The 115343-nt window shown below is 55.5% G+C and carries 106 protein-coding genes and 5 tRNA genes (2 of these 111 cut by a window edge); 62 read left to right on the top strand and 49 right to left on the bottom strand.

Features of this window, described 5'->3' with window-relative positions; all coding sequences use genetic code 11:
• Nucleotides 1–420, bottom strand: partial view of a PTS cellobiose/arbutin/salicin transporter subunit IIBC gene (gene ascF / locus C0560_RS16245; protein WP_248859067.1) — the start only. Its footprint begins 1032 nt before the window's first position; the window shows 420 of its 1452 coding nt (coding positions 1–420); the start codon lies at nt 418–420; the stop codon falls past the left edge of the window.
• Nucleotides 421–635: 215 nt separating this feature from the next.
• Here ascF and C0560_RS16240 point away from each other — a divergent pair, with 215 nt between their 5' ends.
• The 4 genes from C0560_RS16240 to C0560_RS16225 all read left to right on the top strand — a co-directional run bounded on the left by C0560_RS16240 (nt 636) and on the right by C0560_RS16225 (nt 5591).
• Nucleotides 636–1649 (top strand): LacI family DNA-binding transcriptional regulator, encoded by a 1014-nt coding sequence (locus tag C0560_RS16240; RefSeq protein WP_123428716.1) that lies wholly within the window; start codon nt 636–638, stop codon nt 1647–1649.
• A gap of 131 nt (nt 1650–1780) precedes the next feature.
• Complete coding sequence (gene hydN / locus C0560_RS16235; protein ID WP_107704236.1) at nt 1781–2326, top strand: electron transport protein HydN; 546 nt, start codon at nt 1781–1783, stop codon at nt 2324–2326.
• A gap of 6 nt (nt 2327–2332) precedes the next feature.
• A complete protein-coding gene (hypF, locus tag C0560_RS16230; protein WP_248859066.1) occupies nt 2333–4555 on the top strand; it encodes a carbamoyltransferase HypF in 2223 nt (740 codons plus the stop codon).
• Nucleotide 4556: 1 nt separating this feature from the next.
• Nucleotides 4557–5591 (top strand): HoxN/HupN/NixA family nickel/cobalt transporter, encoded by a 1035-nt coding sequence (locus C0560_RS16225; protein ID WP_248859065.1) that lies wholly within the window; start codon nt 4557–4559, stop codon nt 5589–5591.
• A 289-nt stretch (nt 5592–5880) separates the two neighbouring features.
• Here the strand turns inward: C0560_RS16225 and norW are convergent, their stop codons facing one another.
• Both norW and norV read right to left on the bottom strand, forming a co-directional pair.
• Entirely contained in the window at nt 5881–7014 is a 1134-nt protein-coding gene (norW, locus tag C0560_RS16220; RefSeq protein ID WP_248859064.1) for an NADH:flavorubredoxin reductase NorW, read from the bottom strand.
• Nucleotides 7011–8459, bottom strand: coding sequence for an anaerobic nitric oxide reductase flavorubredoxin (norV, locus tag C0560_RS16215; RefSeq protein ID WP_248859063.1), 1449 nt, complete (start codon nt 8457–8459; stop codon nt 7011–7013). The genes norW and norV overlap by 4 nt, the downstream gene beginning before the upstream one ends.
• Before the next feature lie 186 nt (nt 8460–8645).
• On the opposite strand from norV, the gene norR reads away from it, so the two are divergent.
• Nucleotides 8646–10160, top strand: a complete 1515-nt coding sequence (norR, locus tag C0560_RS16210) for a nitric oxide reductase transcriptional regulator NorR (RefSeq protein WP_248859061.1) — start codon at nt 8646–8648, stop codon at nt 10158–10160.
• On the opposite strand, the gene gutQ is transcribed toward norR, so the two are convergent.
• The 7 genes from gutQ to srlA all read right to left on the bottom strand — a co-directional run bounded on the left by gutQ (nt 10157) and on the right by srlA (nt 15061).
• Complete coding sequence (gene gutQ / locus C0560_RS16205; protein ID WP_107702960.1) at nt 10157–11122, bottom strand: arabinose-5-phosphate isomerase GutQ; 966 nt, start codon at nt 11120–11122, stop codon at nt 10157–10159. The genes norR and gutQ overlap by 4 nt on opposite strands.
• Nucleotides 11115–11888: a DNA-binding transcriptional repressor gene (locus C0560_RS16200; RefSeq protein WP_100779170.1), complete on the bottom strand. Its 774-nt coding sequence runs from the start codon at nt 11886–11888 to the stop codon at nt 11115–11117. Before C0560_RS16200 ends, gutQ begins: the two co-directional genes overlap by 8 nt.
• A gap of 63 nt (nt 11889–11951) precedes the next feature.
• Nucleotides 11952–12311 (bottom strand): transcriptional regulator GutM, encoded by a 360-nt coding sequence (gutM, locus tag C0560_RS16195; RefSeq protein ID WP_248859059.1) that lies wholly within the window; start codon nt 12309–12311, stop codon nt 11952–11954.
• A 60-nt stretch (nt 12312–12371) separates the two neighbouring features.
• Nucleotides 12372–13151 (bottom strand): sorbitol-6-phosphate dehydrogenase, encoded by a 780-nt coding sequence (srlD, locus tag C0560_RS16190; protein WP_100779172.1) that lies wholly within the window; start codon nt 13149–13151, stop codon nt 12372–12374.
• Nucleotides 13152–13166: 15 nt separating this feature from the next.
• Nucleotides 13167–13529, bottom strand: a complete 363-nt coding sequence (srlB, locus tag C0560_RS16185; RefSeq protein ID WP_102105420.1) for a PTS glucitol/sorbitol transporter subunit IIA — start codon at nt 13527–13529, stop codon at nt 13167–13169.
• A gap of 12 nt (nt 13530–13541) precedes the next feature.
• Nucleotides 13542–14501, bottom strand: a complete 960-nt coding sequence (locus tag C0560_RS16180; protein ID WP_248859058.1) for a PTS glucitol/sorbitol transporter subunit IIB — start codon at nt 14499–14501, stop codon at nt 13542–13544.
• A complete protein-coding gene (gene srlA, locus C0560_RS16175; protein WP_248859057.1) occupies nt 14498–15061 on the bottom strand; it encodes a PTS glucitol/sorbitol transporter subunit IIC in 564 nt (187 codons plus the stop codon). Before srlA ends, C0560_RS16180 begins: the two co-directional genes overlap by 4 nt.
• 274 nt (nt 15062–15335) lie before the next feature.
• Here srlA and mltB point away from each other — a divergent pair, with 274 nt between their 5' ends.
• From mltB to C0560_RS16080, 19 genes are all read left to right on the top strand, one after another.
• Nucleotides 15336–16436 (top strand): lytic murein transglycosylase B, encoded by a 1101-nt coding sequence (gene mltB, locus C0560_RS16170; RefSeq protein ID WP_181826754.1) that lies wholly within the window; start codon nt 15336–15338, stop codon nt 16434–16436.
• A 295-nt stretch (nt 16437–16731) separates the two neighbouring features.
• Nucleotides 16732–17385, top strand: coding sequence for a metal ABC transporter ATP-binding protein (locus C0560_RS16165; protein WP_102105419.1), 654 nt, complete (start codon nt 16732–16734; stop codon nt 17383–17385).
• The gene (locus C0560_RS16160) at nt 17382–18230 is read left to right on the top strand and encodes a metal ABC transporter permease (RefSeq protein WP_123428733.1); all 849 of its coding nucleotides are present in this window, start codon (nt 17382–17384) and stop codon (nt 18228–18230) included. Before C0560_RS16165 ends, C0560_RS16160 begins: the two co-directional genes overlap by 4 nt.
• Nucleotides 18231–18244: 14 nt before the next feature.
• Nucleotides 18245–19123 (top strand): metal ABC transporter substrate-binding protein, encoded by an 879-nt coding sequence (locus C0560_RS16155; protein ID WP_231275172.1) that lies wholly within the window; start codon nt 18245–18247, stop codon nt 19121–19123.
• 132 nt (nt 19124–19255) lie between these two features.
• Entirely contained in the window at nt 19256–19753 is a 498-nt protein-coding gene (gene pncC, locus C0560_RS16150) for a nicotinamide-nucleotide amidase (RefSeq protein ID WP_100780829.1), read from the top strand.
• 83 nt (nt 19754–19836) lie between these two features.
• A complete protein-coding gene (recA, locus tag C0560_RS16145; RefSeq protein WP_100779179.1) occupies nt 19837–20895 on the top strand; it encodes a recombinase RecA in 1059 nt (352 codons plus the stop codon).
• Nucleotides 20896–20962: 67 nt separating this feature from the next.
• Nucleotides 20963–21463: a recombination regulator RecX gene (gene recX, locus C0560_RS16140; protein ID WP_129035028.1), complete on the top strand. Its 501-nt coding sequence runs from the start codon at nt 20963–20965 to the stop codon at nt 21461–21463.
• Between the two features lie 131 nt (nt 21464–21594).
• Nucleotides 21595–24222 (top strand): alanine--tRNA ligase, encoded by a 2628-nt coding sequence (gene alaS / locus C0560_RS16135; protein WP_181826751.1) that lies wholly within the window; start codon nt 21595–21597, stop codon nt 24220–24222.
• Nucleotides 24223–24463: 241 nt separating this feature from the next.
• Nucleotides 24464–24649: a carbon storage regulator CsrA gene (gene csrA, locus C0560_RS16130; protein ID WP_000906486.1), complete on the top strand. Its 186-nt coding sequence runs from the start codon at nt 24464–24466 to the stop codon at nt 24647–24649.
• 342 nt (nt 24650–24991) lie between these two features.
• A tRNA-Ser gene (locus C0560_RS16125) sits at nt 24992–25084 on the top strand.
• Between the two features lie 4 nt (nt 25085–25088).
• Nucleotides 25089–25165: transfer RNA gene (locus C0560_RS16120), tRNA-Arg, on the top strand.
• 64 nt (nt 25166–25229) lie between these two features.
• Nucleotides 25230–25306: transfer RNA gene (locus C0560_RS16115), tRNA-Arg, on the top strand.
• 65 nt (nt 25307–25371) lie between these two features.
• A tRNA-Arg gene (locus tag C0560_RS16110) sits at nt 25372–25448 on the top strand.
• Nucleotides 25449–25610: 162 nt separating this feature from the next.
• Nucleotides 25611–25687, top strand: a tRNA-Arg gene (locus C0560_RS16105).
• Nucleotides 25688–25945: 258 nt separating this feature from the next.
• Nucleotides 25946–26512 carry a fructose-1-phosphate/6-phosphogluconate phosphatase gene (yqaB, locus tag C0560_RS16100; protein ID WP_142503613.1) on the top strand — a complete coding sequence of 189 codons (567 nt, stop codon included), beginning with the start codon at nt 25946–25948 and terminating at the stop codon, nt 26510–26512.
• The gene (locus C0560_RS16095; RefSeq protein ID WP_095283032.1) at nt 26509–26937 is read left to right on the top strand and encodes a YqaA family protein; all 429 of its coding nucleotides are present in this window, start codon (nt 26509–26511) and stop codon (nt 26935–26937) included. The genes yqaB and C0560_RS16095 overlap by 4 nt, the downstream gene beginning before the upstream one ends.
• 85 nt (nt 26938–27022) lie before the next feature.
• Complete coding sequence (gene gshA, locus C0560_RS16090; protein ID WP_123428891.1) at nt 27023–28567, top strand: glutamate--cysteine ligase; 1545 nt, start codon at nt 27023–27025, stop codon at nt 28565–28567.
• Nucleotides 28568–28719: 152 nt separating this feature from the next.
• Nucleotides 28720–29235 (top strand): S-ribosylhomocysteine lyase, encoded by a 516-nt coding sequence (gene luxS / locus C0560_RS16085; protein WP_100779183.1) that lies wholly within the window; start codon nt 28720–28722, stop codon nt 29233–29235.
• Between the two features lie 100 nt (nt 29236–29335).
• Entirely contained in the window at nt 29336–30100 is a 765-nt protein-coding gene (locus C0560_RS16080) for a helix-turn-helix domain-containing protein (protein WP_248859056.1), read from the top strand.
• Here C0560_RS16080 and leuA read toward each other — a convergent pair.
• From leuA to C0560_RS16015, 13 genes are all read right to left on the bottom strand, one after another.
• Nucleotides 30097–31746: a 2-isopropylmalate synthase gene (gene leuA / locus C0560_RS16075; protein WP_248859055.1), complete on the bottom strand. Its 1650-nt coding sequence runs from the start codon at nt 31744–31746 to the stop codon at nt 30097–30099. The genes C0560_RS16080 and leuA overlap by 4 nt on opposite strands.
• A 111-nt stretch (nt 31747–31857) precedes the next feature.
• The gene (gene emrB / locus C0560_RS16070; protein WP_100779186.1) at nt 31858–33396 is read right to left on the bottom strand and encodes a multidrug efflux MFS transporter permease subunit EmrB; all 1539 of its coding nucleotides are present in this window, start codon (nt 33394–33396) and stop codon (nt 31858–31860) included.
• 16 nt (nt 33397–33412) lie between these two features.
• On the bottom strand, nt 33413–34588 hold the full coding sequence (gene emrA / locus C0560_RS16065; protein WP_248859054.1) for a multidrug efflux MFS transporter periplasmic adaptor subunit EmrA: 1176 nt from the start codon (nt 34586–34588) through the stop codon (nt 33413–33415).
• A 128-nt stretch (nt 34589–34716) separates the two neighbouring features.
• Complete coding sequence (mprA, locus tag C0560_RS16060) at nt 34717–35247, bottom strand: transcriptional repressor MprA (RefSeq protein WP_100779188.1); 531 nt, start codon at nt 35245–35247, stop codon at nt 34717–34719.
• Between the two features lie 381 nt (nt 35248–35628).
• The gene (locus C0560_RS16055) at nt 35629–36813 is read right to left on the bottom strand and encodes an MFS transporter (RefSeq protein WP_100779189.1); all 1185 of its coding nucleotides are present in this window, start codon (nt 36811–36813) and stop codon (nt 35629–35631) included.
• 172 nt (nt 36814–36985) lie between these two features.
• Nucleotides 36986–37981: a glycine betaine/L-proline ABC transporter substrate-binding protein ProX gene (proX, locus tag C0560_RS16050; protein WP_100779190.1), complete on the bottom strand. Its 996-nt coding sequence runs from the start codon at nt 37979–37981 to the stop codon at nt 36986–36988.
• Nucleotides 37982–37990: 9 nt separating this feature from the next.
• Complete coding sequence (proW, locus tag C0560_RS16045; protein ID WP_100779191.1) at nt 37991–39058, bottom strand: glycine betaine/L-proline ABC transporter permease ProW; 1068 nt, start codon at nt 39056–39058, stop codon at nt 37991–37993.
• A complete protein-coding gene (gene proV / locus C0560_RS16040; protein ID WP_123428749.1) occupies nt 39051–40253 on the bottom strand; it encodes a glycine betaine/L-proline ABC transporter ATP-binding protein ProV in 1203 nt (400 codons plus the stop codon). Before proV ends, proW begins: the two co-directional genes overlap by 8 nt.
• A gap of 389 nt (nt 40254–40642) precedes the next feature.
• Entirely contained in the window at nt 40643–41602 is a 960-nt protein-coding gene (gene nrdF / locus C0560_RS16035; protein ID WP_248859053.1) for a class 1b ribonucleoside-diphosphate reductase subunit beta, read from the bottom strand.
• 9 nt (nt 41603–41611) lie between these two features.
• Nucleotides 41612–43756, bottom strand: coding sequence for a class 1b ribonucleoside-diphosphate reductase subunit alpha (gene nrdE, locus C0560_RS16030; RefSeq protein ID WP_248859052.1), 2145 nt, complete (start codon nt 43754–43756; stop codon nt 41612–41614).
• On the bottom strand, nt 43729–44139 hold the full coding sequence (gene nrdI, locus C0560_RS16025; protein ID WP_100779195.1) for a class Ib ribonucleoside-diphosphate reductase assembly flavoprotein NrdI: 411 nt from the start codon (nt 44137–44139) through the stop codon (nt 43729–43731). The genes nrdE and nrdI overlap by 28 nt, the downstream gene beginning before the upstream one ends.
• Nucleotides 44136–44375: a glutaredoxin-like protein NrdH gene (nrdH, locus tag C0560_RS16020; protein WP_100779196.1), complete on the bottom strand. Its 240-nt coding sequence runs from the start codon at nt 44373–44375 to the stop codon at nt 44136–44138. The genes nrdI and nrdH overlap by 4 nt, the downstream gene beginning before the upstream one ends.
• A gap of 261 nt (nt 44376–44636) precedes the next feature.
• The gene (locus tag C0560_RS16015; RefSeq protein WP_100779197.1) at nt 44637–44963 is read right to left on the bottom strand and encodes a DUF883 domain-containing protein; all 327 of its coding nucleotides are present in this window, start codon (nt 44961–44963) and stop codon (nt 44637–44639) included.
• Between the two features lie 160 nt (nt 44964–45123).
• On the opposite strand from C0560_RS16015, the gene C0560_RS16010 reads away from it, so the two are divergent.
• Nucleotides 45124–45468, top strand: a complete 345-nt coding sequence (locus C0560_RS16010) for a DUF2002 family protein (protein ID WP_100779198.1) — start codon at nt 45124–45126, stop codon at nt 45466–45468.
• A gap of 32 nt (nt 45469–45500) precedes the next feature.
• On the opposite strand, the gene alaE is transcribed toward C0560_RS16010, so the two are convergent.
• Nucleotides 45501–45950 (bottom strand): L-alanine exporter AlaE, encoded by a 450-nt coding sequence (gene alaE, locus C0560_RS16005; RefSeq protein ID WP_102105408.1) that lies wholly within the window; start codon nt 45948–45950, stop codon nt 45501–45503.
• A 645-nt stretch (nt 45951–46595) separates the two neighbouring features.
• Between alaE and stpA the strand changes: the two genes are divergently transcribed.
• The gene (stpA, locus tag C0560_RS16000; protein ID WP_100779200.1) at nt 46596–47000 is read left to right on the top strand and encodes a DNA-binding protein StpA; all 405 of its coding nucleotides are present in this window, start codon (nt 46596–46598) and stop codon (nt 46998–47000) included.
• A 40-nt stretch (nt 47001–47040) separates the two neighbouring features.
• Here stpA and C0560_RS15995 read toward each other — a convergent pair whose 3' ends face one another.
• The gene (locus tag C0560_RS15995) at nt 47041–47220 is read right to left on the bottom strand and encodes a hypothetical protein (RefSeq protein WP_100779201.1); all 180 of its coding nucleotides are present in this window, start codon (nt 47218–47220) and stop codon (nt 47041–47043) included.
• Nucleotides 47221–47440: 220 nt separating this feature from the next.
• Here C0560_RS15995 and C0560_RS15990 point away from each other — a divergent pair, with 220 nt between their 5' ends.
• A complete protein-coding gene (locus C0560_RS15990; RefSeq protein WP_100779202.1) occupies nt 47441–47599 on the top strand; it encodes a YqaE/Pmp3 family membrane protein in 159 nt (52 codons plus the stop codon).
• A 9-nt stretch (nt 47600–47608) separates the two neighbouring features.
• On the opposite strand, the gene C0560_RS15985 is transcribed toward C0560_RS15990, so the two are convergent.
• Complete coding sequence (locus C0560_RS15985) at nt 47609–48538, bottom strand: LysR substrate-binding domain-containing protein (protein ID WP_100779203.1); 930 nt, start codon at nt 48536–48538, stop codon at nt 47609–47611.
• A gap of 65 nt (nt 48539–48603) precedes the next feature.
• Nucleotides 48604–48798, bottom strand: coding sequence for a hypothetical protein (locus C0560_RS15980; protein ID WP_248859050.1), 195 nt, complete (start codon nt 48796–48798; stop codon nt 48604–48606).
• Between the two features lie 105 nt (nt 48799–48903).
• Here C0560_RS15980 and C0560_RS15975 point away from each other — a divergent pair, with 105 nt between their 5' ends.
• From C0560_RS15975 to C0560_RS15945, 7 genes are all read left to right on the top strand, one after another.
• Nucleotides 48904–49509, top strand: a complete 606-nt coding sequence (locus C0560_RS15975) for an ankyrin repeat domain-containing protein (protein WP_100779204.1) — start codon at nt 48904–48906, stop codon at nt 49507–49509.
• Nucleotides 49510–49617: 108 nt separating this feature from the next.
• A complete protein-coding gene (fdrA, locus tag C0560_RS15970) occupies nt 49618–51159 on the top strand; it encodes an acyl-CoA synthetase FdrA (RefSeq protein ID WP_248859048.1) in 1542 nt (513 codons plus the stop codon).
• Nucleotides 51159–52574 (top strand): DUF1116 domain-containing protein, encoded by a 1416-nt coding sequence (locus C0560_RS15965; RefSeq protein WP_371923354.1) that lies wholly within the window; start codon nt 51159–51161, stop codon nt 52572–52574. The genes fdrA and C0560_RS15965 overlap by 1 nt, the downstream gene beginning before the upstream one ends.
• 11 nt (nt 52575–52585) lie before the next feature.
• Nucleotides 52586–54130, top strand: coding sequence for a xanthine permease (locus C0560_RS15960; protein ID WP_248859047.1), 1545 nt, complete (start codon nt 52586–52588; stop codon nt 54128–54130).
• Nucleotides 54131–54215: 85 nt separating this feature from the next.
• Nucleotides 54216–55166, top strand: coding sequence for a carbamate kinase family protein (locus tag C0560_RS15955; protein WP_248859046.1), 951 nt, complete (start codon nt 54216–54218; stop codon nt 55164–55166).
• 23 nt (nt 55167–55189) lie between these two features.
• On the top strand, nt 55190–56569 hold the full coding sequence (locus C0560_RS15950) for an amidohydrolase family protein (RefSeq protein WP_248859045.1): 1380 nt from the start codon (nt 55190–55192) through the stop codon (nt 56567–56569).
• A gap of 92 nt (nt 56570–56661) precedes the next feature.
• Nucleotides 56662–57396 (top strand): bifunctional 2-polyprenyl-6-hydroxyphenol methylase/3-demethylubiquinol 3-O-methyltransferase UbiG, encoded by a 735-nt coding sequence (locus C0560_RS15945; protein WP_248859044.1) that lies wholly within the window; start codon nt 56662–56664, stop codon nt 57394–57396.
• Here C0560_RS15945 and C0560_RS15940 read toward each other — a convergent pair.
• Nucleotides 57390–58007, bottom strand: a complete 618-nt coding sequence (locus C0560_RS15940) for a short chain dehydrogenase (protein WP_123428767.1) — start codon at nt 58005–58007, stop codon at nt 57390–57392. The two genes, C0560_RS15945 and C0560_RS15940, sit on opposite strands and share 7 nt — an antisense overlap.
• An 83-nt stretch (nt 58008–58090) precedes the next feature.
• Here C0560_RS15940 and C0560_RS15935 point away from each other — a divergent pair, with 83 nt between their 5' ends.
• On the top strand, nt 58091–58990 hold the full coding sequence (locus tag C0560_RS15935; protein WP_100779212.1) for a LysR family transcriptional regulator: 900 nt from the start codon (nt 58091–58093) through the stop codon (nt 58988–58990).
• Nucleotides 58991–59007: 17 nt separating this feature from the next.
• Here C0560_RS15935 and C0560_RS15930 read toward each other — a convergent pair whose 3' ends face one another.
• From C0560_RS15930 to C0560_RS15910, 5 genes are all read right to left on the bottom strand, one after another.
• Nucleotides 59008–59568 (bottom strand): Ail/Lom family outer membrane beta-barrel protein, encoded by a 561-nt coding sequence (locus C0560_RS15930; RefSeq protein WP_107702982.1) that lies wholly within the window; start codon nt 59566–59568, stop codon nt 59008–59010.
• Between the two features lie 233 nt (nt 59569–59801).
• Nucleotides 59802–60164 (bottom strand): hypothetical protein, encoded by a 363-nt coding sequence (locus tag C0560_RS15925; RefSeq protein WP_102105397.1) that lies wholly within the window; start codon nt 60162–60164, stop codon nt 59802–59804.
• Nucleotides 60165–60174: 10 nt separating this feature from the next.
• Nucleotides 60175–68199, bottom strand: a complete 8025-nt coding sequence (locus C0560_RS15920) for a hemagglutinin repeat-containing protein (RefSeq protein ID WP_248859042.1) — start codon at nt 68197–68199, stop codon at nt 60175–60177.
• Complete coding sequence (locus C0560_RS15915; RefSeq protein ID WP_100779216.1) at nt 68192–68740, bottom strand: toxin-activating lysine-acyltransferase; 549 nt, start codon at nt 68738–68740, stop codon at nt 68192–68194. The genes C0560_RS15920 and C0560_RS15915 overlap by 8 nt, the downstream gene beginning before the upstream one ends.
• Nucleotides 68740–70419 carry a ShlB/FhaC/HecB family hemolysin secretion/activation protein gene (locus C0560_RS15910; RefSeq protein ID WP_248859041.1) on the bottom strand — a complete coding sequence of 560 codons (1680 nt, stop codon included), beginning with the start codon at nt 70417–70419 and terminating at the stop codon, nt 68740–68742. The genes C0560_RS15915 and C0560_RS15910 overlap by 1 nt, the downstream gene beginning before the upstream one ends.
• A 420-nt stretch (nt 70420–70839) precedes the next feature.
• Between C0560_RS15910 and C0560_RS15905 the strand changes: the two genes are divergently transcribed.
• From C0560_RS15905 to C0560_RS15890, 4 genes are all read left to right on the top strand, one after another.
• Complete coding sequence (locus C0560_RS15905; protein WP_248859039.1) at nt 70840–71352, top strand: hypothetical protein; 513 nt, start codon at nt 70840–70842, stop codon at nt 71350–71352.
• Nucleotides 71353–71361: 9 nt separating this feature from the next.
• Nucleotides 71362–71811 (top strand): DUF421 domain-containing protein, encoded by a 450-nt coding sequence (locus tag C0560_RS15900; RefSeq protein WP_102105394.1) that lies wholly within the window; start codon nt 71362–71364, stop codon nt 71809–71811.
• Nucleotides 71812–71911: 100 nt separating this feature from the next.
• Complete coding sequence (locus tag C0560_RS15895) at nt 71912–73093, top strand: PLP-dependent aminotransferase family protein (protein WP_248859037.1); 1182 nt, start codon at nt 71912–71914, stop codon at nt 73091–73093.
• A gap of 78 nt (nt 73094–73171) precedes the next feature.
• The gene (locus tag C0560_RS15890; RefSeq protein ID WP_181826735.1) at nt 73172–73690 is read left to right on the top strand and encodes a DUF6622 family protein; all 519 of its coding nucleotides are present in this window, start codon (nt 73172–73174) and stop codon (nt 73688–73690) included.
• Here the strand turns inward: C0560_RS15890 and C0560_RS15885 are convergent, their stop codons facing one another.
• Complete coding sequence (locus C0560_RS15885) at nt 73691–74110, bottom strand: nuclear transport factor 2 family protein (RefSeq protein WP_248859035.1); 420 nt, start codon at nt 74108–74110, stop codon at nt 73691–73693.
• 98 nt (nt 74111–74208) lie between these two features.
• Here C0560_RS15885 and C0560_RS15880 point away from each other — a divergent pair, with 98 nt between their 5' ends.
• A complete protein-coding gene (locus tag C0560_RS15880) occupies nt 74209–74937 on the top strand; it encodes a helix-turn-helix domain-containing protein (RefSeq protein ID WP_248859033.1) in 729 nt (242 codons plus the stop codon).
• Here the strand turns inward: C0560_RS15880 and nudI are convergent.
• From nudI to C0560_RS15845, 7 genes are all read right to left on the bottom strand, one after another.
• Nucleotides 74915–75340 carry a nucleoside triphosphatase NudI gene (nudI, locus tag C0560_RS15875; RefSeq protein WP_248859031.1) on the bottom strand — a complete coding sequence of 142 codons (426 nt, stop codon included), beginning with the start codon at nt 75338–75340 and terminating at the stop codon, nt 74915–74917. The genes C0560_RS15880 and nudI overlap by 23 nt on opposite strands.
• A 44-nt stretch (nt 75341–75384) precedes the next feature.
• Nucleotides 75385–75732 carry a HigA family addiction module antitoxin gene (locus tag C0560_RS15870; protein WP_248859029.1) on the bottom strand — a complete coding sequence of 116 codons (348 nt, stop codon included), beginning with the start codon at nt 75730–75732 and terminating at the stop codon, nt 75385–75387.
• A gap of 14 nt (nt 75733–75746) precedes the next feature.
• The gene (locus C0560_RS15865; protein WP_231275152.1) at nt 75747–76055 is read right to left on the bottom strand and encodes a type II toxin-antitoxin system RelE/ParE family toxin; all 309 of its coding nucleotides are present in this window, start codon (nt 76053–76055) and stop codon (nt 75747–75749) included.
• Nucleotides 76056–76401: 346 nt separating this feature from the next.
• Entirely contained in the window at nt 76402–77571 is a 1170-nt protein-coding gene (locus C0560_RS15860; protein ID WP_100780833.1) for an HlyD family efflux transporter periplasmic adaptor subunit, read from the bottom strand.
• Nucleotides 77572–77581: 10 nt separating this feature from the next.
• On the bottom strand, nt 77582–79768 hold the full coding sequence (locus tag C0560_RS15855) for a type I secretion system permease/ATPase (protein ID WP_248859028.1): 2187 nt from the start codon (nt 79766–79768) through the stop codon (nt 77582–77584).
• The gene (locus C0560_RS15850) at nt 79765–81168 is read right to left on the bottom strand and encodes a TolC family outer membrane protein (RefSeq protein WP_100779226.1); all 1404 of its coding nucleotides are present in this window, start codon (nt 81166–81168) and stop codon (nt 79765–79767) included. The genes C0560_RS15855 and C0560_RS15850 overlap by 4 nt, the downstream gene beginning before the upstream one ends.
• A 77-nt stretch (nt 81169–81245) precedes the next feature.
• Nucleotides 81246–92432 (bottom strand): BapA/Bap/LapF family large adhesin, encoded by an 11187-nt coding sequence (locus C0560_RS15845; RefSeq protein WP_248859027.1) that lies wholly within the window; start codon nt 92430–92432, stop codon nt 81246–81248.
• 35 nt (nt 92433–92467) lie between these two features.
• On the opposite strand from C0560_RS15845, the gene C0560_RS15840 reads away from it, so the two are divergent.
• The 4 genes from C0560_RS15840 to C0560_RS15825 all read left to right on the top strand — a co-directional run bounded on the left by C0560_RS15840 (nt 92468) and on the right by C0560_RS15825 (nt 95067).
• Nucleotides 92468–92665 (top strand): hypothetical protein, encoded by a 198-nt coding sequence (locus tag C0560_RS15840; protein ID WP_100779228.1) that lies wholly within the window; start codon nt 92468–92470, stop codon nt 92663–92665.
• 543 nt (nt 92666–93208) lie between these two features.
• Nucleotides 93209–93754, top strand: coding sequence for a tetratricopeptide repeat protein (locus C0560_RS15835; protein ID WP_102105388.1), 546 nt, complete (start codon nt 93209–93211; stop codon nt 93752–93754).
• A gap of 60 nt (nt 93755–93814) precedes the next feature.
• Nucleotides 93815–94291: a sigma-70 family RNA polymerase sigma factor gene (locus C0560_RS15830; protein ID WP_231276845.1), complete on the top strand. Its 477-nt coding sequence runs from the start codon at nt 93815–93817 to the stop codon at nt 94289–94291.
• Nucleotides 94288–95067, top strand: a complete 780-nt coding sequence (locus C0560_RS15825) for an anti-sigma factor (protein WP_248859026.1) — start codon at nt 94288–94290, stop codon at nt 95065–95067. Before C0560_RS15830 ends, C0560_RS15825 begins: the two co-directional genes overlap by 4 nt.
• Here C0560_RS15825 and C0560_RS15820 read toward each other — a convergent pair.
• Nucleotides 95062–95616: a YceI family protein gene (locus tag C0560_RS15820; RefSeq protein ID WP_123428795.1), complete on the bottom strand. Its 555-nt coding sequence runs from the start codon at nt 95614–95616 to the stop codon at nt 95062–95064. The two genes, C0560_RS15825 and C0560_RS15820, sit on opposite strands and share 6 nt — an antisense overlap.
• Before the next feature lie 112 nt (nt 95617–95728).
• The gene (locus tag C0560_RS15815; RefSeq protein WP_102105384.1) at nt 95729–96085 is read right to left on the bottom strand and encodes a hypothetical protein; all 357 of its coding nucleotides are present in this window, start codon (nt 96083–96085) and stop codon (nt 95729–95731) included.
• Between the two features lie 825 nt (nt 96086–96910).
• Here C0560_RS15815 and C0560_RS15810 point away from each other — a divergent pair.
• Nucleotides 96911–97846 carry a LysR family transcriptional regulator gene (locus tag C0560_RS15810; protein ID WP_123428797.1) on the top strand — a complete coding sequence of 312 codons (936 nt, stop codon included), beginning with the start codon at nt 96911–96913 and terminating at the stop codon, nt 97844–97846.
• A gap of 87 nt (nt 97847–97933) precedes the next feature.
• Here C0560_RS15810 and C0560_RS15805 read toward each other — a convergent pair whose 3' ends face one another.
• Entirely contained in the window at nt 97934–98464 is a 531-nt protein-coding gene (locus tag C0560_RS15805) for a fimbrial protein (protein ID WP_142503616.1), read from the bottom strand.
• Between the two features lie 442 nt (nt 98465–98906).
• Here C0560_RS15805 and C0560_RS15800 point away from each other — a divergent pair, with 442 nt between their 5' ends.
• The 7 genes from C0560_RS15800 to C0560_RS15770 are packed head-to-tail and all read left to right on the top strand — an operon-like array spanning nt 98907 to nt 105834.
• Nucleotides 98907–99434 carry a fimbrial protein gene (locus C0560_RS15800; RefSeq protein ID WP_142503617.1) on the top strand — a complete coding sequence of 176 codons (528 nt, stop codon included), beginning with the start codon at nt 98907–98909 and terminating at the stop codon, nt 99432–99434.
• Nucleotides 99435–99484: 50 nt separating this feature from the next.
• Nucleotides 99485–100183, top strand: a complete 699-nt coding sequence (locus C0560_RS15795; RefSeq protein WP_248859025.1) for a molecular chaperone — start codon at nt 99485–99487, stop codon at nt 100181–100183.
• A 39-nt stretch (nt 100184–100222) separates the two neighbouring features.
• A complete protein-coding gene (locus tag C0560_RS15790) occupies nt 100223–102904 on the top strand; it encodes a fimbria/pilus outer membrane usher protein (protein WP_123428802.1) in 2682 nt (893 codons plus the stop codon).
• Nucleotides 102905–102940: 36 nt separating this feature from the next.
• Complete coding sequence (locus C0560_RS15785) at nt 102941–103480, top strand: fimbrial protein (RefSeq protein WP_123428804.1); 540 nt, start codon at nt 102941–102943, stop codon at nt 103478–103480.
• 25 nt (nt 103481–103505) lie between these two features.
• A complete protein-coding gene (locus C0560_RS15780; RefSeq protein ID WP_123428806.1) occupies nt 103506–104018 on the top strand; it encodes a fimbrial protein in 513 nt (170 codons plus the stop codon).
• A 50-nt stretch (nt 104019–104068) separates the two neighbouring features.
• Complete coding sequence (locus tag C0560_RS15775) at nt 104069–104743, top strand: molecular chaperone (protein ID WP_184957384.1); 675 nt, start codon at nt 104069–104071, stop codon at nt 104741–104743.
• 29 nt (nt 104744–104772) lie between these two features.
• A complete protein-coding gene (locus C0560_RS15770; protein ID WP_248859024.1) occupies nt 104773–105834 on the top strand; it encodes a fimbrial protein in 1062 nt (353 codons plus the stop codon).
• A 353-nt stretch (nt 105835–106187) separates the two neighbouring features.
• Here C0560_RS15770 and C0560_RS15765 read toward each other — a convergent pair whose 3' ends face one another.
• The gene (locus tag C0560_RS15765; RefSeq protein WP_123428812.1) at nt 106188–107219 is read right to left on the bottom strand and encodes a methionine synthase; all 1032 of its coding nucleotides are present in this window, start codon (nt 107217–107219) and stop codon (nt 106188–106190) included.
• 30 nt (nt 107220–107249) lie between these two features.
• Nucleotides 107250–108233 (bottom strand): DUF1852 domain-containing protein, encoded by a 984-nt coding sequence (locus C0560_RS15760; protein ID WP_248859023.1) that lies wholly within the window; start codon nt 108231–108233, stop codon nt 107250–107252.
• A 242-nt stretch (nt 108234–108475) separates the two neighbouring features.
• Here C0560_RS15760 and C0560_RS15755 point away from each other — a divergent pair, with 242 nt between their 5' ends.
• From C0560_RS15755 to C0560_RS15745, 3 genes are read left to right on the top strand one after another with little or no spacing between them, the layout of a single operon-like run.
• Nucleotides 108476–108811, top strand: a complete 336-nt coding sequence (locus tag C0560_RS15755) for an antibiotic biosynthesis monooxygenase (RefSeq protein ID WP_248859022.1) — start codon at nt 108476–108478, stop codon at nt 108809–108811.
• Nucleotides 108804–109196 (top strand): amino acid-binding protein, encoded by a 393-nt coding sequence (locus C0560_RS15750; protein WP_248859021.1) that lies wholly within the window; start codon nt 108804–108806, stop codon nt 109194–109196. The genes C0560_RS15755 and C0560_RS15750 overlap by 8 nt, the downstream gene beginning before the upstream one ends.
• Nucleotides 109193–109903: a helix-turn-helix transcriptional regulator gene (locus C0560_RS15745; RefSeq protein WP_248859019.1), complete on the top strand. Its 711-nt coding sequence runs from the start codon at nt 109193–109195 to the stop codon at nt 109901–109903. Before C0560_RS15750 ends, C0560_RS15745 begins: the two co-directional genes overlap by 4 nt.
• Before the next feature lie 497 nt (nt 109904–110400).
• Here the strand turns inward: C0560_RS15745 and C0560_RS15740 are convergent, their stop codons facing one another.
• The 3 genes from C0560_RS15740 to C0560_RS15730 all read right to left on the bottom strand — a co-directional run bounded on the left by C0560_RS15740 (nt 110401) and on the right by C0560_RS15730 (nt 113071).
• Nucleotides 110401–111195 (bottom strand): hypothetical protein, encoded by a 795-nt coding sequence (locus tag C0560_RS15740; protein WP_248859017.1) that lies wholly within the window; start codon nt 111193–111195, stop codon nt 110401–110403.
• 228 nt (nt 111196–111423) lie between these two features.
• Nucleotides 111424–112437, bottom strand: a complete 1014-nt coding sequence (locus C0560_RS15735) for a site-specific integrase (protein WP_248859015.1) — start codon at nt 112435–112437, stop codon at nt 111424–111426.
• 1 nt (nt 112438) lies between these two features.
• Nucleotides 112439–113071, bottom strand: a complete 633-nt coding sequence (locus C0560_RS15730) for a phage repressor protein CI (RefSeq protein ID WP_248859013.1) — start codon at nt 113069–113071, stop codon at nt 112439–112441.
• Between the two features lie 119 nt (nt 113072–113190).
• On the opposite strand from C0560_RS15730, the gene C0560_RS15725 reads away from it, so the two are divergent.
• The 7 genes from C0560_RS15725 to C0560_RS15695 form a co-directional block, all read left to right on the top strand.
• Nucleotides 113191–113433 carry a Rha family transcriptional regulator gene (locus tag C0560_RS15725; protein ID WP_133461120.1) on the top strand — a complete coding sequence of 81 codons (243 nt, stop codon included), beginning with the start codon at nt 113191–113193 and terminating at the stop codon, nt 113431–113433.
• A 32-nt stretch (nt 113434–113465) separates the two neighbouring features.
• Nucleotides 113466–113975 (top strand): phage regulatory CII family protein, encoded by a 510-nt coding sequence (locus C0560_RS15720; RefSeq protein ID WP_248859011.1) that lies wholly within the window; start codon nt 113466–113468, stop codon nt 113973–113975.
• A gap of 7 nt (nt 113976–113982) precedes the next feature.
• Nucleotides 113983–114183: a phage filamentation protein Fil family protein gene (locus C0560_RS15715; RefSeq protein WP_219346842.1), complete on the top strand. Its 201-nt coding sequence runs from the start codon at nt 113983–113985 to the stop codon at nt 114181–114183.
• Entirely contained in the window at nt 114147–114488 is a 342-nt protein-coding gene (locus C0560_RS15710) for a DUF5347 domain-containing protein (protein ID WP_248859010.1), read from the top strand. Before C0560_RS15715 ends, C0560_RS15710 begins: the two co-directional genes overlap by 37 nt.
• 67 nt (nt 114489–114555) lie before the next feature.
• A complete protein-coding gene (locus tag C0560_RS15705) occupies nt 114556–114792 on the top strand; it encodes a DUF2732 family protein (protein WP_248062701.1) in 237 nt (78 codons plus the stop codon).
• On the top strand, nt 114792–115019 hold the full coding sequence (locus C0560_RS15700) for a TraR/DksA family transcriptional regulator (RefSeq protein WP_174343700.1): 228 nt from the start codon (nt 114792–114794) through the stop codon (nt 115017–115019). The genes C0560_RS15705 and C0560_RS15700 overlap by 1 nt, the downstream gene beginning before the upstream one ends.
• Before the next feature lie 19 nt (nt 115020–115038).
• Nucleotides 115039–115343, top strand: the beginning of a protein-coding gene (locus tag C0560_RS15695; RefSeq protein ID WP_248859009.1) for a replication endonuclease. The gene runs 2080 nt beyond the window's last position; the window shows 305 of its 2385 coding nt (coding positions 1–305); the start codon lies at nt 115039–115041; its stop codon lies off the right edge, out of view.

The following is a 115343-nucleotide window of genomic DNA, read 5'->3' as shown; positions in this document are numbered from 1 at the left end:
CAGCGCGCCGGTCATCTCCAGGATCATCGCCAGCAGTTTCACCATCGAGCCGCCGATGATCGCCGGGATCAGCGGGGACATGGTGCCGATCAGCGCGTCGAGCACGCCAGCGCCGATGCGGCGAAGCGTCAGTTTTTGCGGGCCTTGCGGCTCGGCAGGGCGCATCCCGGCAGGCAGCAGGTTCACCACCTCGCGGTAGGCCTGAGATACGGTGTTGCCGATGATCACCTGACACTGGTTATCGTTGCGCACCACGCCGAGCACGCCGGAGAGGCTTTTGAGCGTGGCGCTGTCGATGGCGCTTTCGTCCTGAAACACAAAGCGCAGGCGCGTCATACAGTGGGTGACGGCGACGATGTTATCTTTCCCGCCGAGCGCGCTGACAATGTCTTTCGCCAGCGCGGCATAATTTTTGGCCATCGGAAGTGATCCTGTTGTAGTTGTGAGAACATGTAGGAAACCGGTTCCACAAAATCATGATGAGTTTCTTCGTATGAAACAAGATGGTTATCTATGCATTTTTTACATTCGTGATAACGATCACTTTGAGTGTTTAAAAGCGTGAGATTCGCGCTGCGACAATTTTCGTGCAGTGCAGTACACTTCGGCGCATCAGGTTTAAAGGGAATAATCAGATGACCACGATGCTTGAAGTGGCGAAGCGGGCAGGGGTGTCGAAAGCAACGGTTTCTCGGGTGCTTTCGGGCAATGGCTACGTGAGCCAGGAGACAAAAGACCGGGTTTTTCAGGCGATTGAAGAGAGCGGTTACCGCCCCAATCTGCTGGCGCGAAACCTGGCGACCAAACGCACCCAAACCCTGGGGCTGGTAGTGACGAACACCCTTTACCACGGCGTGTATTTCAGCGAGCTGCTGTTCCACGCGGCACGCATGACGGAAGAAAAAGGGCGTCAGCTGATCCTCGCAGACGGTAAGCACAGCGCCGATGAAGAGCGCGAGGCGATCCAGTATCTGCTCGATATGCGCTGCGACGCGATCATCATCTATCCGCGCTTTTTAAGCGTCGATGAGATGGATGAGATCATCGAAAAACAGGAGCAGCCGATCATGGTGTTAAACCGTCGTCTGCGTAAAAACAGCAGCCAGTGCGTCTGGTCAGATCATAAAGCCTCCTGCCAGGATGCGGTCTCGCAGCTGATTGAAATGGGCCATCGGGATATCGCGTTTATCACTGGCTCGCTCGACTCTCCCACCGGTATCGAACGTCTTTCTGGGTACAGAGCGGCGCTGGCGCAGCATCATATCCCGCTGCGCGACGAATTGCTGGTGGAGGGGAAATGGACTCCGGAAAGTGGGGCGGCGGGAGTGACCACACTGCTGGCGCGCAAAGCGCAATTCACCGCGCTGGTCGCCAGCAATGACGATATGGCGATTGGTGCGCTGAAGCAACTTCACGACAGCGGGATCGCCACGCCGGGCGAAGTGTCGGTGGTGGGATTTGATGATGTCGCGATCGCGCCCTACATCGTGCCGTCGCTCTCCAGCGTGCGCATTCCGGTGACGGAGATGATCAAAGAGACCATCAGCCGCCTGATTTTTATGCTCGATGGCGGCGAGTTCAGCTATCAGCAAGCCTTCCCCGGTGAGCTGATCCTGCGCGATTCCGTCATCGCCAACGTTCGCGTCTGACGTCGACAGGTGTCATCGTCATTCGTGTCGATGACACCGAGGGGCACTGATTAAATTCAGTGAAATCAGTTAATTAAGATGTGGCACGTTTTATGTATGTTTCGCCGCATAACTTAATGCTGGAGAAGCAGATGAACCGTTTTATTATGGCCGATGCCAGTAAATGTATTGGCTGTCGCACCTGTGAGGTGGCGTGTGTTGTGTCCCATCAGGCGGAGCAGGATTGCGCCTCCCTGACCCCAGAATCTTTCCTGCCACGTATTCATGTCATTAAGGGCGTGAATATCTCAACGGCGGCCATCTGCCGCCAGTGTGAAGACGCCCCCTGCGCCAATGTCTGCCCTAACGGTGCCATTAGCCGCGAAAACGGCTTTGTGCAGGTGATGCAGCAGCGTTGCATCGGCTGTAAAACCTGCGTGGTGGCCTGTCCGTATGGTGCGATGGAAGTGGTTGTGCGCCCGGTGGTACGAAACAGCGGCGCGGGGCTGAGTGTGCGTGCCGACAAAGCCGAGGCGAACAAATGCGACCTGTGCAACCATCGCGAAAGCGGCCCGGCGTGCATTGAAGCCTGCCCGACCCACGCTCTGGTCTGCGTCGATCGTAACAAGCTTGAACAGATGAGTGCCGAGAAGCGCCGTCGCGCGGCGTTTGATACATCGTCATCAATGCTGTTTTAAGCCGCGATGAGCTGTAACGGCGCGCAGCTGCGGGTGCGCGGAAAAGTGCAGGGGGTGGGTTTCCGCCCCTTTGTCTGGCAGCTGGCGAATCAGCTTGGCCTTCGCGGTGACGTTTGTAACGACGGCGAAGGCGTGCTGGTGCGTCTGGCTGATGATCCGACGGCGTTTCAGACATGTTTGTTAGCGCAGTGCCCGCCGCTGGCGCGCATTGATACCATTGAAACTCAGCCGTTCAGCTGGCCGAAAATGCCGACGGAATTCACCATCCGCCACAGCGCGGGCGGGGCGATGGCGACGCAAATCGTACCGGACGCGGCGACCTGCCCGGCCTGCCTGGCCGAGATGCGCGATCCGCGCGAGCGCCGTTACCGCTATCCGTTTATCAACTGCACCCACTGCGGCCCGCGTTTCACCATTATTCGCGCCATGCCTTATGACCGGCCAGACACGGCGATGGCCGCTTTCCCGCTCTGCGCCCCGTGTGAGAGCGAATACCGTAATCCGGCGGATCGGCGCTTTCACGCCCAGCCGGTGGCATGCCCGGACTGTGGGCCGCAGCTGGAATGGCGTGCAGAGGGCGTCCATCTGACACGAGATGCCGCGTTATCCGCAGCCGTTGAGATGCTGAAAAACGGTGGGATCGTGGCAATCAAAGGGCTGGGCGGTTTTCATCTGGCTTGCGACGCGCAAAACCCGCAGGCGGTGGCGCGGCTGCGCGAGCGAAAACGTCGTCCGACCAAACCATTAGCGGTGATGCTGCCCTGTATTGACGAGTTGCCTGCGCCCCTTCGGGAGCGTCTGCAATCGCCCGCCGCACCCATCGTGTTGACCGCAAAGCGCCTGCTACCGGAACTGCCGCAGAACATTGCGCCGGGCCTGGATTGCATCGGCGTGATGCTGGCCTCCAGCCCGCTGCAACATCTGCTGATGGACGACTGCGCGCGCCCGCTGGTGATGACTTCCGGGAATCTCAGCGGTAAACCCCCCGCGCTGAGCAATGATCAGGCGCTGGATGACCTGCGCGATATCGCCGACGGTTTTCTGCTGCATAACCGCGACATTCTGCAACGCATGGATGATTCGGTCCTGGACGAGCAGGGCGCAATGCTTCGCCGCGCGCGGGGTTATGTGCCTGACGCCATTCCGCTGCCTGAAGGATTTAAGGATATCCCGCCAATGCTGTGCCTCGGCGCGGAGATGAAAAATACCTTCTGCCTGGTGCGCGGCGGGCAGGCGGTTATCAGCCAGCATTTTGGCGATCTGAGTGACGACGGCGTGGAGCATCAGTGGCGTGGCGCGCTGGCGGTCATTCAACAAATGTATGATTTCCACCCGAAACTTGTGGTGTACGATGCCCATCCGGGCTACCGCTCTGCCCGGTGGGCCGAAGCGCTGGCGCTGCCGAAACAGACGGTGCTCCACCACCACGCCCATGCGGCGGCGTGTATGGCGGAAAATGGCTGGCCGCTGAACGCAGGCGATGTGATTGCGCTGACGCTCGATGGCATCGGGATGGGCGAAAACGGCGCGCTGTGGGGCGGCGAGTGCCTGCGGGTGAACTATCTGGCGTGCGAGCACCTCGGTGGACTGCCCGCCGTGGCGCTGCCCGGCGGCGATCTGGCAGCGGTCGAACCGTGGCGGAACTTGCTTGCACAGGGGCTGGCGTTTATTCCTGACTGGCAAAAGCGGGCGGAAATGCGCGCCGTTCTGGCGCACAACTGGACACTGCTGGCGACGGCGGTGGGGCGGGGAATCAACGCGCCGCTGGCCACATCCTGTGGGCGACTGTTTGACGCCGTGGCCTGTGCGCTGGATATCGTGTCCGACAGGCAGCATTACGAAGGCGAAGCGGCCTGTCAGCTTGAAGCACTGGCCGCGACCTGTTCAGGTGTGCAGCATCCGGTCACGCTGGATGTGGGAGATCTGTCCACCTTCTGGCAGCAGTGGCTCGACTGGCAGGCGGCGCCCGCCGAACGGGCGTGGGCATTCCATGACGCGCTGGCGAAAGGGCTGGCGGCACTGATGGCTCATCACGCCCGACGTCTGGCGATATCGACGCTCTGCTTCAGCGGCGGCGTGCTGCACAATCGGCTGCTGCGGGCGCGCCTGCAGTTTTATCTTTCTGAATTCACGCTTCTGTTCCCTGAAAAATTGCCTGCAGGCGACGGGGCGATTTCATTCGGACAGGCGGTCGTCGCTGCCGCCCGCACCCTTTCTCACAGGAACTGACATGCAACGACGGATTCGCAACGAACCGCTTCTGATGATCCTGCTGGCCGCGAATAGTCTGGCCTGGGGCTGGGCCTGGCACACGTTTAGCGGCAGTACCACGCTGATGGCGGCCAGCCTGCTGGCGTGGTGCTACGGCCTGCGGCATGCGGTCGATGCGGATCATATCGCCGCGATCGATACGGTCACCCGCAAGCTGATGCAGCAGGGCAAACGCCCGTCTGGCGTGGGGGCGTGGTTTTCGCTGGGCCATTCGACCATTGTGGTGCTGGCCTCCGTCGCTATTGCTGCCACGGCGACGGCGTTTCAAAAGAACATGGCGTGGTTTCATGAGACCGGTAGTCTCATTGGCACCGCCGTTTCCGCGACCTTTTTACTGGCGATGGCGCTGATCAACACGGTGATTTTGCTCGGCGTCTGGCGCAGCTTTCAGGCGCTGAAGAAAGGTCATACGACGAGCAGCGAGGGGGACGCGCCGCTGTCGGGCGGGATCATGAGCTGGCTGTTTGGCGCCACGTTCCGTCTGGTGAGCAAAAGCTGGCAGATGTACCTGGTCGGTTTTCTGTTTGGCCTGGGATTTGATACCGCCACTGAAATTGGTGTGCTGGGCATTTCTGCCGCCAGCGCCTCGAACGGAATGTCGGTGTGGTCGATCATGATTTTCCCGGCGCTGTTTGCCAGCGGTATGGCGTTAGTGGATACGCTGGATAATTTATTGATGATCGGTGCGTACGGCTGGGCATTCAATAAACCGCAGCGCAAACTTTATTACAATATGACCATTACCGGCACGTCGGTTGTCGTCGCGCTCTTTATTGGCGGGCTGGAAGCGCTTGGGCTAATAAAAGATAAATTTGAATTAAGTGGGGGCGTCTGGAACCTGGTGGGGAGTGTTAATAATAATCTCGGTAACGCCGGTTTTATTGTTATTGGTTTGTTTATTGTCTGTTGGTGTCTGTCAATGCTGAACTACCGCTGGCGCGGCTATGACGCGCTGGGGGGCTCTGACGGTTTCGAGCATTATTTAAAAAAATAATCTAAGCAAAAATTGCTTTTTCATCTCTGTTTAAATTAAATTACGCCTGATGATTTATTTATCAATAATAAAATAATTATATATCTCAGGGTGAATGGATATTTATCGCAAATATATCCATCTGCTCGGATTTATATATTCATATAAATAATGAAATAGGGATTGATGGCGATGATTTATCTATTATGTATTTACCTTGTGAATAGAATGCGCAAAAAAAAGCCCCGGGACATCGGGGCTGCGGATAATAAAATCCTAAGGTTAAGTCAGCGTGGCAGAGGTTTGCGGGTTAAACGGGTAACGACTTCAGCAGGGAGAAAGCCTCCTTCATCCGATCTTCGCTGACCACAAAGGCACGCAGTTCACCGTCGCCATCAACGCCTTTTGCGACCATTCCCTGTGGCTCAATAGCCATGTGCCAGTGTAAATCCTGTCGCTGCGTTTCGCCCGCGAGGTGCAGCGGCAGTTCAGGTGTTTTGACCTTCACCATCATCGCCGGCAGTTTGAGTGGCGTGTTATTCCCCAGCAGGTTTTTTGCCAGATACATTGCGCTGATCTGAATCGGCTGCAGGAACGGCAGGACCTGGCCGTTGATTTCCGCACAGTCACCCAGGGCGAAAATATCGGGCTGGCTGGTTTGCAAATAGCTGTCCACCTTCACTCCGCGCCCCGTTTCTGCCCCGGCGTGCTGGGCCAGTGCCGTTTCCGGACGCAGGCCCGTCGCGGCGATCACGGCATCGACCTCAACGCTGCGCTTACGATCGAGAGTCGCGCGAATGCCGCTGTCGGTTGTCGTCAGGCTCTGGAGCTGAGAATTCAGCAGCAGATGGACGCCCATCTCCGTCAGACGATGCTGTAAGCGACTGCTCACTTCCGCTGGCATCAGCGCAGACAGAATGCTCGCTGCGTGATCGACCAGAGTGACGGCTTTCCCGGCGCGGCAAAAATCCATCGCCAGTTCGGTGCCAATCAGACCGCCACCGACAATCATCACCCGCTTTGCGTCACGAAGCCGGGTTTCACAGGCGCGGTACTCCTGCTGACTGTTAAGGGTCAGCATCAGCTCGCGTCCCTCAACGGGCGGTACAAAGGCGGATGCCCCCGTCGCCAGAACCAGTTTGTCGTAGTGCCACTGATAATCTTTGCCCTTCACCACATGGGCGCTGGCGTCGATCTCCATGACCCAGGTATGCGGAAACAGTCGCAAATTAAACTGTTCGGCGAACTCCCCCGCCGTCTGGCGGGTGAGGTCGTCGGCACGCTGATGCTGGCTGATAACATGGCTCAAATCGGGTTTGTTGTACTCGTCCATGCTGTCGGCGGCGATAAGTGTCAGCGGCACGTTCGCATCCTGTTTGCGTATATTTTTCACCAGCTGCCGGGCGGCAAAGCCCGAGCCAATGATGACAATGCCGTGATTCATTTTGCCTCCGTCGCCAGTTCGTCGAACACGTCTTTCCCGAGGGAACATTCCGGGCACAGGAAGTTATCGGGCACCTCGCGCCACGGGGTGCCTGGAGCGACATCCTGCAAAGGTTCGCCGAGGGCAGGATCGTAAATCCACTGGCAGACGCTGCACTGCATGCTCGGGCCAAGATCGGCGGCTTGTGCGGCGGCACAGGCGCAGGCTTCTTGTTGCTCTGGGGCTTTCGCTGTTGCTTCCGGCAGTGGAGCGAGCGCCCACTGACGTGCGATATCGCGGCCATGCTGGCGGCAGACTTCAAGTGCGTCGATGTCCGGGCGCCATTTGGCTTTCAGGCTCATCGACATTTCAAAACCGGCATCCTGCAGACGCGTGGAGAGACGATCTACCGCACCGCCGCTCCAGCCGTGGGAGCCAAACGCGCTGGCGCGTTTGTTACGAAAACGCAGACCGGTCATCTCTTCAACCAGACCGGCGATTTTCGGCATCATCACGTTATTCATGGTGGAGGTACCGACCAGCACGCCCTTGGAGCGGAAGACGTTGGTCAGGATTTCGTTTTTATCGCTGCGCGCCACGTTGAAGATTTTCACCGCCACGTTCGGGTCGACTTCGTTAATGCCCTGGGCAATGGCGTCCGCCATCATGCGGGTGTTGTTGGACATGGTGTCGTAGAACAGCGTGATGCGATCTTCCTGATAATCCGCCGCCCATTTCAGATACAGCTCCACGATTTGGGTTGGATTTTCGCGCCAGACCACGCCGTGCGAGGTGGCAATCATATCGACCGGCAGATTGAAGCCGAGGATTTCGGTGATTTTTGGCGTTACCAGACGGCTGAACGGCGTCAGGATGTTGGCGTAGTAGCGCTGGCACTGTTCGAACAGCTCAGTCTGATCCACTTCGTCGTTAAACAGACGTTCATCACAGTAGTGCTGACCAAAGGCGTCATTGCTGAACAGCACCGCATCGCCGGTCATGTAGGTCATCATGCTGTCGGGCCAGTGTAGCATCGGGGTTTCGACGAAAATCAGCTGTTTGCCGTTGCCGATATCCAGCGAGTCACCGGTTTTCACCGTATGAAAATTCCATTCAGGGTGGTGATGGTGGCCGTTAATGGAGTCGATGGCGTTGGTGGTGCAGTAGATTGGCGTGTTGGGAATATAAGACATCAGCTCGGTCAGGGCGCCCGCGTGGTCTTCTTCCGCATGGTTAATAATAATGTAATCGATGTCAGCCAGATCGATTTCGCTGCGCAGGTTCTGCACGAACTCGCGGCTGAATTTATGATCAACGGTATCGATCAGGACGTTTTTGCCTTCGCGGATGAGATAGCTGTTATAGCTGCTGCCGCGCAGGGTTTTGTATTCGGTGCCGTGAAAATCGCGCACTTCCCAGTCACGTTGACCCACCCAATGAATATTATTTTTAACCAGAATAGACATAGCAACCTCAATAAATACAGTGTGTTTCGATAAGTTGATGTGCATATATCAAGTTGCGTGCCAGTTTTTAAACTTATTGATATTTATTGGTTTTTAAAAATATTACTCGCAAGGGGTAGTCAGAATGACTATCTGTTTTATGGTCAATATGACAGTATGCATTGTCAAAATGACAGCGAGGCGCCAATGAGCTTTTCCGTAGATGTGCTGGCGAAAATCGCCATTGAATTACAGACCGGTATCGGCCATCAGGATCGTTTCCAGCGGTTAATTTCAACCCTGCGTCATGTGCTGGAGTGCGATGCTTCGGCGCTGCTGCGCTACGAAGGGCGACAGTTTATTCCGCTGGCGATCGACGGGCTGGCGCAGGACGTGCTGGGGCGGCGCTTCACCCTGGAGGGCCATCCGCGTCTGGAGACCATCGCCCGCGCGGGTGACGTGGTGCGTTTCCCGGCGGACAGCGATCTGCCCGATCCCTACGACGGCCTGATTCCCGGCCAGGAGAGCCTGAAGGTCCACGCCTGTATCGGTTTGCCGCTGTTTGCCGGGCAGAATCTGATTGGCGCGCTGACCCTCGATGGCCTGCAGCCGGATCAGTTCGATACCTTCAGCGACGAAGAGCTGCGGCTGATTGCCGCGCTGGCCGCCGGGGCGCTTAATAACGCGCTGCTGATTGAGCAACTGGAGAGCCAGAACATATTGCCGGGCAGTCCGGCGGTGTTTGAGCAGGTCGCGCACACGGAAATGATTGGCCTGTCGCCGGGTATGGCGCAGTTGAAAAAAGAGATCGAGATTGTCGCGGCGTCGGATCTGAACGTCTTAATCAGCGGGGAGACCGGCACCGGGAAAGAGCTGGTGGCGAAGGCGATCCACGAAGGCTCGTCGCGCGCGGTTAATCCGCTGGTGTATCTGAACTGCGCCGCGCTGCCGGAAAGCGTGGCGGAGAGCGAGCTGTTCGGCCATGTGAAAGGGGCGTTTACCGGGGCCATCAGCAACCGCAGCGGTAAGTTTGAAATGGCCGACAACGGCACGCTGTTTCTCGATGAAATTGGTGAGCTGTCGCTGGCGTTGCAGGCCAAACTGCTGCGCGTGTTGCAGTACGGCGATATTCAGCGCGTGGGTGACGACCGCAGCCTGCGGGTGGATGTGCGCGTGCTGGCGGCGACCAACCGCGATCTGCGCGAAGAGGTGCTGGCGGGCAATTTCCGCGCCGATCTGTTCCATCGCTTAAGCGTGTTCCCGCTCTCCGTGCCGCCGCTGCGCGAGCGTGGCGAGGATGTGGTTCTGCTGGCGGGCTATTTCTGTGAGCAGTGCCGGTTGAAAATGGGGCTGTCGCGCGTGGTGTTAAGCCCCGGTGCGCGCAGGCATCTGCTGAATTATGGCTGGCCGGGCAATGTGCGCGAGCTGGAGCATGCGATCCATCGCGCGGTGGTGCTGGCGCGCGCGACGCGCATCGGCGATGAGGTGGTGATCCACGCGGCGCATTTTGCGTTGCACGACGAGGCTGTGCCTGTCTCGCAGCCGGACGTGCCAGCGATGAGCAATGCCAACCTGCGTGAGGCCACGGAAGCGTTTCAACGTCAGATGATTACCCGCGCGCTGGAGCAGAATAACCGTAGCTGGGCGGCCTGCGCGCGGGCGTTAGAGACGGACGTCGCCAACCTGCATCGGCTGGCGAAACGTCTTGGGCTGAAGGGTTAGATAATCCCGGCCTGATAGAAGTCCTGCAGGTTGATGGCGCCGCACAGTTTGCCGCTGTCATCGACCACCGGGGCGGCGGTGATTTTGCGCTTCATCAGCACTTCTTTGGCTTCGATAGCGCGGCTTTCGGCGTTGAGCGTCAGGCCGCCGGTGGTCATAGCATCGCTGACGACCGCTTCCAGCTTGCCGCCGCCCACCAGCCAGCGACGCAGGTCGCCGTCGGTAAAGACCCCTTTGACCAGCCCGTTGTCATCACACACGGCAACCAGCCCCAGCCCGGTGCGGCTCAGTTCGAGCATTGCGTCCATCACGCTGGTGGTGAGTTTAACCTGCGGGATGGCGTCGTCCGTACGCATCAGATGATGCACTTTGTTCAGCAAACGTGCGCCCAGCGCGCCGGCCGGATGTGAGCGGGCAAAATCTTCTTCGTTAAAACCGCGCGCCTGCATGACTGCCATCGCCAGCGCATCGCCCATCATCAGGGTGTTGACGGTGCTGGACGTTGGCGCGAGATGCATCGGGCAGGCCTCGCGTTCCACGGAGATATCCAGCGTGGCTTTGGCGGCCAGCGCCAGCGGCGAGCGCGATTTCCCGGTCATTGCCAGCAGGGCGACCGATTTTTCCTGAAGACGCGGAATGATCAGATCCAGCTCTTTCGCTGAGCCGGAGTAGGAGATAAACAGCATCACGTCACGGCTTTCAATCATCCCCAGATCGCCATGCAGCGCTTCGGCGGGATGAACAAAAAAAGCGGGCGTGCCGGTGCTGGCGAGGGTGGCGGCTATTTTCTTCCCGATATGACCGGATTTCCCGATGCCCGCGACAATCACTTTGCCTTCGCAGTGGATGATGGTATTGGCCGCGCGCACAAAATCGTCGCCCAGCCTTTCCGGCAGGCGGCTGGCTTCCTGAAGCTCCAGCATTAACGTCTGACGGCCTGTGTTTAGCAGAAAATCACTCATTTCTCTCTCCGGTTACGATCACGTCGATTCCTTTCTCTTCCAGCGCTTTTTTGAACACCGGGTCGATGCCTGCGTCGGTAATCAGCGTATCGACGCTTTCAAGGCTACAGACAATATTGGGACTTTTGCGGCCAAACTTGGATGAGTCCGCCATCAGGATCACTTCCCGTGCGGCGTTGCACATGGCCTTGCTGACGCTGAACACCTCGTTGAAGGTGGTCACACCCGCGTTCAGATCAATACCGTCCGTGCCCATAAAGAGTTTATCAAAGCTGAAATGGTCGAAGGCGTTCTCCGCCAGCTGGCCGTGAAAAGACGCCGATTTTTTACGGAAGGTGCCGCCGGGCATCAGGATGGTCTGCTCGCTGTCAAACTCGGACAGGGCATTGACGATGTGCAGGCTGTTGGTCATCACCGTGATGTTATTAAAGCGGCTGAGCATCGGGATCATCTGCAGGACAGTGCTGCCCGCATCGAGAATGATAGAGTCGCCGTCGTGAATAAACTGGACGGCGGCTTCGGCAATCAGCGCTTTCTGGTGAGTGTTGATCAGGGTTTTATGGTCAATCGGCGGATCGGCTTCGTCTTTGTTGAGTACTACTCCGCCATAGGTTCGAATGACTGCGCCAGAGTTTTCGAGCAATACCAGGTCCTTGCGTATTGTCGTGCCGGTGGTGTCAAAGTAGTGGGCCAAATCCTCTACCGAGCATTTTCCCTGCTTTTGCAGATGCTCCAGAATGGCCGCCTGCCGCTGACGTGGTTTCATAGGCGCTTCGTTCCTTACGTTGCGAAATGATAATTTCGCAAGCCTATAGCTTTCAAAACGAAATTATCCATGTTTCAGATTAAGCGCTAATGATAGTGCATTCTGACAGAGTGAATCATGGGGAAAGATCACATCAGGCTGTAATTCCTGCAATGAAATGCCGTTGATTGCCTGGATTTTCGTCGGTCGGGCGAATACGGTCATCCCGCGCATGATCAGTGAGTCGCAGACGGTGTTGTCTTCGTCCAGCGCAATCGCCACCACCACGCGGGGTTTAAAGCGTCCGCCTGAGCGCCCAACGCCCACGCGGCCTTTCTGACACAGGGCATCGAACGCCCGGTTAAACTGGTGAATTTGCCAGCCGCCAAACGCCATCTGGCAGATCCAGGCGATGGCGGCGACGGTGATGAGTGCGGTAACCATTTTAGCTCCTTTGGTATTCCCTCTCCCTTTTGAGGGGAGAGGGGGCGCTAGCCTGTTTAATCAGAACATCACCTGCCCGCCGGTGACGTTAATTGACTGCCCGGTGCAATAAGAGGCTTTCGGGCTGGCATAAAACAGCAGCATATTTAATACGTCCTGATAGTCGCAGCCGCGCTTCAAAGGCACTTTATCGATGTAATACTGCTCCACCTCATCAGCGTTAATGCCAAGCTTGGTAGCGTATTGCGGCAGCAGAGACTGGAACATTGGCGATTTCAGCAGGTTACCAAGCATCAGTGAATGCACGGTAATCCCGTATTCGGCCAGATCCAGCGCCAGAGACTGGGTCAGCCCGACGCCGCCAAATTTCGCCGCGCTGTAGCCGGAGTTATGCTTGCTGCCCACTTTGCCGGATTTTGAGTTGATCTGAATGATGCGCCCCTGAATGCCGTCGCGGATCATCAGGCGGGAAAATTCGCGTGCGCAGAGGAAATAGCCTACCAGGTTCACCTGCAGTGAACGGTCAAAATCCCCCAGCGCGAAGTCGCTGATGAAAGCCGCTTTCGCTATTCCCGCGCTGTAAACCAGCAGGTCGGCGCGGCCAAAAATCTCGTCCACGCCCTGGGCGAGCGCCATCACGCTCTGCTCGCTGGTGGCATCGGCACCAAAACCATATGCCATCCCTTCACCAAACTCAGTGTTAATGGTGTCCGCCACGCGGGCGGCTTTTTCACTCTGAATGTCCACAACCGCCACGCGGTACCCTTCTGCAGCAAGCCCACGGCAGAGGAACTCGCCTAAGGTTTGGCCCCCACCAATGACAACGGCAACCTGACTCATGTGATTCTCCTTAAATTACGCAACAAATTTTAATGTGCAGCCGGTGGTAACAGCCTGCGGAACCGGACCATCCACGTGAACCGTGCCGGGGTATTCCGCCTGCGGCTGGCCGTCGAAACGCAACGTGATGTGCCCCAGCTCGCGCAGGTTTTGTTCAGCTACGTCGCCGACGGCGGTGACTGCATAGCGCGCGTCACCCAGCTCCAGCTGGCTGCCGACCTTCAGCTCGCCGTGTAGCTCGCCGTGGCAGTGGATAAAGCAAAACTCTTCGATATCCGCAGGCGCCCCTTCGCGGAAGGTAATCAGCATCTGGTCGCTCAACGCATCGGCTGCGCTCTGGCCGATGCGGGTAATGGTGGTTTGGTAAATCACGGTCATCGCAGGAACCTCTTATTGATAAATAAAGCCGGAGACAAACCAGGCAATCAGCACCGTCGGAGCGCCCGTCAGGAAACGGCTGACCAGCACGGACGGCACGCCCACGCGGACGGTGTCCTGACGCGCTTCCGCAAGGGACAGCCCAACGGGAATGAAGTCGCACGCCGCCTGGGCGTTAATCGCAAACAGAGCCGGAAGGGCAAGGTGTGGAGGGATATTGCCCAACCCAATTTGCACGCCGATCAGCACGCCGATAACCTGTGCAATCACCGCACCCGGCCCGAGGAACGGCGACAGGAGCGGGAAGGAGCAGATCAGCGCCAGCGTCACCAGCCCAAGCGGGTGGCTGGCGAGCGGGGCGAGGCCGTGGGCAATCCAGTCGCCCAGACCGGACGCCATGATGATGCCAATAAGCGCCGAAACGAACGCCATAAACGGCAGAATGGTTTTCAGAACGGTGTCGATGGTGTCGCGCCCTGACTGGAACAGCACCGCGACGGCCGACCCCATTCCCATACCCACTTTCGCCAGCAGGCCGTCGCTCTGCTCGGTGATTTTTTTACTGGTGTCGTAATCCCGCGGCGCGGCTTTTGGCTGAGCAGGGGAGCCATCAACCAGGCGAATGTTTTCTTCTCTGACGCCGGACACGTAAATATCTTCGAGGATGTACTGCGCCAGCGGGCCTGACTTACCGGTTGCGTGAATATTCACTGTCGGAATACGGCGCTTCGGATAGATGCCGCAGCGCAACGTGCCGCCGCAGTCGATCACCGCTACTCCAATTTCCGCTTCAGGCGGCTCGCCCTCTTTGAAGCCATCGACCGCTTCCCAGCCGGTTAGGTCGTGCAGCTTGTCGACAATTGCCGGACGCGTGCCTGCGGTGATGTAGACGATTTTCTTGCCTGCAACGGTGTCGAACTCCAGTGGGCCGCCCCAGCCGCCTTCACCTTTTTCAATACGAATACGGCTCATGCTGTGGCTCCTGAAAGATGGACTTTTTGTTCAAGCTGGATGCCCATTTTTTTCTCAAAAATGGCGGTGGTGAGATCCGTCACCCATCCACGGAAGAAGTTGGTGACCAGGCCAACCAGCAGATAGCTCACCGCCAGCGGGCCGAGCGGCAGGCCAAGTGTGGTCAGGCCGCTGGCAATGCCGAGGTAAACAAACAGTTCGCCGGGGTTGATGTGTGGGAACAGGCCGTTCATGGAGTGGCAGCTATAGGATGCGGCGGCGTAATAACTCGGCTTGTACTTTTCTGGCATAAAGCGGCCGAGGCTTAAGGTCATCGGGTTGCAGAAAACAAAGGTTCCGATGAAGGGCAGAACAAGGTAGCGGGACAGCGGGTTTCCGGCGCAGCGCTGAGCGAAGCGTTCGATACGCTGCTGGCCGATAAAGTTAATCAACGCATTCATGATCACTAAGAGGCTTATCAGCAGGGGCAGGATGCCGGTCACCATACCGGTGAACACCTCTCCGCCTTTCTGAAACAGCCCGATAAACCACTCTGCGCTGTGGGTGATGGTTTCTATCATTCTTCTCTCCTGTGGGGCTTTTTTGTTTTTGTCTGACTGCGGCTAATAATAATCACTTTGAAAGGTTTTAAAGTGTTAATTAGATCTCACAATGAAAGAAAAATGGATTATTTTGAAAGTTAATTGATGGAGAGAGGACTTTTTGGATGAAAAAAGCACCAATTTGCGTGGGGGAGCGTAAAGATTTTGCGGGGGAGGTGGGTACCGCTTCCTTGAGGCATTGCGGATGCTTTACCATACTTGCCACTTATCGAATTCGTTAAATGGATGTCTCATGGTCAAGCGTCGTTACGCAGCGCTCTTACCCGCGCTGATTATGCTTGCTGCCTGTAGCAGTAAGCCGAAAACAGAGGAAGTTCAACAGACGGCGGGCGCCCCATCGGGTGGTTTTCTCCTTGAGCCGCAGCACAACATGATGCAGATGGGCGGGGATTTCGCCAACAACGCGGCCGCCGAACAGTTCATCGATAAAATGGTGAACAAACATGGTTTCAATAAACAGCAACTCCACGAGATCTTGTCTCAGGCGAAGCGTCTGGATTATGTGCTGCGTCTGATGGACCGCCAGGCACCGACGGCGCAAGTGCCGACCGGGCCAAACGGCGCGTGGCTGCGCTATCGCAAACAGTTTATTACCCCGGATAACGTGCAAAACGGCGTGGCGTTCTGGAATCAATACGAAGATGCGCTGACGCGCGCGTGGCAGGTGTACGGCGTGCCGCCGGAAATTATCGTCGGTATTATCGGCGTGGAAACCCGCTGGGGCCGCGTGATGGGCAAAACCCGTATTCTCGATGCGCTGGCGACGCTCTCCTTCAACTATCCACGTCGTGCGGAATACTTCCAGTCTGAACTGGAAACTTTCCTGCTTATGGCGCGTGACGAGCAGGACGATCCGCTCGATCTGAAAGGTTCCTTTGCGGGGGCGATGGGCTACGGCCAGTTTATGCCGTCCTCCTATAAAGAGTACGCCGTCGACTTTAACGGCGACGGGCATATCAACCTGTGGGATCCGGTGGATGCCATTGGCAGCGTGGCGAACTACTTCAAAGCGCACGGCTGGGTGAAGGGCGATCCGGTGGCGGTGCAGGCGAACGGCCAGGCGCCTGGGCTTGAGAATGGTTTCAAAACGAAATACAGCGTGTCGCAGCTGGCAGCGGCGGGTTTAACGCCGATGCAGCCGTTGGGTGATCATCAGACGGCCAGCCTGCTGCGTCTGGATATCGGCACTGGCTACCAATATTGGTACGGTTTGCCGAACTTCTACACCATCACCCGCTACAACCACAGCACGCACTACGCGATGGCGGTGTGGCAGCTGGGTCAGGCGGTTTCCCTGGCGCGCGTACCGGCGGCATCACCGTTTAGTCAGTAATCTTGCGTTTTGCCGGGTGACAATTACGTCTTACCCGGCCCGCACCCTCCACGAGTATTGCCCGGTAAGCGAATCGTCACCGGGCAACACTCGCTTTCGACAGAAACATTTCGCCACACTCCCACTCTTTTATTCGCGTTTACATCTGCATCGCATTTTATTATTGTTATGTTATAACATTTAATGGTGGTGCAACGATGTCTCTCTTCTCTCTTTCTGCGCTCAATCGCCTGTTACTCGCGGTGATTCTGATTGCGCTGATTGGCCTGGTAGTGCGCTGGGCGGTGGTTCTCCCATGATTGAACTGCAAAATCTGGTGGCAGGGTATGACCGCCAGCCCGTCACGCAAACGCTGAATGGCGTGATCGAACGCGGCAGTATGACGGCGATTGTCGGCGCGAATGGCTGCGGCAAATCGACACTCCTCAAAACCCTGGCGGGATTTATTCCGCCGGTTAGTGGGGGATTTCGCTGGCGCGAGAAACGCCCGACGATCGGCTGGCTGGCGCAGCGTCATATGCTGGAGGCGCAGTTCCCCCTGACGGTTCAGGACGTAGTGAGTATGGGCTGCTGGCCGCAGATTTCGCTGCTGGCGGCTTTTCGACGCGAAACCCGTCTGAAAATCGCCCATGCCCTGGAGCGCGTCGGCCTGCAGGATCTTGCAGCCGCCACCATCGACGAGCTATCGGGAGGCCAGTTTCAGCGCATGTTGTTCGCCAGAGTGCTGGTGCAGCAGGCACCGCTGGTGATGCTGGATGAGCCGTTCACGGGGGTCGATGAAGCCACCTGTAATGTGCTGATGGAATTGATGCTGGAGATGTATCTGAGCGGGCAAACGGTGCTGGCGGTGCTGCATGACAGCGAGCGTGTATCGCGCCATTTCCCGCAGACATTGCGGCTGGATACGGCGATACCCCACTGGGGCGCGGAGCGGGTGAGAGTCGCATGATCTGGCATATTTTCTTCCAGCCGTTTATCGAATACGGCTTTATGCGCCGCGCACTGGTGGTGTGCCTGGCGTTGTCCGTCAGCACCACAATGCTCGGTGTTTTTCTATTGCTGCGGCGTATGAGTCTGATGGGCGATGCGCTGTCGCACGCCATTTTACCGGGCGTGGCGGTGGGGTATCTGGTCAGTGGAATGTCTCTGCTGGCGATGAGTATCGGCGGGTTTATCGCCGGGATCGTCGTGGCACTGGTGGCAGGTTTAGTCAGCCGACGCACGCCCCTGAAAGAGGATGCCAGTTTCGCCGGGCTGTACCTGGGCTCGCTGGCGCTGGGTGTGACCCTGGTTTCGCTGCGCGGTTCGAATGTCGATCTGTTGCATCTGCTTTTTGGCTCGATTCTGGCGGTGGATAACAGCGCGGCCCTGTTTGTCGCCGGTGTCTGCGCCCTGACCTTAATGCTGCTGGCCCTGTTTTACCGCGGGCTGGTGACCGAGGCGTTTGACACCGCGTGGCTGCAGGCCAACAAACGCTGGCTGCCCGCGCTACTGCACGGTTTATTCCTGGCGCTGCTGGTGCTGAATCTGGTCGCCGGATTCCAGGTCCTCGGCACGCTGATGGCGGTAGGGCTGATGATGCTGCCTGCTGTTGCCGCTCGCTGCTGGATGCGCACGTTACCGGGGCTTCTGCTGATGGCAGGCGTCAGCGGCGTGTTCTGCGCCTGGCTCGGATTGAGCCTGTCGTGGGCGGTGAGTCTGCCCGCCGGGCCTTCCATTGTGCTGACGGCCAGCGGCTGGTTCTTTATTTCGGTTTTATGTGGCTCGCGCAGCAGGCTGCGTGCGCATTTTTAACGCAAGGGGAAATGATGAAGAAGACAGGGGTAATGATGGCGCTTGCGCTGGGGCTGTTGTCGCAAGGCGCGCTGGCAAAAACGCTGAACGTGGTAACCAGTTTTTCTATTTTGGGTGACATCACGCAAGAAGTGGGCGGCGACCATGTAAAAGTGACGACGCTGGTGGGGCCAGACGGCGATCCGCACACCTTCGAGCCGTCGCCAAAAGACAGCGCGGCGCTCAGCAAAGCGGACGTGGTGGTTGTGAATGGGCTTGGGCTGGAAGGGTGGCTGGATCGCCTGGTTAAAGCGTCAGGTTTTAAAGGCACGCTGGTCGTGGCATCAAAAGGGGTGAAAACCCATACGCTGGAAGAGGACGGCAAAACCGTGACCGATCCGCATGCCTGGAATAGCGCTGCGAATGGCGCGCTGTATGCACAAAATATTCTGGCAGGGCTGGTCAGTGCCGATCCGGATGAGAAATCGGCGCTGGAGGCCACGGGCAAACCCTATATTACGCAGCTGACACAGCTCGACGGATGGGCGAAATCGCGCTTCAGCCAGATCCCGCAGGAGAAGCGCAAAGTCCTCACCAGCCATGACGCCTTCGGCTATTTCAGCCGCGCCTACGGCGTGACATTTATGGCCCCGCAAGGCCTTTCCTCTGAGAGCGAGGCCAGCGCCGCGCAGGTGGCGGAGATCATCAACCAGATTAAAGCCGATGGCGTCAAAACCTGGTTTATGGAGAACCAGCTCGATCCGCGTCTGGTGAAGCAGATTGCCAGCGCGACGGGCGCGCAGCCGGGTGGAGAGCTTTATCCTGAAGCGCTTTCCGCCAAAGGTGGCGTGGCGGATACTTACGTGAATGCGTTTCGCCACAACGTCAATACCCTCGCCGACAGCATGAAATAATCAGCCTTTCCACGCCGATGCGACCGCATCGGCTTTTTTCTGAAGCCTCCTCGTAAAACCGGAACCTCATCCCCATATCCCATGAGAAAGTGCTATCTTGTGCTGCATGTTTTTCAGGAGCCTAAAGCGATGATGACTGACCATGAATTGATGCAGCTGAGCGAAGTTGTGGGCCTGGCGTTGAAGCAGCGCGGCGCGACGCTGACGACGGCTGAATCCTGCACCGGCGGCTGGGTGGCAAAAGTGATTACGGATATTGCGGGAAGCTCCGCCTGGTTCGAACGCAGTTTTGTGACCTACAGTAACGAAGCCAAAGCGCAGATGATTGGCGTGCGCGAATCGACGCTGGAACAGCATGGCGCTGTCAGCGAACCGGTGGTGGTGGAAATGGCGATTGGTGCGCTCAAAGCGGCGCGTGCGGACTACGCGATCGCCATCAGCGGTATTGCCGGGCCGGACGGTGGCAGTGATGTCAAACCTGTGGGCACCGTCTGGTTTGGTTTTGCCACTTCCCAGGGGCAGGGCCTTACCTTCCGCGAATGCTTCAGCGGTGACCGTGAAAGCGTGCGCCGACAGGCGACGGAATATGCGTTAAAAATGCTCTGGCAACAATTTCTACAAAACACTTGATACTGTATGACCATACAGTATAATTGCACCAACAGAACAGAATTCACTATCCGGCGCACATCCCCGGCATGACAGGAGTAATAATGGCTATCGACGAAAACAAACAGAAAGCGTTGGCGGCAGCACTCGGCCAGATTGAAAAACAATTTGGTAAAGGCTCCATCATGCGCCTGGGTGAAGACCGTTCCATGGACGTGGAAACCATCTCCACCGGTTCGCTTTCTCTGGATATCGCACTGGGTGCGGGCGGCCTGCCAATGGGCCGTATCGTAGAAATCTACGGGCCGGAATCTTCAGGTAAAACGACCCTGACGCTGCAGGTCATTGCAGCCGCACAGCGCGAAGGTAAAACCTGTGCGTTCATCGACGCCGAACACGCGCTGGACCCAGTCTATGCACGTAAACTGGGCGTTGATATCGACAACCTGCTCTGCTCTCAGCCAGATACGGGTGAGCAGGCACTGGAAATCTGTGACGCCCTGGCGCGTTCAGGTGCTGTAGATGTACTGGTCGTCGACTCCGTTGCCGCGCTGACACCAAAAGCGGAAATCGAAGGCGAAATCGGTGACTCTCACATGGGCCTCGCGGCACGTATGATGAGCCAGGCGATGCGTAAACTGGCTGGTAACCTGAAGCAATCCAATACGCTTCTGATTTTCATCAACCAGATCCGTATGAAGATTGGCGTCATGTTCGGTAACCCGGAAACCACTACCGGTGGTAACGCGCTGAAGTTCTACGCCTCTGTCCGTCTGGATATCCGCCGTATCGGTGCGGTGAAAGAGGGCGATAACGTCGTTGGTAGCGAAACCCGCGTGAAGGTCGTGAAGAACAAAATCGCTGCGCCGTTCAAGCAGGCTGAGTTCCAGATCCTCTACGGCGAAGGCATTAACTTCTTCGGCGAGCTGGTGGATCTGGGCGTGAAAGAGAAGCTGATTGAAAAAGCGGGCGCCTGGTACAGCTACAACGGCGACAAAATTGGTCAGGGCAAAGCAAACGCAATCTCCTGGCTGAAAGAAAACCCGGCGGCAGCGAAAGAAATTGAGAAGAAAGTGCGCGAACTGCTTCTCAACAACCAGGACTCTAAGCCTGACTTCGTTGTCGATAGCGCTGATGCTGAAGAAACCAAAGAAGATTTCTAATCTCTTCGTCTAAAAACAAGGGCTGCGATTGCGGCCCTTTTTGCATTTATAAAACAGCGGGTTTGTTATGAGTGAAAACACCTCGCGCCGCCCTGCCTACGCCCGTTTACTGGATAGAGCTGTACGCATTCTTGCCGTACGCGATCACAGCGAGCAAGAGCTGCGCCGTAAACTCTCCGCGCCCGTGATGGGAAAAAACGGCCCGGAAGCAATCGACGCTACGGCAGAAGATTATGATCGCGTCATTGCCTGGTGCTACGAGTACCGTTATCTCGATGACAGTCGTTTTGTGACGCGCTTTATCGCCAGCCGGAGCCGCAAGGGCTATGGCCCGGCAAGGATCCGTCAGGAGCTAAACCAAAAAGGTATCGCGCGTGCGGCCATCGATGAGGCCATGCGTGAGTGCGACATTGACTGGTGTGAGCTGGCCCGCGAGCAGGCGATTCGTAAATACGGTGAACCCCTGCCGCGTGAATTTTCAGAAAAAGTTAAAATCCAGCGATTTTTGTTGTACCGCGGCTTCCTGATGGAAGATATTCAGGATATATGGCGTAATTTTGCCGATTGAGCGCATGCGGGATTTTACTTCCCTTGCAAGAAAACTTATCTTATTCCCACTTTTTCCAGTAGTCAGTCCGTCCAGGCATCAACAGAGACAGGCTGGCTGCGACATTTCGTTAGCTTGATTTCAGGATAATTATGAGCAAGAGCACCGCTGAGATCCGTCAGGCGTTTCTCGACTTTTTCCATAGTAAGGGACACCAGGTTGTTGCCAGCAGCTCCCTGGTACCGAACAATGACCCGACTCTTCTGTTTACCAACGCCGGGATGAACCAGTTCAAGGATGTTTTCCTTGGTCTCGACAAGCGTAATTATTCCCGCGCCACAACGTCACAGCGTTGCGTGCGTGCGGGCGGTAAACACAACGATCTGGAAAACGTCGGTTACACCGCACGTCACCATACTTTCTTCGAGATGCTGGGTAACTTCAGCTTCGGCGACTACTTTAAACATGACGCCATTCAATACGCGTGGGAACTGCTGACCGGTGAAAACTGGTTCAACCTGCCGAAAGAGCGTCTGTGGGTGACCGTTTACGAAACCGATGATGAAGCTTACGAAATCTGGGAAAAAGAAGTCGGTATCCCGCGTGAGCGCATTATTCGCATCGGCGATAACAAGGGCGCGCCATACGCGTCTGACAACTTCTGGCAGATGGGTGACACCGGTCCATGCGGTCCTTGCACCGAGATCTTCTACGATCACGGCGACCACATCTGGGGCGGACCTCCGGGCACCGCAGAAGAAGACGGCGATCGCTACATTGAGATCTGGAATATCGTCTTCATGCAGTTCAACCGTCAGGTTGACGGCACCATGGAGCCACTGCCGAAGCCATCCGTAGATACCGGTATGGGTCTGGAGCGTATCGCCGCGGTGCTGCAGCACGTGAACTCCAACTACGACATCGATCTGTTCAGCACCCTGATTAAATCCGTGGCTGAAGTGACCGGTGCGACCGATCTGAGCAACAAATCTCTGCGCGTCATTGCAGACCACATTCGTTCCTGTGCCTTCCTGATTGCTGACGGCGTTATCCCGTCGAATGAAAACCGTGGCTACGTGCTGCGTCGTATCATTCGTCGTGCGATCCGTCACGGCAATATGCTGGGCGCGAAGGACACCTTCTTCTATAAACTGGTGGGGCCACTGATTGGCGTCATGGGTGCAGCGGGCGACGAACTTAAACGCCAGCAGGCGCAGGTTGAGCAGGTGCTGAAAACCGAAGAAGAGCAGTTTGCGCGCACCCTTGAGCGCGGTCTGGCGCTGCTGGACGAAGAACTCTCTAAACTGTCCGGCGATACGCTGGATGGTGACACCGCATTCCGTCTGTACGACACCTACGGCTTCCCGGTCGATTTGACTGCTGACGTCTGCCGTGAGCGCAATATTAAAGTCGACGAAGCGGGCTTTGAGGCCGCAATGGAAGAGCAGCGCCGCCGTGCGCGTGAATCCAGCGGTTTCGGCGCAGACTACAACGCGATGATTCGCGTCGATAGCGCTTCTGAATTCCAGGGTTACGACCATCTGGAACTGACCGGTAAAGTGACCGCACTGTTTGTTGACGGCAAAGCCGTGGACAGCATCAGCGCAGGCCAGGATGCGGTTGTCGTTCTGGATAAAACGCCGTTCTACGCGGAATCTGGCGGCCAGGTGGGCGATAAAGGTGAGCTAAAAGGTAGCGATTTTGCCTTCACCGTCACTGACACCCAGAAATACGGCCAGGCAATTGGTCACGTCGGCAAACTGGCTTCAGGTTCCCTGAAAGTCGGCGCAGGCGTGAAAGCCGAAGTGGATGAAGCTCGCCGCGCGCGCATTCGTCTGAACCACTCTGCAACGCACCTGATGCATGCCGCTTTGCGCGATGTGCTGGGTACGCACGTTGCTCAGAAAGGTTCTCTGGTGAACGACAAAGTGCTGCGCTTTGACTTCTCGCATTTCGAAGCGATGAAACCGTCTGAAATTCGCGCGGTGGAAGATATGGTCAACGCCCAGATTCGTCGTAACCTGCCAATCGAGACCCACATCATGGATCTCGAAGCAGCGAAAGCGAAAGGGGCGATGGCGCTGTTCGGCGAGAAATACGACGAGCGCGTTCGCGTCCTGAGCATGGGGGATTTCTCCACCGAACTGTGCGGCGGTACTCACGCCTCACGTACGGGTGATATCGGCCTGTTCCGTATCCTCTCTGAATCAGGCACTGCCGCTGGCGTACGTCGTATCGAAGCCGTGACCGGTGAAGGCGCGATCGCCAGCCTGCACGCTGAAAGCGACCAGCTCCACGACATTGCTCAGCTGCTTAAAGGCGACAGCCACAATCTGGGTGAGAAAGTACGTAGCGCGCTGGAACGTACTCGTCAGCTGGAAAAAGAGCTGCAGCAGCTGAAAGAGCAGGCTGCGGTGCAGGAGAGCGCAAATCTCTCCAGCAAAGCGGTTGAAATTAAAGGTGTTAAACTGCTAGTCAGCGAACTGGCAGGCGTTGAACCTAAGATGCTTCGTACCATGGTTGATGATCTCAAGAACCAGCTCGGTTCAACGGTTATCGTTCTGGCGACAGCGGCTGAAGGTAAGGTTTCTCTGATTGCGGGCGTCTCTAAGGATGTGACTGACCGCGTGAAAGCAGGGGAACTGATTGGTATGGTCGCTCAGCAAGTGGGTGGCAAAGGTGGTGGTCGTCCCGACATGGCACAAGCCGGTGGTACGGACGTGGCAGCACTTCCAGCAGCATTGGCCAGCGTTGAAAGCTGGGTAAGCGCTAAACTGTAATAATTACAAAGCGTAAAAAGACGCCATAACTTCACCATTATGGCGTTTTTATCACTACGCTATCGCTAACGATAAAGTCAGGTTGAGTTTGTGTATATCGGCTAAACTTACGTTTAACAGAATGTGATGCCGTGACTGCTTACACATTACGTGTTTGTCATCGCTTACTTTTTGGCGTTATATGATGGATAATGCCGGGATACAAGAGACCCGACTCTTTTAATCTTTCAAGGAGCAAAGAATGCTGATTCTGACTCGTCGAGTTGGTGAGACCCTCATGATTGGGGATGAGGTCACCGTGACAGTTTTAGGGGTGAAGGGTAACCAGGTACGTATTGGTGTGAACGCCCCTAAAGAAGTCTCTGTCCATCGTGAAGAGATCTACCAGCGTATCCAGGCTGAAAAATCCCAGCAGTCCAGTTACTGATATTATCGCGTCTCGCCGCCCGGCGAGACGCAACGCTCTCGATATTCTTCCTGCATAAAGTTACCGTTCGATTTCATTCCTTCCATTTTTTGTCTCTCTCAAACCCTTATCTCGCTCAAAGACCGCAATTTTGCCCGAGGATTTCTGTGCTGATGTCAGCAAAATCCGTTTATAAAACACCCTCTTTGCGGCTTTTACATGCGAATTGAGTGTGATTTGTGCAAACGATAAAAGCTTGTGGAAAATTGTTTGACTTATAAGTCCCAGAAAGTAATATATGCGCCACGCAGCGACGAGAAGCTCTTAACGAGTTACTCGAAGCACTCGAAAGAGGCGTTGTGTGGTGAGGTGGCCGAGAGGCTGAAGGCGCTCCCCTGCTAAGGGAGTATGCGGTCAAAAGCTGCATCCGGGGTTCGAATCCCCGCCTCACCGCCATTTTGCATCCGTAGCTCAGCTGGATAGAGTACTCGGCTACGAACCGAGCGGTCGGAGGTTCGAATCCTCCCGGATGCACCATCATTTTCAGTGTTGCGGCTTGTTGAGTGACATTGAATCAGCAGTAAAAGCAGTACCCCCTGATGCATCCGTAGCTCAGCTGGATAGAGTACTCGGCTACGAACCGAGCGGTCGGAGGTTCGAATCCTCCCGGATGCACCATCTATTACTTCATATTGCTTTAGAAGTGATATGACGTATCAAACAGTAAAATAGTAAATCCCGATGCATCCGTAGCTCAGCTGGATAGAGTACTCGGCTACGAACCGAGCGGTCGGAGGTTCGAATCCTCCCGGATGCACCATATTCTCCGAGATAACAGCCACACTGTTGTTTCAAGGTCTGCGAGATGCTCGCGAGTACCAGGGAGGATAACGTTGCTTTAGCAACGGCCCATCGGGTGAGGCGCAGCCGAGTAATCCTCCCGGATGCACCATTTACTATGTCATTAGCAGTACCCCCAGATGCATCCGTAGCTCAGCTGGATAGAGTACTCGGCTACGAACCGAGCGGTCGGAGGTTCGAATCCTCCCGGATGCACCATATTCTCCGAGATAGCAGCCACGCTGTTGTTTCAAGGTCTGCGAGATGCTCGCGAGTACCAGGGAGGATAACGTTGCTTTAGCAACGGCCCGTCGGGTGAGGCGCAGCCGAGTAATCCTCCCGGATGCACCATTTCTCCTCAGTATCTCCACCACAGTTCAATTACTCACCATCCCCTTTGTATTACAACCAGAATCAGCGACAAAAATCCTCGTTTACGATAAAGTAATGTCTTGTTAATCGTTTGGCGAGAGCACGATGTACGCACAGTATGACGGTCTGATCTTCGACATGGATGGCACCATCCTGGATACCGAACCCACACACCGTAAAGCCTGGAATGACGTTCTGGGTCGTTATGGCATGACGTTCGACTTACAGGCGATGGTTGCGCTGAATGGCTCACCCACCTGGCGAATCGCTCAGGCCGTGATTGAGCTTAACCACGCCGATCTCGACCCCCATCTGCTGGCCCGTGAAAAAACCGATGCCGTCAAAGCCATGCTTTTAGACACCGTTCGTCCGCTTCCGCTGATTGACGTTGTCAAAGAGTGGCACGGTCGTCGTCCGATGTCCGTTGGCACGGGAAGTGAAAGTGCTGTTGCGGAAGCGCTACTCAATCATCTGGGCTTGCGTCACTATTTCTCTGCGGTTGTCGCCGCCGATCATGTTCAAAACCACAAACCCGCTCCGGACACCTTTCTGCTTTGCGCAGAACTGATGGGCGTTCCGGCGTATAAGTGCGTGGTGTTTGAGGATGCAGACTTTGGCATTCAGGCCGCGCGTGACGCCGGAATGGACGCTGTGGATGTTCGCCTGCTGTGAGTGACCTGCTGTCACTCGCCTCTTTATTTGCCAGCAGTTTTTTAAGTGCCACACTCTTACCGGGTAATTCGGAAGTTGTGCTGGTCGCGATGCTGTTATCTGGTGTGAGTCAGCCCTGGCTGTTGGTAGTAATAGCAACAATGGGTAATAGCCTTGGAGGGCTGACTAACGTTATTCTTGGGCGTTTCTTTCCGCTGCGTAAAACATCACGCTGGCAGGAAAAGGCAGCAGGCTGGCTTAAACGCTATGGTGCTGCCACGCTTTTACTAAGCTGGATGCCTGTTATAGGCGATTTACTGTGTCTGCTGGCGGGATGGATGCGCATCTCCTGGGGACCAGTGCTCTTTTTTTTATGCCTTGGCAAGGCGTTGCGCTATGTCCTCGTGGCACTGGCAACCCTGCAGGGCATGACGTGGTGGCACTAATTGGTGGAATGAAAAAGCGACCTTCAATCGTCAACCATTACAATTTATGCTGGATAACTCTTATTTTGACAGGCGGGAGGTCAATTTGATCCCGGACGTATCACAGGCGCTGGCCTGGCTGGAAAAACACCCTCAGGCCCTGAAGGGGATTCAGCGTGGGCTTGAGCGCGAAACACTGCGCGTGAATGAAGATGGCAGTCTGGCAACAACCGGCCATCCGAAAGAGCTAGGCTCTGCGCTGACACATAAATGGATCACCACCGACTTCGCCGAAGCGCTGCTTGAGTTCATTACGCCCGTCGATGGCGACATTGACCACATGCTGACTCTGATGCGTGACGTTCACCGCTTTACCGCCCGTCAATTGGGCGATGAGCGCATGTGGCCGCTGAGCATGCCGTGTTATATCGAGCAGGGGCAGGATATTGAGCTGGCGCAATACGGCACCTCGAACATTGGCCGTCTGAAAACGCTCTATCGCGAAGGCCTCAAAAACCGCTACGGCGCGTTAATGCAGACCATCTCCGGCGTGCATTACAACTTCTCGCTGCCGATGGCGTTCTGGCAGGCGAAGTGCGGCGAAACGGATAAAGAGGCGATCTCGGCGGGGTATTTCCGTCTGATCCGCAACTACTACCGCTTTGGCTGGGTGATTCCGTACCTGTTCGGTGCCTCACCGGCGATTTGCTCCTCGTTCCTGCAGGGCAAACCGACCACACTGCCGTTTGAGAAGACCGATTGCGGCATGTATTACCTGCCGTACGCCACCTCTCTGCGCCTGAGTGACCTTGGTTATACCAATAAGTCGCAAAGCAATCTCGGAATTACGTTTAACGAATTGCACGAATATGTGGCAGGCTTGAAGCGAGCGATCAAAACACCGTCGGAAGAGTACGAGAAAATCGGCCTTGAGAAAGACGGTAAGCGCCTGCAGATCAACAGCAACGTGCTGCAGATTGAAAACGAGCTGTACGCACCGATCCGCCCGAAACGCGTTACGCGTAGCGGCGAAGCGCCGTCAGATGCGCTGGAGCGCGGCGGCATTGAGTACATTGAAGTGCGCTCGCTGGACATCAACCCGTTCTCGCCAATTGGCGTCGACGAGCAGCAGGTGCGTTTCCTGGATCTGTTTATGGTCTGGTGTGTCCTGGCGGATGCGCCAGAGATGAGTTCTGATGAACTGCTCTGTACGCGCACCAACTGGAATCGCGTGATTCTGGAAGGGCGCAAGCCTGGCCTGACGCTGGGTATCGGCTGTGAAACGGCGCAGTTCCCACTGGCGAAAGTCGGCAAAGATCTGTTCCGCGATCTCAAACGTGTGGCGCAGACGATGGACAGCGTTTACGGCGGCGAGGAGTATCAAAAGGTGTGCGATCAGCTGGTCGAATCGTTTGATAACCCGGAACTGACGTTCTCAGCGCGCATTCTGCGTTCTATGATTGATCAAGGTATCGGTGGAACCGGCCGTTCGCTTGCCGCACAGTATCGCGACATGCTGCAGCAGGAGCCGCTGGAAGTTTTAAGCGAAGAGGATTTCGTGGCGGAGCGTGAGGCATCGGTGATGCGTCAGCGTGAAATCGAAGCTGCGGATACGGAGTCGTTTGAAGAGTTTCTGGCGAAGAACGCCTGACAGAAAAGAAAAAGGCCACATCGCTGTGGCCAAAATATACATCTCTGAAATCAGGGATGATGATAACAAATGCGCGTCTTTCATATACTCAGACGCGCAGTGGAAGAAAGAGTTCATTTTATTTTAAAAATAATCACTATCGGAGGTGACGTATGCCGTTATTAGATAGCTTCACTGTCGACCATACCCGTATGGAAGCACCTGCAGTACGTGTTGCGAAAACCATGCATACCCCGCACGGCGACACAATCACCGTATTCGACCTGCGTTTCTGCGTGCCGAACAAAGAAGTGATGCCAGAAAAAGGCATTCACACTCTGGAGCACCTGTTCGCCGGTTTCATGCGCGATCACCTGAACGGCAACGGCGTGGAAATCATCGACATCTCTCCAATGGGCTGTCGTACCGGTTTCTACATGAGCCTGATTGGCCAGCCAGATGAAACGCGCGTGGCAGATGCCTGGAAAGCGGCGATGGCCGACGTGCTGAAAGTGAAAGAGCAGAACCAGATCCCTGAGCTGAACATCTACCAGTGCGGCACTTATCAGATGCACTCTCTGGAAGAAGCGCAGGAAATCGCGCGTCACATCATCGATCGTGACGTTCGCGTGAACAGCAATGAAGAGCTGGCGCTGCCGAAAGAAACCCTGCAGGAACTGCACATCTAGCATGATGCCCGCAGATGCCCGGTGGCGCTGCGTCTACCGGGCCTACCGAAATATCGACAGGTAGGCCGGATACGGCGCAGCCGCCATCCGGCAAAACCCTATGACGACAACCTCAACCTTCTCCTTTACCCATCGCCCGTTGGTTCCTTTCGCCCATGACTATCAGCACGGCGACAGCGAGCCGTGGCATCAGCACGACTGTGCCCAGCTGTTGCACAGCCTGAGTGGGGTAGTGCGGGTCGATACCAAGGCAGGCTGCTGGGTGGTCCCCCCGGGGCGTGGCGTCTGGCTGCCCGCCGGAACACAGCACGCCATCCGTATCACCGGCAAGGTGGCGGCACGCACGCTATTTATCGATCCCCTGGCCCGCGCCGATCTCCCCGCCTCGTGCCAGATCGTACAGATCTCCCCGTTGCTGCGCGAACTGATCGTCAGCGCATTCGATCTGCCTGAATCGTATTCTCCCGGCAGCCGAGACGAGCGCGTTTATGAGCTGATCCTCGATGAAATCCGCCTGATGCCGGTGCTGCCATTCTGTTTGCCTGAACCGGAGACGGACGCGCTGCGCCAGCTCTGTCAGCAAATCCGCCGCGCGCCAGAGAATAACTGGAGCAGCGCGCAGGCCGCCAGCCTCACCAGCATGAGTGAACGTACCCTGAACCGCCATTTTCAGCAGCAGACCGGGTTGAGCTACGGGGAATGGACGCGGCGGGCACGCCTGCTGGAAGCGCTGGTGCGTCTGGCGCAGGGCCAGCCGGTGCTGCGCGTGGCACTCGAACTGGGCTACGGCAGCCACAGCGCCTTCACGGCAATGTTCCGCCGGGTGATGGGGATCTCACCCAGCGACTATTTCAAAGACGCTTAACCGACCGCGTTTAACAGCGCCTGAAGCGAGGCGCGCGCCACGTCGTTATCGATGCCCACACCCCAGCGGCTAGTGCCATCCTGAAACAGACAGCGAATATAGGCCACCGAGCGGCTGTCGCTGCGCTCGCCCAGCGAGTGTTCGTGATAATCCTTAATCACAAACGGCGTACTCAGCCAGAGACGCATCCCGCTGGCCGCCGCCGATAACAGACCGTTTCCTTGCCCCTCAAGCTGGCGCGTACCGCCATCGACGGCGACAGTGGCGGTTAAGCGCAGCTGCCCGTCCTGCTGACTCTCACTGCGGTAGCTTTGCAGGGCAAAATGCGGCGTTGCCACCAGGCCGTAACGCGCCCGAAAAAGCTGCCACAGCGCGTTTTGTGTCATCTCTTTGCCGTGGCTGTCTGTTTCTTGTTGTACGTGCTGGCTGAAATCTTGCTGCAGGGCGCGGGGCAGTTTGAGTCCGTGATTTTGCTCAATCAGCCATGCGCTGCCGCTTTTCCCCGACTGGCTGTTAACGCGGATAACCGCCTCGTAGGAACAGCCGATATCCTGCGGATCGACCGGCAGATAGGGCATCTCCCAGCGTTCATCCGGTTGACGGGCATCGAAGCCTTTTTTGATCGCATCCTGATGGGAGCCGGAAAAGGCGGTATACGCCAGACGCCCTGCCCATGGATGGCGCGGATGAACGGGCAGCTGATTGCAGCTCTCCACCACCTCGACGACCTGGGTCATGTTGCTGAAATCGAGGTGAGGGCTAACACCCTGGCTGTATAAATTCATCGCCAGCGTGACCAGACAGACATTCCCCGTGCGTTCGCCGTTGCCAAACAGACAGCCCTCCACGCGATCGGCCCCTGCCATCACCGCCAGTTCTGCGCTTGCCACGCCCGTGCCGCGATCGTTATGCGGGTGAACGCTAATGCACACATCGCGGCGGCGGCTAAAGTGGCGGCAAAAATACTCAATCTGATCGGCGTAGACGTTCGGCGTGCTGACTTCCACGGTTGCTGGCAGGTTGATGATCATCGGCCTTTGCGCGCACGGCTGCCAGATCTCTGCAACGGCTTCACAAATCTCCAGCGCAAATTCCGGCTCGGTAAAGCAGAAGGTCTCCGGGGAGTATTCGTATTGCCAGTGTGTCTGCGGATTTTCCTCGCACAAGGTGCGGATCTGGCGCGTTGAGCGCACGGCCAGCGCAATAATCTGAGCTTTATCCATGCCAAACACCAGGCGGCGGAACAGGGGCGCGGTGGCGTTATACAGATGAATCGTTGCCTGTTTTGCCCCGCGTAAGGATTCGAAAGTGCGCGTAATCAAATCTTCCCGCGCCTGGGTGAGCACCTGAATAGTGACATCATCGGGAATGCGGTTTTCTTCAATCAGCTGGCGGACAAAATTGAAATCGGTCTGCGAGGCGGAGGGGAAGGCGACTTCAATCTCTTTAAAACCACAGCCGAGGAGTAAATCCCAGAACTGCAGTTTACGCGCGCTGTCCATCGGTTCAGCCAGCGCCTGATTGCCATCGCGTAAATCGGTGGAGAGCCAGCGCGGTGCCTGGGTGATGCGTTGCTCCGGCCAGCGACGGTCGGGCAGGGAGACAGGCGTATAGGGTTGGTATTTTTGTGCGGGGTTTTTCAGCATGATGCGCTCCTGTTGTCTTTTCACTATCGTGAAGCGATTTCAGGAGCGCTGCTTTATCAGGACTGACAGAAGCTGTAGAGAAATGGACAACTTTCCCGGCGAAGCGGCGCGTTAGTGCGCGCCACCGCCGCCACCGCCCGCGCCGAACGGCGGTTTGGCAAACCAGATCAACCCCAGCAACAGAATGAAAATACCCGCAGAAATCCAGAAGATTTCGTTGGCGGAGATAATCAATCCCTGGTTGGTGATCTGCTGGGCAATCCAGCCAGACGCCTGCTGCTCCGTCATCCCCATACTTTGCAGCTCAGAGTACATCTGCTGGGCGTTCGGGTTAAACGGATTCACCGATTCCGTCAGCTGCGCATGGTGCAGCGACTCGCGGTTAGTCCACAGGGTCGTGGTGATAGACGTCCCGATGGAGCCTGCCAGCGTACGGGTGAAGTTCGACAGGCTCGATGCCGCCGCCATCCGTTCCGGCGGTAAGCCAGAGAGCGTGATGGTGGTCAGTGGCATAAAGAAGCACGCCACGGCGAAGCCCTGAATAAACTGCGGCCACGCGGACGCGCCAAAGTCCATTCCCGGTTCGAAGGTGTACGCACGCCAGTAGAAGCACACCGCATACATAATAAAGCTGAAGGTCACCAGTCGACGCATGTCGAGCTTATGGGCAAAGCGGCCAATAATCGGCGACAGCAGGACCGGAATCAAACCGACCGGTGCCGAAGCCAGACCCGCCCAGGTTGCCGTGTAGCCGTATACCTCCTGCAACAGCTGCGGCAGCAGAACAATCGCGCCGAAATAGAGCATATAGGCGAGACTGATACACAGGCAGCCGATGGTGAAGTTTCGCGACTTAAAGAGCGACAGATCGACTATCGGGTTATCGTCCGTCAGCTCCCAGACAATCAGGAAGCTGATTGCCACCACGGCGACCACGGTGAGGACAATGATCTCCTGCGACGCAAACCAGTCCAGCTCTTTACCCCGGTCCAGCATGATCTGCAGGCTGCCGATCCCTAACACCAACAGTGCCAGGCCCACGCCGTCGATGCGCCGCTGCTCGGTTTTGGTTTCCCGACCGCGCAGAGATTGCAGCGTCATCAGCACCACTAACGCACCGATGGGCACGTTGATGAAGAAGATCCAGCCCCAGTGGTAGTTGTCGCTGATATACCCACCGAGGATCGGGCCACAGATCGGCGCGACGATAACGGTCATCGACCACAGCGCCAGAGCGATTGAGCGCTTGGCGGGCGGGTAGTTATTCAGCAGCAAGCTCTGGGAGAGCGGGATTAACGGCCCGGCGACAATCCCCTGAATCACACGGAAGAAGATCAGCATGGTCAGGCTGTTGGACATGCCGCACGCCCAAGAGGCGATGACGAACAACACCGTTGACCACAGGAACAGTCGAACTTCCCCGACGCGTTTCGCAAGCCACCCGGTAATCGGAATGGAGATCGCATTCGCGACCCCAAACGAGGTGATCACCCAGGTCCCCTGGCTCAGAGACGAGCCAAGGTTACCGGCGATGGTCGGGATCGCCACGTTTGCGATGGTGGAGTCCAGCACCTGCATGAATGTCGCCAGCGACAGCGCAATGGTCATAATGACCAGCTGCGCCCCCTCCAGCGGTTTTTGCTGTTGCATACCGCTCACCTTCGGATTAACCGGCGTTCGCTTTCACGATGTCGTCAATCAGCGTGTTGACCGGATCAAGGCTGATTTCACGGGCGTTGCTTTCATAGGCCGGATGGTTTCGGACCTGATTCGCCAGCATCTGACCTTCGCGGTCAGCGGTATCTACCGTTACCAGGGTCGACAGACCGATACGCAGCGGGTGATCCGTCAGCTGTTTCGCGTCCAGTTCAATACGAACCGGCAGACGCTGAACCACTTTGATCCAGTTACCGGTGGCGTTCTGCGCAGGCAGCAGGGAGAACGCGCTGCCGGTACCCATATCCAGACCGACCACTTTACCGGTGTACTTCACGTCGTCGCCGTAAATATCACTGACGATAGTCGCGGTCTGGCCAATACGCATGTGGGCCAGCTGCGTCTCTTTGAAGTTGGCATCTACCCACAGATTGTTCGCCGGAACCACCGCCATCAGCGGCGTCGTGGTGCTAATCTGTGCGCCAGGCTGAACGGAACGACGGGAGACGTAACCGGTCATCGGGCTGACAATTTTAGTACGTTGCAGGGCAAGCCAGGCGTTACGCACTTCGGTTGCCGCCTGTTTAACGGCAGGCTGCTCTTCAAGATGAGTACCCAGAATCATCGCCTGGTTGGCGTTATACTGCTGGATTGCCACGTCAAGCTGCGCCTGCGCGCTGGCCACGGCGTCACGCGCGTGTTGCAGCTCTTCACGGCCAATCAGATTGGCGGTGCCGAGCGGTACACGACGATTCAGGTCGCTCTGCGCCTGCGCGAGGGCGGTTTTCTGCACGTCGATGCTCGCCTGCAACTGCTTGCTGTTGATCATCGACTGACGGGTTTGACGCACGCTTGAGGCCAGCTGCGTCTGCGCTTTTTCAAACGCCTGCTGCGCATCGGTCGGATCGAGCGTGACCAGCACATCTCCTTTTTGCACAAAGTCGGTATTGTCAGCCCAGACTTTCGTCACGCTGCCCGACACCTGCGCCATAATCTGAACCTGGTTCCCTGCCACGTATGCGTCATCGGTCTCTTCAATATGACGCAGTACTAAAAACCAATAGATCCCATATGCCACGGCAATAATAATAAAGAGCAAAGTCAGCAGCAGAAGGGCGCTTTTGCGTTTGCCTTTCTTAGTGTTGACCGGTTGCTGCGGGGGAGTGTTCTCCGCATTTGCGCTCATTGTAGTTCTCCACGATCTTCTTATTTTCACATCGGCTGGGCCGACCTGTTGTCAGAAAGGCCAGCAGTGTAACGTGCTGGCCTATCAGTATTTCTTATGTAATCTGGATGGTTGAGCGTGTCGTCGCGTTAGCTTAGCGCCTCGAGAATGGCGCCCTCTTCGTCCATCTGATCCAGACGGGTGAGGAGCTTGCGAGTGATGTGCTCTAGCTGGTCGCGCTCAGTTGTGCTCAGGGCAGACCAGAGCTGATGCAGACAGTTGTGCTGAGGTGGAAGCACCCCACGCAGGAATTCATGACCTTTATCGGTCAGTTGCAGATGCAGGCAACGGCGGTCGTTGTCGCTTTCACGGCGTTCAATCCAGCCACGTTTTTCCAGCTCATCCGCGATGCGGGTCGCGTTAGTGCGAGAAGAACCCAGGGCGCAGCTCAATTCAGAGGGCTGAATGCTGTGATCTTCCTGAGATTCCAGGGTAATTAACGCCATAAACAACGTCTCGTTAATCCCTTGAGCTTTCAGCATTTTATTGCGGTTATCCAGCAGCTTACCCTGCATGTGCATGCAAAGACGGGTTAACAGGATCTCCTGATACGGAAAGTCCTCGTAGCGACTGGCGCGAAATTTAAGCATTTGTTCAATTGGGGTAAACGAACTATCCATTTGGGCATGACCTCATTAATTACAGTCGATATAGTAACGACAGTGACAAATAATGTAAATGAATTATTTGTGCGGTTATATCCGCCAAACTGATATCACTGTCAGAAAGTGCCGGGCGAATCCGTGACCCGGTAAGCACAGAAATGAAAGGGCTAACGCCCACGAAAGACGGGGTCGGGTGATGAGAAACAGCATGAGGTTTCAAACAGAACGGAAATGTCGGCAATCTGATGGGGCCGGGAGCAGCCAGTAGGTCTGAACTATTCATGCGGTATTCTAATATGTCACCCACAGTAAAATTTCTGGGATAAATAATTACGCTCACCTTAACAGAGTGCGGGGCTGCTTAACACCCTAAGAAGCCCCAAACCGATGTAAAGCTTAGATAATGGCTTCCTGAAGGTGATAGCCGCGCCACCAGATGAGCAGGTTAACGGCTGCAACAAGGGTACCGACCACGCACACGCCGGTCCAGCCGTAATGCTGCCACGCGGACGCCGAGATCAGGGAGCCTGCAGCACCGCCGATAAAGTAGCTGGTCATGTAACCGGCAGTCAGGCGGTTACGAGCCTCGGGCTTCACGCGATAGATCACCGTCTGGTTAGTGATATGCACGCCCTGAACGGTCAGGTCGAGGACCAGAATCCCGACAATCAGCGACAGCACCGAGATATGCCCGTACCAGATCGCCGCCCAGGAGAGGAGCAGCATCACCAGCCCGGCGGAGGTTGTGAGATGGGATTTGCCTTTATCCGCCAGACCACCGGCAGGGCGAGCGCCCAGCGCACCGGCCGCACCCGCCAGACCAAACAGGCCAATTACCCCTTCGGAATAGTTGAATGGCGGCGAGGCCAGCAGGAAGGCCATTGAGGTCCACAGAATGCTGAAGTTGGCAAAGGTGAAACACCCCAACAGCGCGCGCGTTCTCAGAAGTTTATCCTGGGTGAACAGGCTGAACACCGAGCCGAGAAGCTGAGGGTAGTTAAGATGATTTTCCTGCTTCACTTTTGGCAGGCCGCGCCACAGGGCAAAGGCCATCACGACCATCAGGACGCTGGCGACCCAGTAGACCGTGCGCCAGCCGCCAAGACTTGCCAGCAGCCCGGCAACGGTTCGCGCCAGCAAAATCCCCAGCAGCAGGCCGCTCATGATCGTTCCCACCACTTTGCCGCGCTTTTCTGGCGCCGCGAGCGTGGCGGCCAGCGGCACGAGGATCTGGGCCACGACCGAGAACAATCCGGTCAGCGCCGTACCGAGGATCATCATCCCCAGCGACTGGCTGGAGGCGGTAATTAACATCCCGCCCGCTGCCAGCAGCGTCATGGAGACGATCAGTCTGCGGCGTTCAAACATATCGCCGAGCGGCACGAGGAACAGCAGGCCCGCGGCGTAGCCGAGCTGGGCGGCCGTCACAATAAAACCGGCGGAACTGGCGGAGAGCGAAAAGGCGCGGGCGATGGTGTCGAGCAAAGGTTGCGCATAGTAGTTACTGGCAACCGCAAGGCCGGTAGCTACAGACATGAGCAGAATAAGTGCCGGGCTAAGCCCTTGAGAAGTTTTCGTCATGAGAGTCAGGAATCGTGAGTTAAGTGATTATTTTTTCAGAAACCATCATAACGGATGAATGTGAATGTTGGGGATTTGTTGCGTGGTGGTTTGTGCGGTTTAGGCCAGGGGGAGTTTGATGCCCTCACTCTAACCCCCTCCCGACGGGAGAGGGCGAGGTAAGGGAAAAGCGTTACTTCTGCGCTGCCAGCGCCTCGTTCACCCAGCCGTCAAACTGCTGCTGGTGGGCTTTGATCCAGCCGTCAACGTGACCCTGGACATCGGCTTCAGACGATTTGCCTTCATGCATCATCGCATTCTGCGCGTTGATATCAGCCAGCGGCAGTTTCATTACCGAGAACAGCTTCGCCGCCGCCGGATTTTTCTCAGCCCAGGCTTTGTTCGCGACGATATGCATGGTGTTCACCGGGAAACCGTAGTTCATGCCGTTCGGCAGCTTGGTATCGATATCTTTCTGCTCACCTGGCAGAGAAGAGAACGGCACCTGCAGCCACACCACGTCTTTACCTGGCTTCAGCACGTCGCTCACCCAGTACGGCGTCCAGGTGTAGTAGATCACCGGTTTACCCTCTTTAAAGCGGGCGATGGTATCTGCCATCATCGCGGAGTAGTTACCGTGGCTCACGTCGACGGTCTTTTCCAGATCGAAGGCTTTGTTCTGGTGGTTAATCACCGCCTCACAGCCCCAGCCCGGCGAACAGCCCATCATGTCGGCTTTGCCGTCACCGTTGGTATCGAACAGTTTGGCGATCTTCGGATCTTTAAGCTGCTCAACATTGGTGATGTGGTATTTGTCGGCGGTTTTCTTGTCGACCAAATAGCCCTGCGCAGCGCCGGTCACGAAGGTCCCTTCGCGGTAAAACTTCTTACTCCCGCCGGCAGCGGCATACATATCATCATGCAGCGGCTGCCAGTTCACGGCGGTAAAGGTCGCATCGCCAGAGGCAATCGAGGTATAGCCTACGTTGTAATCCACTTCGCTCGGTTTATTGACCGTATAACCCAGTTTTTCCAGGGCGCGGCTGACGATCATGGTCTGGAAGGACTCTTCCGAAATTGTGCTCTGTACCGGTTGAACGGTAATGCCTTTACCCGGCAGGTCAGCGGCGAATGCGCTGGTAGAGACAAGGGTGGCAAACGCTGTGGCAAAAAGGATGTTATGTCGCATCGTTGTTCCTTATTTAATGAATGGACGGGTAATCAACCCGACCGGGCCGGTGCTGTACCAGCGACGGTTGCCTCGACTGCGTGAATCGCGACCGACTGCCTGAGTCAGGCGGTCAAGAATAATGGCGAGGATCACGATCCCGACGCCGCCCACGGTGGCCAGTCCCATATCGAGACGACCGATACCGCGCAGGACCATCTGGCCGAGGCCACCCACGGCAATCATTGAGGCGATCACCACCATCGAGAGGGCGAGCATCAGCGTCTGGTTCACGCCTGCCATAATGGTGGGCATCGCCAGCGGGAGCTGCACTTTAAACAGCATCTGACGCGGGCTGGCACCGAACGAGCGTGACGCTTCGATCAGATCGGCTGGCACCTGGTTAATCCCCAGAATGGTCAGACGGATAATCGGCGGCAAGGCGAAGATAATGGTCACGACCACGCCCGGTACGTTACCGATCCCGAACAGCATTACGATAGGCACCAGATAGACAAACGCCGGCGTGGTTTGCATCGCATCCAACAGCGGACGAATAATTTTCGCCGCCCTCGGGCTGCGCGCCAGCCATATGCCCATCGGCAAACCGATCACTACGCAGAACAGCAGGGCGGTGAGCACCAGCGCCAGAGTAATCATCGCCTGAGACCAGGCACCGATAGCACCAATCAAAATCAGTGAAATAAGTGTGGCGATCCCCATACCTGCACTGCCGAACTGCCACGCAATGAGCGCGAACAGCGCAATGGCAACAGGCGCGGGCATTCCGAGCATCATCTGCTGGAAGCCGTTGAGGATGTAATCCACCGGAACGCGAATGCCCTGGAACACCGGACGGAAGTGGGTCACCACCCAGTCGATGCCTTCGGTCACCCAGCTGTCCAGCGGGATCAGGGTTTTATGGAACGGGTCCATAATATTGAAATGTTCTGGTGCGGGCGCCGGAGCGCTGTTGAGCCAGTCGGCGGTGCTACCGCCGTCAGCGGGCGCAGGCGCAGAAGTTCCCCATGCGTCTGCCGATTGTGCGGCGCTATCTGCCGCTTCTGTGGTTCCCCACGGATTAGATTGATCAGCCATTGTTTGCCCCCTCGCGATCTAAAGCCTGCAGCAACATGCGTTTTGAGATGATGCCGACGTACTGTTGTTCTTCTCCAACGACCGGAACCGCGCAGGGTGCCTGGCCGACGTGAGAGAGCAACTCGCTGAGCGGCGTTTCGGCGTCCACGGCAAGCGGAGCGTCGAGTAACGCCGCATCGATTCCCTGGTTTTCGCTAAGCGCTTTTTTCAGAGAGTCGATGGAGACAATGCCTACAAATTTATTACCGCGCTCAATGACATAGCCATATTCGCGGTCTTCGTCCTGCAGCAGTTTCAGCGCCGAGCGCGGGCCAAAACCTGGCGTGCGGCGAATAATGCCATCCAGCGCGCGGCGGGAAATATCTTTCGCGCTAAACACCTGGCTAATATCCACGCCCCGGAAGAAGGTGCGCACATAATCATTGGCCGGATTATTCAGAATTTCGTCCGGCGTACCGACCTGCACCACTTCGCCATTTTGCATAATGGCAATGCGATCGCCAATACGCATCGCTTCATCGAGATCGTGGGAAATAAAGACCACGGTTCGCTGATGTTTTGCTTGCAGTTTTACCAGCTCATCCTGCATCTCGGTACGAATTAATGGATCGAGGGCCGAGAAGGCTTCATCCATTAATAAAATATCGGGATTGATGGCTAATGCGCGGGCTAAACCGACGCGCTGACGCATACCGCCAGAAAGTTCATCCGGATAGCCGTGGGCATAATTTTCCAGTCCCACCTGGCGTAATGCATCCAGCGCTTTTTCCTGGCGAATCGCCGCAGGGATTCCCGCTAATTCCATACCGAAAGCGGTATTATCCAGTACCGTCATATGTGGCATTAGCGCGAATGACTGGAAGACCATCGCAATCTTTTTCCTGCGCACCTCACGAAGCTCGGCGTCAGATATTCTGGCGATATCAACGCCATCAATCAGCACCTGTCCGCGGGTGGGTTCAATCAGGCGATTGAGAAGGCGAACCATAGTGGATTTACCCGAACCGGATAACCCCATGATGACGAAAATCTCGCCTTCTTCAATTGCCAGACTGGCGTCTTTAACGCCAAGGGATAATCCTGTCTTCTCCAGGATTTGTTCTTTTGAAAGTCCTTTTTCAATATATTTGAACGCGCGCTGCGGATGCTCGCCAAATACTTTATAGAGATTTTTAACTTCTAATTTAATTGCCATGCAATAGAGTAATTCCCGTTATTTATTAGCGTCGATATCAATACCATTAAAAATAATGAACTGGCCATACCCTAACATACTGAGAATCTGAGACAACCCTTGTGCCGCGTGTGGCACGAATTTTGCCGGTGGTGAAATGGCTGAATTTCCCATGAGGTAAGGGCTGAGCGGGTGTCGAATTTTTCTGAGATTTTTGCCGCGCGGTCGGGGAATTTCTTCTGGATCGGAATGATTCAGGAGAATATGACGCTGGAATTACAGTATAGATTACAGGGAATATTTGTGGGGAAAAATGGGATTTATATTAAATTAACGAGCGTTAGGTCTGGCGATTTGACGATCCCCTCTCCCGAAAGGGAGAGGGCTAAAATGAAGGGAAAAATACCGTGCTAAAAATCCCAGTCCTCGTCCTCCGTTTCCACCGCTTTACCCATCACGTAGGATGAGCCGGACCCGGAGAAGAAGTCGTGGTTTTCGTCGGCATTCGGCGAGAGCGCCGCCAATATCGCCGGATTCACCTCCGCCATCTCCGGCGGGAACAGCGCCTCATAGCCGAGATTCATCAGCGCTTTGTTGGCGTTGTAGCAGAGGAACGCTTTGACATCCTCCTCCCAGCCGGTTCCCGCATACAGCTCTTCCGTGTAGCTCAGCTCGTTGTCATAAAGATCCATCAGCAAATCCAGCGCAAAACCTTTCAGCTCCTCGCGTTTTGCTTCGCTAATTTTCTCCAGTCCTTTCTGATATTTATAGCCGATGTAATACCCGTGAACCGCTTCGTCGCGGATGATCAGGCGAATCAAATCGGCGGTGTTGGTCAGCTTGCCGCGACTCGACCAGTACATCGGCAGCCAGAAGCCGGAATAGAAGAGGAAAGATTCCAGGAACACGCTGGCGATTTTCTTCTTCAGCGGCTCATCGGCCTGGTAATACTCCAGCACCAGCTGGGCTTTGCGCTGGAGCGGGGCACTCTCTTCGCTCCAGGTATAGGCCGCATCCACATCTTTGGTCTGGCACAGCGTCGAGAAAATCGAGCTGTAGGAACGGGCGTGGACCGCCTCCATAAAGCTGATATTCGACATCACCGCCTCTTCGTGAGGCGTCAGTGAATCCGCCATCAGCGCCGGGGCGCCGACGGTGTTCTGAATAGTGTCCAGCAGCGTCAGCCCGGTAAACACGCGAATGGTCAGCTGCTGTTCGGCGTGGCTGAGGGTGGCCCACGCCGGAATATCGTTGGAGAGCGGCACTTTTTCCGGCAGCCAGAAGTTGCTGGTCAGGCGGTTCCACACCTCCAGATCTTTATCGTCCTGAATTTTGTTCCAGTTAACGGCGCATACGCGTGACAGTTTCATCCTTTCTCCTTACAGCGCGCAGGACACGCAGCCTTCAATTTCGGTGCCTTCCAGCGCAAGCTGACGCAGGCGAATGTAGTACAGGGTTTTGATGCCTTTCTTCCAGGCGTAAATCTGCGCCTTGTTGATATCGCGCGTGGTGGCGGTATCGGGGAAGAACAACGTCAGCGACAGCCCCTGATCCACATGGCGGGTCGCCTCGGCGTAGGTATCAATAATCTTCTCCGGGCCGATTTCATAGGCATCCTGATAGAGCGCCAGGTTCTCGTTGGTCATAAACGGCGCGGGATAGTAGACGCGTCCGGTTTTGCCTTCCTTGCGGATCTCAATTTTCGAGACGATAGGGTGAATGCTCGACGTCGCGTGGTTGATATAGGAAATCGATCCGGTTGGCGGCACCGCCTGCAGGTTCTGGTTGTAGATGCCGTACTGCATGACGTCGGCGCGCAGCTGCCGCCACATCTCGCGCGTCGGAATCGGGACCCCGGCACGGGCGAACAACGCCCGCACTTTCTCGGTTTTCGGCTGCCAGTCACTTTCCAGATACTGATTAAAATACTCTCCGCTGGCGTAGCGCGACTGTTCAAACCCGGCGAAGCGCTGGTTACGCTCGCGGGCCAGCATCATTGAAGTATGCAAGGCATGCCAGGTGATGGTGTAGAAATAGAAATTGGTGAAATCCAGCCCTTCGGCACTGCCGTAAGGAATGCCTTCGCGCGCCAGATAGCCGTGCAAATTCATCTGTCCCAGCCCGATGGCGTGAGACGCGGCGTTCCCGGCTTCGATCGACGGCACGCTGCGGATGTGGCTCATGTCCGACACCGCCGTCAGGCCACGAATCGCGGTTTCCACAGTGCGGCCAAAATTCGGGGAATCCATGGTATGGGCAATATTCAGTGAGCCAAGATTGCAGGAGATATCTTTGCCTGTTTCGGCGTAATCCAGATTCTCGTCGTAAGTCGACGCGCTGTTGACCTGCAAAATCTCCGAGCACAGGTTGCTCATGTTGATGCGCCCGGCAATCGGGTTAGCGCGGTTTACCGTGTCTTCATACATGATGTACGGATAGCCGGACTCGAACTGGATCTCGGCCAGCGTCTGGAAAAAGTCGCGGGCATTAATGGTTTTTTTGCGAATGCGATCGTCAGCGACCAGTTCGTCGTACAGTTCGCTAATGGCCACATCGCCAAACGGCTTGCCGTAGATACGCTCAATGTCATAAGGCGAGAAGAGGGCCATCTCGGCATTCTCTTTCGCCAGCTGGAAGGTGATATCCGGGATCACCACCCCGAGGGACAGCGTTTTGATGCGGATTTTTTCGTCGGCGTTTTCGCGTTTGGTATCGAGAAACCGCAGGATATCCGGGTGATGGGCGTGGAGATACACCGCGCCCGCGCCCTGACGCGCACCCAGTTGGTTAGCGTAAGAAAACGCATCTTCCAGCATTTTCATCACCGGGATCACGCCAGAGGACTGGTTTTCAATGCGCTTGATCGGCGCGCCGGACTCCCGCAGATTCGACAGCAGAAACGCGACCCCGCCCCCGCGTTTGGAAAGCTGCAGGGCCGAGTTCACCGCCCGGCCAATCGACTCCATATTGTCTTCGATACGCAGCAGGAAGCAGGAGACCAGCTCACCGCGCTGGGCTTTCCCGCAGTTGAGGAATGTCGGCGTGGCGGGCTGGAAGCGGCCCGAGAGGATCTCGTCCGTCAGCTGTAGTGCCAGCGCTTCATCACCCTGCGCGAGCGTTAAGGCCACCATACAGACGCGATCTTCAAAACTTTCCAGATAGCGTTTGCCATCGAAGGTTTTGAGCGTGTAGCTGGTGTAATACTTCCAGGCGCCGAGGAACGTCTGGAAACGGAAACCGCTGGCGTGAGCGCGTTCAAACAGTTTCACCACAAAGTCGCGATCGTAGCGCGTCAGCACCCGCGCTTCGTAATAACCTTCGTTGACCAGATAGTCGAGGCGCGCCTGCTGGCTGGCAAAAGAGAGCGTGTTCGGGCGGACGTGGGCGGCAAAAAAGGCCTCCACCGCCTCGTGGTCTTTGCCAAACTGAATATTCCCCTCGCGATCGTAGAGGTTCAGCATAGCGTTCAGGGCATGGTAATCCGTTGAGCCTTGCACTACGCGTTCTGCGGTTGTCGTTGCCAAAATTCGTTCACTCCTTTACGCACGTTCTCTACGTCCTGCTGTGTCCCCATCAGTTCAAAACGATAGAGATACGGCACGCCGCACTTTTGAGAGATAACATCCCCGGCACGGCAGAACGCGTCGCCAAAATTGCGATTGCCTGCGGCGATCACACCGCGAATCAGCGCCCGGTTGTGGGGATCATTAAGAAAGCGGATTGCCTGACGGGGCACCGCGCCCGCCGTTCCACCGCCGCCATAGCTGGGGACCACCAGAATATAAGGCTCGTCTACCTGAATGCGCTCGCGCTCGTTGAGCGGAATACGCACGGCGGGCAGCCCGAGACGCTCGATAAAGCGCAGCGTATTTTCCGAGCTGCTGGAGAAGTAGACGAGCAGACTCATGCGCTGACGGCCTGCGTTTGCAGGCGATTAATCATGTCCGGGCGAAAGCCTGACCAGCTGGTTTCCCCGGCGATCACCACCGGAAGCTGACGAAATCCTTGCGCGCGCAGGGCGTCTGCCGCATCGGGCTGCAAGTCCACATTCACCATCTCAAACGCGACGCCACGGTTTTCCATTGCACGTTTCGTGGCGTGGCACTGAACACAGTCGTTACGAGTGTAAATAGTAATGCTCATGATTCGTATTTCCATTTAGAATGAAGGAGCGGCGCGAATGAGCGCGTCGGGTTGTGTGTGTCTTGTTAGAGGGAATACTAGATGTAGTTGATGTAAGTTTCAACCATACAAGATATGGGATTTATCAATTGATTTTGCCTTGATGATGAGCGATGCGAGGAGGGGCAGGCTGCACGCGGCTTCTGGCGTTTTTTTGACCGTAAAAATAAAAACCCCCGATCGCAGAGGCGAACGAGGGTCAGCAAATGACGCGTTTTAAGGTTATTTACGCAGCGTCAGCAAGGCACCGATAAAAATCCCTACTGCGGCAACGGTCCCCACAGCGTACAACGGTTTTTCACGGATAAAGGTATTGGCACATCCAATCGCATCGCAGGCGGCCTGCGTGGTGCGTGAGCGGCCATGCATCCGGGCGCGGGTTTCACGCAGCAGAGACTGAGCCTTACGTCTGGCGACATCCGCCTCATCCTTTGCATCAGAGCCCCAGGATTTCAATACATCCTCCAGTGTGTCGGCTAATTGGCTGACATCGTTACGAATATCCTGAGCGTCGTCATTAATATCGTTTCGGTTCGGTCTGTTAAACATACGATCCTCCATAATTATGCGTTCACACACAGTTTAGTCCAGGTTTTTAATATCTGAAGCGAGTCACGACTTATCGTGGCCTTTATGGATTTATCTGAAAGCGTTGCCAACGATGATTATTGTAAGGTTGGCCCGCAGGAAAAGATAACGAGGATAAAATATGTATTTACGACCCGATGAGGTGGCGCGCGTTCTTGAAAAAGCGGGTTTCATCATGGATGCAGTGACTCAAAAAACATACGGATATCGCCGTGGCGATAATTATGTCTATGTTAACCGCGAAGCCCGAATGGGACGCACTGCGCTGATTATTCACCCCACCCTTAAAGACCGTAGTTTGTCGTTTGCTGAACCTGCCACGGATATCAAAACCTGCGATCATTATCAGGAATTTCCGCTGTATTTAGCCGGAGAACGGCACCAGCATTACGGTATTCCGCATGGTTTTAGCTCCCGCATGGCGCTGGAGCGATTTCTGACAGGTCTGTTTGGCGAACCGCAATAAACACGCGACTGGCAGCGGCCAGTCGCAGCACTTTACGCCTGAGACTGATGATACTGGCTGACTTTAAACAGGCGGCGACAGTAGTCCAGGAAGTAGCCATAGGCCGCACCCATCAACATCGACACCACAATATTCGAGCTGACGGCAGCCGCAATCTGATGCCAGTCTGCGCCGACGGTCAGCAAAATCGCCACATACACCGGTGACTGGAAGGTGACGTAAGCCAGCACGTCTGCCAGGTTTTTGAGCCAGCCCGACGGGCTAACACGGCGCGCCAGGCGCATAACGGCGTCACGGTAAAAACCATACGGCCATGCAATAAGAATGTTGACCGGAATGGCCACCAGTCTGGAAGAAAGGGACTGCTCAAAAGACATTCCGGAGAGGAATATCTCGATCAGCATGTTCACTACGGAACAGTAGACGACCATCGCGAAAGTGTCTGCAACTGCATGGCGCAGGCGAGACTGCGGTGAGAACATGTCCGAACTCCTTGAGAAGAACACAAAACAGAGATTTTACCTGCAGCGAATGGTGCTTTAGGTTGGTTTGTTGAGCGTGTATAGAGTATCTCTCTGCTTTGAAAGTCACAATGAGTGAAAAATATTTATTTAATGACCTTTTGTCCACGAAATGCTCTAAAACATCCCACTTTTTCTCTACGGTGGTGCTTTCTGTTTTTATCTTGCAAATATGCTTGTAAATCAATTAAATGAGTGAGTATGAGCAATAAGATGTATTCGAGAAAATTATCGTCTCAGCAGACTCAACTTCCGAACGGGTAAAAACGTCGCGACGTGTTATCAATGTTCTATTTTCGCCTGTTTAGTGGTGAATTGTTCTGAACGTTATCTTGTTTAGTTATGCTTAACAGTTGAGTGATTATTCAGCATTGCGCGAGAGAGGGGCAGCGTTTGGTCAAAAACCTGCTCAGAAGAAATAGAAAGTGTGAGCTAAACAAAAGCAATATTGAATGGAATGCAAATAAAGGTAAGGATAATTAATTAAATATTGTTGAATATCCTTAATAAAAGTCTGGGAGGAATCTCGCTGGATATTCAAAGTAAAGTGGATTACCATATTGAACTATTGCTCATTGAATCAACTCATAAAAGGTCTTCAGTAATATGTCTTCAATGTTACAAAATCTTAATAATATCCGTACCCTTCGCGCAATGGCGCGCGAGTTTTCTGTTGATGTGCTTGAAGAAATGCTGGAAAAATTCCGCATTGTTACGGAAGAAAAACGTAATGAGCAAGATGAAATGCAGAGTCAGCAGGCTGAACAGCAGCAGAAAATTAATGCTCTGTTAGAGCTGATGAAAGCTGACGGTATTTCTCCAGAAGATCTGCTGGGTAAAGACGTTCTGAAAGGTGCCAGCCAGCCGCAAAAACGCCAGGCGCGTGAAGCGAAATACCGTTTTACTGACGCTAACGGCGAAGTGAAAACCTGGACCGGCCAGGGCCGTACGCCTAAGCCAATTGCCACTGCGCTGGCAAATGGCCAGTCACTGGATGATTTCTTAATCTAAGTGATTTCACATCAGGGCGGTATCTCACCGCCCTGAGCTTTCAGCAGACGCCGAAATCGCCGTCTTCTTTATACAACGCCACATCCGCCGCCTTCAGCGTAAACTTCTCTCCCTGCTCATTGCTCGCCTGCACGGCAACAATTTGATCGTCATGCACTTCAACGACTTTCAGTTTTGGCCCGCCCATACGTGGCTGCACAACATCTCCAACAGTAAACATAATGTCCTCCTCGTTTTGGTATTTCTTACCTTAGCCCACGTCATCAGCCGGGTACAGGTGTAACGCGTGAATACCCCTTAATCGTTAGTCTAAGTGATTGTAAAAAGGGTAAAGGAGCGTAAAAGCAGACTTAAGGAATGGCGCGACACGGTAAACTCGCTACGCTTAACGTTAAAACTTTTTTTAACAATGTTCTTTTTTTAGCTTGAATGGAGAAAGTATGGGTTTCTGGCGTATCGTTATTACTATTCTGATCCCGCCACTGGGTGTTCTGCTCGGTAAAGGTTTCGGCTGGGCGTTTATTTTGAATATCATTCTGACGCTGCTGGGTTACATCCCGGGGCTTATTCACGCCTTCTGGGTGCAGAGCCGCGATTAAAAACGCGCGTTAATCACGCCACAGTAAATCGCTATATATCCCGGTCAGTACCCCCTGAGGCCCAAACTGCTGTTTGATCCAGCGGGTCACCTGGCCGGTCGCGGCATGCTGCGTGGCCAGCAGCATGCGCGAGTCCTGGCGCGGATTGTTAATGCGTCGCGTCACCAGTAATCCATCTTCTACCGCTTCGCGCGCCATATGTTCCGGTAAAAAACCAATTCCCTCGCCCAAAATCTGACACTGACATTTGGTGTTAAAGTCCGGCACCAGAATCGCCTCCTGCCCGTGCAGCAACCAGCCCACTTTTTTATTGATCGTATGCGCCGTGTCTTCGACCATGATGTTGGGATAGAGGCGCAGCTGGCTCTCGGCAATCGGCTCCGGGGAAAACGCCAGCGGGTGCTGGGGAGAGATAGCAAAAACCCAGCGAATCGCGCCGATTTCCGTGTAATCGATCCCGCCGCCGTCGAGCAGTGTATCCGGCGCGCCAATCGCAATATTGGCCTGATTATTAATGATCGAATCCCACACGCCGTTATACACCTCGGTGGTGACGGTGATCTGGCAGGTGGGGAACTGTTTTTTTAAGACCTGTAACAGCCGGGCGGTATGACGCGGTGTGTATAACAGCTGGTTGATACAGATCCGCACCCGCGCTTCGATACCCTGTGAAATGGTATCAATTCCGCGTTTGATGGCGTGGAAGTCATTCAGCAGATCCGTCGCTTTACGGTAAAAGTAAAACCCGGACTCCGTCAGCTCGATGCTGCGCGTATTGCGCACAAACAGCACCACGTCCAGCCCCGTCTCCATCCGTTTGATGGTGTAGCTGATGGCGGAAGTGGTCACGCCCAGCTCTTCGGCCGCTTTGCTAAAACTGCCGAAGCGTGCGGCGGCGGTAAAGGCCAGCAGGTTCTCTTCGGTAAATATCGAATTCATGGCGCAGCCCTTACATAAGCCTCAGTGGTATTGTTGAATCTATTTGTAATCGCCCGTAACGGCAATCAGTTTTGAACAATATTTAACACTGCAGTTACATCTCGTTTGAGCACTATCACACTTCTGCTATTTTGTTTCAGGCCGCGCCAGGCAAGGCGTGTAGAGACATAAGCAGAATGCGCTTTTACGGCGGAAAAGGGCGTCAACGATAAGAAAAACATTGCACCGACGCACGTTTTGGCCCGACTGTTGATTTCCATTCAATAATCCCTGTCCTTACGATGAATGAAATTTAAGCGGATTCTTTTATCACGGGGCTGTTGCTATTCTCAGGTCATCAGAAATGAAAACATCGGAGTCTGAATATGTCTGCAAATGAACTCGTTACTGAATTTCTGCTGGCGGCAGAGCAGGGCAATCTGGATGCACTCAAAGCCTGTCTGGAAAAAGGGGTGGACATCAATGCCACCAATCGCCAGAAAAGAACCGCCATTATTATTGCCAGCCTGAAAAAGCATTATCCTTGCGTTGAATTCCTTATTTCCGCCGGTGCGGATATCGATAAACAGGACCAGACCTGTTTTAACCCGTTCTTAATTAGCTGCCTGACGAATGACCTCACCTTGCTGCGCATTGTCCTGCCGGCTAATCCGGATCTCGATCGCCTGTCACGCTTTGGCGGCGTGGGGATTACCCCCGCGAGCGAAAAAGGCCACGTGGAGATTGTCCGCGAGCTGCTGGCGCATACGGATATCAACGTTAACCACACCAACTTTGTCGGCTGGACGCCCTTACTGGAAGCCATCGTCCTCAACGACGGCGGGGCGAAACAGCAGGAGATCGTCAAATTACTCCTCGACCACGGCGCCAATCCGCACATGACCGACAAATACGGGAAAACCCCGCTCGAACTGGCGCGCGAAAAAGGCTATCACGCGATTGCTGAACTGCTGTTAGCCGCCGGCGCGTAATGTCTTCGGCAAGCCGTTTCGGGCTTGCCTGACCTGAATTTTTTCACGTTTACCATCATGCCTTAATCATGATGGCGGCCCCCTTTTGCCCGCATTCGGGAGGAAAACATGCCCACCAAAATCGTTATTAAAAAGAATACCTATTTTGATTCTGTCTCACTGATGTCGGTCTCGACCAAAGCCAATAAATTGCCCGGTGTGGAACAGGCATTTGTGGCGATGGCGACTGAAATGAATAAAGGCGTATTAAAAAACCTGGGATTATTAACGCCGGAATTGCAGGACGCTAAAAACGGCGACCTGATGATTGTGATTAAAGGCGAGGCCGCCAGTGACGAAACGCTGGCTGCCATCGAAGCCTTATTTACCCGTAAAGAGAGCGGCGGCGCGCACGAAGCCCGTTTCGCTACCCTCGCCAGCGCCAAAACGCATCGCCCCGACAGCAATCTGGCGGTGATCTCCGTCAACGGCCTGTTCGCCGCCCGCGAAGCACGCCAGGCGCTGGAAAACGATCTCAACGTGATGCTCTTCTCCGACAACGTCAGCCTCGACGACGAACTGGCCCTCAAGCAGCTGGCGCACCAGAAAGGTCTGCTGATGATGGGACCCGACTGCGGAACCGCCATTATCAACGGCGCAGCACTTTGCTTTGGCAACGCGGTACGTCGCGGGCCGATTGGCATCGTCGGCGCGTCGGGGACCGGTAGCCAGGAGTTGAGCGCGCGTATTCATGAGTTTGGCGGCGGAATTTCACAGCTGATCGGCACCGGCGGGCGCGATTTGAGCGAAAAGATCGGCGGCCTGATGATGCTCGACGCCATCGACATGCTGGAAGCCGACGAGGCCACTGAAGTGATCGCGCTCATCTCCAAACCGCCTGCGCCGAAGGTGGCCGAAAACGTGCTGGCCCGCGCCCGCGCCTGCCGCAAACCGGTCGTTGTCTGTTTCCTCGGTCGCAACGAACCGCCAGCCGATGAAGCGGGTTTACAGTTCGCGCGTGGCACCAAAGAGGCGGCCCTGAAAGCGGTTCTGCTCACGGGCATCAAAAAAGAGTCTCTCGATCTCCACCCGCTCAACTGGCCATTAATTGAAGAGGTGCGCGCGCGCCTCACGCCACAGCAAAAGTACATTCGCGGTCTGTTCTGCGGCGGCACCCTGTGTGACGAAGCGATGTTCGCGGCGCTGGAAAAATTCGACGACGTCTACAGCAACATCCAGCCGGACCCGACCAAACGTCTGGCGGATCTCAACGTCAGCCAGGCCCACACTTTCCTCGATTTTGGCGACGATGATTTCACCAACGGCAAACCGCACCCGATGATCGATCCGACCAACCGCATCAGCCGCCTGTTGCAGGAGGCGCGCGACCCGGAAGTGGGCGTCATCGTGATGGATTTCGTGCTCGGTTTCGGCTCTCACGAGGATCCGGTCGGGGTGATGATCGACGCCATCAAAGAGGCGCAGGCCATTGCCAAAGCGGACAACCGCCCGCTTGAGATCCTCGGCTACGTGCTGGGCACCGACCTGGATACTCCGTCCCTGTCGCAGCAGTGCCAGCTGCTGACAGACGCAGGTGTGATCTGGGCGAGCAGTAGCACTAACACCGGATTACTGGCGCGTGAATTTGTCTGCAAAGGAGATAAAGCCTGATGAAAACCTTATTTAACCAGCCGTTGAACGTCATTAACGTAGGCATCGCCCTGTTCAGCGACGATCTGAAAAAACAGCACGTCCCGGTCACGCAGCTCGACTGGACGCCGCCGGGGCAGGGCAATCTGCAGGTGGTCGAGGCGCTGGATCAGCTGGCACAGCCGACCCTTGCCGGGAAAATTGCCGCCGCCAACAAACTGGCATTGGAGCGGATTATCCAGTCCCATCCGGTGCTGGTGGGCTTCGATCAGGCCATCAACGTGGTGCCTGGCATGACCCCTACGACCATCCTGCACGCCGGGCCACCGGTGGCGTGGGAAAACATGTGCGGCGCGATGCGCGGTGCGGTGACGGGGGCGCTGGTGTTTGAAGGGCTGGCTGATTCTCTGAGCGACGCCGAACGCCTGGCGGCCTCCGGGAAAATCACGTTCTCGCCGTGCCACGAACACGACTGCGTCGGCTCAATGGCGGGCGTCACGTCGGCGTCGATGTTTATGCACATCGTCGAGAACAAAACCTACGGTAATCGCGCGTTCACCAACCTCAGTGAGCAGATGGCAAAAATCCTGCGCATGGGGGCCAACGATCAGAGTGTGATCGACCGTCTGAACTGGATGCGCGACGTGCTCGGCCCGATGCTGCGCGATGCGATGAAAATCATCGGCGAAATCGATCTGCGCTTAATGCTGGCCCAGGCGCTGCACATGGGCGACGAGTGCCACAACCGCAATAACGCGGGCACTACGCTTCTGATCCAGGCCCTGACGCCGGGGCTGATTCAGGCCGGTTATTCGGTGGAGCAGCAGCGTCAGGTGTTCGAGTTCGTGGCGAGCAGCGACTACTTCTCCGGCCCGACGTGGATGGCAATGTGCAAAGCCGCGCTGGATGCGGCGCACGGTATCGAATACAGCACCGTCGTCACTACCATGGCGCGCAACGGCTATGAATTCGGCCTGCGCATCTCCGGCCTGCCGGGGCAGTGGTTTACCGGCCCGGCGCAGCAGGTGATCGGCCCAATGTTCGCCGGTTACAAGCCGGAGGACTCCGGTCTGGATATCGGCGACAGCGCTATCACCGAAACCTACGGCATCGGCGGGTTCGCGATGGCGACAGCTCCGGCGATTGTCGCGCTAGTGGGCGGTACGGTGGACGAAGCCATCGACTTCTCGCGCCAGATGCGCGAAATCACCCTCGGCGAAAACCCGAACGTCACCATTCCGCTGCTCTCGTTTATGGGCATTCCGACGGCGATTGATATCACTAAAGTTGCCGCCAGCGGCATCCTGCCGGTGATCAACACCGCCATTGCCCACAAAGACGCCGGGATCGGCATGATTGGGGCGGGCATCGTTCACCCGCCATTTAGCTGTTTTGAAAAGGCGCTGTTGACCTTCCGCGATCGCTACTTTTTATAAGGCAAGCATCCATGAAAAGCATGAAACTGGAGTGGAAAAGAGGTGACTGGGCGGCCTATTTCGGCCTGATGACCAACAACCTGACCAATTTGCTGACCATGATGGGGCTGCTCATTTTTGTCGTCGGCATCCCGAAAGAGATTGTTTATGGACGTATCGCGCCAGCCTTCGGGCTGGCGGTGCTGGTCGCCAGCATTTGCTACGCGTGGTTTGGCCTGCAGATGCAGCGCCAGACCGGGCGCACGGATGTGACGGCTCTGCCCTCTGGCCCAAGCGCGCCGTCCATTTTCACGGTGACGTTCCTGGTGCTGATGCCGGTTTACCAGCAGACCGGCGACGCGGATTTCGCCATCCAGATTGGTCTGGTGTGGTGCTTTGTTGAAGCGATGATTCTGGCGGGCGGCTCATTTTTAGGTGAAACCATCCGCAAGATGATCCCGCGCACCGTGCTGCTGTCGTGCCTGTCCGGTTTAGGTCTGCTGCTGCTGGCGATGAACCCGATGCTGCAGGCGTTCGAAGCGCCGACGGTCTCCTTCATCGTGCTGCTGCTGATCTTCATCAACTGGTTCGGCAAAAAACCGATCTTCGCCCGCATCCCGACCGGTCTGTTGCTGTTGATCGCCGGGACGGCGCTGGCGTGGATCTCCGGTCTGCAAAGCCCGGAAGCGATCAAAGCGTCCATGTCATCGTTCGGCTTTAACCCGCCGGAAGTCCACGTTGACAGTTTCATGCAAGGTCTGCCGCACGCCCTGCCGTACCTGGCCTCGGCGGTTCCACTGGGGCTGGCGAACTATATCTTTGACCTCGAAAACATCGAAAGCGCCCACGCGGCGGGAGACGAATACCCGACCCGCAAGGTGATGCTGGCGAACGGTCTGGCCTCCATGCTCGGCTGTCTGATGGGCAACCCGTTCCCGGTGACGGTCTACGTCGGTCACGCGGGCTGGAAAGCGATGGGCGCAAGCATTGGCTACACCCTGGCGTCGGGCGTCACCATGTTCATCGTGCCGCTTTTCGGGCTGGGGGCCTTTATGCTCGCCATCATTCCGATGACCGCCATCGTGCCGATTCTGGTGTTTATCGGCGTCGTCACCGCCAACCAGGTGGTGAGGGAAACGCCCAAAGTGGAGGTGCCCGTCATCTTTATCTGTCTGTTCCCGTGGATCGCCAACTGGGCGCTGACCATGATGAACAACGTGATGGGCGCGGCGGGAACCAATGCGGCGAAAATCGGCACCGACGTGCTGCACAGCAAAGGCATCTACTACGAAGGGCTGGTGCATCTGGGCAACGGCGCACCGCTCGCCAGCATGCTCTGGGGGTGTATCGCGATCTTCGCCATCATCAATAAACCCCTGCGCGGAGCGATTGCCGCGGCGGTAGGGGCGCTGCTCGCTCTGTTCGGGGTGATTCACGCGCCGGTGGTGGGATTTGCCGAAGGCAGTTCGCTGATGTTTGTGACGGCGTACCTGATGATGAGCGGGATGTTCGTGGTGAAACATGTGCTGGACAGCCGCGAAGTCGCGCGGTCGGTCGCGCCGGTTTCTGAGTCCTGATAATGCCTGATCCCCTCACCCTCATCCTCTTACAGGGGAGAAGGGCCGGGTGAGGGGGCCAGACCGCACCCATAAAGGAAACACAATGAAAGAACTCATGGTCGTCGCCATCGGTGGTAACAGCATTATCAAAGATAACGCCAGTCAGTCGATTGAGCATCAGGCGCAGGCGGTCAAAGCGGTGGCGGAGTCGGTATTAGAGATGCTCGCCTCCGACTACGACATCGTCCTCACCCACGGCAACGGCCCGCAGGTGGGGCTTGATCTCAGGCGTGCAGAGATTGCCCACGAGCGCGAAGGGCTGCCCCTGACGCCGCTCGCCAACTGCGTGGCCGACACGCAGGGCGGGATCGGCTATCTGATCCAGCAGGCGCTGAACAACCGTCTCGCGGCGCGCGGGGAGCAAAAGGCGGTGACGGTGGTCACCCAGGTGGAAGTGGATCAACACGATCCCGGCTTTACCCATCCGACTAAACCTATCGGTGCCTTCTTCAGTGAAGCGCAGCGCAATGAGCTGCAGCTCGCCCATCCGGACTGGCACTTTGTCGAGGATTCCGGGCGCGGCTATCGTCGGGTGGTCGCCTCGCCGCAGCCGGTGCGCATCGTTGAAGCCGACGCCATCAAAGCGCTGACGCAAAAAGGCTTTGTGGTGATCGGCGCCGGAGGCGGCGGGATTCCGGTGATCCGCACTCAAGAGGGGGATTATCAGAGCGTCGACGCGGTGATTGATAAAGATCTCTCCACCGCGTTGCTGGCGCGCGAAATCGCCGCCGATGTACTGGTGATCACCACCGGCGTTGAGAAGGTGTGCATCAACTTTGGCAAGCCGAACCAGCAGGCGCTGGATACCGTCAGCGTGGCGCAGATGACGCGCTACATGGATGAGGGCCATTTCCCGGCGGGCAGTATGTTGCCGAAAATAGTCGCCAGTCTGGCGTTCCTGAAACAGGGCGGCAAACGGGTCATCATTACCTCGCCAGACTGCCTGCCTGCGGCGCTGCGCGGTGAGACCGGCACTCACATTGTGAATGTGTAAAAGAGCACGAAAAGGAAGATACGATGAAAGAGAATAAAAGCCGCCGTGAGTTTATCAGCCAGAGCGGCAAAATGGTCACTGCCTGTGCGCTGTTTGGCGCGACCGGCTCCGTCGCGTATGCTGCTGAGACAGCGAAGAACACCTGCGAGACGGGCAAAACGATGAACATCACCGCGAAACATTACTACCTCGACAACGTGCTGCTGGAGGCCGGATTTAACGTCGACGGTGATGTGGCAACCAGCACTCGCACCGAACTTAAAACCCTGGAGATCCAGGACGGCAAAATCGTCGCCCTGCGTGACAACAAAAGCCATGCCGACAGCGCGCTGCCCCATTACGATGCGGGAGGCAAGCTGATGCTCCCGGCGATGCGCGACATGCACATCCATCTGGACAAGACCTTCTACGGCGGCCCGTGGCGCTCGCTGAATCGCCCGGCGGGTACCACTATTCAGGACATGATCCGCCTCGAACAAAAACTGCTGCCCGAGCTGCAACCTTATACGCAGGAACGTGCGGAAAAGCTGATCGACCTGATTCAGTCCAAAGGCTCAACCATCGCCCGCAGCCACTGCAATATCGAACCGACCTCCGGCCTGACGAATCTGGAAAACCTGCAGGCGGTGCTGGCGCGGCGTAAGCCCGGTTTTGACTGCGAAATTGTTGCGTTCCCGCAGCATGGGCTGCTGCTGTCAAAATGCGAACCGCTGATGCGTGAAGCGATGCAGGCCGGGGCGCACTACGTCGGCGGGCTGGACCCGACTAACGTCGACGGCGCGATGGAAAAATCGCTCGATACCATGTTCCAGATCGCGCTGGATTATGACAAAGGGGTGGATATCCACCTGCACGAGACCAGCCCCGCAGGCGTGGCGGCAGTGAATTATATGGTGGAGACGGTCGAGAAAACCCCAGCGTTAAAGGGAAAGCTGACCATCAGCCACGGCTTTGCGCTGGCGACGCTTAACGAACAGCAAGTGGATGCCCTGGCCACGCGCATGGCGGCGCAGCAAATCACCGTCGCCTCGACCGTGCCGATTGGCACCTTACACATGCCGCTCAAACAGTTGCGCGATAAAGGCGTATTTGTGATGACGGGCACCGACAGCGTGATCGACCACTGGTCGCCGTACGGTCTGGGAGACATGCTGGAAAAAGCGAACCTGTATGCGCAGCTCTATATCCGTCCGAACGAGCAAACGCTGTCCCGCGCGTTGGGCATTGCGACCGGCAACGTACTGCCACTGAACGACAAAGGCGAACGCGTGTGGCCGAAAGCGCAGGATGCCGCGAGTTTTGTGCTGGTGGACGCCTCCTGCTCGGCAGAAGCCGTTGCGCGCATTTCCCCGCGAACCGCGACGTTCCATAACGGGAACCTGGTGTGGGGCACCGTGAGCTAACAGTGCGCCGGGTGACGGTTACGCCTTACCCGGCCAACAAAACCCAAACCCTGCGATATACTGCTACGCATATTCACCAAGAGGGATCTGCGATGGCACAAAATATCTACGACAATCCGGCGTTTTTCGAGGGCTACGCCCAGCTTCCGCGCTCGGTGCAGGGGCTGGACGGCGCACCGGAATGGCCGACGCTCAAATCCATGCTGCCCGATCTGGCCGGTAAAACGGTCATCGATCTGGGCTGCGGTTACGGCTGGTTCTGCCGCAGCGCGCGTGAACTCGGCGCGGCGCAGGTGACGGGCGTCGATATCTCCGAGAAAATGCTCGCCCGTGCCGCCGAGCTTACCGCCGATCCCGCCATCACGTATCAACGCCGCGATCTCGAGGATGTGAAACTGGAAGACAACAGTCTCGATCTGGTTTACAGCTCGCTTGCGCTGCACTATCTGCCGGAACTCGATACGCTTTTTCGACACGTTCAGCGTGCGCTCAAACCCGGCGGCAGCCTGGTCTTTTCGATGGAGCATCCGATCTACACCTGCGCTTCGCGCCAGGGCTGGCTGACGGATGACAACGGCGAGCGGTTCTGGGGAGTGAATCAGTATCAGCAGGAGGGACAGCGCGTCAGCAACTGGCTGGCGGACGGCGTGATCAAATATCACCGCACGCTTGGCACGACGCTGAATGCGCTGATTCACGCAGGTTTAAGCCTTCGCGAAGTCAACGAGTGGGGTCCAACGCAGGCGCAGATTGACGCCTTGCCCGCGCTGGCCGAAGAAGCGGAGCGACCGATGCTGGTGTTGATCGCCGCCGTTAAGCCTCAGTAACCGACTTTATAGACCCGGCCACTCTGCACGCCTTCCACGCTGCGGCGATAGGCCAGCGCGACGGTGGCGGCAGGCACGCTTTCAAAGCCGGGGAAGAATCCGTCGTAGGCTTCGGCGGATTCGGTCAGCACCGTCGGGCTAATCAGGTTGATACGAATGCCGCGCGGCAGTTCGCAGGCCGCAGCGCGCACAAACCCTTCGAGCGCCGCATTCACGGTGGTGGCGTTCACCCCCTGGGCAATTGGCTCGTGGGCGACAATTCCGCTGATCAGGGTAATGGACCCGCCTTCGTTCAGGTAGTGCTGTCCGGTAAGCGCCAGGCGCACTTGCCCCAGCAGCTTGTCCTGCAAACCCTGGTTGAAATCGCTGTCTTTCATGGTCGCCAGGGGGCCAAAATGCAGCCCGCCGCTGGCCGAGACAATCGCATCCACCGGGCCGATTTTTTCGAACAGGGCCTGCACGCTCTCCTGCGAGGTAATATCCACCTGCTCATCACCCTGCGTGCGGCCAACGCGAATGACCTCGTGTTTACGGCTAAGCTCTTCTGTCACGGCGCGGCCAACCGTACCGCTGGCACCAATAATGACAATTTTCATAGCAGACTCCTTCATGTTGTGAGCCTCCATTCTTTAATAAAACAGAATTCGGATAAACTGGGCTAAAGTTAGAGCATTACTAACCAGGGGTTTGCAATATGGATAAGCTTCGCGGCATGGAGACTTTTATCGCCGTGGTCGAAAGCGGCAGTTTTACGCTGGCGGCGAGTCGGCTGGAGATGTCGGCGGTGATGGTTGGAAAGTACATTGCCCTGCTGGAGACGCAGCTTGGCACGCGTCTGCTGGAGCGCAACACGCGCCGCCAGAGCCTGACAGACGCCGGGCGGGTGTTTTACGACGAGGCGAAACGGGTGCTGGAGCAGGTGTCGATTGCCGAAAGCGCCGTGGAGCGCCTGCGTGCAGCCCCGGCTGGCACGCTGCGCGTCAGCGCGCCGACCTCCTTTGGCGGGTGTGTCATCGCGCCGCTCACGGCGACCTTTCTTCAGGCGTGGCCGGAGGTGCGCGTCGAGCTGGATCTGACTAACCGGATGGTGGATATGGTCAACGAGGGCTTCGATCTGGCGATCCGTATCGGTGATATTCGTAACGACGATCTGGTCGCGAAATATCTCTGTCCTTACCGGATGGTGATCTGCGCAGCGCCGGACTATCTGGCGCGCCACGGCACGCCGCAAACGCCTGCCGATCTGGTCGATCATCTGTGCCTGTCGCATACGGTCTGGACCGCGCGCAACGAGTGGCGGCTGCCGGGCGTGGAAGGGGAGGTGCGCTGGAAGCGCGATGCGATCCTGCGCTGTAACGACGGATATGGATTGCGCACGGCGGCGGTTGCCGGGGCGGGTTTGTTATTACAACCGGAAGTGCTGGTGGCCGACGAGCTGGCGAGTGGACGGTTGATCCGCGTGCTGGCGCCTTTCACTCCGCAGCCGAGACCAGTGCACCTTCTCTGGCGCCAGGATTTACGTCCGTTGCCGAAACTGACACAGTTTATTGCTCACCTTGTTCAGCATGTGTCGACAATAGCCCCTCTTCCATAGAGAGGGGCAGGGCAGAATTAGAAGCGATACCCGACGCCGACGTTCCAGCCATTAATCGAGTGGCTGCCGTCGATATCGGCGTTCGTCCCTTCGTAACCGACGTTAACGGCCAGTTCGTCGGTTGGGTTAAATTGCACCCCCGCGCCGTAAGCAAAAGAGGTCGATTTTTCAGAGAGGCTGTCTTTTTGCGTATAGCCGTCGCCCGCGTTCACCCATTTGGTATCCACATCGGCTTTGGTATGTGCCACGCCGCCCAGCGCATATAACGAAACATATTCATTAATGCGATAAGCCGGACCGGCCATCAGGGAATAATATTTCACGTCGATATGATTTTTGACGGAATCAGAATCGACATAATATTTCTGGTCGTCATCGCCGCTCATATAGGTGAAAGAACCGATGACGCTGAGCGGGGAGTCCCATTCGTAACGATATTGCGCGTTAACACCGCGAATATTTTTAAAGTTCTCAACTTTGCTCTGCGCATAGCCAAGAGAAACCGTCTGGTTATCCGCAAGAGCTGCGCCGCTGGCAAGGCTTGCCGCCACGAATACCGCCAGAGATATTTTTTTCATTTTCCGTAATCCTTGTGCCGTTATTTTATAGTGGGTCACGCCGGTGTCATCCGGCAAAAATGTCATGGAAAATCCATGGCAAATGAAACGGTTAAAATTGTTGGTTTTTTTGGCAGGCGATGAAATGGGGATTAATCCTAAAGCCCGGAATATTCCTGGTGTAACCCTCCCCTATATTGGTAGGGGAGGGCGTTATTTTAATTAGGGTGCAATCCGCTGGCGCTTTTATTTCGTTAATTACATTTTCCGGTCGGGGCTTTTAAGGGGCCACATTGACCAAAATCGAGTAACACATAGCCTTTTTCCATCATGCAATTCTCAAGATGGGCGATTCGCTTGTCGTGCTGTGCCATCGTTTCGCCTCCGACAAGCTGATTACGGTTAAATGGCTGCGTGTCAGGATCAATTTTTTTGTCTAAACCACAGGCGTAAAGATCCTGTTTGCGCTGCGCCGTATTGGTATGTCCGAGCGTGCCTTTTTTCTGGATGGTCTGGACATAGGGGACGTACTGATAATTGGTCGAATCCAGATCGGCAACAACGCATCCGGTTAAGTAAAGAGGACAAAGTAAAAGTAAGCCGCGACGTAATGTCATTGTTTTAACCTCATTTGGATGCATTAAAGATAAAGTCCAGCAACTCAGGTGAAACCATTTCGGACATGGCGAAAGGCGTGGCCAGAGGAATCGCGACAACGGTCCAGGTATTTGCCGCGGTTTCCGTTAACGGGTTACGCCCGCGGGAAGTATTCCCTTCGCTGTCATAAAAACCAGGCACTTGACCGCCGATATAATCATGCGTACCGGCATAAGACTCGACGATGGTGTCACCAATATCCCCCCAGAATGTGCCCGGCTTGTATTCGCCGAAGGGAACCAATAATCCTCCGGTTCCCTGGAATCCACCCGTAGGCCCAAAGAGGCTTGCCGCTTCAGGGCTTTTTTTCAGGAAAGCATCGATGGTCGGATATTCGGCATTGCCTTTATAAATGACCCTGCCATTTTCATCACGCAGAAGCACTTTTCCCGCGTCATCAGCCGTCGAGCAGCGTTCATTGGCTGTACCACAGATCACGTCCAGACCAACCCTGACACCGCCAGCTTTAATGCCATCATAGAGACCATTGCTCTCGCCTGAAACGTTGCTGTAGGACTTTTCGGTGTCTGCTATACCCTCGAAGATCAGGGAGTTTTTGATGGTCTCTTCACGCATTTTTGTGGCGGCCAGTGCCAGCGTGCCCTGAGTGATGGCGGTATCCGGCGATCCGGCGACGATCCCCACCAGGGTTTGCAGGAAGCGTCGCTGATATTGCAGTTTATAAACTGCCGTCAGCGCCTCTTGTTGCTTCGCTTTATCGCCCGAATCTATAGCCTGTTTCAACGCAGCTTGTGCCGTTGCCTGCTGCGCGTCGAGCAGTTGCCCAATCTGATTATTCGCATTTTCTTTGAAATCACGCGTCACGCGCACCTGCAAATTCAGCTCTTTAAACACGTCGTCTTTATCGAAGTTATTCTCAAGGCGACCGGAGTTCGCCGCCGCCGTTTCGGTGGTGATGTCCGTTTTAATGCCGTCGATCGGCTGTGTTTGCCCGTCAGGGCGGGTAATTGTGACATTCTCGGTGTTGATCCCGCTACGGGTGACGGAGCTGTCGCTGCCGCTGTCATGCCCAATCCCAAAGCTCGTGCTCTTGTTGAGGGAGGCATAGCCCTGCGCCGGGACATAAGAACCATCGTCGGTGCGCACGGTTTTGCTGCTTTGCGGCGTGGCGTTATCGCCCAGCCCAAAATCGGTATTCATGCTGGTGGCTCCCCCGACGGCAAACCCGTTGCCTTCATACTCCGAGCTGTTATGAATATCGCTCCAGCTCAGCGTGCCGGTGCTGAACTGGTTATTTCCCGCCAGCTCCGCGCTCTCGCTGGAGGTGATCAGGCCACCCTTAAGGTCCGTGTGATCCTTCACGTTGATCTGATAGCCGTCGGCCCCCGCGAACACGCCGGACTGCTCCTGCACCGAGGCGTAATCGGCATTGACCTTCGACTGCCCATAATTGCCTGATGCCGCAAAGCCGAAGCCCACCGTGACCTGCCCGCCGGCATTCATCTGCTTACCGTCGTATTTCATGGTGTCCTGCAGGCTTTCGATATTCAGGTTGTCGGCGGTGATATCCACCCCTTTGCCCAGCAGCTGGCCGCCACGCAGGGTGGTGGTGCCGCCGCTGATGATCTGGGTCTGACCGTCCATATCACCGACATGGCTGTTGCGCCAGGAGACCTCATCGCCGTTGCCGTGGCCTTTGCCGACGTTCGCGCCAGCGGTGACGCCAAACGAGGCTCCGCCCTGGCCGTAGCTCACTGCCACACCGGCATTCCAGCCGCTGGACTGGTTATCGTCCCGCTCGTGGCGCTCCTGTTTTGCCGCCACAATATTAACGTCGTTGTCGGCAAAGAGGGTGGTGCCCTGTTTGCCGCTGACATCGGAGCCAACGATATTGATATTCGACTGTTCGCCGCCGGTTGCCACCACCACCGCCTGTTTACCGGCGTTAACGGTGCTTGCCAGCGCGCTGGTGCTGTTGATCTCTTCCGTATTGGTCTGCTTGCTTTGGCCATAGGTGAGCGACACGCTCACGTTCTGCGCCACGGCCTGCGCGCCGTTCGCCATTAGCCCCTGCGCGGTGTTCATCATCGCGCTGGCAGCACGGGCGCTGTCCCATGCCGCGTTGGCGGCAGCCAGCATGTTGATGCGGTCGTCATTGCTTTTGCCCACGTCCTGCGCGGTTTCCAGCGCGCCGCGAGCCGCCATCACCACCGGTACGTTAACGGCCAGGGTAAAGCCTTTTTGCTCGACGGTCCGTTTGTACTGCGACGCATAGGTGTCCTGCGCCGCCTCGATGGTGACGTTTTTCCCCTGAATCGCGACGTTGCCGTTAGGGGAGGAGACCGAACTGCCGGTCTGACGGTAGTCGTTGCCTGCCAGCATCACCGTATCGCCCTGCAGACTGCCCACCATCGCCCCCTGGCCCGCCAGCGCCTGGCTGGCCTGATCTGTAGTCTCTTTATGGGAGCCGACGGTAAAGCCAATCCCACCGGAGCTTAACAGCCCCGATTTTTTCTCCTGCCTGAGATGCGTCTGGTCATTGCGTCCGCCCATGCTGGTGAGGGTCAGATCGTTACCGGCTTTTAGCGCAACGTTTCCGCTGCCGACGACGCTACTTCCCGCGACCGTCAGGTCATTTCCGGCGATGACTTGCACGGTATTGGCGCTCAGTTCGCTGCCCTGAACGGTCTGTTTGTCCACCGTGTCGCGAGTCGTGGTGGTGGTTTTCGACATCCAGCCGTTGCCGCCCACCACTTTATGCCGCTCGTCGAGCTGGCTTTCGTTGAGCACGCCTTCGATGTTGATATCGCGTGATGCACCGAGCGCCAGCGCCCCGTCGGATTTAACCGAGGCTCCGCGCGCGTTGATGTCATTTCCCGCCACCAGCGTCACGCCGCCGGTACCGCTGATGCTGCTACCGGTCTGATCGACGCTGCGCTGGTTGAGGGTATTGTCCGCATCCCAGATCAGGCTATCGCTGCGGGCGGTGGTGACCGTGTTGAGATTCAGATCCCGCCCGGCAACCAGCTGTGCTTTGCCGTTCTCGCCGCTGGCGATCACCTGCGCGCCTGTCAGGGTAATATCGCGCCCGGACTGCAGCGCCAGTTTGCCGTCATCGTCCTGAACGTAGATGCCGGATACGCTGTCGATGGTGGTGCGGGTAAAGCGGTTTTCGCCGTTAACACTCTCTGCGCTGTTCACGGTACTGGTGACGTTGATATCCCGGCCCGCCGTGGCCTGCAGGCTGCTGCCGCCCACGATGGCCCCGCCAATATTATTGATATCCGTACGGGCGTTGAGGTTAACGTCTGCCGCCTGCAGGGTGCCGGTCTGGTTGGTGATGTTATTCGCATCGAGCTGAAGCACTTTGCGTCCGGCAATGGTACCGCTGTTAAAGAGATCGCCATTGAGCTTCATCGATACGTTGTTCCCGGCAATCAGCGCGCCAGATCCGTCAATATCGCCCTGTTTCACTTTGGCGTAGACCTGCGGCACCAGCACGTTTTGCATCGAGCCGTCCGGCATTTTCACCCGGGTATTCACCAGCCAGACGATATCGCCCGTGAGGAGCGCCATCTGTTCTGGCGTCAGCGCCACGCCGAGCTTCAGCGAGTACTGTTTCCCGAAGGTGATCCCTTTATCCATCAGGGATTTAAATTGCTCTTCGTCGTTGCTAAACCCGTCCAGATAGCGCTGGCCGGTGATGCCAATCACCTGTTCGCGCACCAGACGCTGCTCGTAATACCCATCGCCCAGGCGCTTCAGGGTGTTATCGCTGTCGCCGGTTAAGGCGTTTTGCATATAGTCGCTGCCGAGCCACTGCTTTTCGTTAGTGAAGCGCGAGTCTGTTTCCACCAGATAAGGCACGTCCGATGACGGATTGACCTTAAACAGGCTGTTATCCGGCAGGGTGGTGTTTGGACCGATAATGCGAATGGCACCGTCGGCTGGCGTCACTTCAAACTGCTGACCCGCCGGTGGCGTGACCGGCTCGCCGGGCGACACGGTCTGCTGCGGCGACGCGCTGACGCCTCCCGCCTGGCCGATCGCCGTATCCGTGCCCTGCAATACCAGCGGCGTGATGCTCAGGTTACTGCCCTCGACGCTGCCGTTACTCACCAGTTGGCCAGGCTTTAAGGCAATGCTCTGGATCGCGGTTGGCGGGGTGTAGAGAGTGCTGCGACGCCCCTGTTCGTCGTCACCTTTGTGGCGGATGCGGTAGTAATGCGTCACGTAACCCGCGTCGGTGGTGTGCCGTTCGCCCGCGACATCGTCGTTAAGTACCGTGCCCATGGCGTCGGTCGAGAGTGTTCCGCCTGCAACGACCTGGCTCTTATCGTTAAACAGCCGATCGCCCGTCAGCGTCATGTTGCCGCCCGAGAGAATTTTCGCCGGATCGCTCTGCTTGATGCGGGTCTCTTCGATAGTGCGGGTGTAGTTATACTCGTTGAAATCGTCGTGCCCGTGGCCGCTCAGCTCCGGCGTATTGAGGTTGCGCAAGCCGTCTGAGGAGTTGCCATCTATCCAGACACCCTCATCGCCGGCTTTCCAGCGGTTGGTGGAGCCTGAGTGCTGGTACTCGGTTAACGGCTCCTGAGAAACCAGCACGATCTCGGTCGCGAAATCGTCATTGATGTTGTTAATCTGCCCGGCGGCGAGCGACATATCCCCGGCAGACTCAATGGTGGCGCTGTGGTTATTGATTGCCGCCGCGCGTCCGATCGCGGCGCCGCTCTCGTCCAGCGCGCCGCCGACCCACAGGGTGCCTGCGCTGTAGATCAGGCCGTGCGCCTGGTTGTTGAGGGTCTGCACGCCGAGGTCCACGCGCTCGCGTCCGGCAAGCGTTGCCGCCGTACCGTTTTCCGCCAGATTGTTAAAGGTGATGGCGTTAACGCCCACCGCATCGCCATAGAGACGCCCGGTGCCGATATTATTCAGCGTTTCGGCATTAATACGGGTGTGAATGCCATCGATCAGGCCGTAGTTCACCAGCGTGCCGGTGGTGGTCAGGGTATTGGTACCGGCGTTGATTTCACCGCTGGCGCTATTGGTGAGACTGGCGCTCTGCACGTTGAGCGCGCTGCCCGCCAGCAGTTTCCCGCTGTTGATCACAGCGCCCGGAGTCGTGAAGGTGAGATTGCCGTTAGCGATGACCGCGCCGCTGTTGTTCAGGCCGTTTTCGCTGCTCAGATCCATATTCTCGAGCGAGAGTAACTGGCCGCTGCCGTCGATAGTTTGCGCATGCAGATTCAGCGTCTGACCCGCTTTCGCCGTTCCCCCCTGGTTGATGAGGTTCAGCCCGCTACCGGCAATATCCAGCAAGCCGGATGACGCCAGCGCGCCGGAACTGTTGTCCAGCGTACCGGTATTGCGAATGGTCAGGGTCGTGTCGGCCAGCAGGCTGCCGTTCTGGTTGGCGATCGCGTCGGTGTTCAGCGTCACCTGTTGGCCTTCAAGGCCCTGGTTTTCAGCCAGCGTGTTCTGATTGACGAAGGTGATCGCATTTAGCGTCACGCTCTGCCCGCCGCGAATCAAACCGGAGACGTTATCCACCACGCCGCGCGCGCTGTCGATCAGCAGATCGCCCACCGACTGGATCTGCCCGCCGCTGTTTTGCAGGTTATCCGAGTGCAGCGCAGTGGTGGATTCGCCAATCACGCGCCCGCCGCTGCGGTTGTCCATCTGGAGGGTGGCGATGTCTGCCGCACCTTTCGCCGCCAGCGTACCCGCCTGGTTATCGAGCGTACTGGCGGAGAGATCCAGCGATCCCAGGCTGTTGAGCGTCCCGCTGTTATTACTCAGGCTGGCCGTGGTGATCTGAACGCCATCGCCCTGCAGCAGTCCGGCCTGATTGAGTAACTGGCTGGCAGGGGCGAGCGTCAGGCTTTCACCTGCCGCCAGCTGCCCGCCAGCGTTGTTGAGCGTTTCGCCGCTGAAGGCGAGGCTTTTCCCGGCGAAAGTCTCGCCGTGGCTGTTATCCAGCACTCCTCCATTGAGCGTCATCGCATCGACGGCTTTTATCGCACCGCCCTGATTCATAAGCGTGTTAAAGCGGGCGGTGACACTCTGGTTAGAGCCGATCTGACCAGAGCGGTTATCCATGTCACTGCCGTCCAGCATTAAGGCACCCTGACTGGCGAGAAAACCGTTCTGATTATCCAGCGCGCCGCTGGTGACGCTGAGCGCGCCGTGGGAGAGCAGGGCGCCGGACTGATTGTTCAGGCTGCCGTTGTTCAGCGCGATTGTCGCGCCATCGGCCACAATCACCCCCTGCTGGTTATCGACTCCGGCGGCGTCGATGTGCTGGCTTTTCGCCGCTTCGATGCGCCCTCCGGCGTTGTGAAGCGTCTGCGCGCTGTGGATCTCACCGTCGCCTGCGGCGGCGGAGATAAGCCCCCGCTCGTTATTCAGGGAGCCGGTATCGATGCGGGTTTTCCCCGCTACAGCAACGACCTGGCCGCCCGTGTTGTTCAGCGATTGCGCGTGCAGAGACACACCCTGCGTCGCGGCGATCTGCCCCTGCTGGTTATCGATCTCGCCCTTGAGATCCATCGCCAGCGCGTTTTTCCCGCTCTGAATCACTTTTCCCTGTTGGTTGGAGAGGTCATGCGCACTGAGAGTAACCGTCTCGGCGCTGAGGGAACCGCCGCTGTTGTTAAGGCGTTTTCCGGCCCGGGCTGTGAGTTCGTTGGCACTGACCTGCGCGCTGGCGGTGGTGAGATCGCCTGCGCGGCCGTCGAGCAACACCCGTTTGCCCTGGGTCTGGCTGCCGCTGATATCCACCCCCTGACCTGTTACGCTGATATCGCCGCCTGCCAGCGTCTGGCCGTGGGCGTTCAGTTGACCGTTGCTGCTCAGGGTTAAATTCCCTGCGCTTGCCAGTTTGCCGTCGTTTTTCACCCCGGCGGCCAGCACGCTGTTTTTCTCACTGGTGAGCGTAGCGGCTTTCACCTGAGCGTTATTTCCCGCCGTGAGCGCGCCCCGGTTAGCGAATTCGCCGGCGGTTTGCACCGCCACGTTTTCACTGCCCCGAATGACGCCGCTGTTTTCGATGCGCCCGTCGGCGGTGAGGGTCACGCTACCGGCCTGGGCACCCATCGCCCCGGCGTTACGCACGCCGACCCCTTTTTCCGTCCCGACCATGCGGATTTTACCGGCATACATTCCGCCGAGACTGGCGACATCCACCGCCAGCTGCGGTCGCGTGGCGATGTCATCGGCGCCTTTTTCAATGCGTTCATGCGCGGCATCGACGTTGTTGCGCCCGGTGGTAACTTTCAGATCCTTGGCCCACAGCCCGGCATTCACTTTGACCGAGCGGGCGATGATATCGGTGTAATCCGCGCCGGAGGTGTCCATCCCGGCACCGTCCACCACCACTTCACCGCGTTCCACGTTATACCCGGTAAGATTGCCGTTGGTCATCTGCGCCTGGCCGGTGGTGAGCGTCGCGCGGTTGGCGTTGATAAACCCGCACCCGCTACAGGTAATACCTGACGGGTTGGCGATCACCACCTGCGCTTTTTTCCCCGCGACTTCAATCATGCCGTTCAGTTTGCTCGGGTCGCGGGAGCTGACTTCGTTCAGAATTACTTTCGCTTCGCCCTTGGCGAGCCACGGGTTGCCCGACACCATGCCGCCCAGCTGCGTCTGGGTATTTTTATGCGAGTTATTGAGGATTGCGCCTTTCTGGCTGACGTCAAACTGGGTGTAGTTATTGCGCGACACCCCGGCTTTGGAAGGGGTCTGGATATTCACCTGCGGCGTGCCGTTGGCGCTGGTGATCACTGTCGGCTGCTGGTTTTTTGGCGCCCCCGCGTTGGCCACAATATTGGCCTGCGCCGTCTGTATCGCACCCATTGCCAGCCAGAGACTCAGGCTCATGGCACTGATTTTACCGATAAGCTGGCTGTGGGTATGGCCGATCCCGGCGGCCCGCGTGGTCCCGGCGCGACCCGAACGGGCAATATCCGCCACCACCATCAGCATGCCGCGCGCTTTATTGAAGACGATACGATACAGATTCTTATTCATGGGTCGTTCCTTTAAACGCTTGCGGCAGCGGGGCGGCGAGCGGGTGGTTCAGTTGCCAGCGTTGTGCGGCTTCTCGGGTGACGTGTTTGCCGTGGAACATCACGACGCGCTTGCCGCGCTCGGCACCACGGTGATACAGCGCCCGCCAGCAGTGTTCGGCAAAGAGGTCGTGGCGAATCAAGGTTTGCATGGCGCGGGTGTGACCGAAGGGGGCAATCCAGTCGCAAAACCAGATGCGGTCGCCGCTATCCCAGTCCTCTTCTTTCATCTCTATGGACGGACGCGTGAGGAAGCGGGCTTCTGCCTCTTCGTTCAGCCACGCCCAGCTGAGAAAGAACACCGGGCGTTCGTTCTCCACCACCAGCACGTACTGCTGGCGTTTGATGATGGGCAGCAGGAGCGTCGGCAGGGCATGCAGCGGCGCATCCCGGTGCATGGGCGAGTGCATCCACAGCCAGACGGTGGCCCCCAACACTTCGGCTTCGTTTTGTTCGCCCCCGAGGAGCAGCGGGGCTTTGATATCCAGATTGCCTATGCGCATTACCAGCTCCAGTTGAGGTTGAACCCCAGGGTGAGGGAACTGGTGTGGAACCCGTCAGGTTTTGAGAATGGCGTGCCTGCAAACAGGTCATAGCCGGTGTTGAAAGCGCTTCCGCGCAGACCCACAACACCCCCGGCCAGATGCTTGCCGATCAACGGGTCTGAGCTGTAGCCGCCGACTTCACCGTAGTCGGCACCCAGGTAAAGCTCCTGATTGGGCAGCGGCGTGCTCCAGCCCAGATCGTTACGCACATACCAGCCGTGGCTGGCGTTTAGGGTGCGCTCACCGTCAAAGCCGCGCACCGTCCAGCGGTTGCCGATGGCAAATTGATCCTGCGGTGTCAGCGGTGTGTTGCTTATCTGGCGCAGGTACTGAACGTTGTAACGGAACTGCTGCGTGCCAATTTCAAACGGTAAATCGAGCTGAGCGTTGAGCTGGAGGATTTTGCTGAGCGCCGTGGCCTCGCCAAACGCCTCCTCGGGTGCCGGCTGAGCGCCGAACCAGCGGGTGCCGCGCTGATAGCTCACCCCCGCATCCACGCTGGCCTGGCCGATATAGTGGCGGTGCTGTAACCCCAGACGCCAGCCCGCCGTCTGCCTGCGCTGGACGCCCACTTCCGTGTCATCCACATAGTTGCGCGTTTCTCGCGCCAGCACGTCCGCCGTCAGGGTCGTTTTCTGTGAACCGCTGCGGTGCAGCACGCGGCTGAGCTGGATGTCCAGGTTTTTGCTTTTACCGCTGTAGCGGTAATCCTGATTCTGGCCTGCAACGGTCTGGTGATAATCGTAATCACTGCCGGTCACGCCCAGCGTCCAGTAGCCAAACGGCACAGAATAGTGGCCGGTGTAGTTCTTGCTGCCTTTGCCGCCGTGATCGTTGAGGTCGTGGCTGGCAGAGACGTACAGCAGATCGCTAAGTGAGAAAGGATTGTCCAGCGACAGCGTCACGCCGCCCTGATAGCGCCCGGTGGTCTCGGTGCCCGCGTCATCCAATGACAAGCCCAGCCGCCACATTTTTAACTGCTTGCGGGTGATCACCACGTCGCTTTCGCCGGGCTGTTCGCCGGGAACAATTTCCATGCTGGCTTCAACGGTCGGCAAGCGCTGAAGGTTCTCCAGCCCCTGTTCGATATCGCGCAGATCCAGCAGGTTACCCTCGTGCGCCGGGAAGCTGCTGTAGAGCTGAATATAATCGTCGCTGTCCTCTGTGAGCCGGACGTGGCGGATATAGCCCGGCACAATCGCCAGCTTCAGCGTGCCGCTCTTAAGATCCTGAGTGGGCGCCAGCACGCGGGTGGTGATCCAGCCGTGGTCGACGAGGCGGTTTTGCATCGTGCTCATGAGCAGGTTGATGCCTTTTCCGCCCAGACAACGGCCCTGCGCCTGGTCGGCAATGCGCTGCAGCGGTAGCCAGCGGGGAAGCGCGTCCTGCCCGGTGAGGGTCACATTGCGAATGGGAAAGCAGGGCGTTTCGACAGGAAAGGCGATTTTGCCAAAGCTGGATGACGGCTCGGAGAGACGCACATCGGGCACGGGCGGGGTGAGTTGCTGTTCCAGCGCTTTCTGGCGTTGCTGCTGAATAATAAATTGATTATCCGGCTCGGCGGCGTGAGCAGGAAGCAGGAAAGACAACCCTGCGGCGGTTGATATTATTATGGCGAATTGGGATCGGGCTATCATCGGACATTCCGTGCTGTGTAAGCAAAATGGATGCAATGTGAATTTGTGTAAGATTGTTTAAATATTGAAGAGTGAATAAAAGGGGGATTAATCCTAAAGGACGGGATATATCGGTGTGCGTTATCCCTAATTCTGGTAGGTGAGTCTGCGCGCGGGAATAAAAATGATTGAGAGGTACGATATCGCTATATACCCCTTGTCACATTAAGTGAAATAAATCCCTTTATTCTGAATGCCTGCAACACACATAGCGGGCAGGGGAAAGAGATAAATGTACGCTGCCCTCCCGACACGGCGGATCTGACTTACTATTAAGGCAGATTTCCATGCGTTCTTCCGGCATAGAAGACGAGGATTGCAGAGTATTATCATTAATACTCAATGGCCTATAAAAGGCAGGCGAAACGGTTGAGGTGATAAATGTCGAGTCTGAAAGATGAACAAGAGGCATTACCTGGCGTGAAGGAAAATCGTTTTGCCCTCACCCTGGAGGCGCGATTTCGCCAGGTGGGCTTTGCGGTTTTATTACTTATTTTACTGCTGGCGCTGGGCGGTTTCTTTTCTACGGGATATTTCAGTTCGGCAGAAAAAACAAATAATAACCAGACATTACACCTTTATTACGAGCGTTTTGGGCGGCTGCAAACAGAATTTAAACTCAGGGCAACAGTCCCCCCATCAAATACCGGACACTATATTTTTCGTTTCGACGGCGATGTCAGGGATAATTTCCAGCCCGGCACCCTCTCGCCCCAGCCCGATCGGATGTACAGCCAGGGAAAAGCCCTCGTCCTGGTTTACAACACAATCAAAAGTGAGCGTGATTTCTCTGTGACCCTGTACCTCACACCCACGACGCCCGGAAAAGCGGTGAACCGGATAACCGTTAACGATGAGCCGGAAATCGCTTTCTGGCAGTTTATTTATCCCTAGGAGCGCAATATGGAGATGGTCTTTCGGGCACTGGCGATCTACCTGATTTTGCTGGTGGTGTTTAAAGTGGCGGGGCGTCGGGCGTTATTGCAGATGACCAGCTTTGATCTGATCTTATTGCTGATTATTAGCGAAGCCACACAGCAGGCGCTGCTGGGGAATGATTTTTCGGTGACCGGGGCGATGATCACCATCGTGACGCTGGTGGTGGTGGATATTCTCTTTGGCCTGATGAAGAAAACCTTTGCCGGGGCGGAGGACGTGCTCGATGGCTCTCCGGTGATCCTGGTGGAAAATGGGATGCCCCTTACGGACAAGCTGCGGAAAGTGGATGTCTCCTGCGATGATATTCTGGTCGCAGCGCGGCAGAACCAGGGCATCACCGAGTTCAGCAAAATCAAATACGCCATTCTGGAGCGCAACGGTCACATTTCAATCATTCCGCAAGAGCGTGATTAATCCGGGCAAAAAAGCAGTAAATGTGATGATCACTGCCCCGCAGATGTGTTACTAACACCATGTAGTCACTAAAAAAACAGAAAAACAGGGTATCGACAGTATGTCTAAAAACAAACTCGCCAGCAGCGTGCAGAGCCTGCAATCCTCCGCCATCCGTGAATTATTAAAGCACAGCAAAATGCCGGGTGTGATCTCCCTCGGCGGCGGCATTCCCAATCCCGATCTTTTCGATCACGAAGGGTTACAGATTGCGGCAGATGCCGTGTTGTCCCGCCATTTTGGTGAAGCATTCCAGTACGGTCTGAGCGAAGGCTATCCGGGACTGCGCGACGCGATCGGGCAGATCTGCGCCGACCGTGGAATCGCCTGCCAGGCCGATGACGTGGTGGTCACCTCCGGCTCCCAGCAGTCGCTGGATATTCTGGCCCGCGCGCTGATCAATCCCGGCGATACCGTGGTCGTGGAGCGTCCGACCTATCTCGCCGCGCTGCAGGTCTTTAGTCTGGCGCAGGCTCAACTTGAATCTGTCGGCACCGATGGGGAAGGGATGAAAGTCGATGAACTGGAAGCCCTGGTCAGCCGCAAAACCATCAAAGCCGTCTACATCGTGCCGACGTTTGGCAACCCAGGCGGCGTGACGCTCTCCGAAAACCGCCGCAAACAGCTGGTCGAGCTATCAAAACGCTATGATTTCGTGATTATCGAAGACGACCCCTACAGTGAAATCAACTACACCTCTGACGTGTTCCGCCCGCTGATGGCCCATGCCAAAGCGATAGGCAACGAAGATAACGTCGTCTATACCTCGACGTTCTCCAAAATCCTCGCACCCGGCACGCGCGTCGGCTGGCTGGTGGTGCCTGAATGGCTGAAACGGGCGGTGGTGAATCTCAAGCAAACCACTGATTTGCATACCAGCACCTTATCGCAGCTGATGACTTACGAATATCTGCAAACCGGGCGTCTGGCCGGGCAGATTGCGCTGATTCGCGATGCCTATCGCCAGAAATATCAGACCTTTGCGACTGAGCTGGAAAAAGAGCTGGGTGATGTGCTGACCTTCCATAAACCGAAGGGCGGGATGTTCCTGTGGGCGAAATTCAACAACGGTCTTAATACTACCGAATGGCTGGCGAAGACGCTGGCGAACGGCGTGGTGTTCGTACCCGGTGAGTTCTTCTACTGCAGCGAACCCGACCGCGCGACGCTGCGCATGTCGTTTGTCACGGCCACGGATGAGCAGCTGAAAGAGGCGGTTCGTCGCCTGAAAATTTCGCTCTGAACAGCCTTACGCATGATGGCGTCGCCGCTGTCATGCGTAATAATTACCCGGTGCGAAATATCACTGACGGTAAAACCCATGACTGAATTCCTCACCGGTGTGGTTACCCATACGCCCGTATGGGTGTGGGTGCTGTTTGTCTTTCTCATCACTCGCGGCATCAAAGCACGCAAACCCGCCATCGTGACGCTGGAAAAGCTCGCGATTATCCCCGCCATTTTTCTTTTCTGGGATATCTACGATCTGGTGGTGTTCCGCAAACTCACCGTCGCCAGCAGCGCCCTGTGGATCGCCGGTTTGCTGGCAGGTGCAGCGCTGGGCTATTTGCTCATCAAACAGACGGCAGTAACGCGCGCGGAACCTCCGCGCAGTCTGTACCGGCAGGCCGACTACTCGGCGCTGCCGCTGATGATGCTGGCGTTTGGCGTCAAATATGTGCTCGGGGTGATGACTGCCGTTTCCCCCGCCACGCTGCAGCAGCCTGGAATGAGCGCATTTGCGATTATCTCCGGGGGCGTTTTTGCGGGCGTGTTTGTCGGAAAATTTACCCGCTATGTGCGCGTGTATCGCTTCGCTTCACAGCAGCAAGTGAGTTAACTACGACGTCGCGCTGGCAAGGGATTTGTCGGCGTGGTCGCCCTTTATCACTCGGGTCACTTCATCTATTCGCCAGATTTTCCCCTCGCGCAGGCGGGCAAACAGGTACACCTCAATTTCTGACATTTGTCCGTCCGTTTTGCTTACGGTGACGATATGGCGGTCTGCCAGCAGATGCGGCGTGCAGCATGCCTGCTCGACCCTGAAGGTGATCCCGTTAGTTTGCGTGCGGACATGATCTAAGTGCCGGACAAATTCAGCGAAATTGAGCGCGTTACCGTCCGTATGCTGCTGGTAGTCATTCGAGAAAATCTCTGCCGGAGCCAGCGTTCCCGCGAAAAGATCGGTTAACAGCCGTTGGGTGAGGGCGCGGCAGGACGATTCGTCAGAGGCAGCCTGCAGGTCAGTGATGAGGGACATTGTTGTGCTCCTTTAAAAGGGGTGAGAGCACATTATCCTTGACAGAATCTGGCGTAGTTTCTGTAATCAGGCAATCAATAACGATTTTCGGCCAAACTATGTTGATGACCGCTGAACCTCTTCGCCATCCATCGGGCTATCGAACCGACTGGCATGCGCACGCCACCGGCCAGCTCTGCCGTATTACCTCGGGCCTGCTGATTATCGAGACCGAAAAGGGGCGCTGGGTGGTGCCGCGAGAGCATATCGGCTGGATCCCGGCTGGGTTGCGTCATGCCGCGCTGTCGGAAAGCGCCATTGAGGGCCAGTCTCTGTATCTGGATTCAGCCGGTTGTTCAGCCCTGCCCGAGCAACCGGCAGTCTTTGAACCGGAAAAGCTGTGCGAGGCGCTGTTCCTGCGGCTGTGCCAGGCGGGCGAGGGGGCAGATCCGCAGATGATCTCCATGCTCACCCGCGAGCTGGCTCTGTCCCGGCAGGATCGCTTTCGGTTGCCGATGCCCGCTCACCCGCGTTTACTGAAAATCGCGCGCACGCTGCTGAACGCCGTGGACGATGTGCTCCCGGTGGAAGAGTATGCACGCCAGTCCGGGATGAGCGTGCGCACGTTTCACCGGCAGTTCAGCGCCGCAACGGGCATGAATTTTGTGAACTGGCGGCAGCTGGCCCGTGTGATCAGGGCGATGGAGTGGCTGGAGGAGGGAAAACCCGTGGGATGGATTGCGCTGTCGTGCGGCTACAACAGCATCAGCGCATTCATTGAGGTCTTTCGCACCTACACCGGCAAAACGCCGGGACAGTGGGGGGTTACAACAAACCCTTCTGCGTAAACGTAAAACGGGTAGCCTCGTTAAGATCCAGCGTTTTTAAGGCCTCCGGCTGCATCCACGCGATCTCCTGAAACTCTTCGTTAAAGGTCACATCGCGGTTGGCGCTGACGCAGTCGAAGATAAGGTAAATCATATAGATCTCTTCGGTGCTGCCGTCGGCATAGGTTTTCACCCGGATATCATCGCGAAACGCCCAGGGTTTGACGGCGGTGATCTCAAGCGCATCGCCCAGCTCTTCGCGAATTTCGCGCCGCAGCGCCTGCTCCATGGTTTCACCCGGTTCCATACCGCCGCCCGACAGCGCCCACTGGCCAGGAAACACACCGCGATCCGCCGCCATTTTGCACAGCAGATAGGTCCCGTCGTTCTGGATAATCGGACAAACAATCGTTCTCTGGCGCATGTTCACTCCCTGAATTTTTTATGTTGGCGCTACTGTAGCAGAGTTCAGGCGATGTCCTGCTGGTGAGATTTTCGTTTTGCCAGAACCTCCGCAACTGTTTTGATTCGGCCCAGCTCTTCCTGAGTGCGCATATTGTTCTGCACCTCCCAGATATCCACATTTTGCTGCAAGTTGAGCCAGAACTCGATGGAGGTATCAAACACTCTGGCGAGGCGTAGCGCCATGTCGGCGGTCAGCTTGCGGTTGTTATTGACCAGCGCACTAATGGTATTACGGTGCACGTTAAGCATGTCGGCCAAATCTGCGATTTTAAGATCTAGCGGTTCAAGGTATTCGTACTGCAACACATCGCCCGGCGTGGTGGGTTTGCGGGTTGCCTGCGGGAGAGTCATGGAGTGTTACCTCACTATTTATAAGGCTTATATTTATGCGGGGCGAGGTAGATATCTTCGGCTTTCCCCGCCACCCATTTGAATATCAGCCTGTACTGTTTGTTAACCCGTATTGAAGAAAAGCCCGTCATCGGAGGATTCAATTCTTCGTACATATTGCCCGGTGGAGAGCGCAGATCTCTGTGTGACGTGGCGGCATTGATGATGTCCAGTTTTCTCGCCAGGGCGGCTTCAATGCTCGACGGGAATATTTTGTGAGATTTCCCATACAGAAAAAAATCTTCAAGCCACTGATCGCGAAAGTTTTTAATGTTCTTCAACATAATGCATGTTAGCTCCGATCCCTGTGAAGCTGTGGTGATATTATTGCACAGCCGCACTGTGCACAAGTGCGATCCTGCTGTTTTCTAATTTATCGGAATTAGACCCGTGTTGCCTTATGCCTGCAAGGCCAGAGAAACATACGCCTGGTAGAGAGGCGCTGGAAAGGGGAGGAAGAGGAAGAAATGTCATACTGCGAAGCGGATTCAGAAAATACGGGATGGCAGGCTGCACCGGTGCAAGAGTCGAAAAAACAGATCGGGTGGTGCGGTACTTACCCGACCTGACAGCTTGTAGGCCCGGTAAGCATCAGCACTACCGGGCTTTTTTACTGGCGACGCATCCCCATTACCGCTCCCGCAGCGCCTCTTTCGCCCGGTTAAACGGCTTAATCATATAATCCATCACCGATTTCTCTCCGGTTTTGATATCCACCGTGGCAATCATCCCAGGCACAATCGAGAATTTGCGCCCCGCTTTATTGACCAGATAATCCTGGCTGGTGCGGATAAACACCCGGTAATAGAATACTTCGGGTTTGGCTTCGTCCTGAATGGTGTCTGGCGAAATGGTTTCGACCACGCCGTGCAGCCCGCCGTAGATGGCGTAATCGTAGGCGGTGATTTTAACCAGCGCTTTTTGCTCCGGGTGGATAAAGGCGATATCGCGCGGTGACAGGCGGGTTTCGATCAGCAGGTGATCGTCCACCGGCACAATCTCCATCAGCTCGCCGTTCGGGGGGATAACCCCGCCGATGGTCGTCACCTTGATATTTTTCACGATCCCACGCACCGGCGATCGCACGGTCAGGCGCGTCACGGAATCCTCGCGGCCTTTCAGCACCGCCGAGACCATATCGACTTCCGCATTGGCTTTCGACAGCGCCTCGCGGGCCTGCACGTAGTACTGCGAACGCACGTCCGTCAGCTTCAGTTCCAGATCGCTTTTTTGCCGCTGCAGGCGTAACTCCTCCACGTGGCTGGCCGCTCCGGTTTTGATCAGCCGCTGGGTGATAGCCAGCTCTTTATTCGCGAGGCTCAGGGCAGCTTTTAGCTCGCGCTGAGTGTCCTCCAGCTGCGCGCGGCGCGAGGTGTAGAGCCGGGTTTCGGCGGCGATCAGCTCCGGCCACTGTTTCAGGGAGGGGGGAAAGACCAGCGGCAGATCGTTCACTTCGGCGGTGAGGCGTACGCTGGAGGCCAGCGATGCACGATAGCGCGCCGCGCTTTCACCAACGTTAGATTCCGAACGCGTGGGATCGAGTCGCGCCAGCACCTGACCCGCCTGCACCACGTTGCCTTCGCGCACGTTCAGTTCGGTCAGGATCCCGCCATCGAGGGACTGCAGTACCTGCTCGCGCGAGCTGGGGATCACTTTCCCCGTCCCGGTTGAAACCTCGTCGAGAATGCCAAACCACGCCCACACGCCGACGATAATAAACAGCAGCAGGGAGAGGATCACGATGCGCCGCGCGCCGGAGTAACCGCTTTCGGAGTCGAGAGCGTTATCGAGATCGTCCATCGCCGCGACATCACGCTGACTGATTTTCATTTTTCCACTCCCGTCCGTTTGCCTGTTGCTGCATGCGGCTGTTGCTCAGGGCCTGCGCTTTTGGCGCGTCCATCACCAGCATGCCCTCTTTCAGCACCACCACGCGCTCCACCAGCTCCAGCACCGGCACGCGGTGGGTGGCGACGATCAGCGTCCGGTTGCCGAGCCACGCGCCGAGATGCTGAAGAAACTCGCGCTCCGTGTGCTCATCCAGTGAGGCGGTCGGTTCATCGAGCAGCACGATATTGGGATCGCGCAGGAACATGCGCGCCAGCAAAATCGACTGACGCTGCCCGCCAGACAGCCCCACGCCGTACTCCATGATCGGATAGTCGAGACCTTTCGGCAGCTTTTGCACAAAGCTCGCCGCACCGCACATCTCCAGCACGGCGAAGATCTCTTCATCCGTGGCGCGCGGCATCCCAAGCGTGATGTTCTCCCGCAGAGTGCCGTAGAACAGCCGCGCGTTTTGGGTCATAAAGCCGACGTTGCGCCGCAGATCCGCGACGTCCAGATGCGGCAGACTAAGGTTGTCGAGCCGCAGCTCGCCGCCTGCCAGATCCATTCCGCCCGACAGCGCCTGTAACAGGGTGGATTTCCCTGCGCCGTTACGCCCGAGGATCGCCACTTTCTCGCCGGGTTTGATCTCCAGGCGGTTAATGCGCAGGGCCATACGCGGATCTTCCGGGTGATAGCGAAACTGCGCCTGATCAAACAGGTAGTGCCCGCGCAGCACGTCCTGGCGGATCGGCGTCTCTTCGCGCTGGTTTTCCGTTGGCAGCTGCATGATGCTGTCCAGCCCCTCTTTGGCGGCTTTCACCTGCTGCCAGCGCGCCAGCACGCCGCACAGTGTCGCCATCGGGGCGATCATCCGCGACGCCAGCATCGAGGCCGCCACCACCGAACCGGTGGTTAAGGTGCCGTCGATCACCATCGGCGCGCCGACCACGATCACCCCGGCGTACACCAGGCTTTGAATGGTCATCCCCCAGCTGATCAGGTTTTGCGTCAGTTCGCGGGTGCGCAGGCCGGACTCAGCGGTGATCTGGATATAGCTATTCCACTGCTGCAAAAAGCGGTTTTCCGCCTGCATCAGCTTGATGTCCTCCAGCCCTTGTACGCTCTCGACCAGCACCGCGTTGCGCAGGGTCGATTCATGGGCCGACTGCTTCGCCAGCGCCGCGAGTTTTTTCTGCAGCAGCAGGCCGGGCAGCACCATCAGCACGGCAGCGACGGGGGCGATCCAGGCTAATTGCGGCGCGATGATCGCCAGCACCACCACGAACAGGAAGAAGAACGGCAGATCGACGATGGTGGAAATGGTGGAAGAGGTGACCATCTCGCGGATCTGCTCCAGCTCGCGCAGCTGCGAAATAAAGCTCCCGGTTGAGCGCGGGATCGCGCTGTTACGCAGGCGCAGGGCGTGGCCAAACACCCGATCCGACACCCGCAGATCGGCGCGTTTTCCCAGCAGGTCCATGATGTGGCCGCGCGCGACACGCAGCACAAAGCCAAACAGCGTGGCGATCAGCACGCCGATGGTCAGCACGTAAAGCGTCGGATAGGACTGGGCGGGGATCACCCGGTCGTAAACCTGCATTGAAAACACGATCCCGGAGAGGGAGAGGACGTTGATGAACAGCGCCGCCAGCATCACCCAGGTGTAGGGACGCATGTCGCGCATCACCAGCCGGTAGAGCCAGTCGGGGCGGTATTTGGAAATATAGGCATCCACGCGGCTGTCTTTTAGCGCCGCCAGCGGCCGCAGGGCGACCACGTGACGAATGGCGGGCAGCAGAGCAGTCATCGACACGCGGTTGTTGTGCGGTGTGGTGTCGATAAAGTTGATATCAAGGGTGTCGTCGCCGTCGAAATGTTCAATGACGCCGATTTTGCCCTCGTTAAGCTCCACCACCACCGGCAGTTTCCAGCTGTTGATGGACTGCTCCGTGGCGGTCAGCAGCTGAAAGGAAAGTCCTGCCTCGCGCGCCAGTTGAGTCAGCGCCGGTACCATGGGTTTGCCCTTCAGCCATGGCGCCCCGGCCACCAGTGCGCCAGGGGAGCAGGCCACGCGATAGCGGCTGGCGACATAGCCAAACGCCTGCGCCCAGTGCTCCAGCGTCTCTTCGGGAATACTTTCGTCCTGCGGATTATCGGTTTGCTTCATGGCTGGATCTCCACAGTCTGAATGGTGCGGTTCTCAAGATCGAACGAATGACGCAAAAGGCCCGTGTTGTACAGGCAGCTCAGCTCCAGCTGGTGGAGCTGTCCGGCGGTTTGCTGCTGAGTGAAACGTGCCTGATACACTTCCTGCTCAGCGTTGAGCACGTCGAGCAGCGGCCGTGAGCCGAGATCGAGATATTGCTGTTGATAGAGTTCGCGGGTGCGGACGCTGAGCGCCTCCTGCCGGGCCTGGATTTGCAGGGTGCTCAGCAGGCTCATCACCTGGCTGCGCGATTCAAGCAGCTTCTGGCGCACGTCAAGGCGGGTGCGTTGAATGGTTGACTGCGCGGCTTCAACGGCATGTCCGGCGGCGTTACGCCGGGCGGTAAGACCACCGCCCTGATAGAGCGGCATCTGCACTTTGACCCACGCGGAATACTGGGTGCGATCCAGCGAATCGTTGCCCGCATAGCGGTCGTTGAGGTAGTGGCGCACTTCCGGCTCCAGCGAGACGGTCGGCGTCATTTGCGCGTTAGCATAGTCGAGATTGGCCTGCGCGACGTTGGCCTGCGCCCACGCGGAGAGCACGGCGGGCACCAGACGGTCGTCCGGCTCGGCGACGTCGCAGCTGCGGGCCAGTTTTGCCGGGAAATCGTTGCTGATGGTGTTCAGGCTGTTCCAGCCGAGAAAGCTCATCAGCGTGGCGCGGGAGCTGTCGAGGCTGGCCTGATACTGCATGAGCTGCGCCCGCGCGCCTTCGATACGGGCATCGGTCTGCACCACGTCCGAAAGGGAGCTTGCCCCTTCGTCGTTGCGCTGACGCGCCAGCGAGCCGATGGACGACAGCGCATCCAGCTGCTCTTTGGCGGTTTCCACCATTTGCTGCCAGGTCTGCACCTGCACCATTGCCAGGGCGGTATCGTGGGCGATGGTATCAATGCTCACCAGCACGTTGGCCTGCTGCTGCGCCACGCCCGCGCTTTCGGCTCGCACCTGGCTTGCCACTTTGCCAAAGTCGTAGAGCATTTGTGAAACAGAGAGCACCAGCGACGGGGTAAAGCCGTTGTCGCTGCCGTCGTGGGTATAGCCGCCGTCCATTCCCGCGTTGACCTGCGGATAGTATTTCGATTTGGCGACGTCGACCTGTTCTGATTGTTCGTAGAGTTTACCGACCGCTTCGCTGATGGTCGGATGCCAGCTGACGGCGCGGTTTACGGCATCGCCCAGCAGCAGCGTACCCGGAGCGGCTTTGTTGGCGACGGGCGCAACGCGGCCATTCAGGGACGGCAGCTCCTGTTCTTCACTCAGCAGGCCGGTGTTGATTACGCCCGCAGGGTTAGCCGCGAGAACGGGCACAGATATCAGGCAGCACGAGAGCCACCAGTAAGGCATCTTCTTTCCCATGTCATGTCCCTAATAAATTTGTACTTTTTATTCTTGATGCCCGGGCGCTGAACGCCCGGGTCAGTTGTGTTGTGCTATCAGGTAATGATGTTGTGGTGCTGATTAACCAGTTCGTCGTAGCTACTCTGTACGTTGTCCAGAGTGACCAGCGTCGTATTAGTGTAGGTGCTCCCCGTACCGTCACGATCGATGGAGATCACAGTGTTGTTACCGCTGGTGGTGACATGCACGTAGTTCCCAAGCGTGGATGCCTGTCCGTTCCAGCCCACCAGCAGATCGCCGATATCAATTTTGTCCCCCTGGCTGATGGAGAAGTTGGTCCAGTGATCCCCGGTGCTGTTGCCCGCCGTGGCGTTACCCACGGTGTTGTTCAGCACCTGATAAATCAGGGTATCGCCGTAAGCTGTCCCATTGATCACGTCGTTATGCTCAGAGCTGATGAACTGCGGCGCCATGTTGATGGTCAGCGACGCGCTGTCCGTTTTCCCTGCCGTGTCCGTCAGGGTGTAGTTGAAGACCTCCTTCGAGGTGATGCTGGAGAGCGACACGCCGGTGTTGAGCGTGTAGGTGTAATGACCGTCAGCGCCGATGGAGAGCGTGCCGTAGTGTCCCTGAATGGTCACATTCGCGGCGCTGGTGGTGTACGGGTCGAGGGTGGTGGTCACGCCGTTGTAACCAGTGATACTCAGACGGGTATCCACCGAGTGCAGCTGATCCATTGCCCCCTGCGAATCGGTGCCGTCAAAGATGTTGCCGTTAACGGTGTGCCCGCTGGTGGAATCGAACTGATTGAGCGAGTAGGTGGTCCCCACCACGTCCGGGGTGATGGTGATTTGCCCCACCGCCAGCGCGCCCATCTTCCCGGTGTAGGAGAGGGTGTAAGTGCCCGCCTCCAGATCCAGCCCGTTCAGGTTGATGGTTGCCGTGCCGCCCAGCAGTAATCCGCCGTTGAACGAACCGCTGCGCACGGTAGTGGCACCGTTCGACAGCACCCAGTCCACCGTCAGGCCGCCGAGCGAGAGCAGCGAGGCGACGTTAAAGTGCAGGACCACGTTATGCAGGGCGGTGTTAGCGTCGACCACGAAGGTACCGCTGCCGCTGCCCTGGGTTGCCGCCAGCAGAGCCGCCGTCCAGGTGGCGTTGCCGACGGTGGTGTCCGAGTAGGCCGCCGTATGGTGCACCGACGTCACATCCATCACCGAGCTCACGTCGTTGACCGCATCCATCGCCCGTGGAGTTGGGGTGATGTTGAGGGACGCCGTGTCTTTATCGCCGTTTGGCGCCGTCACCGTATAGACGAAGGTGTCCGGCGTCTTGATGTGATCGGCCCCGACGCCGCTGTTCAGGGTATAGGTGTATTTACCGTCCGCATTGATGGTCAGGGTGCCATATTCCCCCTGAATGGTGGTGACGCCCGTACCGTTGACCGCCACGCCGTTCACCGCCGTGACGTGGGTGCCCGCCGGAATAATATCATCCGCCAGCACGTCGCCGGTGGTGCTGCCGCCGACGCTTGAGACGGTGTAAACATGGTCTTCCAGTACGTTAAGGGTGTAGGCCGTCAGCGCCGTGATACCGGCTGCGGTGTTCAGCAGGAACAGGTACTCCCCGGCCGGCAGGTTGAGCGTCAGGGTGCCCGACGTACCGCCCAGCAGCGGTGCGCGCAGCCAGCCTGGCTGAACGCGCATCTGCTCGAAGGTTTGCGTCGCGTCGTTGAATTTATAGACGTAAAGATCGAACACCGAAGCCAGCGCCACGCCGCCGACGGAGGCCTGGATGGTCATGGTGCGGGTGGTGCCTTCCGCCACGTTATAGATGATCGGATTGCTCAAATCATCGAGCAGATTCAGGCTCAGCGTGTTGCCCAGATTGACGCCCACCACGGTGAAGCCGCCCTGGGACGACGTGCCGTTGTTGATGGCGTGAACGCTGGTGTCGAAGGTGAAACTCGCGGAATCATCGACCGCCGTGACGCTGTTAGTGACGGTGTTGGCCCCGAGGGAGATCACCAGCTGCGCTGAGGCGGTGGAACCGTTATGCCCGATGGTGTAGGTGAAGCTCTCGGTCCGGCCCAGAATCGCGGCGCTGGTGTTGGTCAGGGTGTAGGTGTAGCTCCCGTTGAGGTTAATCGTCAGCGTACCGTACTGGCCCTGGATCACCGTGCCATCCGCCGTCACGTTCACCGTGTGGCCCTGGGAATCGGTGACGGCAGTGATGCGAGTGCCTGCCGGGGCGTTGTCGCTGCCGGTGGTTGGGTCATTGTCCAGAATGACGTTACCGGACTGGGTGGTCACACCCGTTACCGTCCCGGCGCTGGTTTCGGTGACATCCACGTCAAGACTGGTGTACGACCCGGTCGCCAGCAGGTTGGTGTTGTAGCTGAGTACACGGTACTGGCCCTCGGTCAGCCCGGTCATGTTAAGGGTGACGCCGTTGGCGCCCAGCGTCAGCAGGTTGGCGAACTGCGGCAGACCGGTATCCACCACCGTGGTCCAGGTACCGTTGACCGCATCCCAGCGCTGCACCACCACTTCCAGGGTGTTGAGCAGCGACAGCACCACGCCTGTGGCATCGGCGTTAATCGAGATATCCGCATTCCCGCCTGCACCCACGGTAAAGCCGACCTGCGCCGTATCGTTGCCGAGCAGGGTGAGCACGTTACCGAGCGCCCCGACCAGCAGGAATCCGTAATCGCTGTACTGGGCGTTGGTCACCGTGGCGTCGGAGGTGAGCGCCAGCTCCTCGACGTTGGAACTTGCCGACAGCGGCACAACCGGCGCCAGCGCAGAGCCTGGCGTCGAGGTGTTGCCTGCCGCGTCGGTGGCGGTGATTTGCAGGGTCTGGCCTTCCGTCTGTTTATTGAGGAAGGTGTAGCTGTAGGTGCCTCCGGCGTTCGCCGTAGTGGTCACCAGGGTGCCATCCGCCAGGCGAATCGTCACGGTGCTGCCCGCTTCTGCGCTGCCCGTCAGCACGCTGCCGTCGGCGTTAAAGGTTCCGTTCGGCGCATTCGGTGCGACGGTATCAACGATAACGGTGGTCGGAATCGAGACCGGCCCGGTGCCGCCGATGACGTTGGTCGCCGTGGCGGTAAAGGCGTGAGAACCCTCGCTCAGTGCAGGCGTAGTGAAGGTCCAGTTACCGTTGATATCCGTGGTCGTGGTGCCCATCGCCACGCCGTTGTTATACAGCGTGATGGTGGAGTTCGGCTGCGCCGTCCCGCTCAGGGTTGGCGTCGTGTCATCCGTGGCTTTGCCGTTGGTCAGATTACCGGTAATGGTCCCCACGTTGTCGTTGACGGTGGTGATCAGCGGCGCATTCGGCAGGTTGGTGAATGGCGCGGTGACGCTCTGGGTATTGCCTGCGTTCCCGGCTTTATCCGTGGCAAAGGCCAGCAGCGTTTCGCCGTTGGTCTGCGCCGGTGAAATGGTGACGTTGAAAGCCCCGCTGCCGTCCGCCGTCGCCGTGCCGAGCACCGTTCCGGTGCTGCTGGTAATGGTGACAGTGCTGCCTGCTTCCGCCAGGCCCGTGACGTGGGTGCCGTTACTGATTACGGCCAGCGTGCCCGGCAGCCCCGGAGCAACCGTATCCACCACAATCGAGGTGATGGATGATGGTGCGCTGGTATTGCCCGCCGCGTCGGTGGCGGTCGCGGTAAAGTTGTGCTGCCCGTTGGTCAGCGTGGTGGTGGTCTGTGGCAGAGTCCAGTTGCCGTTGGTGTCCGCGGTGACGGTGCCGACCAGCGTCGTGCCGTCATAAATCCGCACCACCGCGTTAGGCTCACTGGTCCCGCTCAGCGTCGGCTGGGTGTCGTTGGTCGGGTTGCCGTTAATCACCGGCCCGGTGACAGTACCGACATCGTCCACGACCGAGGCGATCACTGGCGCCGTTGGCGCAGTCGCATCGACATTGACCACAAAGGCCGTTGTCGGGCCACTGGCGTTACCCGCGGCGTCGGTGGCGGTGATGGTCAGCGGATGCAGCCCGTCGCCCAGCGCCGGTGACGGCGTAAAGGACCACGCACCTCCTGTGGCTGTGACGGTGCCAATCAGCACGCCGTTATCAAAGATTTTCACCGTCGATCCCGCTTCGGCTGTCCCGGTGAGCGTCGGCTGTGCATCGTTGGTGAGCTGGCCGCTGGTCAGGTTGGTGACGGTTCCGACGTCATCCACCACGGAAACCAGTACCGGAACGGCCGGCGGCGTGAGGTCGACATTCAGGGTAAAGGTTGCCGACGGATCGCTGTTGTTGCCCGCCGCGTCGGTCGCCTGGGCAATAAAGGCATGCGGTCCCGCGCCAAGTGCGGTGGTGAGCGTCACCGCCCAGTTCCCGCTGGCGTCCGCCGTGGTGGTGGCTATCACCAGGCCATTTTCGAGGATATTGATGCTGGCGTTCGGCTCGCTGGTCCCGATCAGGCGAGGGAGCGTGTCGTCAGTGGTCTGGCCGCTGCCGAGCGGGCCAGTGACGGTTCCTGCATCGTCAAGCGCCTGAGTGATAACCGGTGCCAGCGGTGCAACAGTATCGACGATCACCGTGAAGCCCGGCGAGGCCACGCTGACGTTGCCCGCCGCGTCGGTCGCGGTGGCGGTCCAGGTATGGCTGCCGTTGCTCAGCGGGTTCGGCGGGGTGAAGCTCCATTCGCCCGAGCCGTTAGCCTGCACGGTGCCGACCTGCACGCCGTTTTCATAGATGATGATCGTGGCGTTGTTCGCCGCCGAGCCGTTCAGCTGTGGCCGGGTGTCGTCGGTGGTCTGTCCGGACAGAACCGGGTTCAGCACGCTGCCGACGTCATCGGTGGCGTTAATAATGGTCGGTGCCGCTGGCGGCTGGGTATCCACCGTCAGATCGAAGGTGGTGGAGGTGGTGCTGGTATTGCCCGCCGCGTCGGTGGTGCTGAGGGTGATGGTGTGTGGCCCGTCAGCCATCGGTGCGGTTGGCGTGAAGGTCCAGTTCCCCTGGGCGTTCACCACTGCGGTGCCGAAGGGTTGTCCATCGTTGAGCAGGGTGACGGTCGCCCCGACTTCGCCGGTACCGTTGAAGGTTGGACGGTTGTCATTGGTGGTGCCGTTTTCAGGAATCGTGCCGGTGACCGGGCCGACGTCATCCTGCACCGTGGTAAGCACCGGCGCGTCTGGCGGCGTGGTGTCGACGGTGAAGGAGAAGACCGGCGAGTTAGCGGAGACGTTACCCGCTGCATCGGTGGCATTGACCCTGATGTTATACAGGCCATCCGTCAGCCCGTTTGGCGGTATAAAGGTCCACGAACCGTTAATGACCTCCGCGGTGCCAATTTCTACGCCGTTATTCAGAATATGAACGGTGCTGCCCGTGACGCCCGTCCCGGTGAAGGTTGGCGTGGCGTCGTTAGTGACCTGTCCTGCGGTCAGATTCCCGACCACGCCGCCCTGAATATCATCGGCGACGGCGCTGAGTACCGGCACTGCGGGTGGGGTCAGATCGACAATCACGTTATAGCTGTTGGAGCTGGTGCTGACGTTCCCTTGTGGATCGGTCGCGACCACCGTAAAGGTGTGTGAGCCTTCGGTGAGCGGCGTGGTGGGGGTGAAGGTCCAGTTCCCCAGATTATTAGCGGTGGCGGTGCCAATCTGGGTGCTGCCTTCGAAAATCGCCACGCTGCTGTTGGCTTCTGCCGTGCCCGAAAGGGTCGGCGTGGTGTCGTTGGTGGTGCCCCCGGTTGGGACATTCCCGGTCACGGTGCCGACATTATCGTCTGCCCCGACAATGACCGGCGTGGTGGAGACCGTATCGACCACGATGTTGAATGCCGGTGATTGTGCGCTTTCATTCCCCGCCGGATCGGTGGCGGAAATGGTCAGGGCGTGGTTGCCTTCTCCCAGCGCACCGCCTGGCGTAAAGCTCCAGGTGCCCGTCGAGCCGACAACCACGGTGCCAATGGCGGTACCGTGGTTGTAGATGGTAATGGTGTCGCCCGCCGTTGCGGTGCCGCTCAGGGTTGGGCGACTGTCGTTGGTGGTTTGACCGCTGGTGAGCGGCCCGGTACCAGGGCCGACATCATCGGTCACTGCGCCGAGCACCGGTGTACCAGGCGCGGTGAGATCGATGGTTACGGTAGCCGCCGGGGAGAGACCGCTCGTCAAACCGCCCACGGTGGTGGTGGCGGCAAAGCTGTGTGGCCCCTCGCCGAGCGGAATCAGCGAGCTGGTCGTCCACTCGCCGGTTGGGCTGGCGGTGACAACGGCGTATGGCACCAGACCCCCGTCAAGGTAGATGGTCACAATGCTGTTCGGTGGGGCGGTCCCGCTCAGGACTGGCGTGGTGTCGTTGGAACTTGCCCCTTTCACTTCGACGGTGCCATTCGTGCCGTTGTCATCAATGATCGACGTGATGGTCGGGACGGCTGGCAGATCCGGCGTGTCTGTGACTTGATAACCCGTTGGGCCGCTGACGTTGCCTGCCGCATCGCTGGCCGTGACGGTGAGGGTGGTTTCGTTGGTCTGTGCCGGTGACAGGGCAATGGAGTAATTGCCGCCCGCATCGGCCACACCGCGGCCCAGTTCAACGCCATTTTCCCCTTTCACGATTACCGTGGAACCGGCTTCTGCGGTCCCGGTCAACGGTGTGCCTTCGATTGCGAGACTGCTGACGACCGGTGCGTCTGGCGCATCCGTATCAACGGTCACGGTAACCGGCGCGCTCGGGGTGGCGTTCCCGGCGGCGTCAGTGGCCGTGACGATAATGGTATGAGGCGCATCGCTCAGCGCCGAGCCGTCTGGCAGCGTCAGCGTCCAGTTGCCGTTAGCGTCCACGGTGGCCTGTAGCGGCGCACCCCCATCAACAGAAACGGTAATGGTGCTCCCGACCTCGGTTTTCCCGCTGATGGTTGGCGTGTTGTCATTGGTGTACAGCACACCGTTCGCCAGCGTGCTGCTGGAGATCGTATCAATCTGCGGCGTCGTCGGGGCGACCGTATCCACCGTGATGGTGTACACCGGGCTGGTGCCGCTGACGTTACCCGCCGCATCGACGGAGGAGACAGTCAGGTTCAGCGCGCCGTCAGCGACGGTTGGGCTGGTCCAGGTCCAGGTGCCGTTGGTAACGTTGACGCGGTCAACTTCGACCCCGTTGTTATAGATAATCACCGTGTCGCCGCTGGTGCCCGTTCCGCTGATGGTCGGCGTGGTGTCTGATGTCGAACCGCCGCTCGCGACGGTGCCAGCGGTGATTGCCGGCGTCAACGGAGGCGTGGTATCCACGGTTATGGTCACCACCGGGGAGACGTCCGAGATATTCCCCGCTTCGTCCGTGGCGGTGGTGGTGAAGGCATGGGTGGTTTGCGTCAGCGGGGTGTCTGGCCGCCAGCTCCAGCTGCCGTCCGCGCCAACGGTGACGCGCCCGACCTCCTGCTTCGGCGCACCGCCGACGCTGTCGTAAATAATAATCACGTCGTTCGCCACACCGGTGCCGCTCAGCACCGGACGCGAATCGTTGGTGCTGTCGCCGTTGTCGACCGGCCCGGTGATTTGGCTGACGTTATCGGTGACGACCGGTGCGGTTGGCGTGGCAGGCGGGTCCGTATCAATCACGATGGTGACTGGCTGGGATGGCGCGCTTTCGTTGCCCGCGCCGTCTTGATTGGTGACCGTCAGGGCGACATCGTAAGAGCCGTTTGGCAGCGCCTGAGTCGGCGTCCAGCTCCATGTTCCGTCCTGCTGAACGGTGACCACATCGGGCTGTTTGACGCCATCAATGTAGATCGTGACCGTATCGCCCGGTGTACCGGTGCCGCTTAAGGTCGGCGTGGTGTCGCGGGTGGCTTCGCCCGGATTGAGCGGCGTGCCGGTCGGCAGGCCGTCCGGATTCACGGTGACGTCCGGAGAATCTGGCGTCGCAGGGGCCACGGTATCCACCACCAGACTAAACGGCGGTGAGGCGGTGGCGTTGCCTGCGGAGTCGGTCGCGACCACCGTCAGGGAGTGAGTGCCGTTGGTGAGCGGAGTGGTGGGGGTAAAGCTCCAGCCACCGTTACCGTCAAGCGTGGCAGTGCCGAGCAGAGTTGTGCCGTCGTAAACGGTAATAATCGTATCCGGCGGGGCGGTCCCCGTCATCGCAGGAAGGGTTTCGTCCGTCGGTGTGCCGCTGGTGACCGGGCCGGTGACAGCGCCGGAATTATCGGTGACCGTACCGATCGACGGCGCCGGTGGTGGCGTGGTGTCTACGATGATCTGGAAACCGTTTGAAACCGTGCCGACGTTCCCGGCCTGATCGATCGCGACGGCGGTGAGCGTATGCGGCCCACCCTGTGGGAGCGCCAGCGTCGGGGTAAAGGTCCATGCCCCGCCGCTGCTGACCAGCGCGGTGCCGATCTGCACGCCGTCCAGACGAATGCTGATGGTGGCGCCCGGTTCGCCCGTACCGTTGAGCGTCGGACGGGAGTCGTTGGTGATTTCACCCGTATCCAGCGGGCCGGTTCTGCCCGGGACATCGTCAACGACGGAGGTGATTACCGGTGCGGCAGGGATCACGCTATCAACCGTAATGCTCCAGCTGTTCGACGTGCCGCTGGCATTTCCGGCGTCGTCGATCGCGGTGGCGGTCAGGACGTGGCCGCCCTCGCGCAGGTGGACCGAAGGCGTAAATTCCCAGTTACCGCTTTGGGGAATGACGAGGGTGCCGATTTGATCGGAACCGCTGAACAGATAGAGCGTGGTGCCTGGCTCGCCGGTGCCGCGAATGGTCGGCGTCGGGTCGTTAGTCAGGCCGCCGTTGGCGACATCACCCACCACATTAACGGCGTCATCGTAGACCGAGGTGATCTCCGGCGTTTGTGCCGGGGTGGTATCCGGTGCCGTTACCGGAGCCGTGGGTCCGGTGTTGTTGGCAAGGTCCGTGGCGTCAGCCGTCAGCTTTTCGCCGTTAACTTGCGGCGGCGAAAGGGTAACGGAAAAATCGCCGTTGTCGCCCGTTTTGCCGCTGCCGATTTCCACGCCATCCGGCCCTTTAATACTCACCGTGCTGCCCGGTTCGGCCTGGCCGGTGACGGTCGTGCCATCGTCAGAAACCACCAGATTCGTTGGCGCCAGCGGATCGGTTGTATCCGGCGCGTCGGCGTGCCCTGGCTGACTGTCGTTGCCCGCGGCGTCGCTTGCGATCACATCCAGCACTTCGCCATTGGTTTGCGGCGGGGAGACTGGCACGGTGAAATGGCCGTTAGCATCGGTAGTGCCGGTGCCAATCACGCCGCCGCCGGTGTCTTTGATGGTGACGGTGCTGTTTGGCTCGGCGTTTCCGCTAACGCTGGTCCCGTCACCTGAGACCGTCAGCCCTGTTGGCGGGTTAGGCGCGATGCTGTCACTGGCGGTGACCGTGCCCGGGATACTGGCATTTCCGGCAGCGTCGGAGGCGACGACCGAGAGGGTTTGCCCGTTATTTTGTACGGTATTCAGGTTGATGGTGTAGTTGCCGTTGCCATCCGCAACGCCGGTGCCGATCACACCGGTGCCGTTGCTGATGGTGATCGTGCTGTTCGGTTCAGCCGTGCCGGTGACCTGGTTCCCGGCGGGATTGAGGGTGACGGTCGGCTGGCCTGGCGCGATTGTGTCGACGATAAAGTTAATCTGCTGGGACAACCCGCTCTGGTTTCCGGCGGCGTCAATTTCACGCACGGTGACGGAGTGGGGGCCTTCCGCCAGCGGGCCGTCAGGCGCTACGCTCCACAGCCCGTTCGGGCCGACGGTGACTCTGCCCACTTCCACGCCGTTATCGTAAATAATAATCGTACTGCCCGGATCGCCACGGCCCGTGAGCCTCGGCTGGCTGGCGTCGGTTGTCTGGCCTGCTGTAACCGCGCCGCGTATGGAGCCGACTTCATCGTTCACCACAAAGGCCGATGGCGCGGCGGGCGCAGTCACATCGACATTAATCGTAAAGCCCGCTGAGGCGGGGCCGGTATTGCCCGCCACATCCGTGGCGCGCACCGTCAGCACATGGCTGCCTTCACTCAGATTGACCGACGGGGTAAAGCTCCAGCTGCCGTTCGCGGCAGCGGTGACGGTGCCAATCGCAATGCCGTTATCGTAGATCGTGACCGTTGAATTCGCTTCGGCAGTGCCCGTGAGCTGCGGGCGCTGATCGTTGGTGCTGCCGCCATTGTTCACCGGCCCGGTGACAGGATTGACGTCATCCGTGATGCTGGAGATCACAGGGGCCGTCGGCGCGACGGTATCCACCACAATGGTGATCCCCGCAGAAGGCGGGCTGGTGTGGCCTGCCGCATCGGTCGCGGTGGTGGTCAGGGTGTGGCTGCCGTTAGCCAGCGCGTTAGGCGGCGTGAAACTCCAGTTGCCGTTGGCATCCACTTTGGTGGTGCCGATTTTGGTGCCGTTGTCGAAGACAGTGATGGTGGTTCCGGCTTCGCCGATACCGCTCAGGGTAGGGCGCGCATCATCGGTTCGCTGCCCGTTATCCAGCGGGCCGGTTTCGCTGCCGACATCGTCGTTAACGATTAAAATGTCCGGTGCGTCGGGCGTGACCAGATCCGGGGCGGTCGCATGGGCCTCTTTACTGACGTTGCCGGAGGAGTCGGTCGCGGTGGCAGTAATCTGCTCGCCGTTGTTGAGCGAGGTGCCCAGTTCAATAGTGAATTTACCGTCGCTGCCGGTTTTACCGGTGCCGACCAGGTTTCCGTTCGCATCTTTCAGGGTGATGGTGCTGTTCGGTTCTGCCGTCCCGGTAACGATATTGCCGTCTGCCGAGAACTGCAGATTGGTCGGCGCGTCAGGCGGCGTGGTATCCGGGTCAGACGGGTTCCCCGGATTACCTGGGTTGCCGTTGCCATTATCATCGTCTCCGCCACCCCCTCCGCCACCGCCACCGCCGCCAGCGGCAAGCGCGATCCCACCTGCGACAGCGACGCCACCGAGCACCCACGGCCAGATCGCCGCGCCGCCCGTATCACCGGAGGAGGCCATCAGCGCATCGATCGAGGAAATCGCTTCATAGTGTTCTGTGGCGGCGGTGGGATCTTCAATCCACCACAGCGCGCCGTTGCCCTCTTCCAGCACCAGCTGGCTGGCGCCCTGAGCGTCTCCGACGTAGAAGTTTTTGAGGGTGATGGTTTCGCCCGAATTCAGGGTCACGATCAGGTCTTCGCCGCTGCGCGTGTAGTGTGAAATGTCGCCTCGCCCAACGTGGAGCTTCACAATAGAGGAGTGATCCAGAGTAACCTGAGTGCCTTCGGTGGTGGTTTCCACGCCAGTAAGTTTCGAAATGACAGAGATTTGGCTCATATTGATGACTCCCAACAGATTTTTATTGATATGGCGTGCAAGACGAAGCCATCATCTTTCTGCGGGTACAGAGCGCCCCCGGCGGAGTCGCTATTTTTAAAATAGTGCTCACCGTTGTTATCTTCAGAGCGGCCGATGCCCGCCAGCAATTAGTGGCAACATCAGATGAATCGATTTATTTGCTTTGGGTTAACTTGTATTCGGCGTTTTTTGTGTTATATAAAGCCCTGTGATTTATAAAGATATTATTTGAATGGTCTGAAAATGATATAGCTATAAATAACGGAATATGCAAATGAAGCGCCAATTATGGACAAGTTAACCCCTTCTGAATTGAATAGTTTTCTGCCGGTTTGTACAGCTTGCGCGAGGGTGCTGAGCCTTGTGGCATAAGGCTTTGCTGTTTTTGCCTGTCATTTGTTAAATATAATACCAAAGCATTTATTTGAATATATTTGATATTTTAGAATGTAAATGGGTATTTAATTAAGGCGGGCTTAATTGTTAATTCAGGTGGGGTTAAGAAATTATTTATACGATATATTATGTTTGTGACCGAATTAAAAATAAAAATGGCGGGCGGTGAAGAGTGTGCTATTAGAGACAGGAATTAAGCCTGCGTTAATTATTATCTGAATCTACCGTTCACTGATGACGGATGGCATAGGCCATAAGTATGATTTCGGCTGTCATTTCAACTGCGTTTTCTGCGAATAGAATCGGACGCTCGGGCGTTTACTCCTTGTTGACCTGCCCACCTCCACCAGGAGTAGAAAATGAACGCATCCTCAGTCCGTACCTTTACCCGTCCTCTGGCTATCCCGGTACTGTTATTTTTGTTACAGACCCCGCAGGGCTTTGCCATGGGCAATACTGATACTGAAAGCAAAACGCCGGACTGCCCCTCAGGGCAGGTCTACGACAGTGTGAGTAAGAAGTGTGTCCCGGAGAAAACCAGCAGCCTCAGCGATGAGGACAAAACCAATTATGCGTACCACCTCGCGAAAAAAGGCGAGTATCAGGCGGCATTGAACCTGCTGGATACGTTAAAAAACGCCAACACGGCCGAGGCGTGGAACTACCGTGGCTATGCGACCCGCAAACTGGGGCGCACGGATGAAGGCATTGGCTATTACCAGCGATCGCTCGCCCTGCAGCCCAACTATGCCAAAGCGCGGGAGTATCTGGGGGAAGCATGGATGGTAAAAGGTCGCCCGGATCTGGCGAAAGAGCAGCTTAAAGTCATTGCCGGGATCTGCGGCCAGGATTGCGAAGAGTACCGCGATCTGCAGGCGGCAATCGACGGGCATCCGGAGTCCTGATCTCTGCGGGAGGGGGAGAAAATCACAACCAGTGACGTTCGCCAACAGCTGGCGGCACATCTGACGCGTCTCTGGCGCTACGGACTGGTGCTGTCGCGCAACCGGGATCTGGCTGAAGAGTTGGTTCAGTCCACCTGCGTCCGCGCGCTCGAAAGGAGCGCGCAATATACGCCGGGCACGCGGATTGACCGTTGGCTGTTCTCGATTTTGCACTCGATCTGGATCTCCGAACTGCGCGCGCGCCACGTCCGCCAGGGGCAGGGGTTTGTCCCTGGCGAAGATCTGATCGCCCCGGATACCCACGGGCAGGATGACGATCGTCTGCATTATCAGCAAATCATGCAGAGGGTGAATGACCTCCCGGAAGCCCAGCGCAACACGCTGTTTTTAGTCTATGTCGAAGGATTTACCTACCAGGAGGCGGCGGATACGCTGTCGGTTCCCATTGGCACCATTATGAGCCGACTGGCAACGGCGCGGGCGCGGCTCGCCAAAACGGTGGATGTCCGTCCGGTGGCGAAGGAGAAACGCTCATGAACTCGTTACGTTTTACGCCCCCTTATCACGACGATGCGATTATCGCCTGGCTGGATGGCGAGATGGAGAGCGCCGACGCCCGTGTTTTTGAAGCACAACTGTGTGTGGATACCTCCCTGGCACAGCGCATGGAGACGCTGAAAAACAGCCATCAGGACTATCAGCAGGCGTTTGCCCCGTTGCTGAAAGAGGCACCCGAAGCGCAGATGCAGCAGCGGCTCGATAACTATCTTGCAGGCGCGCGCGCAGGCGTCAGCCGACGTGCGCTGATTGCCGCGTCACTGAGTTTCCTGGCGATCGGTTCCGGGCTGGGGTATCTGGCGCGCCCTATGGCGGTGATAATGAGTGAGAACGAGCAGATTCGCGATCTTGAAGCTCAGTATATGTCGCTTTACAGCGCTGAAACCCTGCTGGATGTCGACAACTCGCCGTCGGTGATTGCCCAGGGGATCCAGCGAACCGCCCAGGATATCGGCCTGAAAGTGAATGAGCAGCAGCTGGCTCTTGCGGGCGCCGAGCTGAAGATGGTGCGGATGCTGCGCTACGACAGCACCGCTATCGCGCAGATCGTCTGGCTGCACGCGGATTTCGGCCCGCTGGCGCTGTGCATTTCGCCTCTTGAGAAGGCCGTTGTCACGGATATCAAAAACGAGCAACGGCACAGCATGAATATTGCCTGGTGGAACGACAGTGACTATCAGTATGTGCTGATTGGCCGCACCCCGTCGAAGGCGCTCACCGCCAGCGCACGCCAGCTGCAGTTAAGGCTCTTATGACGCGTGGGCGTCGATCGCAATTTTTATCGCGATGCGGTCATCTACCACCATCGCGAATTTATCCATGTGATAGGCGGAGCGTGAGATGGCGGTGGTGGCATTAAGGGAGATTGCCTCCGCCGCGTTGTCTTCGTCCAGAGTCGCTTCCAGGATCACCGGGCGCTGAATATCTTTGACCTTTAGCGAGCCAAACACTCTGTAATGGCCAGCGCCCAGCTCCACCACGCGGGTACTGCTGAACCTGATCGTAGGGTAGCGCGCGGCATCGAAAAACATATCGCTCTTGAGCCGCCAGGTGAGCAGACGGTTAGAGGCCACCAGCGTGGCGACGGGAATGGTCACATCAATGCGATCGGCAAATTCATTGGTTGGGTCCAGCGTGACGTTTCCCGTCACGCCATTGAGATTCGCCCAGGAAAGGATGCCGCCAAAGGCATGCCACGACAGGGTGATGGGCGTTTTTTCGCTGTTAATGGCATAGGTAACCGGCATTGCGTAGAGGGCAGGGCACAGCAGCATAACCATGAGCAGGGTGACAGAGCGAATCATGAGGCAATCTCCAGTAGGCGGGCAAGGTGTAAACGCGCAGTCAGGGAGATTTATTCGCAGGAATCAGAAATAAAAAAGGCCGCGACGGCGGCCTTTATCGGGGGGAGAAAACTTATTCAGTGACTTTCTTTTCCAGCGACGAAGCGCCTTCTTTGGTTTTGTTCCAGCCTTTCTCCGTCCCTTCTTTAGTGGCATCCCAGCCCTTCTCGGTGCCTTCTTTGGTTTTATGCCAGGCTTTCTGGGAGTCTTCACTCACTTTGCTGCCGAAGCTTTCGCTTTTACCTTCAGCGGCGTGTTTGGATTTGAGCTTCAGCTCTTCACCTTTGTTCTGCTCTTCATGCAGTTTTTGTTTCGCGTCATTGGCGTTCGCTTTCGCGGCGGCAACGGTGTCGTCGGTTGCGTGTGTGGTTGCGGCAAAAACTGGTGAAGCCAGCAGAAGTGCAGATAATGCAATAATTGTCTTTTTCATAATATCCTCAATTCACGTTATTCATGTTATGAGCGTGATTAAGAATGGCACGAGCGAAGCGGCATGGCTTTAGGAAAAAACTGTAAGTGGATCAAGGGTGAAAATTCAGGCGTGCGTTAAAGATGTTTATCACCTCTGCCAACAAGAGATATTCCGCCGCGCTTTAAGACAGATTCAGGCCACTTATAAATAGGGCGCAGGGTAATCGTGGCGGGTAAATGCCACAGGGTAGGGCGTCGGTTTACTGGCTCAGTATCCAGCAGGCTGCGCCTGTCATTTACGGCACACAGTCACGCAGTTATGTGCGCGTTTTTCTCTGTTCACGATAACAATCGCTGAAAAATTTCAGCCGGTGGCCGATAAACACGTTAGGGTTCTCGTGAAAGGAGCATTGCGTTGTGTGGTGTTTGCCGGGCGAGACGAAATTCTGGAATATTGAACGATTCCATTATTAATGATTTCGGTGAGAAATCACAAAAGCAGCATCAGTCCTTAACGTTTTAATGATGAAAATTAGCGAGCCGAAACGCATATTGAATGTTTAAAAAAAAATGGAGCCTGTCAGGGACAAATACCGCTTACTTTTGGTGTAATATTATTACAGCCTTGCCAGAAGTAACTGATTCCAGGGGCGTTGTTATTGCCGATGACTTTGCTTGTAAGGACGGTGTTACTTATTACTGTAAGTAAACGTAGGGTCAGGGATGCCAACACTTCCTTGTAGATGTCTTGAAAAGTTTGTCGGGTGAGAAAAATCATGTGAACACAGGTTTTGGCTACCCTTATTTTTTCTGGATAAATCAATAAAAAAACAGGAGATATCACATGGTCAGTAAGTCATTGATAACCAGCCTCAATAATATTAAAGGCCTGGATTTAAATCTTTTACTCACATTTGAAGCCGTTTATCAGCACAGAAGTGTCACCAAAGCTGCGGGTCTGTTAAACATTTCGCCGCCAGCAATCAGCCAGTCACTTACCAAGCTCCGGGAGTTTTTTGGCGATCCGCTCTTTGTGCGTGAAGGTAAGGGGCTGGTGGTAACAACGACGGCCGAGAGCCTGCATGCGCTGCTAAGCGAACATTTCCATGCCCTGCTGGATAACCTCAATAACTTCTCCGATAAAAACATCAAATCACGGTTCGTCATTCATGCCACGCCGTATGCGGCCTTACGCATCCTGCCTGAGATTTTCGCGATGATCGAAAAAAGTGGGATTAACTGTGAGATCGTCCATCTTAGCTCGGACCCGAATTTTGATAATGCTGAAGATATTCTTATCTATCGCAAAGCCGATATCATTTTTGATACCACCTCACACTATGGATTCTCAACCATCACTGAGCCGTACACGGTCGAAAAAGCGGTCGCCATTTGTCGTAAGGATCATCCGCGATTGAAAGATAAGCTTACGCACGAAAGTATGAAAACTGAGAAATCCACCTTTTTGAATATCAAATCAAACGGCTTACAACAAACACAATCGGATATTGAGAATTATTTCGGGGAAAGAACCTTCTCATTTTCGAGTAGCTCATTACATGTCAATGCCTCTATCGTTGAACGTTCGGATTCAGTGAGCTTTATTCCAGAGTGGTTTGCGCGGAAGTTTTCAGATATTTATAACTTTAAAATACTGGATTGCGATTTTTCGCCGCAGCCGGTAAATATATTCATGACCTACAATAAAGCATCGTTGAGAAACAATAACTTCGTGGGGTTATTAAATATCATAAAAGAATGTAAAATTTCTTTTAAATGAAAGGAGTACAAGAAAATGCTCAACTGGCATTTTCTTGTACGTAGAGTTTTGAGATCAACAGCGTGACGGCGTTAACAATCTGTCTACTTACTTGTAAGCAACTGCCATTTGAATTGCACTTGAAACACTGCCCGGAGTAACGGCAGAGCCTTTACCATCATTCTTGACATGAGTTTTTAAGTTAAAAGATGCAGCATGTGTTGCATAGTCAATGTTAACGTTCATTGACTTTCCATTGCCAACATTTGCGGAGGAATAGCTGGTGACCAGTTCCACCTCAACATTTTTTGCCGTACCCGAGTTAGCATAGTAATCGGTATTAGAGGCGGTGCCAGAGAATGTAGCGGTGGCGCTTGTCGTTGTCGCCGGGCAGTTGGTCAGATTGACCGAGAAGCTGACATAATCAGATGAGGTGCCGGTTGCCGCTAACTTCGTGGCATCAATATCGCCCAGGTCGACGTTTTTCACGGCTTCTATAGTACATGGCGAAGCCACAACGGTGCCGGTAATATTGATTGTCGAATCAGCAGCATGTGCATTACCTGACATTGCTAATAAAGCAAGGGGCACTAACCCCAGAGAAATTAACGTATTTTTGCGACTAGATTTTCCCTTCATTATAAATCCTTAATATAACTTTGTTGATGGTATTCAAACGATTAACGTCCGAGAGGAACAAGAGAAGACTCCTGAACGGTACTTAATACAAATATAGGAAACTTTAGAAAAGTAACGGCTATTACGCACTGCAAGAAGATTATCATTCCATCGTAAATAAAGTCTCTTAATCATGCATTAAGGTCCGCTTAATGATTTGAAACACCTTGTAATATCAGCACGTTACCTTTGTGAAGTGCATTTAAGGCTACCGGTGCTTTAAATTAGATGACGACAAAGCTCATTCAACTAAATATTATGGCGCCAGTGGAGTGCACCACCTGGTTTTAAACACAAACCGTTATCAGAAGTCGTTCTACTGAAGGTCTGCACCACTATATCTGTGTTACTACATGAATTAATTCCCAAGTGAATGGGTTAGTCTCTAAATAAAGGATGTAAAATGAAATTTGTTAAATTAGCAGTCCCTGCGCTGATCGTTGCTGGCATGTTTAGCTCTGCTGCTATGGCAAGCGATGGCACCATTAATTTCACCGGTGATATCGTCAACGCACCTTGTGTCGTTTCCACTGACACGCAAAATCAGAACGTGAACCTGGGTCAGGTGAAGTCTTCTGCCTTTGCAAAAGCGAAAGATTCTTCAGCTTACAAAGATTTTCAAATCGTTCTGGAAGAGTGCACCACCACCACGCTGAAGAGCACCAACATTACCTTCCGCGGTTCAAGTGATGAAGTGAATAAGGACCTGTTAAGCATCGGTGGTCAGTCTGGTGCCGCTAAAGGCGTGGGCATTGAAATTTCTGATGCGACCACTGCTACCGTCATTCCACTGAACAAGGCCAGCTCCGACTTTGCTCTGAAGGATGGTCAAAATACGCTGATGTTCAAAGCGCGCTACGTCGCTACCGCAATACCAGTTGTTTCTGGTCACGCAAATTCTCAGGCTGAATTCCAGCTCGCCTATAAGTAAATAATTCAGGGCACCAACATCCGTTGGTGCCCGCCTTTGAGGAATTAATTGTGAAATTCAACGTAAAATATCTTGCTGCTGGTTTAATGCTGGCTGCGGCGGCGCCGTCTGCATTCGCTGTGGGTGGCGTGGTCGTGGGTTCTACGCGAGTGGTATATGATGCTAAAAATAAAGAAGCATCACTTACCGTATCTAACAAAACTGAAAAACAGTATTTCCTTATTCAATCCTGGGTTGATGACAGCAACGGAAATAAAAATGTTCCCTTTTCGTTAACGCCACCGTTATTTCGCTTAAATGCTGGCAAAGAAAATATGCTGCGTATTATCAAAACGCCGGGCGATCTTCCTGCCGATCGTGAATCTGTGTTCTGGGTTAACGTAAAAGCGATTCCACCAGCGCCAGAAGAAGGCGAATCACAGAATGTGCTGCAACTGGCGATTAAAACACGAATTAAGCTTTTCTATCGCCCAACAAGCTTAACGACAAAAGTCGAAGATGCGCCAGCACAGCTGCAATGGTTCCACTCAGGCAATAAATTACTGGTGAAAAATCCATCCGAGTATGCGGTGACGTTGGATAAGGTGAGTATTAATGGTAACGACGTAAAAGACGTCAATATGGTTTTACCAAAAGGCGAAGCAACCTATGAGTTCCCTGCTGCTGCGGGTAATTCTCAGGAATTGCAGTTTACGGCGATAACGGATTACGGCGGAAGCACCAATCCTGTCAAAGCCGCGATTAAGTAATCCTCTTTTTTCAATGGAATCATGATCAAGAGATAGTGAATGTCACACGTTAAAATATCCACAATGGATTACAATTTTTTCAAAAATACGTATAAAAAGAAAAAATTTGGATATTTTGCTATGGGTAGCATCGTCCTGGCTGCTTTTTCGCAGGGCTGTTACGCCGAAGCTAATTTCAATCCAGCATTTCTTGAACATGTTGATGGCGACGTAGCCGACCTGTCGGCATTTGCTTCCGACAACGGCGGTCAACAACCAGGGAGATACCTGGTTGATATTATTGTCAACGATGCCAAAGTTGATCACCGCTATGTTGAGTTTATCGCAACGCCACAGAACGGTACGGATATTGATAAAGAGAAATCGGTTGGCCTTACTCCCTGCTTTACGCAAGAGGAGCTTGAGTCTTATGGGGTGAAGTTTCCGAAAAAGGCCGATGAGCAAGCATCGAACGACGAGAGCGATGCCGCTGAAGTCAAGCCAAAGGAAGCCGCCACTAAAGCAGAATGTTCACTGACGTTGCTTACCGTAAAAGACGCGACATCTGAGTTTGATTTTGGGCAACAACGATTGCTCATTACCATCCCACAGGCATTGATTGCACAAAATGCCCGGGGCTACGTTGATCCTAAAAACTGGGACGATGGAATCACCGCGCTGCTGCTCGACTATGATTTTTCGGGCGCAAACGAGAAGCAAAAAGATCACGGTTCGTCGTTCTCCTCGAGTTCTTCGGACTCTTCGGAATCCGGCTCAGAAAGTAACAGCAGCGATAATAGCTATTACCTGAACCTACGCTCCGGTTTCAATCTCGGCCCGTGGAGATATCGCAACAACTCCGCGCTGAATAAAAGCAACGGTGAACGCAAGTGGCAAAGCATCAATAACTACGTGCAGCGTAGTATTGTGTTTCTGAAATCGCAGCTGGTGATGGGGGATAGTTTCTCCACATCAGATATCTTTGACGGCCAGCAGTTCAGAGGCGTCCAGATTGCTTCTGACGATGAAATGCTACCGGACAGCCTGCAAGGGTTTGCGCCCATCGTCAGGGGCATCGCGAAAACGAACGCCCAGGTCACCATTAGCCAAAATGGATACGTTATCTATCAAAGCTATGTGTCACCCGGTGCATTCGAAATTTCGGATCTCTATCCCAGCGGTAACAGCGGCGATCTGACGGTGGAAGTAAAGGAAAGCGACGGAAGTTTGCAAACCTTTGTCCAGCCATATGCGTCAGTACCTGTGTTACAGCGTGAAGGGCGCACGAAATATAGCGTAACGGCGGGTGAATACCGCGACGGCTATGGCGGTGCTACGCCGACCTTTGGGCAATTTACGTTGATTCACGGCTTTGCAAAAGGCCTGACGATGTATACCGGTATGCAGGGAAGTAAAAACTACGCTGCGCTGGCGCTCGGTGTGGGGAGTAACTTAGGCGAAATTGGCGCCGTTTCATTGGATGTGACACAGGCAAAAACAGATCTGCCTGATGGTGTCACTGAGAAGGGGCAGTCGTATCGTTTCCTGTTTGCAAAATCATTCGTGAACAGCGGAACCGATTTTAGATTATTGGGTTATCGTTATTCCACCAGTGGTTTCTATACCCTTCAGGAGTCTGTTGACCTTAATGATGAAGATAACAGCCTCGCAAAATTTGATATACGTACTCATAAGCGGAGCAAAATAGAAGGGTCGATTAACCAGTCATTACCGGAAGAGATGGGTTCATTCTATTTTTCGGCCAGTGTACAGGATTATTGGGGCGATGATTCAAAGGAACAAACGTTGCAATGGGGTTATAGCAATGTCTGGAACGGTATTGCGTATAACCTGGCGTTTAATAACAGCTATATCTCCGGTCAGGATAGTGATAAACAATTTACGCTGAGTGTATCGTTACCTTTAGACCGCTGGCTGAAAGGCTCATGGGCAACCTATAACATGACCCATGACAGTAATGGGCAAGTCACCCAGCAGGCGGGTATTAGCGGCACGTTACTGAATGATAACAACCTTAATTACAGTGTGAGTCAAAGCCAGGGCAATAAAGGCCAGGGTGGCTCAGGCAATACCAATATTATGTATCAAGGGCGTTATGGTAACGCGAACGTTGGCTATAGCTATAACAAATATTCTAATCGCCTGAATTATGGCTTGAAAGGTGGAGCCGTTGTTCATAGTGGCGGTATCACGCTTTCTCAACCCTTAGGCGAGACAGTGGCTTTAGTTGCTGCGCCAGGCTCAGGTGATACCAGAATAAAGAATACCAACGGCATCCATACCGATGAAGAGGGTTACGCGGTACTGACGTATATTTCACCTTATCGTCGAAATACGGTTTCTCTTGATACCACAAGTTTACGACAGAATGTGGAATTAGATGAAAGCGCCAAAGATGTCGTGCCGACACGCGGTGCCGTAGTTAAAGCGTCATTCGTTACGCATATCGGTTATCGCGTAATGATGCAAATAAAACAAAATAATGGAAAGTTTTTGCCCTTTGGTACCTCTGTTTCCCTCCAGAACAACGATGGTGGAATTTCAGCAGGTTTAGTCGGTGAAGCGGGCGAAGCTTATTTAAGTGGACTCCCGGCTAAGGGATCGCTTCTCGCGCAATGGGGTAAAGGAGTTGGGGAATCCTGTACGGTAAATTACCAAATCCCTGACAGTCCAGCGGAAATTGACATCATCAGTCTTAAAGAAATTTGTGAAGTTCACTAATTTCATACATTAACTCAACGTAAGTAAGGAAAAATCATGAACATGAATGGAAAAAAAATCGCGTTGTTCGCGCTGTCGGCGATTGCGCTTAGTGGTGCAATGGGGTCTAACGCTTTTGCTGCAGACAGCACTGTGAACGTAAAAGCGAATATCGTTTCGCCGACCTGCGTCGTGTCGACGGATTCAAAAACCGTCTCTATTCCTTTGGGTGAGGTTCAGGCAAACACCATTGCGGCCGCAAAAAGCTTTTCATCATGGTCGACTAACTACACGCTTAACCTGACGGGCTGCCCAAGCGTCACCACCAAGGTCAATGCGACCTTCGCCGGGACTGCGGATACCAACGACGCGAATGGCTATGCCAACGCGGCGTCAGGTGGTTCGAAAGCCGTGAGTACGCAGCTGGCGAAAACCGACGGCACAACGTTCCTGAAGAACGGCGCCAGCTATGGCAACGTGACGGTAGACAAGGGGAACGCCAGTTTTACGGTTAAAGCCCGTCTCTACAGCGAAAAAGGTGCTGTTGCGCCAGGTGCGGTAAGTTCTGCTGTGCAGGTTACTTTCACCTATAGCTAAGCGGCTACGGATAAGTGAGCAAAGGATGGTGAAAACAATCGTGACGGCGTTCTTTGTAGTGTTGCTTATATCGGCGTCGAATGCCTTTGCCGATGAAGGAACAGCATTGAATATATCTGCCAATATCGTGGCCTCTCCCTGTACGTTATCGGAAGACACGGTACATGGTAATGTTCCGCTGGGCAGTTTTTATACTAACGAACTGAGTAATCGCGGGGATGCAACGGGCTGGGTGCCTTTTGCATTGAAATTGACGGAGTGCCCGGTGACGACAACAGCGGTTTCTGTCGTCTTCACGGGCGATGCCGACGAGAGTAACCCTGATTTCTTTAAAAACATGGGAAGCAGTTCTCATGTGGCGATTGAAATCAAAGACACCGGCGGCAGTATTGTCCGGAATGGCGCCACTCGTACGATTACCGTCAACCCATCACATGATGCCGTACTGGATTTGCAATCCCGAATGGTTACCCCGCAGGGGAGTGCCACCGCGGGTTCTGTGACAGGATTAGTCGAGCTCTCTTTCTCCTATCAATAACGCTGGGCAGCATCCAGGATGCTGCTCAGCATTTAACAAGAAGTATGACTATGCGCAAAAAAGTAAAAAGTTTATTTATGACTTTCATCATTTTTACCTTATTCCCAGCGATCGCCAACGCGGGAATTGCGCTAGGTGGCACAAGGCTCATTTACGATGCGCGCGAGAAATCTGCCGCTATAGATGTATTAAATACGGAACAACAAATTTATCTTATTCAGGCGTGGGTAGAAGGTGCCGATAAAACCCCCGTGCCGTTTGTGCTGACACCGCCACTTTTCAAAATCAATAAAAAGAGTCAGCGCAGTTTACGCGTGATGAAAACGCAATCATCTTTGCCCGAAAATAAAGAATCCTTGTTTTGGTTAAGTGTTAAAGCTATCCCTTTAGCCGAAAAAAAAGCGGGGACGGTCGAACTTGCCGTTAAAACCAGAATAAAATTAATTTATCGTCCTAAGGGGCTGGACGAACCTGCAAGCGATATCAGTAACATACTGAAGTGGTCATTACAGCAAAATACGCTGTCTGTAGCGAATCCGACGCCCTATTACATCAGTTTTTACTCTGTGAAACTGAATGAGACGACATTAAATGATGTGAAGGTAATTGCACCTTTTTCATCCGTTAACTTCACGTTATCCGGCGTTGATCTCCACGGCGTTCTGTCATGGATGACAATTAATGACTATGGTGCGAAAAGTGAACTTTTTTCCACGCAAATTTAAACACAACTGATTAATCTGTGAGTAATGTTATGTTGAAATATAAATCTTCAGTTTCACCGGCTGTGATTATTTTAGGGCTGCTGGCGGGTGTCTGTACTGCATTATTTTGTGGTTCTGCTTCGGCAGCAGGGTCTGGTCATTGCACCCCTGGTACGACGGGTGGCCCAAAGGAATTTTCTTTTAGCTACAACAGAACGATTACGTCACCGGCGGATAATAAAACAGGTGAGACCCCTGTCGTGTATGAGTGGGATTTAGGCGACTATTATACAGCCCAATGTGATACGGATCAGTTAGGGCGGACTTTTTATTTCAAGGCGGATGCCGGGGGGGCACCTGTTGGGCATGCGAGCCAATGGTATATTCTTGATAACAACATCGAATATCAAACTGTAATCATGGTATATGATGGTGAGGGGAATACGGATAATTATTATACCGTTCCTTTTACCGACGTTCCTAATAATGTATATCATGGTATTCTAATGGGTCAGGATACAAATTTTTATACTGGAAGTAAGGGAAACGTAAAACTCTATATCAGACGTCCGTTTGTTGGTAAGCATATTATTCCCCCAACGTATCTGGCCGGAATTTATGCCACGACCACCAAAGGTTCTTATGCTTCAAGAAGTATGGCGAGTGTCACCATGTCAGGGACCGTTACCGTGCCTCAAACCTGTATTATCAATGAGGGTGACATTATCAATATCGATTTCGGTAATATTGCGCAAAATGTGTTTAACACCAAAGGGCAGCCTCCAACCGGGTTCTCTAAAAAGAGAGTCGATTTTTCGATAAAATGTTCAAACATTGCTAATGGCGTAGACGTGAGCCTTGAATTTAATGGTACGCCGGATACGACTGACTCAACGGCTGTAAAAACAGACAACAAAGATATCGCCATTCGCCTGGACGATACCTCAAACAATCCGATCAGCCCTAAGGGGGGCGAGATCCCGGTAAACTTTAACTACAACAACCAAACCGGTACCAGTGCGATGCAGCTTTATCCGATTAACTCGACTGGCAATGTGCCAAAAACAGGGATATTCAATTCCCAGGTGACGGTTACAGTGGATATACAGTAAAAAGACGAAACCGGCATGGCAGCGCAGAAGAATGAGTGTGTGATTCTCAATGAAAGGAAAATGCTGGCCATGTAACCCGCGATAACGCCAGGCATAGCCGAAGGCAGTTTTATCAGCAGCCAACAGAGCGGGAATGCCGACAGTCTGGCCCGGTGCGAGAGAGATTTTCGCACCGGGCTGGTGTAACACCGTATTTTAGCGCCTTACGCTTTTTCCCCGACATTAATAAACGCATACCTCTCTCCTGAGTTCCGCTGGAATGTAGATAGCGGATTTAAGCCAGTGAAAGGATCAGTGTCGGTACTGCCCCGCTTGAGACCCGGGTGGGACAGTCATTGTGCTCTCCGGCGACGTTATTTCGCCTGCAATTCTCTGCGCACGATTTCTGCACCGGCGCTTAATGCATCCAGCTTGCCTCGTGCGACGCCACGCGGTAGCGGGATCATGCCGCAGTTGGTGCACGGATAAAGTTTGTCGGCATCGACATACTGCAGTGCTTTTCGAAGCGTTGCAGCGACTTCTTCCGGTGTCTCAATCGTATTGGTCGCGACGTCGATGGCACCGACCATCACCTTTTTGCCGCGAATAAGCTCCATCAGCTCCATCGGAACATGCGAGTGATGGCACTCCAGAGAAATAATATCGATATTCGATTTTTGCAGTTTCGGGAAAATCTCTTCGTACTGTCTCCACTCAGTGCCCAGCGTTTTTTTCCAGTCTGTGTTGGCTTTAATGCCGTAGCCGTAGCAGATATGGACAGCCGTTTCACACTTCAGCCCTTCAATGGCTCTTTCTAATGTGGCGATACCCCAGTCATTCACTTCATCAAAAAATACGTTAAAGGCCGGCTCATCAAACTGGATAATATCGATGCCCGCCGCTTCTAATTCTTTCGCTTCTTCATTGAGAATTTTAGCGAATTCCCAGGCGAGTTTTTCACGGCTTTTATAGTGATTGTCATACAGCGTGTCGATCATGGTCATCGGTCCCGGCAGGGCCCATTTGATCGGTTGGGTGGTTTGCTTGCGCAGGAACTTCGCATCTTCAACGAAAACGGATTTCTTGCGGCTCACCGGACCCACGACGGTGGGCACACTCGCATCATAGCGGTTGCGGATCTTCACGATCTCACGCTTCTCGAAATCCACGCCCTCGAGATGCTCGATAAATGTCGTGACGAAGTGCTGGCGCGTTTGCTCGCCGTCACTGACGATATCAATGCCTGCCTGCTGCTGATCTTCCAGACATAAACGCAGGGCATCGAGTTTGCCGTCAACCAATTCCTGACCTTCCAGCTTCCACGGCGACCAGAGTGTCTCTGGCTGCGCAATCCAGGAGGGCTTAGGCAAACTGCCCGCAGTCGATGTGGGTAATAATTTTTTCATCACAGGTGACCTTATATTTTTATGGATAAATCAGATAACGGGTTCAGCAGACCATTGTTTAAGAACAGACTGATAAGGTTTTATAAATTGTTCTTCGGTAAATTTCCCTTGCTCAACAGCCAGCTGGCTACGTTCTTCCCGGTCATAAACAATGCGGGTTAATGAATAATCCTGGAAATTCAAACTTGGTTGATACTGTTTTCCCGCCCGGGAATTAGCATTGTAAATTTCAGGGCGATAAATCTTCTGGAAAGTCTCCATCGTACTGATGGTGCTGATCAGCTCAAGATCGGTGTAATCGCTGAGTAAATCGCCACTGAAGTAAAATGCCAACGGCGCAACGCTGTTTTCAGGCATGAAGTAGCGGGCGCGCAATCCCATTTTGGCGAAGTAGTCATCCGTCAGGGAAGGGGCATCCTGCTGATATTCGATGCCTAAAACTGGGTGCTGAGTACCGGTGCGATAATAGGTATTTTTGCTCGACACACTCAGGCAGATAACCGGTGTTTTACTGAAATGCGCTTTGTAAGTATCTGAACTAATAAAGCGTTTAAATATATCGCCGTGTAATACGCCAAAATTATCCGGCAGGCTAAATCCTGCTTTATCTTTATTATGTTCTGGCAATACCACGCTGAAATCATAATCGCGCACATACGAGGAAAAGTTATTCCCCAAAATGCCTTCAAAACGCTGATTGGTTTTTTTATCAAGGATACTGGTTTTTAAAATTTCAATCACCGGGAAGGCGTCTGATACTCCCTCGCCCTTGATATTCAGCTGAGCCGTAATGATGTCCAGCTCAACGGTGTAGCGGTCACTTGTGTGGTTGTCCCACTGCGCCAGAGAATTAAAGCGGTTATCGATCATCGCCAGAGTGTTGCGCAGGTTTTCCTGACGTTTCTCACCCCTGGCCAGATTGGCAAAGTTAGTGGTAATACGCGTATTTTTCGAAGGGTTATAATCTTCGTCAAAACGAATTGTCTTAAGCGAGAATGTAATGTCTTTTTTCATTTTTATCAGGTGTCCTGGCTGCTGAAAATTAATAATATTTCAGTAGTCTTCGAATTTTTATGGATACATTGCGATGTATCTTTTATGCCTGAGTCATTGAGTGAAAAACAGTGATTTAAATTCACCAAACATGAGACAAATTCATGATCCTGCCTGCGCATCACCGGGATACTTCGGCGCTGGCCGAAGCATCCCCTTTTTACCGGCAATATGCTGAGCGAAATTCATGAGAGGGCAGCAAGATGATCGCAGTACTTTTTGAGGCAGACGCACTCCCCAAAGCGCGTGAGCGCTATCTTGAACTGGCGGCAGAACTGAAGCCGTTGTTGTCGGACACACCGGGATTTATCTCCATTGAACGGTTCCAGAGCCTGAGCACACCCGGAAAAATTCTCTCGTTATCATGGTGGGAAGATGAGGAGGCGGTCGCCGGATGGAAGCAGAATATGATGCATCTGGCAGCCCAGAAAGAGGGCAAACAGTCGATTTTTTCATACTACAGAATACGCGTGGCCCGGGTATTTCGTGATTACTCGTCTGAGACATCTTCGAGCAAAGGAGCGCAACAGCATGTATGACATTCACGTTGTGCTCGATAATACTTCATATTCGCTGGCTTCCTTCGGACGCGTGCTTGGTCTTAACGGTGTCGGGCTGGAAGGGGGGGGGGTATTTATCACCCCGGACGGCGGCCACGCGCATTTTCTCATAGAAGACGGCGAGAAAGCCCGCCAGGTTCTGACTGACGCAGGCTTTGACGTGAGAAAATTGTCGCGCCCGCTGATAAGGAAATTACCCCAGAAGCAGCCGGGCGAGCTGGGAGAAATCGCGGATACTTTGGCACAGAATGGCATTCGCATTCTGGTACAGTACAGCGATCACGATAACCGGCTTATTCTGCTCACGGATGACGATATCCGGGCGGCTGAAGTCACCCAAAAATGGGCAATACACGCTGCATGAAAGTTCTTCACAACGAACACGACAGTGGGCCGGATGCGTCTCTTGAACAATCCATGTCACTGGTCGCCTCCGCCATTTCTGACCCGTCACGGGTTACTATTTTGTGCGCCCTGATGGATGGGCGCGCGTGGACAGCCACGGAACTCAGTGCGGTGGCGGGCATCGCTGCCTCCACCACCAGCGGACATCTTGCCCGGCTTCTCAGCAACGGGCTGGTGATTTGCCTGACGCAGGGACGCCACCGCTATTACAGTCTGGCAGGCCATCACATCGCCGGGCTGCTGGAGAACCTCATGAGCGTTTCCATGCGCAGCCAGACTGCTTTTACCCCGACTACGCCGGTCGTTTTGCGTTACGCCCGAACCTGTTATGACCATTTGGCCGGCGAACTGGCGGTAAAAATCTATGATTTTATGCTCCATAACCACTGGATTGAGGCTGACGGCAATGCGCTGACGCCCGCCGGGAAAGCGCATTTTCAACGTATTGGCGCAGTGCTTAATCCGCGTCCGCGCCGCAAGCCTTGCTGCCCGTGCCTCGACTGGAGTGAAAGACGTTTTCATCTGGGCGGGGATGCGGGGCAGGCACTCATGACGCTGTTACTGCAGAAAAAGTGGATCACCCACACGCAGGGCTATCGCGAAGTGACCGTAACCGGCAGCGGCAAGACCGCTCTGAGTCGACTGTTTAGTTTGGATCTGGATTAACACCAATCTGGATAAAAGGATGGAGTGACGCGGGGGCGTCTATGTGTATCGCTGGATTTGTCTTTTTGCGCGAGGGGAAAAGACAGGATTGGAGATAGGGGAGACGGCGAGGCTGATTGGGCCTAAAAGGTGCGGATTTAATTCGTTTTCTTCGGACTTCGCGGGACAAATTGCAGACACAAAAAAGCCCGCAGGGCTTGCGCCGTGCGGGCTTTCAGGACTTCTACGGATGACTCTGGAATCATCTTCGAAGGATTTTGGTGGAGCTGGGGGGATTTGAACCCCCGTCCGAAATTCCTACATACCATTTTTATCACAGTACAAACAGTGGTTTACGTTTTAAAACAGTGTGTTAGTATTTTGTGGTGTTTGTCTGTTTTATGTGTTTTCAATGCTCTGCCGCCAAATTGCCGCCATCTTGTTATGTGACATCATTAAAACGCCTTTTCATTAATTCTTTTAACTTTGTAGCTTAACATCAAAGATTTACAGAAAACTTAATCATTTTTGTTTAAGGTTCCTTCGAGTGCTTCATCATTTAAGTGCCACTCAATATTATCCAAAATTGATATAGGTTCCTTTACGCATGTCCTTAACGTCATGATTTTTCCGTATAATTCAGGATGACTTTTTTTATTGACGCCTAATATGTCTAAAATTTGAATTATGGCCATATTAACTTTGATGCACAGTAATCTTAATCTCAACAAACTAAGGTGCAAACAAACCTTTCTATTATTTATTTCCAGGTCAAGTAACTCTAGTTCAGAAATATCATCATCTATGCATAAGTAGGTACAGAGCGTTAATAAAGTTAATCTCATTCTTTTGAAGTGTTCATCTTTTTTGTTTATTCCATCATTTAACTTACGTGATAAAGTATCGTGATCCATTTTGCTTACGGATTCCAAGAAATTATCTACAAACTTATCTGTCGCATTTAAAAAGTTTGAGCTTGGTGCGAATTTAGGCCCAGTGCTTGGTGATGATGTGTGAAAGGCTTTCTTATACAAAGTGTGCGTTTTGTTGATTGTAATAGTCAGTGAATTTACATCATCCATTCTTTGTTTTGGGTTTTTTAATGGTTTTTTACTTACTTCTAATTTCGAAAAAGTTTCTGTGTAATATTTATAATGAGCGTAAAATGCATCTGATTTGTTTTTTTCTTCAGCTGTTTTTATTTGAGCTTCGACCTGATATGTTCTATGAAGGTTAGTAATTATAGCCCCGAGTGGGACTGCTGCTGCAAGGATGAATAATGGCAGTTTTGTTATGGTTAAAAAATTTGTCATGCCATCACTATCTAATTGTGGTTTGTGTCCCAGCCAAGAGAATATACCAAAATAAATGAAGCTTAGTGTTGGTGTTAATATGGAGATCCAGAATATTTTTTGACTGAAAAGATTCTCATGATTTAATTTGTACCACTCATTCTTGTATGTTAGATAAATCAAGCATAAGAGTGCAAATTGTATAAGCCGATAAAAAATAATGACAACCAAGTATTCATTAATTATTCCTTATAAGTTAACTAGAGGGTTTTTCGTTACTGCATCTTCGAGATGGTCAGGAGAAAAATGGGCATAAATCATAGTCATTTTTATATCGGCATGCCCCAAGATTTCTTTAAGAACGAGTATATTTCCGCCATTCATCATAAAATGACTAGCAAATGTGTGCCGCAGTACGTGGGTACATTGACCCTCTGGCAAATCAATACCAGCTCGCTTCACTGCTCGCTCGAAGGCCTTTCTACATGGTGTGCATAGCTTTCCTCTGTTTTTTGGGAGTTCGCTATACAGCTCCTGAGATACCGGCACGGTTCGGTTTTTCTTGCCTTTAGTCTTTGTGTAAGTGATCCGATACTTTGATAACTGATGGCCCTGCAGATTTTCTGCCTCACTCCATCGTGCGCCAGTCGCTAGGCAAATTTTTGCAATCGTAAGGAGGCTGTGGCTTTGAGAATCTGCGCAGGCATCCAATAGGCGCTTAATTTCTTCAGGAGCTAAGAACGCCAACTCGCCCTCGGCTATCTTGAACGTTGGAAGCCCAGCTAGAGGGTTGGGAGCTGACCAGTGGCCCAGCTTTTTCAGAGTGCCAAAAACTGATGAGAGGTTGCGTTGCTCAAGGTTTACCGTCCGTGGCTTAACCGGCGACATAAGCGCGCCATCTTCATTTCGCACTTCACCCTTTAACCGCGCTTCACGGTATTTCGTAAAGTCACCGGCTGTCAGTTCTGATGCCACGGGATCGCCAAGGCCATTACAGATAATGCTGAGCTTTGCCATCAGACGTTTGGGGTCTGCCAGAGTCTGCCCGTAGAGGGAATGCCACTGCTCAATCAATTCTGACAGTTTCCGCCGATCTTCCTTCTCCCCCAGCCACGGCTTTTTGTTTACTTCATCCATGGTGAAGTTTTCGAATGCTACGGCCTCGCCTTTCGTCGCAAATTGCTTGCGCACGCGTTTACCATCGCGCCCGTTCGGGTAGCACTCACATAGCCATTTCCCGTTCGGCTGCTTCCTTATCGTCATATCAAAGGCTCTTAATGATTTTTAAGGCTCTGCCTAGTACCTCAAGGTCATCCAGGCTGCATTCAAATGAGGAGTCATCTTGATGTACCACTAATCTGTTGCCAGGAAGGCGAGTGAGTTTAACGATGCTTTTGATCCCATCGATATCAACCAGCCACATTCCGTTCACTGGCGGCATTTGGCTACGGTCAACCAGGTAAGAGTCACCGTCGGTATTCACCAAAAGCAGATTACTGGATTCTGAAGGAATCAGGCTACTATCAATAATCGCTTTTCCCGCCTCAACCAAGGAACCACCCATAAGAGTCGCCTTGTCTATTTCAGGAGAAACAAGGTCTGAAAGGTGTTTAACTTTGCCAGAGTTCACGAAATTGATATCTTTTTTTGAGTCAATATTTGAACCTGGTTCACCTTGGCCAGTGGTCAGCCAAAGCAATGAAACGCCAGTTTCAAGTGCGCATTGAATTACCCATTCAGCCGGAAAGCTATCCCTTAAGTATCTGTTTGCCATGGTGCTTTTTGATGCACCTAAATGATCACACAGCTGTTGCCTGGACTTAAAATCGTAGGCAGCTATGAGCCTATGGATGGCCTCACGACCCCCAGTATTCTCGCCTGCTTTAACGTGTATCATTTTTCAACCCTATTGACGTATCAAATATTGGATCGTAGTATCTCGATGTATCAATTATTGAATTAAATAAAACAAGATAAAACGACGTAAACCAAACCTTAATCGAGAGATACTGCACTATGAGTACTGATATTTCAATTCGTGTACCAAAAGAGATGGCCACGCCTGCAGAGTTCGCGGAATGGGAAGGTATCTCCCGTGGCTCTGTTTATCAAAAAATCCACCATGGTCAGCTCGCTAAATACATGGTGAAAAAGGATAAAAACAAAGGCCGGGTATGCCTGCGCTATGCGATGTATAAAACTGATCGTATGCGCGAATCTCTTGGTCATTCCAACTTCCGCGTCATTGTTGGTCAGTAAGTTCAATTATGAGAACTTTCGAAGGGGCTAACATGTTTGATTATAAGATCTCCAAACATCCACACTTTGATGAAGCCTGCCGGGCCTTTGCTCTACGCCACAACATGGCGAAGTTGGCAGAACGAGCTGGTATGAACGTTCAAATCTTGCGTAATAAGCTCAATCCTGAGCAACCGCATCAGCTCACTGCACCAGATATCTGGCTGCTAACTGATCTCACCGAAGACTCAACGCTGGTTGATGGTTTTCTGGCGCAGATTCACTGCCTGCCATGCGTACCGACCAATGAAGTCGCTCGGGAGAAAATGCCGCAGTACGTCCTGAAAGCCACCGCCGAGATCGGCCGTGTCGCTGCCAGTGCGGTTTCTGGTGTTCAGCTAAATGCGACCACCCGCCGTCAGGTTGTTGAAAGCGTCAACTCTGTTACTCGTCTGATGGCTTTAACTGCTATTTCACTGCAGGCGCGTTTACAGGCCAACCCTGCAATGGCGAGTGTCGTCGATACCGTGACGGGCCTTGGTTCTTCGTTTGGGCTGAGCTGAGGTGTTTATGCTGAACAATGAACCCTCATTTGCGTCTCTTCTCGTTAAGCAAAGCCCGGCAATGCACTGCGGCCACGGCTGGATCATTGGGAAAGATGGTAAGCGCTGGCATCCGTGCCGCTCGCAGGATGCACTTTTGGCCGACCTGTCCACTATCCAACAGGGGAAACCATGGCTATTGAAGGTCCTGCAGCGACTGTTCCACTAAGCGCCGGTCAGCGCCTGAATGGGCTGAACCACATCGCGGAGCTGAGAGCAAAAGTGTTTGGTCTGAATATTGAGCACGAGCTGGAACGGTTTATTAATGAGATGCGCGATCCACGCGACATTAACCACAAACAGAATGAGAGGGCACTGGCCGCCATATTCTTCATGGCAAAAATTCCGGCAGAACGTCACAGCGTCAATATTAATGAGCTGACCACTGACGAAACGCAGGAGCTGATTAAAGCAATGAATCATTTTCGTGCAGTGGTGAGCTTATTTCCGAAACGGCTAACCATGCCGAATTAACCCAAAACAGAAATTAATGGCGTAAACCCGCCGGGCATTCTTTTGCCCAAATTCAGGAGAATTGATTATGCGAAATAGTGAAACGCGTACCACCAAAACCGGACCGGATGATGCCGGTTTATTCCAGCTGTTTAACGAGACTCGCCTGGATGAGCGTAAAAGCTGTGCCTTTGCCGTTTCCCTCCGCATGGAGGCACTGGCGCTCCACATCCTGCAAAAGGAAATGACCGGAATTGAGGCGGCAGAACTGCTGCGCCGTGAAGTTGCTCGTTATGAAGCTGAATCACGCGGGGACTGGCACTAATGGCTGATTCCATGGATCTCGTACAGCAGCGCGTCGAAGAAAACCTGCAGCGCCATATCCAGAACGCCCGCGCACGAAAGCCGGGAATTGCTCGCGTGCTTTGCATCGACTGTGACGCACCAATCCCAACAGCTCGCAGACAAGCCATCCCGGGCGTGCAGTGTTGCGTGACTTGCCAAGAAATCGCAGAACTGAAAGGGAAGCACTACACCCGAGGCGCGCTGTGAGCTTCGGAGCCTGTCAGTGATGCCTGAATTAACAAACGACAAAGGTGGCCCGACTGAGGCCGCCGGGGTTTTCCCATGGAACGCCCCGAAAAAAGCAGTAAACCCTTATCTGGACCCGGCGGAAGTTGCGCCGGTGTCTGCGCTTTCAAACCTGATCACTCTCTACGCAGCGGATAACGAGCAAGAGCAGCTGCGCCGTGAGGCGCTGAGTGATGAGGTCTGGGAACGCTATTTCTTCAATGAATCCCGCGATCCTGTTCAGCGTGAACTGGAGCAGGACCAGCTCATCAGCCGCGCCAAAATGGCCCGTGAGCAGCAGCGCTT

Source organism: Lelliottia sp. AC1, from assembly GCF_023278595.1.
In the GTDB taxonomy this organism is placed as follows: domain Bacteria; phylum Pseudomonadota; class Gammaproteobacteria; order Enterobacterales; family Enterobacteriaceae; genus Enterobacter; species Enterobacter nimipressuralis.
Note: the sequence above shows the minus strand (reverse complement) of the source record. Positions and strands in the feature narration are given on the sequence as shown.

Coding starts and splice junctions, on each gene's coding strand:
- C0560_RS15750 (WP_248859021.1), top strand. CDS start 108,804: ATGTATGACATTCACGTTGTGCTCGATAATACTTCATATTCGCTGGCT.
- C0560_RS15845 (WP_248859027.1), bottom strand. CDS start 92,432: ATGAGCCAAATCTCTGTCATTTCGAAACTTACTGGCGTGGAAACCACC.
- alaE (WP_102105408.1), bottom strand. CDS start 45,950: ATGTTCTCACCGCAGTCTCGCCTGCGCCATGCAGTTGCAGACACTTTC.
- C0560_RS16225 (WP_248859065.1), top strand. CDS start 4,557: ATGCAACGACGGATTCGCAACGAACCGCTTCTGATGATCCTGCTGGCC.
- C0560_RS15900 (WP_102105394.1), top strand. CDS start 71,362: ATGGAGATGGTCTTTCGGGCACTGGCGATCTACCTGATTTTGCTGGTG.
- srlA (WP_248859057.1), bottom strand. CDS start 15,061: ATGATAGAAACCATCACCCACAGCGCAGAGTGGTTTATCGGGCTGTTT.
- C0560_RS16080 (WP_248859056.1), top strand. CDS start 29,336: ATGACGACAACCTCAACCTTCTCCTTTACCCATCGCCCGTTGGTTCCT.
- fdrA (WP_248859048.1), top strand. CDS start 49,618: ATGCCCACCAAAATCGTTATTAAAAAGAATACCTATTTTGATTCTGTC.
- C0560_RS15720 (WP_248859011.1), top strand. CDS start 113,466: ATGTTTGATTATAAGATCTCCAAACATCCACACTTTGATGAAGCCTGC.
- proV (WP_123428749.1), bottom strand. CDS start 40,253: ATGGCAATTAAATTAGAAGTTAAAAATCTCTATAAAGTATTTGGCGAG.
- C0560_RS15930 (WP_107702982.1), bottom strand. CDS start 59,568: ATGAAAAAAATATCTCTGGCGGTATTCGTGGCGGCAAGCCTTGCCAGC.
- C0560_RS15850 (WP_100779226.1), bottom strand. CDS start 81,168: ATGGGAAAGAAGATGCCTTACTGGTGGCTCTCGTGCTGCCTGATATCT.
- C0560_RS15990 (WP_100779202.1), top strand. CDS start 47,441: ATGGGTTTCTGGCGTATCGTTATTACTATTCTGATCCCGCCACTGGGT.
- C0560_RS16180 (WP_248859058.1), bottom strand. CDS start 14,501: ATGAGCCGTATTCGTATTGAAAAAGGTGAAGGCGGCTGGGGCGGCCCA.
- C0560_RS15820 (WP_123428795.1), bottom strand. CDS start 95,616: ATGATTCGCTCTGTCACCCTGCTCATGGTTATGCTGCTGTGCCCTGCC.
- C0560_RS15825 (WP_248859026.1), top strand. CDS start 94,288: ATGAACTCGTTACGTTTTACGCCCCCTTATCACGACGATGCGATTATC.
- nrdI (WP_100779195.1), bottom strand. CDS start 44,139: ATGAGTCTGCTCGTCTACTTCTCCAGCAGCTCGGAAAATACGCTGCGC.
- C0560_RS15780 (WP_123428806.1), top strand. CDS start 103,506: ATGGTGAAAACAATCGTGACGGCGTTCTTTGTAGTGTTGCTTATATCG.
- C0560_RS15785 (WP_123428804.1), top strand. CDS start 102,941: ATGAACATGAATGGAAAAAAAATCGCGTTGTTCGCGCTGTCGGCGATT.
- C0560_RS15730 (WP_248859013.1), bottom strand. CDS start 113,071: ATGATACACGTTAAAGCAGGCGAGAATACTGGGGGTCGTGAGGCCATC.
- emrB (WP_100779186.1), bottom strand. CDS start 33,396: ATGCAACAGCAAAAACCGCTGGAGGGGGCGCAGCTGGTCATTATGACC.
- proW (WP_100779191.1), bottom strand. CDS start 39,058: ATGGCTGATCAATCTAATCCGTGGGGAACCACAGAAGCGGCAGATAGC.
- C0560_RS15935 (WP_100779212.1), top strand. CDS start 58,091: ATGGATAAGCTTCGCGGCATGGAGACTTTTATCGCCGTGGTCGAAAGC.
- C0560_RS15980 (WP_248859050.1), bottom strand. CDS start 48,798: ATGGAAATCAACAGTCGGGCCAAAACGTGCGTCGGTGCAATGTTTTTC.
- mltB (WP_181826754.1), top strand. CDS start 15,336: ATGGTCAAGCGTCGTTACGCAGCGCTCTTACCCGCGCTGATTATGCTT.
- norW (WP_248859064.1), bottom strand. CDS start 7,014: ATGAATCACGGCATTGTCATCATTGGCTCGGGCTTTGCCGCCCGGCAG.
- C0560_RS15950 (WP_248859045.1), top strand. CDS start 55,190: ATGAAAGAGAATAAAAGCCGCCGTGAGTTTATCAGCCAGAGCGGCAAA.
- csrA (WP_000906486.1), top strand. CDS start 24,464: ATGCTGATTCTGACTCGTCGAGTTGGTGAGACCCTCATGATTGGGGAT.
- C0560_RS15965 (WP_371923354.1), top strand. CDS start 51,159: ATGAAAACCTTATTTAACCAGCCGTTGAACGTCATTAACGTAGGCATC.
- C0560_RS15715 (WP_219346842.1), top strand. CDS start 113,983: ATGCTGAACAATGAACCCTCATTTGCGTCTCTTCTCGTTAAGCAAAGC.
- C0560_RS15915 (WP_100779216.1), bottom strand. CDS start 68,740: ATGCGCATAGGCAATCTGGATATCAAAGCCCCGCTGCTCCTCGGGGGC.
- C0560_RS15890 (WP_181826735.1), top strand. CDS start 73,172: ATGACTGAATTCCTCACCGGTGTGGTTACCCATACGCCCGTATGGGTG.
- C0560_RS16155 (WP_231275172.1), top strand. CDS start 18,245: ATGAAGAAGACAGGGGTAATGATGGCGCTTGCGCTGGGGCTGTTGTCG.
- leuA (WP_248859055.1), bottom strand. CDS start 31,746: ATGCTGAAAAACCCCGCACAAAAATACCAACCCTATACGCCTGTCTCC.
- C0560_RS15905 (WP_248859039.1), top strand. CDS start 70,840: ATGTCGAGTCTGAAAGATGAACAAGAGGCATTACCTGGCGTGAAGGAA.
- C0560_RS15955 (WP_248859046.1), top strand. CDS start 54,216: ATGAAAGAACTCATGGTCGTCGCCATCGGTGGTAACAGCATTATCAAA.
- alaS (WP_181826751.1), top strand. CDS start 21,595: ATGAGCAAGAGCACCGCTGAGATCCGTCAGGCGTTTCTCGACTTTTTC.
- gutM (WP_248859059.1), bottom strand. CDS start 12,311: ATGGTTACCGCACTCATCACCGTCGCCGCCATCGCCTGGATCTGCCAG.
- C0560_RS15810 (WP_123428797.1), top strand. CDS start 96,911: ATGGTCAGTAAGTCATTGATAACCAGCCTCAATAATATTAAAGGCCTG.
- C0560_RS15775 (WP_184957384.1), top strand. CDS start 104,069: ATGCGCAAAAAAGTAAAAAGTTTATTTATGACTTTCATCATTTTTACC.
- srlB (WP_102105420.1), bottom strand. CDS start 13,529: ATGACCGTGATTTACCAAACCACCATTACCCGCATCGGCCAGAGCGCA.
- norR (WP_248859061.1), top strand. CDS start 8,646: ATGAGCTTTTCCGTAGATGTGCTGGCGAAAATCGCCATTGAATTACAG.
- pncC (WP_100780829.1), top strand. CDS start 19,256: ATGACTGACCATGAATTGATGCAGCTGAGCGAAGTTGTGGGCCTGGCG.
- C0560_RS15870 (WP_248859029.1), bottom strand. CDS start 75,732: ATGACTCTCCCGCAGGCAACCCGCAAACCCACCACGCCGGGCGATGTG.
- nudI (WP_248859031.1), bottom strand. CDS start 75,340: ATGCGCCAGAGAACGATTGTTTGTCCGATTATCCAGAACGACGGGACC.
- C0560_RS15940 (WP_123428767.1), bottom strand. CDS start 58,007: ATGAAGGAGTCTGCTATGAAAATTGTCATTATTGGTGCCAGCGGTACG.
- norV (WP_248859063.1), bottom strand. CDS start 8,459: ATGTCTATTCTGGTTAAAAATAATATTCATTGGGTGGGTCAACGTGAC.
- C0560_RS15805 (WP_142503616.1), bottom strand. CDS start 98,464: ATGAAGGGAAAATCTAGTCGCAAAAATACGTTAATTTCTCTGGGGTTA.
- C0560_RS16015 (WP_100779197.1), bottom strand. CDS start 44,963: ATGTTTAACAGACCGAACCGAAACGATATTAATGACGACGCTCAGGAT.
- emrA (WP_248859054.1), bottom strand. CDS start 34,588: ATGAGCGCAAATGCGGAGAACACTCCCCCGCAGCAACCGGTCAACACT.
- C0560_RS15960 (WP_248859047.1), top strand. CDS start 52,586: ATGAAAAGCATGAAACTGGAGTGGAAAAGAGGTGACTGGGCGGCCTAT.
- C0560_RS15705 (WP_248062701.1), top strand. CDS start 114,556: ATGCGAAATAGTGAAACGCGTACCACCAAAACCGGACCGGATGATGCC.
- nrdH (WP_100779196.1), bottom strand. CDS start 44,375: ATGAGCATTACTATTTACACTCGTAACGACTGTGTTCAGTGCCACGCC.
- C0560_RS15790 (WP_123428802.1), top strand. CDS start 100,223: ATGTCACACGTTAAAATATCCACAATGGATTACAATTTTTTCAAAAAT.
- C0560_RS15725 (WP_133461120.1), top strand. CDS start 113,191: ATGAGTACTGATATTTCAATTCGTGTACCAAAAGAGATGGCCACGCCT.
- C0560_RS15710 (WP_248859010.1), top strand. CDS start 114,147: ATGGCTATTGAAGGTCCTGCAGCGACTGTTCCACTAAGCGCCGGTCAG.
- C0560_RS15835 (WP_102105388.1), top strand. CDS start 93,209: ATGAACGCATCCTCAGTCCGTACCTTTACCCGTCCTCTGGCTATCCCG.
- C0560_RS15910 (WP_248859041.1), bottom strand. CDS start 70,419: ATGATAGCCCGATCCCAATTCGCCATAATAATATCAACCGCCGCAGGG.
- hypF (WP_248859066.1), top strand. CDS start 2,333: ATGAGCTGTAACGGCGCGCAGCTGCGGGTGCGCGGAAAAGTGCAGGGG.
- C0560_RS15815 (WP_102105384.1), bottom strand. CDS start 96,085: ATGAAAAAGACAATTATTGCATTATCTGCACTTCTGCTGGCTTCACCA.
- C0560_RS15985 (WP_100779203.1), bottom strand. CDS start 48,538: ATGAATTCGATATTTACCGAAGAGAACCTGCTGGCCTTTACCGCCGCC.
- C0560_RS15945 (WP_248859044.1), top strand. CDS start 56,662: ATGGCACAAAATATCTACGACAATCCGGCGTTTTTCGAGGGCTACGCC.
- C0560_RS15735 (WP_248859015.1), bottom strand. CDS start 112,437: ATGACGATAAGGAAGCAGCCGAACGGGAAATGGCTATGTGAGTGCTAC.
- C0560_RS15700 (WP_174343700.1), top strand. CDS start 114,792: ATGGCTGATTCCATGGATCTCGTACAGCAGCGCGTCGAAGAAAACCTG.
- proX (WP_100779190.1), bottom strand. CDS start 37,981: ATGCGACATAACATCCTTTTTGCCACAGCGTTTGCCACCCTTGTCTCT.
- C0560_RS15860 (WP_100780833.1), bottom strand. CDS start 77,571: ATGGACGATCTCGATAACGCTCTCGACTCCGAAAGCGGTTACTCCGGC.
- C0560_RS16010 (WP_100779198.1), top strand. CDS start 45,124: ATGTATTTACGACCCGATGAGGTGGCGCGCGTTCTTGAAAAAGCGGGT.
- C0560_RS16240 (WP_123428716.1), top strand. CDS start 636: ATGACCACGATGCTTGAAGTGGCGAAGCGGGCAGGGGTGTCGAAAGCA.
- luxS (WP_100779183.1), top strand. CDS start 28,720: ATGCCGTTATTAGATAGCTTCACTGTCGACCATACCCGTATGGAAGCA.
- recX (WP_129035028.1), top strand. CDS start 20,963: ATGAGTGAAAACACCTCGCGCCGCCCTGCCTACGCCCGTTTACTGGAT.
- C0560_RS16160 (WP_123428733.1), top strand. CDS start 17,382: ATGATCTGGCATATTTTCTTCCAGCCGTTTATCGAATACGGCTTTATG.
- C0560_RS15770 (WP_248859024.1), top strand. CDS start 104,773: ATGTTGAAATATAAATCTTCAGTTTCACCGGCTGTGATTATTTTAGGG.
- C0560_RS16200 (WP_100779170.1), bottom strand. CDS start 11,888: ATGAAACCACGTCAGCGGCAGGCGGCCATTCTGGAGCATCTGCAAAAG.
- C0560_RS15800 (WP_142503617.1), top strand. CDS start 98,907: ATGAAATTTGTTAAATTAGCAGTCCCTGCGCTGATCGTTGCTGGCATG.
- recA (WP_100779179.1), top strand. CDS start 19,837: ATGGCTATCGACGAAAACAAACAGAAAGCGTTGGCGGCAGCACTCGGC.
- nrdF (WP_248859053.1), bottom strand. CDS start 41,602: ATGAAACTGTCACGCGTATGCGCCGTTAACTGGAACAAAATTCAGGAC.
- C0560_RS15975 (WP_100779204.1), top strand. CDS start 48,904: ATGTCTGCAAATGAACTCGTTACTGAATTTCTGCTGGCGGCAGAGCAG.
- C0560_RS15995 (WP_100779201.1), bottom strand. CDS start 47,220: ATGTTTACTGTTGGAGATGTTGTGCAGCCACGTATGGGCGGGCCAAAA.
- C0560_RS15925 (WP_102105397.1), bottom strand. CDS start 60,164: ATGACATTACGTCGCGGCTTACTTTTACTTTGTCCTCTTTACTTAACC.
- C0560_RS15865 (WP_231275152.1), bottom strand. CDS start 76,055: ATGTTGAAGAACATTAAAAACTTTCGCGATCAGTGGCTTGAAGATTTT.
- C0560_RS15755 (WP_248859022.1), top strand. CDS start 108,476: ATGATCGCAGTACTTTTTGAGGCAGACGCACTCCCCAAAGCGCGTGAG.
- C0560_RS15765 (WP_123428812.1), bottom strand. CDS start 107,219: ATGAAAAAATTATTACCCACATCGACTGCGGGCAGTTTGCCTAAGCCC.
- hydN (WP_107704236.1), top strand. CDS start 1,781: ATGAACCGTTTTATTATGGCCGATGCCAGTAAATGTATTGGCTGTCGC.
- C0560_RS15745 (WP_248859019.1), top strand. CDS start 109,193: ATGAAAGTTCTTCACAACGAACACGACAGTGGGCCGGATGCGTCTCTT.
- C0560_RS15895 (WP_248859037.1), top strand. CDS start 71,912: ATGTCTAAAAACAAACTCGCCAGCAGCGTGCAGAGCCTGCAATCCTCC.
- C0560_RS15920 (WP_248859042.1), bottom strand. CDS start 68,199: ATGAATAAGAATCTGTATCGTATCGTCTTCAATAAAGCGCGCGGCATG.
- C0560_RS15880 (WP_248859033.1), top strand. CDS start 74,209: ATGTTGATGACCGCTGAACCTCTTCGCCATCCATCGGGCTATCGAACC.
- C0560_RS15855 (WP_248859028.1), bottom strand. CDS start 79,768: ATGAAGCAAACCGATAATCCGCAGGACGAAAGTATTCCCGAAGAGACG.
- srlD (WP_100779172.1), bottom strand. CDS start 13,151: ATGAGTCAGGTTGCCGTTGTCATTGGTGGGGGCCAAACCTTAGGCGAG.
- gutQ (WP_107702960.1), bottom strand. CDS start 11,122: ATGAGTGATTTTCTGCTAAACACAGGCCGTCAGACGTTAATGCTGGAG.
- C0560_RS16055 (WP_100779189.1), bottom strand. CDS start 36,813: ATGACGAAAACTTCTCAAGGGCTTAGCCCGGCACTTATTCTGCTCATG.
- stpA (WP_100779200.1), top strand. CDS start 46,596: ATGTCTTCAATGTTACAAAATCTTAATAATATCCGTACCCTTCGCGCA.
- C0560_RS15760 (WP_248859023.1), bottom strand. CDS start 108,233: ATGAAAAAAGACATTACATTCTCGCTTAAGACAATTCGTTTTGACGAA.
- yqaB (WP_142503613.1), top strand. CDS start 25,946: ATGTACGCACAGTATGACGGTCTGATCTTCGACATGGATGGCACCATC.
- C0560_RS16165 (WP_102105419.1), top strand. CDS start 16,732: ATGATTGAACTGCAAAATCTGGTGGCAGGGTATGACCGCCAGCCCGTC.
- mprA (WP_100779188.1), bottom strand. CDS start 35,247: ATGGATAGTTCGTTTACCCCAATTGAACAAATGCTTAAATTTCGCGCC.
- C0560_RS15740 (WP_248859017.1), bottom strand. CDS start 111,195: ATGACAAATTTTTTAACCATAACAAAACTGCCATTATTCATCCTTGCA.
- C0560_RS15885 (WP_248859035.1), bottom strand. CDS start 74,110: ATGTCCCTCATCACTGACCTGCAGGCTGCCTCTGACGAATCGTCCTGC.